The organism is Photobacterium rosenbergii (assembly GCF_033022775.1).
GTDB classification, from domain to species: Bacteria; Pseudomonadota; Gammaproteobacteria; order Enterobacterales; family Vibrionaceae; genus Photobacterium; species Photobacterium rosenbergii_A.
On the sequence record NZ_JAWJZI010000003.1, the window covers coordinates 1 to 115,343 of the forward strand.

Sequence of the window (115,343 nt, forward strand, 5' to 3'; positions counted from 1 at the left end):
CTTAATGTCTGAGGGTATTTTCACTCAACCGTAGGATCATTCAACTGATCAATGGCTTAACTGATCGGTGTTAGCCAGCTGGCGGTTTTTTTAACTATAAGTTAAATACAGCCACCTCTCCTGGCCATCATCATTGCATCAGGGAAATATCACTTAATTTCCGCTATTAAATTAACCGCCAATCAAACTACTCCTTTTTGACTAGGCAAAACACACCTCGAGCATCCCATTGGCTAATAACAGCAGCAACGCACACTTATCTGTTTAAATAATAAACACCCAGAACTCATATAAGCGCCTACAACCAACCAGCATTAACAATAATTAATACATTTTCACTGCTAGACATAAAAACCTATAACTTGATATTTTATCGTTATAAACAAGTGTCTGATTATTGTGCAAACAGACGCCTAAAAGCGAAAAACCATAGTTGTGATACGGATAATCCCCTATACTTGCCGCGTCCTATTTAGGGTTCCAATTGTCATTATTAAAGGTTTTAATTAGTTAGAGATTTAGAGCAGTCATTACCAAGTAGCATTGTGCATGCATGGAATTAGCGCTTTTAGACCCAGGACGTCACTATGATCACTTTCCCGTTTGAAGTGATCCTCTCCCGCAACACGCTTCTTATTTTGTTCATCTGAACTGCAAATAGTTGTTTGCAAAACTGCTCTTACTCCTTTACTGACGTTCCATCAGTAAAGCAGGGAAGATACACAGAAGAGAACCCTTTGAAGGCTATATAAACTATACCTATAAAGGAGATGTCCATAATGGACACTGTGAAAAACAATACCGTTCATTCTCAATCAACCACAAAAGCAAAGCTGGGCTGGAAAAAAGCCGATACCCTTTGGGTACTAGGCCTTTTCGGTACCGCTGTTGGTGCAGGTACACTTTTCCTGCCAATTAACGCCGGTGTAGGCGGCCTAATCCCATTATTGGTAATGACAGTGCTTGCACTGCCAATGACCTACTTTGCACACCGTGGTATGACTCGCTTCGTGCTTTCAAGCTCTAACCCTGGTGCTGATATCACAGAAGTGGTTGAAGAACACTTTGGTGCTGGCATGGGTAAAGTGATCACCCTACTTTACTTCTTTGCTATCTACCCAATTCTACTGGTTTACAGTGTTGCCCTAACTAACACAGTAGAAAGCTTTATGATCAACCAGCTGAGCATCACTCCTCCTGCTCGCTGGATTCTTGCTCTTGCACTGATTATCGGCCTAATGGCAATTGTCCGCCTTGGTGAAGAGCTGATTGTAAAAGCAATGAGTATGCTGGTTTTCCCATTTGTAGCAGTTCTTCTAGCACTTGCGCTATACCTAGTGCCTGAGTGGAACGGCGAGATCTTCAACCATGTTATGCCTGCTGAAGGCGGTATGACATCTGTGTTCATGGCAGTATGGTTGATCCTACCGGTAATGGTATTCTCATTTAACCACTCGCCAGTGATCTCTTCTTTCGCGGTAGCAATGCAGAAAGAACACGGTGACAACGCAGAGCCACAGGCACGCCGTGTACTTCAGCGCGCGCACATCATGATGGTTGTAACCGTTATGTTCTTCGTATTCAGCTGTGTTCTTTCACTTTCTCCTGCCAACCTGGCTGAAGCGAAAGCACAGAACGTGTCTATTCTGACCTACCTGTCTAACCACTTCCAAACGCCAATGATTGCTTACGCTGCGCCTATCGTTGCTATTATCGCAATTACTAAGTCTTTCCTAGGCCACTACCTAGGTGCTAGCGAAGGCTTGAACGGTTTGGTTGTTAAAGTATCTCGCAGCCGTGGTAAAGAGATCGGCCCTAAAGCACTAAACGCATTCACTGCGGGCTTCATGCTTATCACAACTTGGGCCGTAGCCACTATCAACCCAAGTATTCTGGGTATGATTGAAAGCCTAGGTGGCCCAATCATCGCTATGCTGCTATTCATCATGCCGATGTACGCCATCAAGAAAGTACCGGCGATGCGCAAATACTCAGGTGCAATCAGCAACGTATTTATCGTTGTTATCGGCCTGATTTCTATCTCGGCTATCTTCTACTCTCTGGCACAATAAGCCATTAAGTCAAAAACTTCCCAAGGCCATCATTCGATGGCCTTTGTTATTTTATATTCAATTTTTTAAAACATCTTGTTCGTCAGTGCCTACTGTTTGTCACACTAAACTCTGCTTACACTGAAACCATAAACAAATCAGGAGGCAAACATGGCTATTCGACAAATACAGTCCCTTATTTCCGCCCATCCTTCTTCTGATGGTGACGGTGTTCGTATCCAACGCGTACACGGGTTTAACAATACGCAATTTTCGCCTTTTTTGATGATTGATGAATTGAAATCAGAAAGCTCTGCTGACTATGTTGGAGGCTTTCCACCTCATCCCCATCGCGGCATAGAAACCCTGACGTATATGCTCAGTGGCCACTTCCAACATAAAGACCACATGGGCAACGTAGGTGAATTACGAGATGGTGGCGCACAGTGGATGTCCGCTGGCCGCGGAGTGATCCACAGCGAAATGCCAATCATGACCGATGGCGAGCTGCACGGCTTTCAAATTTGGATTAACCTACCGGCAGCAAAGAAAATGCAGCCTGCGGATTACCATGACTTCCAACCGGATGTGATTGCTCAGCACCGGCAAGAAGATGGTAGCCTGGTACGTATTATTGCCGGTGACCTAACCATCAAAGGAACAACACTTGCGGGGCCGCTGCAGCAAACGGGCGTTCCAGTCACCATCGCTGATTGGCAAGCTGATCACGCGGCTAGCCTCAACAGTTGCCTGAATCCTGATTTCCAGGCCATGCTCTATGTGTACAGGGGCGCTATCACTGTTGAAGGTAAAGAAGTCAGTGCAGGAAACCTTGCCATACTCGGTAGTGGGGAAGGTTTGGCCATTTCAACAGATGGACAAGCTGGCGTGCTGCTATTATCTGGACAGCCAATTAACGAACCGGTGGTGCATTACGGCCCGTTTGTGATGAACACCATGGATGAGATAGAACAAGCAATACAAGATTACCAACAAGGTACATTGGTATAAGTTTCAACAAACATGCCGACTTACTGTATGAAAGACAAATAAGTCGGCATGCAGAAATATCTAATCAGGATCTGAGTCCTTCATTTTCTCTTGTGCAAGTAATTCAAAGTATTCTTTGGTCAGTTTGAACACCACTGGGCTTAGCAACACTAGCGCAATCAAATTAGGGATGGCCATCATGGCATTCAATGTATCTGCCAGTAACCAAATAAATTCTAAAGAGCTGGTTGCCCCAATCGGCACGGCAATGATCCAAAGCACTCTGAAAGGAACAATCGCTTTTACACCAAATAAATACTGGATACATTTTTCACTATAAAAGCTCCAGCCCAATATGGTAGTAAAGGCAAAAATAGACAGTGCGATGGCAACTACATAATTACCTATCCCCGGTAGTACAGAAGCAAAGGCAGCTGAAGTCAGTGCTGCCCCTGTTTCACCACTGAGCCAAACACCTGATACAACAATGGCTAAACCAGTGATACTACAAACAACGATGGTATCAATAAAAGTACCCAGCATGGCCACCAGGCCTTGTGCTACAGGGTTTTTCGTTTGCGCGGCAGCATGAGCTATTGGAGCACTACCAAGCCCGGCCTCATTCGAGAAAATACCGCGAGCAACACCAAACCGAATTGCCGCCCATACCGCGGCACCGGCAAAACCGCCTTGCGCAGCTACTGGGGTAAAGGCGCTACTAACAATCAAACTAAAAGCGGCAGGTATTTCTGAAATATTCGTTATCAGAACAATAAGGCCAGAGGCGATATAGAAAGCTGCCATCAAAGGTACTAACTTACCCGCCACATCAGCAATTCGCTTGATCCCACCCATCAGTACCAGCCCGACCAATATCATCATCACCAATCCGGAAATCATTGGTGAAACACCAAAGCTTGATTCGACCGCTGCAGCAACAGAATTTGACTGTACGGTATTACCAATACCAAATCCTGCTAAGCCACCAAAAATAGCAAATGCCGTCCCTAGCCAGGCCCACTTACTGCTCAGGCCATTTTTGATGTAATACATCGGGCCACCAACATGGTTGCCGTTGGCATCCGTCTCACGGTATTTCACGGCACATACCGCTTCGGCAAATTTCGTGGCCATTCCGACCAATGCCGTGCACCACATCCAAAATAATGCGCCGGGGCCGCCTAAAAATATTGCTGTTGCCACCCCTGCGATATTACCGGTACCGATAGTTGCCGAAAGCGAGGTCATCAATGCATTGAACGGGCTTATTTCCCCTTTTACTTCCTCTTCTTTCTCAGGGATCCTGCCCGTCCATAGCAACTTAAAACCGGCTCCAATTTTTGCAATGGGCATTAGCTTTAAGCCAAGAGTAAGGTATATACCCACCCCGAGGATAAGTACCAGCATGGGAACGCCCCACACGAAGCCGTTTATGGCTGAGACAAAATTCGCTATTGAATCCATCCTTATCCTCTCTATTTTTATTTACTTATCCAAAAAACATAGGCGGCCTTGCCTATAACTTCAACATGGATATGAATAATGAGGATAAATACTAAAAGTAATTAAAGGCAGGAAACTATCCTAATTAGGTAAGGTAAGTGCATTATGTTCAGACATAAAAAAAGCTTCCCAAGGAAGCTTTTCTATCAATTCAAGCTGTGCGGTTAATCATACAACGATGATTCACCTTCAGGACGAGTTTTAAAGCGACGGTGCAACCACATATATTGCTCAGGCGCTTCCATAATCGAGCGCTCAACCGCTTTGTTCACATAGGCAGCTGCAGCATCAGGATCATTATGCGGGAACGCATCCAACGGTGGGAAAACTTTCAGTGTGTAGCGGCCGGAATCTGTATTGCGCACCATGGCAAATGGAACGACTGCACAATGTGACGCGTCGACCAACAAACTGGTGCCTGTGGTTGTACATGCCTTCTCGACCGCAAACAAAGGCGCAAACGTCGATCGGCGCTTACCATAGTCATGGTCAGGGGCATACCATACTCTTTCGCCTTTGCGCAAAGCGCGCAGCATGCCTTTTACGTCTTTACGGTCAATCATGTACTTGTTTGAACGGATTCGACCTTTGAATTGGAAAAAGTCAAAACAAGGGTTTTTATTAGGTCTATACACACCCACACCCGGTGTTTTCATGCCAAAAGCTCGTGCACCAAGCTCCAAGTTCAACGAGTGCACGGCCACTAGCAGAACACCTTTACCTTCAGCTTCAAGCTTATGAATGTGCTCCAATCCTTCGTAGGTCACATGGCGTTCAACGCGGATATCAGGCCAGAACCAAGCCATACCGGTTTCAAACATAGCTAAGCCAGTATTATCGATGTTCTTTTTCATCAACACATCGCGCTCTTCTTGCGACATATCAGGAAAACAAAGCTCTAGGTTTCGGGCAATGGTCTTCTTGCGCTTTTTTATAATCCGCATAGCCAAGCGTCCAAGCCCCTGCCCCATTCGAAACTGGATAAAATACGGCAACCAACTGATAAGGTACATCAGGCCAACCATAGTTAAGGTGAGCCAATATCGAGGGTGTAATAGCGACTTGGTAAAGGTTGGCGCTGTAAATTTGCTCATAAGCAATGATATCCCTTTATTATTTTTATTCCGCACTCACATTATGACTCATTAAAGTATGCCTTAGTGGAAGATCTATTTACGGAAGTTATATCGAACACTGCATTCTATTGCGTGGAGATAGGCTATGCAAGTGGCTGAAGTTTTGTACCGTTAATTTTCAGTTTTCATTAAGCCAGTGAGTAGAGATGAGGCGATTATAGTCGCAAAACTAAGCAATCAATGAGCGCTAATGTGTAGATGATTAAAGTATGGATGAAGGAATAAGAAAGATAAAAAGTGGCTTGTTGATTCCAAGCCACTTAGGATGTGCGTCGAACAGATTTGCAGTGCTATTACGACATTATGCCACGCGAGTGTTCAGCTCAGCCCCCACTTTCTGATACAGGGACATTTCACCTTCAGGCCGAGTTTTAAAGCGCCTGTGCAACCACATATACTGACATGGTGCCGCAAGGATTGATCTCTCGACGGCCTTGTTGACAACAATCGCCGCTCGTTCAGGTTCATTGCGAGGAAATGCCTCTTGAAGAGGCTCAATCGTAATCACGTAATCGCCAGAATTTGACTCACGCACCATTCTAAATGTCATCACCTCACAACCACTGTTGTCCACCAGCAAACTCGTTCCTGTGGTTGTACAGGCATGTTCAACCGCAAACAGTGGAGCAAATGTAGAACGCCGGCGGCCATAATCATGATCAGGCGCATACCACACACGCTGCCCTGTACTTAGTGCATTCAACATCCCTTTCACATCTTTTCGATCTATCAACGTACGGTTTGAGCGGGCACGACCTCGATACTGAACAAAATCAAAGCAAGGGTTGTTATTGGGACGATAGATACCCGCCCCGGACTTATGGATACCAAACGCTCGTGCTGCTAACTCCAAATTCAGTGAATGGACAGCAATAAATAGAGCCCCTTTTCCTTCGCGCTCCAATTGCTCTATATACTCCATCCCCTCAATACGCACATGACGCTTCACTCTTGCATCAGACCAAAACCAAGCCATCCCGGTTTCGAATAAGGCAAGGCCCGTATTATCAATATTGGACTTAATGATTTGTTCTCTTTCTTCCGCTGCCATTTCCGGGAAGCAAAGCTCGAGATTTCGTTCAATCGTAAAACGACGCTTCTTCATTAACCCCAAAGCTACCCGGCCCATACCCTGCCCTAATCGGCGCTGTACGACATAAGGCAACCAACTCAATAAATACATTACAAGAATTAAAAGGAGTGTTGGCCAGTAACGTGGCCCCAACAATTTTAGAGAGAAGCGAGGTGCAGCAAATTTGCTCATAAATAGGCATCACAATAAATAGAATATGAAAGATTTACTGAGCGCTATAACCGCAGTAAATCGCTCCGAATTCTACCCTTGATCCCCGCACATTCACAGCTTAATCAAGCCACTTTAAATCATTTATCAGCACACCACTCAAAAAATAAAAACTTCATTATTAAAACACTGAAAATTAACGCATATGCATAGCAGCCAACATAAATAAAAAAACGACTATAATCAACGCAAAACTAAAAATGCGTCAATTACAGCCGTTTTTGGCCAAGATGCCCTCAGCGCTCTATAAAATTGCAAGAAAGATATTAGAACCCCTCAACACCTTTCATGTCTGGTAGACGATGTGCAATACCTTTATGACAGTCAATACAAGTTTTTGAGCCATCTGCTAACGAGCTTGAATGCTGAACAGATGCACGTTGAGACTGCTGCGTGAAGTCCATATAACTGAACTCATGGCAGTTACGGCATTCTAATGAGTCATTTTTCTTCATCCTTGTCCATTCGCGCTCCGCCATATGCAAACGACGGGCCTCGAATTTTTCAGGTGTCGAAATCGCCCCTGTTACCCAAGCCCATACTTCCTTAGAGGCCTGCATCTTACGGGCCATTTTATCCGTCCAGTCATGCGGTACATGACAATCAGAACAAATCGCCCTAACCCCAGTACGGTTGGTAAAATGAATAGTGCCTTGAATTTCCTGATAGACATTATCCTCATGGCAACTAACACAGAATGGCTCTGAGTTAGTAAACTCCATCCCAGTGTTGAACGCCCCCCAAAAAATCACCCCAGCGATGAAGCCACCGAGCGTTAAAAAACCTAGACTAAAATATTTTGCTGGCGAACGGATTAAGGCCCACCATTTTTTCAACCATTGCCACATACGCTTCCTCCCTTACTTCTCTTGATCGAGCAGCGTATCGAGATCGGTAAACGAAGTGCCAACCAATGGTTTAGCATCAGTCTGTACCACATGGCACTGCTCGCAGAAGTATCGCCGTGGTGACAATTCCGCAAGGAAGTTACCGTCTCTATCCATATAGTGAGTGACACTGATCATTCTCGCCTGGGTTTCTTCCACCCGACTCCGTGCATGGCAAGCCATACATTTGTTCGCATTCAAGTCTACTTGGTAATTATCGATCTTATGTGGGATCACCGGCGGCTGCATAGGGTAGTTACGCTTGGGGATCCTATCGTCGTTAATGGTTTTGTTCATCTGAGGAGGTTGAGGCTCACCGTTTAAGGCATATTGACGAGTTGTTGCCAGCTCATCCCCTTTAATCGCCTCTGTCGCCGCGATAACCACGCCGGTGGTAAATGTGAGTAAAAGCACAGCAAGTAATTTATTCATGGCTAAACTCCTATGCCTTTACTACTTTGACAGCACACTTCTTAAAGTCTGTCTGTTTGGATAGAGGATCAGTAGCATCCAGCGTCACCTTGTTGATCAACTGGCTGGAATCAAACCATGGGACATAAACCAAACCTTTAGGTGGTTTGTTCCTACCTCGAGTCTCTACACGTGTAAGTATCTCACCTCGGCGTGAGACGACTTTAACCGCATCCCCGCGGCGCATTCCTCGTTCTTTTGCATCATCCGGATGCATGAACACCTGCGCGTTAGGGTAAGATTTATGCAATTCAGGGACACGACGTGTCATTGAACCTGAATGCCAATGCTCGAGTACCCGTCCGGTAGACAACCACAAATCATATTCTTCATCCGGGCTTTCTGCTGGCGGCTCATATGGCAAAGCAAAAATAACCGCTCGACCATCGGGCTTACCATAAAAATCGAAGCCACTGCCAGGTTTGACATAAGGGTCTGAACCTTCTTTGAACCGCCACAAGGTTTCCTTACCATCTACAACCGGCCACCGTAACCCTCTTACTTCGTGGTAAACTTCAAACGGCGCTAAATCATGGGCATGACCACGGCCAAACTGGGCGTATTCTTCAAATAGCCCTTTTTGCAAGTAATAGCCATACTGTGTTGACTCGTCGTTGCTGTGCCCTTCAGAAATGTCCTCCAGTGGATACTGGTTGACCTGACCGTTGGCAAAAAGCACGTCATACAAGGTCTTGTCTTTGTAGTCTGGGTTAGCATCAAGCAGCTCTTTCGGCCAAACCTCATCGGTTTTAAAGCGTTTAGAAAACTCAACCAATTGCCAAAGATCAGACATCGCCTCTCCCGGCGCATCCACCATCTTGTGCCACAGCTGAGTTCGGCGTTCGGCGTTACCGTATCCCCCTTCTTTTTCTACCCACATTGCTGTTGGTAAGATTAGATCGGCAGCCTGTGCAGTTGCTGTCGGGTAAGCATCGGAAACAACAATGAAATTGTCTGGGTTACGGTAACCTGGCAGGATTTCTTCATTGATATTTGGGCCAGCCTGAAGGTTATTGTTAACCTGGATCCAATACGCATTGATCTTACTGTCTTTCAGCATCCGAGCTTGCAATACCGCATGTGCCCCGACTTTCTCTGGAATCGTGCCATCAGGTAGCTTCCAGATCTTTTCGGCAACTTTTCTGTGCTCAGGGTTGTTCACCACCATATCGGCTGGTAGGCGGTGGGAAAAGGTACCGACTTCACGGGCCGTACCACAAGCAGAAGGTTGGCCAGTCAGTGAGAATGGGCTATTACCCGGGGTGGAAATTTTACCGGTAAGAAGGTGGATGTTGTAGACCAGGTTATTACACCACACCCCTCGGGTGTGCTGGTTAAAGCCCATGGTCCAGAAAGAGGTGACCCTTTTGTCGGGGTCAGCATAGAGCTCTGCAAGTTCGATGAGTCGCTCAGGTTTCACGCCTGACATCTCACTGGCTTTTTCAACCGTGTACTCTGAGACAAACTCTTTGAACTCCTCAAAAGTCATTGGGTCAGAGTCACCACTATCAGGGTTCTTGGCTTGCTGCTGAAGAGGATTCTCAGGGCGCAGCCCATAACCAATATCGGTTGCACCACGGCGGAAGTTAACATGCTTGTCGACAAAGTCCTTATTCACTTTGTCATTGGTAATGATGTAATTGGCGATAAAGTTGAGGATGGCTAAATCGGTTTGCGGCTCAAAAACAATGGGGATGTCGGCCAGTTCAAAACTGCGGTGTTCAAAAGTAGAGAGTACTGACACTTTCACATCAGGGTTAGACAGCCTGCGGTCCGTTACCCTCGTCCAGAGTATCGGGTGCATTTCGGCCATGTTCGAGCCCCAGAGCACGAAGGCATCTGCTGATTCGATATCATCGTAACACCCCATCGGCTCATCGATACCAAAAGTACGCATGAAGCCTACTACAGCCGAAGCCATACAGTGTCGAGCATTCGGGTCAATATTGTTGGAGCGGAAACCAGCTTTCATCAGCTTAGCCGCAGCGTAACCTTCATAGATAGTCCACTGACCGGAACCAAACATACCAATCGCTTCAGGCCCTTTTTCTTTCAGCACCGCCTTCCATTTTTCGGTCATGATGTCGAACGCTTGATCCCAGCTTACCGGGGTAAAGTCCCCTTCTTTATCGTATTTGCCGTCTTTCATTCTCAACAGCGGCTGGGTAAGGCGATCCTCACCGTACATGATCTTTGACAGGAAATAGCCTTTGACACAATTGAGGCCACGGTTAACGGGGGATTTGATATCTCCGTGGGTAGCAACCACCCTGCCATCTTTCACACCCACATTCACCGAACACCCCACCCCACAGAATCGGCAGGGTGCCTTTTCCCAAGTGATCTGGGTTTTCGATGCATCCGTAACAACATTGCTGGCTACAACAGGAATGGATATACCCGCTGCAGCGGCTGCACTGGCCGCGGCCTGTGCTTTGATAAACTTACGCCGGGAACATTTCATTGTTTTCTCACTCAACTATTGCTTCACGGTAAAGACAATCACACAAGCTGTTGATTATTCTTATTTCTAGCCTGTCACTACCTGTAAAAACCAGACAAAAAACCCATAGCCACCAACAACGGCAACAGCAAGAATGGGAAACAGTACAACGGTAATAAACAGAAAAGCCTTTAACTCAGAACGGTGCTGATTAGCATCACTCATTTCAATCTCCAATTTCGTTGGATACTTATAACTCTAGCTAGCTTCCGAGAAATTGATAACTTGATGAGATCAAAAACCTTCATTGAGAATGCGTCGTATTAGTTGACATGGGATAAAATAGTGCAACAGCAGTAAATTTAATGATAGTGTGATAGATAAGAGATTGTTTAAAAAGGAGTCATGGAATGACTATCAGCAAAACCAAGTCCAGCTTCTACCGTCGGCTCTATATCGCCCACCTCATTGACTCGGGTATTGCTACGGTACCAGGTATTTTGGAATATACCGGTATGCCACGAAGAACGGCGCAAGATACCATCAAGAGCCTCGCTGACCTTGATATCGTATGTACCTTCAAACAAGCAAAAGGCGAACGTAATCGCAGTGGTAAATATGAAATAGAAGATTGGGGGGCGATCAACAAAACGTGGATCGCCGATAATATCGCAGAAATTAAACTGATACTTAATTACCCTTAAGCACAGCTAGCCCGTCACAGGCTACTTTTTCTTTTCCATCATTGCTTTGAGATCAGCAAATGGATTGAATGTCGCCGCTTGGTGATCATCTTCTCCGGCTTTTATTACACTGCCCATCTGGTTATCGTGTTCAGTGTACTTCTCGTGCTCATGGTCATGGCAGAACAAACAGAGTAATTCCCAGTTACTGCCATCTTCGGGATTATTGGTATGGTCATGGTCAACGTGGTGTACCGTCAACTCTCTTAGGTTTGAATACACAAACTCACGGGTACAACGACCGCAAACCCAAGGAAATAGTTTCAGCGCTTTCTCTCGGTAGCCTTGCTCTTTGCGAGCATACGCTGCACTGGTTCCATAAAAATCAGAAGACATTCTCTCACCTAAGATTGATAGATTTCGGCGTTAGTCTACCGAAAATTACTTAGAGGCGCTGCAAACAATAGCAAATTCATGAATAGTCTCACTGAATGAAACACTCAGGGGTAACAATGACAGCTATGGTTATGCAAAAAGCACAGCAAAGACAGTGTATCATTTATATACCCAAGTTACCTCAAGGTGCAGGATTCAGAGGGTTGTCAGCGCATTCAATACAAGGCGAAGATTTGCAGAAATGGCATTCCCTTTCAAAAAGCTTCAACGATGGAGTGAATGGGCTGACACCCTCCCGAAGGGCGAGTTTTCTAAGCTTCTATACTGCGTTATGGTTTCTTGATTTAGAGCCACTAGATCTTCAAAACAATGCTTTGTCTATAAGCTTAGAAATTCTCGCTGAACCTGCATATTGAGGTAACTTGGGTATACAATCCCAAATGACAGAGCAATGTAAACCTTATTTGGTGTTAAATTGAGCGACAAGGTAGCTAAATGCTTATCAGAGGGCAAAAAAATACCCCCCTTAGATGTAATGCACCTTGATTATGATAATATTTGCCCTAATTTGTGAATTAAACTCTCACTCTATAGAGAAGACGACATATGGCTTTTGATTTTTCTGAATTAACTGTGGACTTATCGGCAATGCCGACAACGATTGATATGGGACATGCTTGGCTGGGCGGCCTGTTGCTCGTCATGCTGGTACTTTATATCTCTAAAAAAGGTAAACCGGTCGAAGTCGAGAAAGTTGTTGAGAAAGAAGTCGAGAAAATCGTAGAGGTTGAAAAACCTGTCGAGAAAATTGTCGAGGTCGAAAAGGTTGTAGAAGTTGAAAAAGTAGTCGAGAAGATTGTTGAAGTTGAGCCTAAGCTAAAAACGTCAACACCTGATGCGGCACTGCAGCTTCTTTCTCTGCTTCAACAAGAAGCACGTTTCATCGACTTCATGCAAGAAGACCTAAAAGGTTTCAGCGATGCTGAAATCGGTGCTGCTGCCCGCGTTATTCACGAAGGCGGCCAGAAAGTACTATCTGAATACTTCAGCTTTGCCCCTGTACGTGCCGAAGAAGAAGAAACACGTATAACATTACCAAAAGGCTTCAACGCTTCTGAAATACGCCTAACAGGTAACGTGGTTGGCGAAGCGCCATTTACCGGAACCCTAATCCACCGCGGCTGGAAAGTGACTGACATTAAACTGCCTAAGCTGGCAGAAGGTCACGATGCGAAAATTGTTGCCGCCGCTGAGGTAGAACTGTGATGCAAGAAACTCAAGAACACCGTTACAGTGTTGGTATCGACCTTGGTACCACCCACTGCGTATTATCTTATGTAGATTTGCAAGACGAAGACGCCAGCGTCAACGTTATGCCAATTGCCCAACTAACCACACCGGGCAACGTTGAAGAAAAGAGCCAGCTCCCTTCTTTTATGTATCAAGCCCATGAGTCTGAGCTTGCTGAAGGTGACACTGCTCTACCATGGTCTGCCAAGCCAAGCGCGATTGTTGGTGCCATGGCCCGAAACCTAGGTAGCAAAACCCCTATTCGTTTGATTGCGAGCGCAAAAAGCTGGCTATGCCATGGTGGTGTCAACCGCCGTGATGCCTTCCTGCCATTGAACAGCCCTGATGAAGTGACCAAGGCATCGCCAGTTGAGGCGACTCGCCAATACCTTGCGCACCTTGCAGAAGCATGGAACCACCAGCACCCAGAAACACCACTTTTTGATCAGGACGTAACCATTACTGTTCCGGCTTCATTCGACCCTGCTGCACGTGATCTAACAGCAGAAGCGGCACGCGAAGTTGGCTTCAAGCACATGACCCTGCTGGAAGAGCCACAAGCGGCTGTATATAGCTGGCTGAAGAACAACGACGACACATGGCGTGACCTGGTATCTGTTGGTGATGTTATTTTGGTGGTCGATATCGGTGGTGGTACCACCGACCTTTCACTGGTCGCCGTCACCGAAGAAGAAGGCAACCTAACGCTTAACCGTGTCGCTGTAGGTGATCATATCCTGCTTGGCGGCGACAACATGGATCTAGCGTTGGCCTACCGTTTGAAGATGAAACTTGCTCAAGAAGGCAAACAGCTTCAGCCTTGGCAGATCCAAGCCATCACTCACGCTTGTCGTGATGCTAAAGAAGCCCTGCTAAGTGATGCAGAGCTTCAGGCAGTGCCGATTGTTGTTCCAAGTCGTGGCTCTAAGCTGCTGGGTGGCACGTTACAAACTGAGTTGACTCAAGAAGAAGTGCAGCAGACGCTGGTTGAAGGCTTCTTTCCTCGCAACACTATCGAACAGCACCCTGTCGAAATGCAGCGTGGTGCACTGACCCAGATGGGTCTACCATACGCGCAAGATGCAGCGGTATCTCGCCATGTTGCTGGCTTCCTTAGCCGTCAGTCTTCTGCAGTCGATGAGCTATTCGAAAAGTACGACCAGCTTCATGAAGGTTTTATCCGCCCTACCGCTATCCTGTTCAACGGTGGTGTCCTGAAGTCTGATTTGCTGTCTGAGCGTCTGCTTTCAATCATCAACAGCTGGCTGACAACAGCAGGTAGCCCTGAGGCGAAACTACTTGAAGGCCTGGATCTTGATCTTGCCGTTGCCAGCGGCGCATCTTACTACGGCTCTGTCCGTAAAGGTAAAGGCGTTCGTATCCGAGGCGGCATCGCAAGCAGCTACTACGTCGGCATCGAGAGCGCTATGCCAGCCATTCCTGGAATGGAGCCACCGCTGGAAGCACTGTGTGTTGCCCCATTCGGTATGGAAGAAGGTACCCATGCCGATGTACCAAGCCGCGAATTTGGCCTGGTCATTGGTCAGCCGGTTCAGTTTAAGTTCTTCGGCTCGACCGTGCGCCGTGATGACCCAGCCGGTACCCACCTTGACTGGTGGCAGCCGGAAGAGCTGGAAGAGCTGCCAGCTATCCAGGTGACTCTACCAGTTTCTGATGGCCGTACTGCAGGTGAAATCGTTCCTGTTCGTCTAGCATCTCGCGTTACAGAGCTTGGCAGCCTTTGCCTTGAAGCGATTCCGACGGATGGCGGCCAGAAGTGGCAGGTCGAATTCGACGTTCGCGAGAAATAACATTCTGTTATACAAAACGGCGCCTCAGGGCGCCGTTTTTATTTCAGCTATTAGTGAATAATCTTTTTTTGAAATCAAAGATTTGATCAGAAAGATACTACCTACGCTAATGCACTTAATGTCCTTTTGGGATACTATCGAAAACCTTAAAAAGTATTAAAACAACACGTCTGGAGTGATGCATGACTTCTCCTCGCTACCTTGTCGGTATTGATCTTGGCACAACACACACCGTTGTCGCCTATACCCCGATTTCAGATGACTTAGAATCTAGCCCAATCAACATTTTTGAAATCGACCAGCTCATCGCCCCCGGCGAGGTTGCACGTAAGCCACTTCTGCCTTCATTTCGCTATCACCCTGCCGACGGTGAAATCGATCCTGCGCTAATGGTATTGCCATGGGATATCGAACCTGTTGCCGGTGATATTCAGCATGCCATCATCGGTGAACTTGCCAGAGAAATGGGCGCAAAAGTAGAGGGCCGCCAGGTGGTCAGCGCCAAAAGCTGGTTATCGCATACCGGTGTTGACAGAACCGAGGCAATCCTTCCTTGGTCTTCCAATACAAGCGTCCAAAAGGTCTCTCCTGTTATTGCAAGCGCAAGCTATCTGAACCATGTCCGTCAAGCATGGGATTACCATTACCCAGGAGACAAACTCAAAGATCAGGAAGTGGTAATCACCGTACCTGCATCTTTCGATGAAGCTGCACGAGCACTTACACTAGAAGCGGCTAAACTGGCAGGCTTTGGCGATATCTTACTATTGGAAGAACCACAGGCCGTTTGCTATGACTGGTACGCCAAAAACAAAGACGATGCTGAAGAACTACTCAAAGACATTCCACTGCTGATGGTTTGCGATGTGGGCGGAGGCACCACTGACCTTAGCTTGATTAAAGTCGGTACTAAGGATGAAAAGCTCACCCTCGACCGTATTGGCGTTGGAGACCACCTGATGCTTGGTGGTGATAACATTGACCTTGCCCTTGCCCACCTTGCCGAACAGCGCCTCCATGGCGGCAGCAAAAAGTTAAGCGCATCCGGCCTATCCAAACTCATTCAGCAGACACGTAAGGTCAAAGAGCAACTGCTATCGGGTAACGCTCCTGATACCGCCAAGGTCACCATGCTCGGTAGCGGCTCACGCTTGATTGGCGGCGCTAAGAGCATTGATATGACCCGTGATGAAGTCCACCAAATCGCACTTGATGGCTTTTTCCCTCATACAGATTTCAGTGATCAACCAAGCCACCGTCAGGCTGCGGTCATTGAATTCGGTTTGCCATATGCGGCAGATCCGGCCATCAGCAAACACCTGGCCCAGTTCATTGCCCTACATGACTCAGTTTGTCGTGAATCGTTGAAAGACAGTGCGCAGGCACCACAAGCGGACCAACCGGCCATTCCAGTGGCGGTTTTGCTCAACGGTGGCGTATTCAACAGCCCACTTCTATCGAGCCGAGTGCTTGATACCTTCTCGAACTGGAAGGGTGACAGCGTCACTCAGCTTGATAACCCTCACCCTGATTTAGCTGTTGCTTATGGCGCTGTTGCCTATGCCAAAGCCCGCCATGGTGCCCAACTTAAAATTGGCGGTGGCTCAGCCCGCTCATTCTTCTTGGTGCTTGAAAACAAAAAGCGCGAGAAGCAGGGGCTTTGCCTACTGCCAAAGGGCATTGATGAGAGTACTGAAATCCGCTTGAAAGACCGCAAGTTTGCGCTGACACTCGGTGAGCCAGTACGTTTTAACTTAGTCTCATCAACCGATGACAGCCACACCCAAGCAGGCGAAATCTTCACGATTGACGAAGAAAGCTTTGTCTCGCTGCCACCGTTTATAGCGACACTTGATAGTGACCGTGATCGTGCAGAACTCGCAGCCAACCAAAAAGATCGTGAAGAAGTCACTCTCGCCTGCCAACTAACTGAAGTCGGCACTCTTCAGTTGGAGTGTGTCAGTATCCATGATGATAACAAACGATGGAAAGTAGAGTTCGCCATCCGCAAAGATCTGGCAAAACTCCACCGTGATGGTGACGACTCTACCCTTGCGCAATCTGCGCTACCTGCTCGCATGGATGACGCTATTGCATTAGTGAAACAAGCTTACGGCGGCAGTACCAAAAACAATGATCCGAAAACTATCAAAACACTGCGTAGCCAGTTAGAGAAAACCCTCGGCAAACGGGACAACTGGGAAACACCTTGCCTTCGTGAGCTGGCCAATGCGTTGCTTGAGAGCAAGAAAAGGCGCCGCCGCTCTGATCTTCATGAAAGGAACTGGTTGAAACTGACTGGCTTCACCATGCGCCCAGGCTTTGGCTACCCATCGGATGAATGGCGGATAGAGCAAGTCTGGCAGCTTTACCAACATGGTGTCCAATCAAATACCAGTGCGCAAACCTGGAGTGATTGGTGGACATTCTGGCGCCGTATCGCCGGTGGGTTAAGCCAAGAACAACAGCTGGTTATCTATAAGGATATTGCAAAATACATCAACCCAGCCGCTAGCCGCAATAGCAAGCTGGCTAAAGAACTGCAGGAACGAAGCTATGAGGATATGGTTCGCCTGGCGGCAAGCCTTGAGAATATTCCATTTGATAAAAAGCTTCAGCTGATCGAATGGATCTTCGGTCGACTACAAAAGCCGCAATATTCTCAAGCTCACTGGTGGGCAATTGGCCGTATTGCAACCCGCAGTCCATTTTATGGTAGTGCGCATAATTTGCTCACTCCACAGCATGTTGCCTACTGCTTACCGGAGCTTATGGACTTCGACTGGCGCGAGGATCCAAACATCGCTTTCGCGGCAGTAATGATGTGCCGGATGACCGGAGACCGCACTTTGGACATTGACGAAAAGAATCGAAATGACGTAATCATGAAGCTAAAATCGAGCAAAGCGCCAGAAAGTTGGATAGAAATGGTATCAAACGTCAAGGTGTTGACGGAGAGTGAAACTAAGCGCGTATTCGGTGACGCACTACCAACAGGATTACGCTTAATCGATTAAGGTTCTGTTAGGGTTCAGCTGGTAATCTCATCAATCATAAATGAGAACTAACTTTTCTTCCTTAGAGATTTTCTCTGGGAATGTTTTTTGCCTAGCGAGTACACGACACATGAACCGTTCACAATATAAAATTATTGCACAGCGCATCTTCAAGTCTGAGAACCAGCGTATTGCTGTTGAAGCTGTGATTTTCGAAGGCCTATCTAGCTATGAAGCTGAGAAGCGTTTCGATGTGCCTAAAGGTACACTTTCACGTAACGTACGTAAGTACAAGCGTGAAGTAGAATACCTGAACACTGTAGTTGCGGCTTAGTTTTCCCGCTTGAACCTATAAAAAACGGAGAATGGTATCATTCTCCGTTTTTTTATATCAACTACCACCCAAGCTAGAGGCTAGCTAAGCTGTTAAAGACCCTTATGTCATTCGCAGCATATCATCCCGCCCTCTCAACCAGCAGCTCATCAGATACAACCCCAATCCAATACAAAGCATTACCAAATGGGCTAAGACACCGAAATCAGCAAATACAGTCAAGGCAGAAGAACCCGTCAAAATAGAGAACGGCAGACCATACACCTCTGAAAGCACATTACCAGCTTCACTTGAACCGGTTGCTTGGAACATCGCGATTTTAAACAAGATCACAGCCAAGATAGCAGCAAGCAGAGGGTATCTTGTCAGTTGCGACAACGCCATAAGACCTGCCCCAAGAGGAAAAAGTGCAACACTCATCAAGGCCAAACGTCCAAGGAACTCAAACCAATGAAAGGCTAAATTAGCAAAAGAAATCCCCCAGCTCGCCATCATGTCTTGTGGTAACCAAATGGTTGCTAGCAGCCAAACAATAAAATCAGCAGCCAGCATCAAGATAGAAGCAATCAATGGAATAACCACCAAAGCAAACACCAATTTCACCGCTATTGCCTGATAATCCGATACCGGCATGGAGCGCCAAAACAACAGGCTACCCTCTTGCTTCTCTTTGCGTAAAGTTTTAGGCACGTAAATAAAAAACAATACTAGATAGACTATTCCGGCCACAACCTCATTAAGCTTGCCAATTAGACCAGCAAATGTGCCTTGAGCAATCCCCCAGTCAATAATCCCCTGCCCCCTCGATTGAATTGAGAATGAGACGTTATCTCCTTGTATGACAAAGACAAAGTTAATGATGGCAAAAGCCAGTAATAACAGAGGAAGGCGAATCACAATACGGTGCTCAATCAGCTCTTTTTCCAGCAGGGTAATCCAAGCTCTCATGCTTCCTCCTGCTGCAGGGCAATAAACACTTCAGACAAAGAAGGCTCGCTCACCTCACCTAAATTAGATAACTTCTCAGTGTTGCCATTGCTATAAATATACATAGATTCTTTTACACCCTGTTGAATATATAGGGGCCTTGCCGTTTCAGCTTGTCGCTTGCTCTCTTCGCTGACACAAACTTTCTTAAATCGGCCCTTTATCTCATCAACAGCACCTGCCGTTACCGCTTTCCCTTTCTTCAAAATCAACAAGTCTGTAAGCAGATGGGAGACTTCATCGACTTCGTGGCTGGCAATAATCATTGAGCGCTCACCTTGCTTCAACCAATCCATCAACTGGTTATAAAAGCGCTCCCTGAACATTAAATCCAGCCCCAGCGTAGGCTCATCCAAAATCAATAAACGAACATCCGCCGACATAACTAAAGCTAAATGGAGCTGTACTTTCATTCCTTTTGAAAGTCGCCCTATCTTTGTAGATAGTTGAATATCGGTTTGGGATAAATACTTTTTCGCTAGCGCAAGATTGAAATTAGGGTGAATACCTGCACTATATTTCACTATCTGCTTAACTGTCATCCATTCCGGGAGTACAGCAACATCAGAAAGATAAGCCAAGTCGCGGACTATCTTCACCCGCTCTTTTCTTGGCTCCAGCCCAAAGACACTCAATGTTCCATCATAGTCATGAGCACCCAGTAAGCACTTGATTAACGATGATTTACCGGCACCATTGTGTCCAAGGATCCCTAAAACCTGCCCCGGTTGAATGGTAAGATCAATGCCCATCAACGCTCGAAACTTACCGTAGCTTTTGCCAAGCTGTCGCGCTTCTACCAACGTATCCACTATTTAACCTTTTCAGTTAGTGTTATTTATATATACCCAAGCTACTTCAAGATGCAAGTTCAGCGAGAATTTATAAGCTTTTATACAAGGCATTGTTTTGAAGATCTAGTGGCTCTAAATCAAGAAACAATAACGCAATATAAAAGCTTAGAAAACTCGCCCTTCGGGAGGGTGTCAGCGCATTCACTCCTTCGTTGAAGCTTTTTGAAAGGGAATGCCATTCCTGCAAATCTTCGCCTTGTATTGAATGAACTGACAACCCTCTGAATCTGCACCTTGAGGTAACTTGGGTATAAGCATACTATCAGGAACACATTCGCCCTAATACCGTTAATATGGATATGAGTATATGTATTTGGTGACATTACATAGTGCAAAGTAACTACTTGCATATGAAATATAGAAAGGAATGTGCCAATCGTTGGATCGACACATTTAAGAGGTATATAAGGCTTTACTCTAAGTCAAATAGAGTAATAATTCTGAAGCTCAGATATGTTCAGAGAGTCATCAATTAGCTCAACGACACTCTACCGAATGCTGGCTAATATCTACAATTAACAGTTTAATGCGAGATTGTTATTCTTCGACTTTTTCAACCAAGTCTTCTGGTACGACACCATCTTTTTCCATAAGAGCCAAGATTTCCATCATTCTTACCTGACGGGCTTCTTCTTTAAACTCATGAAGAACAGCAATAAGGTTGTTAATTTTGTGTAGTGGCATGCGCTTAATCACAGCCTTTTGGCGACCAGGTACTTCATCAGCAAAATCGATAAGTACTTGACGGTAATCAACACGCTCTTCCTTTACAACACCCGTTTTTGTATCAACTTTAACGGTTTTCGCTTCAACACTATTAAGCATTGCTGATAATGCTTTTTCAGCAGCTGCAAAGTTATCCATCTATATTACCTCTTAAACTGAATACCATGCATTGTGATCACAAGCTTTTATTTGAGCCTTTGAGTGATGTCATGATGATATGCAAATAACATTCTAAATATTTTACCTTGCATCAAGGCAAGAGAATTCTTGTCATATTGAACCACATCCAATGCAGCACAGAAGTTGTTAGAAGCAAAGAGTGGCAATAGTTAAGGAACTACTAAGGGTAGATGCGCTGATAATACCTCTTGTTAGAATCCTTGTGAACATAAATTTAAGGAAATTACCAAATATTCAGCAATCAGAAGGGTTTGATTGCATATTGTCATTGTGGACTAGAGTGAACACTTTAGCAAATGAGTTCCTTAAAACGATTTCATCGCCCTTTTGTGATCTTGTTAGCGTAGATTTATAAGCAAAACCTTTATATAAAGGTGCCGTTTCAGCGAAAATTTATAAGCGCCTTGAACTTGAGGTAACTTGGGCATAGAGTTTCATCTCGGTATGGACTTTGAGCATTACCAGACTCTCGCCAACATGCTGTCATCAGGTCCAACCACAGGTTCATTTTCCGGTTATGCCCATCGAGTACAATCATAGAGAATTGTTTACATTTAAATCAGGTAGATAGATTTATCACGAATAATGAGAGACAGGTATTATTTTAGATTCCCAGCCTATTGCATTCTTTCCTTTGTATTGTAGAATTTAATCGACTCTCAGCTAAAATGATGAATCTAAAGCCTTTTGGCGGACATTAGCGCAGTTTGGTAGCGCACTACTCTGGGGGAGTAGGGGTCGCTGGTTCGAATCCAGTATGTCCGACCAAAAGGTTTTTGTTTTCCTGCCAACAGACCCGCTGCACAATTCTTTGAAGTATCTGATACTGACGCATTCGAATCTGAAGGCGTAATTGACGCTGATTTTACACAACGGCCTCAATCGATTAGGTTAAACTACTGAAACACATCATTGCATTGTACTTTCGCTACAAGCAACATAAGGGAAATAAGAAACACATGTACTTTTTTGTTAGCCGGGGAAGAGCTCTTTCCCTGGTCACATTAGCAGCCAAATCACCAACCGGAACGTTATGAAGATTGTGAATATCATACGTTTAAGTGCAATTGGCTGTATTCTGCTTATCTCTTGCATTCTATTGATCGACAGATGGTTCTCCGATCAAGCCGCTTCACGTATTTTTGATAACACTGAATCGACGCCTGCCCGTTCGGTTGGTTTAGTACTAGGAACCAGCAAGTATATCGCCAAATCACTGAACCCCTATTATCAGTACAGAATGGATGCCGCCCAGCAGCTCTATCAAGAGGGTAAAGTGAATATCTTGCTGCTTAGTGGGGACAATGCCCATCGCTCCTACAATGAACCCTGGACAATGAAGCGGGACTTGCTCAAATCGGGTATACCAGAACAAGATATTGTGTTGGACTATGCGGGCTTTCGAACCCTAGATTCAATTGTTAGGGCTAAGAGTGTGTTCGACGCCAACCACTTTGTCATTATTACCCAACGTTTTCACTGTGAACGTGCGCTTTTCATTGCAGATCGAAATAGAATTGATGCCATTTGTCTTGCCGTCCCAGAACCCATAGGGCTGGCTGGACTAAAGATACGAACCCGAGAGGTACTTGCCAGAATAAAAGCGCTTATAGATGTATACATATTGGATATGAAGCCTAAGTTTGCCGGGCCAAAAGAGCCTATTGAACGAGGACCTATCGAGTTAGAGGGCCCTAACCTTCCCACTTAAGCGTTATTTGACATCTCTATAATTTATACCCAGCGATGCTGGGTATATCTTTCATTGCATGTTTAAAACTATCGCTTAACGGCCGCTATTTATTACCTATTGAGATTGCCTGCTCTCCTTTAGATAAGCTATTAAACGACTTAATAAATTTTGCTCTCACATTACGAACATGCACTTGTGCATCCTGCCGTATCCGCTTCTTCGTCCCTTGCTGTTTCATGCTATCCGCCAACGATTAATCTATCAAACCATATCACACCAATTATGATACCTTTAGCATAAAAGCAAGCAACAGGCATGAACGACAACGCGCAATCTATGAGATCAATATCACAATGTGTCGCATTTATATTTAAGCCGTTAAGCTGAAAGCATTTGTATACCGATTGTTGATTTAGAGCCACTAAATCAACAATCGCAGCTTTGCCAATCACCCACGCAAATGGGTATTTTTCCACACATTCCCACTTTTTAACCTCACACTTCATTCAATCAAACCGTCAAATGACCAACAATTCGCCACACAAGCATTAACAAAACCAAAACAGTTGGTAACATTCATCTCGAGTCACCTTGGTGCAAAAGATTGCATGTAATAACTATAATCAGATGAAAGGAAACAACTATGACAGCCTTGACTATGACACTACGCAAGTGGCTGTTTGACCGGAACAGTATTATTCTGCTGGCAGACATCGCCCTCTTTACCCTACTTTTAAATACATTACCTTTTGAAAAAGAAGTGGTTGTTGGTCTAAGTATTCTTGCTTTCGTTGCAGTACTTTGGTTAACAGAAGCACTGCATGTCAGTATTACTGCGATTTTGGTACCCATCCTTGCCGTCGGCTTCGATATATTCCCTACTCCTGCGGCGCTAAGCAATTTTGCCAACCCTATTATCTTCCTCTTTTTAGGAGGCTTTGCGCTTGCTGCAGCACTGCACAAACAAGAGCTGGATAAAGCAATCGCAGATAAAGTATTGCTTATCGCACAGGGCCGTATGTCGGTTGCGGTGTTCATGCTATTTGGTGTTTCAGCGGCACTCTCAATGTGGATCAGTAATACAGCGACCACAGCAATGATGCTACCGCTTGTGCTTGGTGTTCTAAATAAAGTCAACGCCAAAAGCGAACGCAGTACTTATGTCTTTGTCCTTCTAGGTATTGCATACTGTGCCAGTATTGGTGGTATTGCTACAGTGGTAGGTAGCCCACCTAACGCAATTGCAGCGGCAGAAGTTGGCTTGAGCTTCACTGAATGGATGGCATTTGGTTTACCTGTATCAATTGTATTGCTACCCATTACCGTTGCCCTGCTTTACTTCATGTTAAAGCCAAACCTTAACCATACATTCGAATTAGATCACAAACCGGTAGAATGGAATAACAGCAAGCTAGCTACATTGATCATCTTTGGCATTACAGTATTGCTGTGGATTTTCAGCAAGCCAATCAATGGCATGCTGGGTGGGTTCAAGAGCTTCGATACACTGGTCGCCCTATTGGCAATCGTTATGCTCGGCGCGTCTCGCGTGGTTCACTGGAAAGATATTGAGAAATCCACAGACTGGGGTGTATTACTACTGTTCGGCGGTGGTATCTGCCTGAGTAATGTACTTAAAGCGACAGGTACCAGCGTGTTCCTAGCTCACAGCTTGAGTGGCTTCCTTGAGCAAGCTGGCCTGTTCTTCACTATCTTGGTTATCGCCGGTTTCGTCGTATTCCTGACTGAATTTGCGAGTAATACAGCGAGTGCGGCACTACTCGTCCCTGTATTTGCGACTGTTGCGGAAGCACTTGGTGTATCGCCAGTTATTCTGTCAGCGCTGATTGCCGTTGCTGCTTCTTGTGCATTCATGCTACCTGTTGCGACACCACCGAATGCCATCGTGTTTGGCTCTGGTCACATCAAACAGTCTGACATGATGAAAGTCGGTATTTACTTGAATATCCTTTGTATCGCGGCCCTATCGGCGCTGGCATACCTGTTCTGGTAATAGAAGGCCACTTTAGTAACCAACAAAAAGGGTGGTCATTGACCACCCTTTCTTTGTGAAACTGATTTAGATTTCATCAGCAGGGTAACGAACACCAATAATGCTACGGGCTTGGGTTGTGATAGCACTGACTATCTGAGTTCGAAGCAAGCCTTCATGGTTAACCGCACCAGTATGGTATAAACGGGCAAACTCTTCTGCTTCATAGCGCATCGCGTTCTCATCCTGCTCTACGGTTAATTCCACCACAGGCTCATCCCGACGATATAGCTTCACCCCATGGCATTCTGAAATAAAATCAATAAGGAGGGTCCCATTCTCCCCTTGGATTTCACTCGGAATAACTCCATCACTGACTTTAGAGTGAGCAACAGTAACATCGCAGTCCTGATAATGCAGAACCAGAGTTCCGTGGGCATCAACACCAGAATCAAGCATGGTGCCTTGTGCGGTCATACTGCTTGGCTCACCAAACAGCGCAATGGCACTGCTCAGTGGGTAAACCCCAATATCCATCAGTGAACCATTGGAAAATTCAGGGTTAAACGTATTTGGGTTCTCACCGTTTAAATATTTCTGGTAGCGTGAAGAATACTGGCAATATGAAAAATAGGCTTTGCGGATGCGGCCCAGCTTAGGAAGGGCTTTCTTTATCACCTCAAAATTTGGGACATAGGTTGCTTTCATTGCTTCAAAGAGCAGTACTTGCTTTTCTGCAGCAAGATCAACCAACTCCTGCACTTCGGTAATGTTTGACGCCAAAGGTTTCTCACCAATCACGTGCTTACCCGCATTAATGAACACTTTAGCCTGCGGGGCATGCAATGAATTAGGGCTGGCAATGTATACCACATCAATCACATCACTGTTTGCAAGTTCGTCCAGTGAATCAAAACATTCAACTTTCCCATACTTACTTGCAAACTCGGCTGCTTTTTCCTGTGTTCTGGAATACACCGCCGTTAAATGATACTGGCCTGATGATAGTGCCGCACTGATAAAGCGATCCGTGATCCAGTTTGTCCCGATCACACCCAAACGAATCATTGGTCATTTCCTTGTGGTTATAAGCTACCATCAGTGTAACAAATACTGATATTAGACATAACCACAATATCTGTATGTAAGTTAACTATATACCTTGTGTTAACAGTCGGTTATGGTTATTTTGATTGTGTCGAAACGAACACGAGTGAAGCTATGTATTACGCGGAAATTACCGGCTGGGGCAAATGCCTTCCCCCCACAGAGCTGAGCAATGACGAGCTCAGTCAATTTGTTGATACTTCAGATGAATGGATTCGAACGCGTACCGGGATCGAATCAAGGCGCATTAGCCATGTGAACACCTCTGAACTGGCGCGAGTTGCCGGCGCAAGAGCGCTCGCGGCTGCGGGGGTCGATGCCTCCGAGCTTGACCTTATCATTATCGCTACTTGCTCCCCTGATACCCTAGTTCCAAATATAGCTTCAAAAGTCCAGCTAGATCTCGGCGCAACTAAAGCTGCTGCTTTTGATATGAACGCGGCTTGTACGGGTTTTCTTTATGGCTTGGAAACAGCCACCAAGATGATTCAGGCCGGAAACTACCAACATGTTCTGGTTATTGGTGCCGAGCGCCTTTCATGGTATCTAGACTGGAGCCAGCGCGATACTGCCGTTCTGTTCGGTGATGGTGCTGGAGCTGCTGTGCTAAGCCGTTCTACACAAATGTCGGGGCTGCTAGATGCACAGCTAGGCTGTGATCCTGAAGGCCGTGATGTTCTTGCGATTCCAGAATTTGGCACCGCAATGGATCGTTTCAACCCAGACGCCGGCCATTTTACCTTTAATTTCGTAGGCAGAGAAATCTTCCGCCGTGCCGTTCGAGGAATGGGAACCGCAGCCAATACGGTATTGCAGCGAGCCAATTTAAGCCAAGATGATATCGATGTTGTGATCCCCCACCAGGCAAACCAACGCATCATTGAAGCCTTGTGTGATCATGCAGGTATTCCCCTAGAAAAGGCCTTCATCAATATCCACCAATACGGCAATACCTCTGCGGCTACCGTTCCTATTGCGCTATGTGAAGCGGTTGAACAAGGCCGCGTTAAACCTGGTGATACCATCTTATCAGCAGCCTTTGGCGCAGGGCTGACCTGGGGGGCTTCGGTTATTAAGTGGGGCCAACGTGTCACCCCGGTACACGAAACCGATGTTTCACTACCAGAGTGCCACCAGACAGCGACTGAGCTGCTAGAGAATGCCATTAAGCACTGCACTAAATAGTGTTATACCTAATAAAATACCAGCGACTAATCGCTGGTATTTTTTATACCTTTCTCAACTCTCGATTGAAAAATCACTCAAGGCTGCGCTTCTTCTACACGGTTTCTACCCTGCGATTTCGCCTTATATAAAGCACTGTCAGCCCGTTGAATAAATGACTCGATTTCTTCACCAGATAGATATTCAGCTACGCCAATACTACAGGTAATATGAAGCCCATTGGCCCACTGATAGCTCTCGACAATTTCACGGACCATCTCTGCAAACTCCCTGGCACCACGAAGGTTTGTCGCTGGACAGAAGATAATGAACTCTTCGCCCCCCCATCGAACAACCACATCAGTCTTTCGAGCACGTAAGTTAAGTACTCGGCCAAACTCTTTGAGCACTTCATCACCACCGTGATGGCCCAAGGTGTCATTGATACGCTTGAAAAAATCAATATCGATATACGCCAAAGACAATGCATGACAATTTCGCTGTGAAAAATCAACAATATCTCTTAACCAACGATCCACGGCATGACGGTTTTGAGTCCCCGTGAGATTATCGGTAAATGCCATCTGTTCAAAAGCCAGTGACTGTTGATAGAGCTGCTGGTTAACTTGCTTCAAATAGTCGGCTTTGGCTCCCATCTCGTTGACCTGTTCAGCCAACCGCCGACGCTCGACGACCAGGAAATAAATAGCCGTCATGATCCACAATAAGATATTAATCCGAAGCAGCGCCGACTCAGATAACCAATGACCATAAAATACCAAGCGGTTCAGTTTGAGAGAATAGTGTGCCGGCTTGATATGACTACCGGTCGCAATTTCAATTTGCACGATGTTATCGAATTGAGGGCCAGAATTCTCTATAGGCACTTCATAATCAGCAATCCACCATGACAACACCTGAAATGACTTAAAGGGGATCACTTTAATGCCGTTGCCGATACCTGGCGCATATTCAATAGCATTGAATTTATAAGAGACCGGATCATCTTCGGTTGAATAAGCGGGGTCAAAATTTCGAAGGTATATCCTTAACCTTTCACCACCGATAAGGCTGAAATAGTCGACATCTATGCCTAAAGAATGAAAAGAAGAAAGATCGAGTCCACCAGTGATCTCATTAAGATCAACAGATATCTCGCAAAAAGGCCATCTCCCCTGTTCACCAATATCACAGTTCAGTTCAACCGAATTTCCGTTGAAATCAATGACTGACTGGGTATCTCCCCCCTGGGAACTATCATCGATATTGGAATACGTTGCATTCCTAGCATCAATCTTTAGCTCCTTCTCAAAACCACCCAAGATATGAAACAGCGAAGTTAAAGAAGAGAACGTTAGCAGAAAATAAGCCGCTAGTCGTATACGTCGTCTTAAATTATCCACTGGATACCTATAAAAAAACCAAGAAATGAAACTGAATATTGCGTGTTTTAATTTTAATAACAATAAGATAGTTAAGATTAGCAGATGGCGAACTTATCACCAAGCCCGTAACTTCACGCTACAAAATAAGAATTGGATTTTACATGAACCATCACAAACTTTCGCTACTAAAATCTGTCTTGTCCTTTTATTGACACAATAAAGCACCACTAATAGCGGCGCTTTATTTCAAGTGTAAATTATGCATAACGCAGCGAAAAGACTATTTACGCTGGCGATGGCGACCTCTGTTCTTGTGAATTTGCGATTTCGCCTTAGCACGCCTTTTATCACTTGAGCGCCCACGTCGGCGGTTTTCTGGTGGCTCAATTGTTGGATCCGGTTCATAGCCTTCCAACCATTGCTGTGGTAATCGCGTATCTAACAGTTCCTCAATCGCACGCAACGCCCACTCTTCGTCTAGGCTCATCAATGAAATGGCGTGGCCTGTTTGACCAGCACGGCCAGTTCTACCAATACGGTGAACATAATCTTCAGCCTTGAAAGGCATCTCGTAATTAACGACATATTCCAACTGCTCAATATCTAGGCCACGGGCTGCGACATCGGTGGCAACCAGCACCCTCGCCTTGCCAGACTTAAAATCATCCAGAGCACGCTGACGAGCTCCTTGGCTTTTATCACCATTAATCGATACCGCTTTGATACCATCTTTGCCGAGCTCTTTAGCCAGTTCATCCGATCCCTGCTTGGTTTTGGTAAACACCAGCACTTGCTGCCAATTTCTAGATCCAATCAAGTAGGCCAGCAATTCACTTTTACGGTGTTTATCGACCGGATAAACCATCTGCTCGACGGTAACTGCCGTGCTGTTGCTCGGTGTCACTTCGATAAGCTTGGGATCATCTAGAATATCAAACGCCAGCTTTTTGACCTGTTTGCCAAACGTTGCTGAGAAAAAAGCGGTTTGTCTTTCGGTATGCATTCGCTTAAGAATACGCTTAATATCATCAATAAAACCCATATCCAACATACGATCTGCTTCATCGAGTACCAGATACTTCACCTTACGGAGATCAACGGTACGTACATGGGCATGGTCAAGCAGTCGGCCTGGTGTCGCAACCAGAATATCAACACCAGACTCCAACGCTTTTACTTGTACCTTCATGCTGGTGCCACCATAGGCAACTGCAACTTTCAGCCCAGTCTTTTTGGCGTAAAGGCTCAAGCTATCGAACACTTGCTGGGCAAGCTCTCGGGTTGGGGTCAAGATCAATGCTTTGACCTGCTTGGCCTCAGTGGCATCCGATTGCTCTTCCACAAGACGGTGTAGCAGCGGAAGCCCGAATGCTGCGGTTTTTCCGGTACCGGTTTGGGCACCAGCCAATACATCATGGCCTGCCAATATTTCTGGGATAGCCTGAGACTGCACCGGAGTCGGTACTTCGAAACCGAGTGAAGAGACATTTTCAACGAGTTGGCGATTAAGCCCCAGGGATTGGAAAGACATGCACAATACCGACAATATTCAAAAGAGGCGGGATTTTAGCAAAAAAGCAGGATAAGTGTGAGATAAAAAAGCACCGCATTGCGGTGCTTTTACATTAGCGAATAGTGTTTAGCAGAATAAGAAATTACTTAATATTCAAGAATGCTGCGCCGCGCACACCGCCAGAATCGCCGTGTTTTGCCTTGATGATTTTCGGGCACTTAGCAACAGATAGCAGGTACTTAGGAATACGCTTTGGCATTTCTTCGTAAATCAGATCGAAGTTTGACAGGCCGCCGCCCAGCGCCACAACATGCGGATCGGTTGCTGTGAACAGGTTGGCAAAGCAGATGGCCAGAAGCTCCATAAAACGCTCGACGTGCTCAACAGCCTTCGCCTCACCTTCAGCATGAGCCTTGATGATCTCGATCGCTTTCTTCTCTTCACCGTAGTAGTGAGTGTAAATAAGCTCAAAGCCACGGCCAGACAGGTAGCTATCTAAGCAACCCTTCTTCTCACAGCCACAGCCTAGCAGAGGTGCATTTTCGCCAAGATGGAACCACGCATCGATAGGAAGGCGTGTATGGCCTACTTCACCAGCGACGTGGTTACGGCCAGAGAACACTTTGCCTTCGTAAATGAAACCGCCACCGAAGCCTGTACCCAGGATCAAACCAAGCACTGATGGCTCATCTTGTAGCTCTTCATCCCAAGCTTCAGAAAGTGCAAAACAGTTAGCGTCATTCTCGATCTTTACTGAACGGCCAATCTTGGCTTCAAGATCTTTGCGAAGAGGCTTACCTTTAGCCGCAGGAACGTTTACTGTTAGTACGGTACCGTCATCAGCATCTTCCATACCCGGAAGGCCAAGGCCGATCGTGCCTTCACAACCTAACTCAGCATCGTATTTGCTTACCAAGCCCGCGATAGTTTCAACCAGTAGATCGTAGTTATCGGTTGGCGTCGGTACACGTTCGGTGGCTACGCGCTCAAGTTTCTCGTTAAACGCGCCAAACTCAATTTTGGTTCCACCCACATCAAAGCCGTAGTACATCCTGCACTCCAAAAAATAAGAAAAAAACAAAACTGAAAAAATTATCCACATATCTACACCTACAGACTGTGACGAGGTGCAGATTTAGCGGGGCTGTATGGTGCTATCTATCGCGTTTGCTGAAAGAAACATCAAAATGTTGCATAATTTATCTGCTGCAACAATCACTTGCATCACCCAGCGACTTAAGCGTAGCTGGCCATGTATTCACGTAACTGGATGATTGCATTATCATCTGGCAACACCCGGTTCAACTTGCCAGTCATATAGTTTTCGCGAAAAACATCGAACCATAGATCCAGAACATCGGCATTTTTCTGCTCACCGAACAAGTCAATAATGCGAGCAGCCACCTCAGCGGTCCCTAACTGGTTTTCTTTAGACGCCTCACGTACTTTGTAGCGCGAAGGCTTTTCTGGATTTATAGATAACACAGGAAACTGGTTCAAATAAGGGCTCTTACGGAACATCTTCTTTGCTTCCGCCCAGCTGCCATCAAGCATGATAAAGAGCGGACGCTTGCCTGATTCCATCTCTACTTGCTCTGCAACCCGCTCGGGTGCCGCATACTCTGCAGGGAAAACCACATAAGGCTGCCATTGCGGATCTTCAAGCAACGCCAGCATTTCTGAATTAGGCTCGGTACGTGACCAAATATAGGCGTAGGTATCTTCGAACAAGTCAGCAATTAAACGACCAGTGTTGCTTGGCTTGAGAATTTCGTCATCGTACATCACCAACAGAAAAGCAGCATTAGAGGAAATTTCAGGCTTGTTGGAACAGATACACAAGTGTTTGCGTAACATGCAGAATAAGCAGCGCTCTACTTTACCGCCTCGGGCAAGGAATGGACGAGTAGAACGAGCAAGACGCTCATCATATAACTTATGAACAGCATGGATACGCATAGCAGCTTTACCTAAAAACAAAAAACGCCAGCATTTTACTGGCGTTTGTATTGATTACAATGAATATTCGCTGTTATGAGTGTAATCGATACTTTGACAGCAACTCCTGCTGCTGATGAGCGACATCCGATACCCTGCCAGCTTGCTCCACTAACGTCATGAGCTCTCGACTATTGGTTTGTGCTTTCAGTGAGACTTGCTCAACACTGTGTCCTACCTCAATAGATGCATTTTCCTGCTGCTGCGTAGCTGCCGCAATGGCGATCACCTTATCGTTGATGCTGGCGATCATCGACTTGATCTGATGGATCGATGCTTGTACTTCACTACTCAGATCTATCGAAGAGGTCATCTCTTCCCGGCTAACCACCATAGCTTCGTTCACATCCTGGGCTGCCTGATGGAGCTCTTGGATAGTGTTGCGAATCGATGCTGTCTGCATATTGGTTTCACTGGCCAACTTACGGACTTCATCGGCAACAACCGCAAATCCCCTGCCCTGCTCCCCGGCTCGAGCAGCTTCAATCGCCGCATTCAGTGCCAGCAAATTCGTGTTGTCTGCAATCGCACTGATCAACTCGACCACTGCGGTGATCTTATCAACGTGGTTATCAAGCTCTTTCATACGGGTTTCATTAACCGCAAAGCGCTCATCTAACTGACACAGACGGGATGTGCTCTCGTCAATAATATCTACCCCTTGCTGGGCCATATCATTGGCTTGTTTGGCTTCTTGTTCAGATTCATAGGTGCTAGCAACAATCTCTTTAATTGATACTTCCAGCTGGGTAATCGCTGTTGCAATGGCCGTCAGTTCGTCACTTTGGTCTTTAATGGCAATACGTGATTGGGAGGCCGCTTTCTGGCTGGTTTCTGCTGCCACGCTCAATTGGTGGCTATTGTCGACAAGTTTGCCGAGTATCTGGCTGTTGTTCAGGTTCGATTGATTCAACAAGCCACCCAACACAGCAAACTCTTTTGGCGCATCTTGGGTTGCCTTAACCGTTAAATCACCGTTACTTGTCGCCTTTACGACACGATCAATTTTTTGCAATGACCGCTTTACCGAGTGGCTAATCCAGCTACTGGCGATAATGGCAACCACCAGACCAGCAATACTAAAGGTAAGAAACAAAGCCATGGCATTTTCACTTGCTTCCATTACACCAGCTTCACCTTGCTCCACCAACCGATTGGCTCCTTCAGTGAGCGTGTTAATTTGTGAGGCCATAGAGGCAATTTGCTGTTGTGCATCATGTACTTTACCAGCTTGTTGCTCCTGCAACGCAAGTGTTTGTAATTGCAAATCAACAATACCCTTTTCGTCGTATAGCTCCTTCACCATAGTAAAAGGAACGACGACACTGGTGTAATCAGCAATACTTGGCTCAAGACGATTCATTTCTCGCCAGGCGTAATTCATTCCCGATAAATTTGTACTTTGCAAACTACGAACAAATCCTTCGGCTTTCGCTAAGTCACGCTCGAGCATCAAGGCCATCAGGTGGCTTGCCATTTCCAGAGAGTGATTCACGAAGTTAGTCACATGGTTGATACCTTCCAAATCATTGGCAAAGACATCTGTACCCACCCGACTCATTTCCGCACGTACAGACGAGACCGCATAGTTCATCATTGCTTTATCAGATTCAATCTTATTTCGATTGACCAGAATATCTTGTTGCGATTGATATAACGTTGCCGCAGTCGTTGCAACCTGATCAGCCTGCGCGCGCAATATTTTTATATTGTTCATCAACCAGCCTAGTTGATTCTGTTCTGCTAGCCGCTGCATCTCATTAAGCGCTGCAACCATAGTTTTCTGCTCATTATCAAAAGCCTGGTGTGCAATATCCAGCTCTTCAATCGATGAACTGTTGATCATTTCACTGAGATTCTGTGCGGATTGTAATGATGCCCGAACAATGACGCTTGAGTTCATCGTCACAGGCAGCGCCTGATGGCTCAGTACTTCAAATTCCTTCGCAACACTTTTTAAGCCATTATTACCAAAGAAGGACAGTAAGCCACCGGTCGCGACCAGTAACACAAAGACGATTTGGATTGAGGCAACAATAGAGAGACGTATTTTGCCCCGCTGCTGATTTTTCATGCTGATCATATCCCTGATTAAGTTCAGCCAGTATCTTGGAGTTATATGTCAGCCATAAAACAGAAACGTATTATTTTCATGTCGCTAGATTAAAGCGTTATGGGCTGGACACCTTGATGGCAAACTTACTCAATAAATATGACAATTAGATTTCAATCATTAATTTCATCAATAATATCAATAAGAACAGCTCAATCTATTGCAAAACAGATTAAATGATACCCAGGCGGGATAGTAATTAGGGGCTATAAAAGGAAAAAAGCAGCACTAAGCTGCTTTTCATTTATCTTGCGTTTTGGCTTATGGCGCTATCAAACAGGTTTTTAACCAAGCCGACGTAATCCTCGAGGAAACGCACTTGTTCATTGGTCGGGCAGCGATTCCACGCGCCAGCCAATACTTCGTTCAAATCTTCCATAACCGCATCGGCTTCCTGCATTAACTTGAAACGGAAATCAGCTTCGAGGTCTGGGTTTTGCGAAAATACAGTCATCAAATTGGTCGCAATCATATCTGTCACCACGTCTTCAACGGTCTCGCTACAGCCTTCTGTTTCTGCATTTTCAAACAGAGAAAGATGCTCAGTAAAGTACTCTATGAGCGCATGATAACCTTCAGATTCAACAACCATAATCTAATCTACTCTTCCAATGAACCTAACTCATGCTAAACCAATGAACTTTACAATCAACTAGTTAGCCTAAGCATAATAGGGAGACATTTTATGACAAATCAGACCAATAAAATAGGCAAAATTAATATTTTCGGCTCAGCGCCTTATGAGGCATCATGCATAGCAGCAGATTGTTCCGGGGTAGCTTGATATACCGTACACTGATTACGGCCACGCCTTTTTGAGTCGTATAACGCGCTGTCTGCACACTCCAGCCACTGCTCATAAGACTTCATCCAAGGAGCCCACTCACAAACACCTAAGCTAATCGTTACATGGATATTGCGAATATCCATTTTCACTTGTGACTCTTCAACCCGCTTGCGTAATCTCTCGGTAAAATACTGTGCTAACTCAGAGCTGGTACCTGGCAGAATTACACCAAACTCCTCCCCGCCATATCTTCCTGCGAGATCGGACTGGCGCTTTGCTTTCTTCAACAGGCTGGAAATGGATTTAATTACCGCATCACCCGCAATATGGCCGAAGGTATCATTAACCTGCTTGAAATGGTCAATATCAAACATGACCAGACTTGAAGCGGTTTGAAAGTGGCGACACTGGTCAAACTCCGCCGATAAGCAAGATTCCCAATGGCCACGATTATAAAGTTGGGTCAGTTTATCGGTAATGCTCAAATGGGTAAGCTGAGCATTACTCTCCCGCAAATGAGTTTTGCTCTTTGCGATATCCGAGACATCCGTCACCGTCAAACAGATATGGCGATATTCCCCGTCCAGTGCCTTGAGCGGAGTTAACGTCATATTTTGAAACATAATCGCCAAGCCCCCCGTCACTGGGCTGAAATTAGTAAAGTTAAAAATAAAAGGCCTGTCTTCCCAGCAACTGAATGAACGGGTGCCCAACTTAAATGCCGATTTAATTTTACTTTTCAGCCAAGCTTCAGGTAAATCAGGAACTGCCGTAAACAGGTTTTGCCCCATAATTTGATCAGCACTTATACCGCTGTATGCTTGCATGAAGGTATTCCAGGTCATTACCCTGTACTCCCTGTCAAGCATCACGACACCGGCATCTATATTATCGATAACCTGCGCTGTGAGGTGAAAATCAGATAAGCTTTCTGGGTAATTCACTGCAATGTCTCCATAAATCGTCTAATTACTTGCGTAGAGTTATGATCCATCATCAGTAAAACATCACAGGCCATATCCATTTTTTCAGACTGGTAACTGTACTCGATGGTAAAAAGCTCACCATTGGCAATCTCTGTTATCCCCCTTACCATGTACTCTTCCAAGCAAATAGGCTGTCGTATAGAGAAAGGGATGTTCATCTGTTCTGTAAGAGATACCAAAAACGATGAGACCATTAGATTGGCGATATCGATAATGACTTCGCTCTGCTTATCATCAAAGGTGCTGAATCCCAAGCGCTTACCAAATGTACTGATATCTTGACCGTATAGGCAAACAAGGGCTTCACCGTGGATCCCCCCACCAACAAATCGCTGTGCAATAGCGGTAGAGTCCGCACGTTGGATCTGATTACTGATCATCATTTCAAGTTCACCACAGCCCAGCATGGCAACATTCGGCAGTGGCATGGTAATAAACTCACCAGAATGATCAGATATAATTGCTGCCCCTCTTCCTAAAGCAATATTGGCCACTTCTTTAAATTGATATAAATAATCATTCTCTCGTGCAAAAACTTTCCTTTTCGGCTTAATTCCTTCTATTGGTGTATTGTTTTTGGGGATTAAAGATATGCCCATTTTTATCAGCGTGGCCTCTATTTGCGGCCGGGAAAAAGGTTTAGCCAAAAAATAATTTGCACCGGCATCAACACAGCGCTCAATAGCCTGCTGCTGCACGTCTGCTGACAGTACAATGATCTTGGTTGGGTGATGATTGACAGGCAATCGTTGTAACACGCCAAATCCATCTAGTACTGGCATGGTCAAATCAAGAAACATTACATCAATATTATTCTGCGCAAGGACATCTAAAGCCTGCTGCCCATTTTCGGCGAAGAATAGCGTTACGCCTTCATAATCGCCAAAAAACTTTTGCATAGCCCTATGCACTAGCCGTGAGTCATCACAAATTAAAACTGTTTTGTTATATGACACCAAGATATGACCTAGATTGCTTACCAACTATGATTATGATAACGGCTTTATTCGAATTTTATATTTTTAGCTGTATTAAATTATCGACACAGTGACATGGATCGCCTTTTGAGTTCGTCTTTAAGCCGTTATTTCACAGACAATTAAATCAGATACTTAGAGTTTCAACATACTTTACTTATTAGCCTTATTATCAACATGGTTTTTTGACATTTGATAAACAGGTATGATGAAAAAACTATAAATCTAAAGGACTTTATTACAATGAAAGTTATTCGCCTTATCCTTGGCAAGCTCATTTTATTGCTCAATGCCGTTTTTTCTCCCAAGCCTCAACAGCGCAGTGATGATGAGCAGCAACGTATCAACAAAGAGCTTGAATCATTGTCGCTATACCAATTTGAATCCTGCCCTTTCTGTGTAAAGGTCCGCCGGGCAGCAAAAAAGATGAATCTACCGCTGGAAACTGTCGATGCCAAACAGCCTGATCATGAACAAGCACTCATCAGTGGTGGCGGTAAGCGCAAGGTTCCTTGCCTGCGTGTCGAAAATGAAGCTGGCGATGTGACATGGATGTATGAATCCAACGATATCATCCAATACCTCGAGCAACGTTTTGCCTAAGCAATTAAAGCCCCCCTAAAAAGTTACACTAGAGGTATAACACCATGGCTTACGGGTTGAAAAGAGTGAACCAGCTCAAGCCCCTAAGCCATAGGCAGTGCATTTCAACGCTATTAATGTCACACTTTCTTCCTTCACTCAGCAGCACTCAAACCTAATGAAAAAAACCAAAGTCATCACTACTGACGATATCTTGCTCAAGCTTTGCCAATCTTTTTCGAGCGTACTTTCAGCGGCGACTGATAGCCCTGTCAGTTACTCTGCAATGGTGCAAAAAATAAACAAAACCAGCCTAAAACCCGATATCGGATGTTTTGTTCTGTTTGATGGTGGCTTTACCGGATTGGTCGTGACCAACTTTTCTCACCAAGCGGCGCTAGAGCTCTACCAGGAATACATGCTCAAAATGGGCATGTCCGCCGATGAACTGGCTATCCACCATTCATCAGACGAAGTCGCCGATGTCCTTGGTGAACTGATGAATCAAGTAGTGGGTGATTTCACCAGTAAAATTCGCCGTGAGTTACATGTTTCGATTACTCAGAACCAACCGAAGATGCTTGCGCTGAACAAACAGGTATTACTCTCAGTCGATACCAACCTTGACCGACCACAGGCGCGTCGTGTCAGTTTCACAACCGAAAAAAACAATATCTTCTATCTCGAACTGGCTATGGACAAAACGGAGTTCATCCAGCTGGAAGAGTTTGACCAAACTGAAGATTGCGATCCCGACAGCATTATCGAGGCTGCCCAAAACCGTACTAGGTCCGAACAAAAATCGGCCACGACTGCAGAAGTAGACCTAGATCTTCTCGACGAGCTCGGTATCTAACTCCCCCCCGTTCAGTTTTAGTTTCTTTGCTCCGATAGGCTACTTCGCCTTTTGGGGCAACGCCACTCAGTGTTGAAACATATGCTTCCTCTCAGCTTTGCTAGACTGTGTTAAAAAATGGTTTGAGGCTGTGTTTATGGATCGTCAGCGTTGGTGCTCTCTTATTCTTGGTGCAACCCTTTGCGCCCCTGTTCTCACTTACGCAGAGAAGATCAACTATAGCGAGCTGGAAAACGGTGATACGATTACCATCCCCTTGGATCAGCTCTTGCCAACCCAGGCTGTTCTCGATTACGACCAAATCTTTGCCAATCTCCAGCGCTATAAAGCCGATCTAAAAAATATGTATAACGATCTGTGCCGTTTTAACGGTGCCAAAGGCGTAAAAAAATGGGATGAGAATTCAATACCGACCGATCCTGAAACCTACCAATGCACTGGTAAAGTTGGCCAAGATACAGATGTGCTTAGCACCGTTGTAATCGGCCCAGAAGAGGGTGTTCTATACCTAACTGAAGGTCTGACTCTACTATCTACATTCTGGGATATGCCCAACGGTGGAACCAGCGTCCCTATTACCGTCAAGGTCAACCACAATCTATTGGGATCCGGTGATGATTTCTGGGCCGAAATGAACAATGATAACGAGGTTTGGTTAGTCAACGAGAAAGGGAAGAAGATAAAGCCCGATGACCTGCCCGAATACATAGGTATGAAGCAGCTCAAGCATGACAAATATCTCTCTCTGGTGAATTTCCTTAACGGCATCAGTTATACCCCCCCAAAACCAGATGGCAAAGACAACAAAACAGCCTCTATCCCTTTCCTTGCTCTGAATTGGGCTATCGAGCTTCGTCAGCATATGAAGATTTCCGATTACGATCTTAACGATCCGGAAGAGTATGCGACCGCACTAACTGAAGCAGCCACCATTATGGTTGATCTTCCCGATGATGAAGTTATCGGAAAATCCAAACGCACAGCCAGTGAAATGGGCCAGTTCGATCAGGTCGACAGCAAAGCGTTAGAAGAGCTGGTTACTAGCGCGGACACGTCCTTCGGGTTAGCCCTTGCCTACCGCGTGGCAAAGAAAGAGAAATCGACACCTAAAGCCGTGCTCGAAGAACAAGAAGCCCAGAAAGAGAAGGAAGAGCAAGAAAAACAAGAGCAGGAGAAAAAAGCTAACGGAGAAAAGGCTGATGGCGATACAGAAGCTGAAGATAAACAAGCCGAAGAAAAACCAGCCGAGAGCGACAAAGAAAAATCAGACAAGGACGGTGAAGCTAGCGAGTAACCACGCCGCCCAATCATACCTCACTCTTAAGTAATCCGTTACTTACGGTGATTCTTCGCCAAAAAAGCATCAAGCTTGTTGGCGAAATTCTGCCTGTCAGCCTGGCTTAATGGCGCAGGGCCACCAGTTTGAACACCAGAGCTGCGCATCGTTTCCATAAAGTCGCGCATTTGTAGTCGCTGCTTGATGGTATCTTTGGTGTACATTTCACCGCGCGGGTTCAGTGCATGGGCACCTTTGGTGATCACTTCATCAGCCAACGGAATATCGGCTGTGATGATCAGATCGCCCGGCTCAGCTTGCTGAACAATATAATTATCAGCCACATCAAACCCGGACTCCACCTGGATAGACTTAATATGCGGTGATGGTGGCACACGAATAAACTGGTTAGCAACCAAGGTTACAGCAACCCCTACCCGATTCGCTGCGCGGAATAAAATCTCCTTCACGACATTCGGACAAGCATCTGCATCAACCCAAATCTTCATTCTTTTTCCTTATGTATTTGAAGCGCCGCTTGCGCATCATCACAATATAACAAAAAGCCGCCTTTATTCGGCGGCTTTTATACACAATAGGTAACCTTAACTAGTTTTAGCCGTTTAGGCCTTTCTTCGCCAAGTACTCATCGTAAGTACCGTGGAAGTCTTCAACACCGTCTTTGGTAATTTCAAGGATACGCGTTGCAATAGACGATACGAATTGGCGATCGTGGGATACGAACATCAAGGTGCCCTTGAAGTTTTCAAGTGCCAAGTTCAATGACTCGATCGATTCCATATCCATGTGGTTGGTCGGCTCATCCATCAATAGGATGTTTGGCTTTTGCATAATCAGCTTGCCAAACAGCATACGGCCTTGCTCACCACCAGAGATGACTTTCACAGACTTCTTGATGTCATTTTGTGAGAACAGCATACGGCCAAGAATACCACGAACAGTTTGCTCGTCGTCGCCTTCTTTCTTCCACTGGCCCATCCACTCAAGTAGAGTCATATCTTCTTCGAAGTCGGCACTGTGATCCTGGGCATAAAAACCAATATTGTTGTTTTCTGACCACTTGATCATGCCATCCATCGGCTCCATCGCACCAGCAAGAGTATTTAGCAATGTCGATTTACCGATACCGTTCTCACCGATAATAGCGATACGCTCACCAACCTCAACAAGCATCTTCACCCCGTTGATAAGGATGTTATCGCCGTAGCCCTGCTTCAGACCTTCAACTTCCAACGCATTACGGAACAGCTCTTTTTCCTGATCAAAGCGAATAAACGGAGACTGACGGCTCGACGCTTTCACTTCATCTAGCTGAATTTTATCAAGCTGCTTTTGACGTGACGTTGCTTGCTTCGCTTTAGATGCGTTAGCAGAGAAACGGCTCACGAACGTTTGTAGTTCGGCGATCTGTGCTTTTTTCTTTGCATTATCAGCATGTAGACGCTCACGCGCTTGTTCAGCAGCGATCATGTACTCATCGTAGTTACCCGCAAACAAGCGAAGCTCACCGTAATCCAGGTCAGCCATGTGGGTACAAACACTGTTTAGGAAGTGACGGTCGTGCGAGATGATGATCATGGTGCAGTTACGCGCCAAAAGAACTTCTTCCAACCAGCTAATTGTATGGATGTCCAAGTTGTTCGTTGGCTCATCAAGTAGCATGATATCTGGATCAGCAAACAGTACCTGGGCCAGTAGAACTCGAACTTTAAGACCAGGGGCAACGGCGCTCATCAAACCAAAGTGCTGCTCTTCTGGAATACCAAGGCCTAGTAGCAGCTCACCAGCACGTGCTTCAGCAGAGTAACCATCCATTTCAGCGAACTCAGTCTCAAGATCACCAACACGCATACCGTCTTCGTCAGACATTTCTGGTAGTGCATAAATGCGGTCACGCTCTTCTTTGACTTTCCAAAGCTCTTTGTGACCCATAATAACGGTATCAACAACGGAGTATTCTTCGTAAGCGAACTGATCCTGACCCAATTTAGCCATACGTTCGTTAGGATCGAGTGAAACAGTACCGCCTGACTGCTCTAGTTCGCCGCCAAGGATTTTCATGAAGGTAGACTTACCACAGCCGTTCGCTCCGATTAGGCCATAGCGGTTACCACCACCAAATTTAACTGAGATATTCTCAAACAGTGGCTTGTCGCCGAACTGCATTGTGATATTAGCTGTTGAAATCAATGTACTGTTCCAATAATGATGTCTATCAAGCAATAAAAAAGCCGCCATTAAAGACGACTTCCTCACCATGTACGCGGAGTATAACAGCTTTTGTGAACTTCATCACGGGTTGATTTACTGGCTAGAAAAATAGCTAGTTACCCCGTCACTTCAAAATCAAAGGCATACTTCACAAAGTCACCAGCGCATAGAAATTAATTGAATATTCTAAATCCTACTTTGGGTTATAATTGGCACAACTTAAATTGTGATTAAGTCGTATATATTCTAAACACAAATAACAATTTAAAAACAAAATACATTAAAAGCTCATTAATGGTTATTTTTTTGTTTTTATACTATTTAAATTCAATCAAATTCATTTACTGATATTTCTTAATTAATTTAACGACATATTTTGTTACAGTCATCAATATGACCCAGGTCGCAACAAACATGAGCTATTCATTCTTTCAATACCCCTTTTCAGTAAGATTATGTCAGGCATTCGTTAAATCGATTTCGAATTTTTGAACTTCTGAAGTTTTGATGCTTTGAAATCAGTTTGCTTATTTCCACTACGTTAGCGTCAATCGCATCGTCTTTTTTGCAGTTAAGCCAGATGTCAGATGCCGTAAGGAAATCATGGATCTATACGTTGCAGGAGCAACACTTGATACAGGGATGTTAAATAGATTCAAGGTTGTTGGTGATTTTTATTTAATAACGCTCATATACATATTTTTGATTATCAACCATCAACATTCTGTACCTATTATTTTTTGCGAGAATAAACATGATCATCCCATTGCTATCGCTACCCATCATATTTGGTGCGGGTTATCTGATTGTTAAGAAATACAACACACAAGCCGCGCTATTTGCTGCCGGTCTTTTAATGATCCTTATTGGCGTTGCTTCCGGTAATACCGACTTCCTGCCTTCTGGTACTAATTCATCCGGTGCCATTGTTTTTGACTTTTTCCTTGTTATTAAAGCACTTTCTTCATCCACGGTAGCCAACCTTGGTTTGATTATCATGAGTGTAGCGGGCTTCTCAAGCTACATGAACCACATTGGTGCTGCCAATGCTATGGTACAGGTTTCGACTAAGCCTCTTTCGCTGATCAAGAGCCCATATGTCGTTCTTGCTCTTACTTATGTACTTGGCCAGATCATCAACATCTTTATCCCATCTGCTGTTGGTCTAGCAATGCTTCTACTTGTTGCTATGTACCCTGTACTGGTCCGCATCGGCTGTACGCCAGCCTCTACAGCGGCAGTATTGGCGACAACTGCTTGTTTGGATCTTGGCCCAGCCTCTGGTAACTCGCTAAAAGCAGCGGAAGTAATCGGTATCGATGCCGCTACTTACTTTGTTAATCATCAGATCGTTGTAGCCCCTGTTATCATGGCTGTGATTGCTGTGCTTCACTTCTTCTGCCAACGTTGGTTCGATAAGAAAGACGCTGAAAACGGCGTGACCTATGAGCTGAAAGAAGTTGAGCAAGATACTGTTGAAGCACCAAAGTGGTTCGCGATTCTTCCTATCCTACCGCTACTGATGCTACTGACATTTAGTAACTTTGCGATTTCTTGGATCAAAGTTGATGTAGTTACTGCGATGTTCACCAGCTTGTTCATTGCCATGGTGTGTGATTTCATCGTTAACCGTGACGGCAAGAAAGTTGCTGCTTCACTGAAGATCTTCCTAGATGGCATGGGTAAGGCGTTTGCCAGCGTGGTATCACTTATCATCGCTGCACAAACTTTCGTAGTAGGTTTAAGCACAATTGGTTTCATCGGTATGTTGCTGGGCGCAACTTCAACTGCAGGCCTAGGCTATCTACCGATGATTATCGTGATGGTGACTATTATCGGTGCCACTGCCCTACTGTCAGGTTCTGGTAACGCGCCATTCTTCAGCTTCTCTGACCTAGCACCGCAAATTGCATCGACACTGGGTGTGTCAACTGCAGCCTTTGCACTTCCTATGCAGCTGTCTTCGGGTATTTTCCGCTCATTCTCACCTGTTGCCGGTGTTGTTATCGCCTGTGCTGGCGTTGCAGGTATCTCGCCTATTGAGCTGGTGAAGCGTACTGCTATTCCAATGATGGGTGGCTTGGTCACCCTGGTTGCCATGAGTGCAATGATTGGCTAAAACAGCCTAAATCACCTTTACTAACGAATAAAGCGGGCTTTTTAGCCCGTTTTAATTTGCTGCTAGTTACCAGCCAATTTACTTTGTATTGCCCTTCCTACGAAACCGCCTAAATGTAATTGCATTACTACCATAGCGATGGGAAGAGCAATTGTGGTGAAAGCCATATCTACTCAAATCATTACCCCACCGATCAGCCAGGGTCTGTTAATGTACTAATGGTTTTAGATAAAGATAAAAAAACGGGCTCGAAAGCCCGTTTTTCTTTATCTGGTAAGGGTTATTCCCAATCCAAGATAACCTTGCCTGACATACCAGAACGCATGATGTCGAAGCCTTCCTGGAAATCATCAATCTTGTAGTGGTGAGTGATAATTGGCGTTAGATCTAGACCAGACTGGATCAAGCTCGCCATCTTGTACCAAGTTTCGAACATTTCGCGACCGTAGATACCCTTGATGATCAAGCCTTTGAAGATCACCTGGTTCCAGTCGATACCCATGTCTGATGGTGGAATACCTAGCAGGGCAATCTTACCGCCGTGGTTCATGCTGGTAAGCATGCTGTTGAACGCTGATGGTACACCTGACATCTCTAGGCCAACATCGAAGCCTTCAGTCATGCCTAGCTCGGCCATGACATCTTCCAGCTTCTCTTCAGCAACGTTCACCGCACGGGTCACACCCATCTTACGCGCAAGATCCAAACGGTATTCGTTAACATCAGTGATCACAACGTGGCGTGCACCAACATGCTTAGCAACCGCTGCCGCCATGATGCCGATTGGGCCAGCACCAGTGATCAGTACATCTTCACCCACAAGATCGAAAGATAGCGCAGTGTGAACAGCGTTACCGAACGGGTCAAAGATAGACGCTAGGTCATCAGAGATACCTTCTGGGATCTTGAATGCATTGAATGCAGGGATCACTAGGTATTCTGCGAATGCACCTTCACGGTTTACACCAACACCTGTAGTGTTTCGGCAAAGGTGGGTACGGCCACCGCGGCAGTTACGGCAGTGACCACATGTGATGTGACCTTCGCCCGATACACGGTCGCCAATTTCAAAGCCACGGACTTCCTGGCCGATACCAACAACTTCACCCACATACTCGTGGCCTACAACCATAGGAACAGGAATCGTCTTTTGTGACCACTCATCCCAGTTGTAGATGTGTACGTCTGTACCACAGATAGCCGTTTTCTTGATGCGGATAAGAAGATCGTTATGGCCAAGCTCAGGCTTGTCCACTTCGGTCATCCAAATACCTTGTTCAGGCTTTAGTTTCGAAAGTGCTTTGATTTTCATTATTTGTTCCTACTGCAGGGTAGAATTCTAAGGGCTGATACATTGCCAGCCCTTAGCCCTTGAACTTCTGGAATATGGGCTTAGATAATGCCCATGTCCTTGCCCACTTCAATGAAGGCATCGATAGCTTTGTCTAGCTGCTCTGGAGAGTGAGCAGCAGACATTTGAGTACGGATACGTGCTTGGCCTTTTGGCACTACTGGGAAAGAGAAACCAATCACGTAGATACCTTTCGCTAGTGCACGCTCAGCAAACTCAGCTGCCACTTTTGCATCACCCAGCATGATTGGGATGATAGCGTGGTCAGCACCGCCCATAGTGAAGCCAGCGGCTTCCATGCGCGTACGGAAATGCTCTGAGTTTGACCATAGACGATCACGTAGGTCACCGCTTTCTTTCAGCAGGTCGATTACGCGGATAGAAGCGTTAACGATAGCTGGAGCAACAGAGTTAGAGAACAGGTATGGACGAGAACGCTGACGTAGCCAGTCGATCACTTCTTTCTTACCAGACGTGTAACCGCCTGATGCACCACCCATTGCTTTACCTAGGGTACCTGTGATGATGTCGATACGGTCAACCACATTGTGGAACTCGTGTGTACCGGCACCGGTTTTACCCATAAAGCCAACAGCGTGAGAGTCATCAACCATTACAAGTGCACCGTACTTGTCAGCAAGGTCACAGATAGCAGGTAGGTTGGCAACAACACCGTCCATTGAGAACACGCCGTCAGTAACGATAAGCGTGTTGCGAGCGCCCGCTTCTTTAGCCGCAATCAGTTGCTGCTCAAGCTCTTCCATGTTGTTGTTCGCGTAACGGAAGCGCATTGCCTTACATAGGCGAACACCATCGATGATAGAAGCATGGTTCAATGCATCAGAAATGATTGCATCTTCTTTGCCAAGAATCGTCTCAAATAGGCCAGCGTTGGCATCGAAACAAGAAGTGTAAAGAATAGTGTCTTCTTTACCCAGGAATTCAGATAGTTTCTGCTCTAGCTCTTTGTGGATGTCTTGCGTACCACAAATAAAACGAACAGATGCCATACCAAAGCCATGCTTATCCATACCTTCCTGGGCAGCTTTAATTAGCTCAGGGTGGTTGGCAAGGCCAAGGTAGTTGTTGGCACAGAAGTTAAGCACTTCTTCACCCGTGCTGATTTCAACAGCAGCTTTTTGCTGAGATGTGATTACACGCTCAGATTTGTACAGACCTTCAGCTTTTACTTCTTCTATTTGCTGTTTAATTTGATCATAGAATGCGGCAGACATGATGTTCCTCACAATAATATCGTTTGCCAGTCACCACCGATTGACAACTGGCACAAATACGCGTTCAAAACGCCTATTTGAGCAATATTTCCATTTATAGATTAGGTGATTTACCTGCAATTAATGCAATTTCACAGGATCTTTGAACTTTAGCCATTCTAATCAAAGAGCAATCAGACTATTATCCCCTCTCGTGGAAAAGGTCTCGTGAATTATGGACACAAATAAACTAATCGCCTTAATGCCTGAACTGGCAGTGTTTAAAATTGTGGTTGATGAAGGTAGTTTTACAGCCGCAGCCAGAAAGCTCGGCGTTACCCCTTCAGCCCTAAGCAAGCAGCTTTCCCGGTTGGAGCAAACCCTCTCAACCAAGCTGCTTGAACGTACTACCCGAAAACTGGTCATTACCCAGTCGGGCAAAGGCATCTACGATCAATGTTGCGCACTATTAGAAGCCACCAAGCAAGTGGTTGAATTTACCAGTTCTGAACACGAGACCCCTTCTGGTTCGGTAACTGTTGCAGCGCCGAAAGCATTCCTGAGCATCGTGTTACAGCCCATGGTCTTGCCTTTCTTGACCCAGTATCCTGATATTGAGCTAAAGCTTAAAGCGCGTGATGGTGATATTGATTTGATATCAGAAGGTATTGATGTGGTTTTCCGATTAACGGAAAAACCCACGGAAGGCTTGGTATTAAAACAGCTCGGCAAAGTCAGCTTGAGCCTATGTGCCAGCCCTGACTACCTTGAGCAACGCGGTACACCCATTCATCCTACCGAGCTATTGAACCACGACTGCCTCTACTTGGGTGAAACCACCACAGACCATATTTGGGATTTCGTCAAAGATAGCGAAACGCATACTATTCCTGTCAAAGGGCGTTATGCCGTGAACCATTCGCAAATGCGCCTGCGTGGTGTTATTGATGGCTTGGGGATTGGTATTTTCCCAGACTTTGTTATCAAGCAGGCAATTGCTGAAGGTGAAGTCAAACCGGTATTGGAAGATTGGACAATCAAAGGCAATTACCAAGGGGATATTGCCCTTCAGTTTGCCCAAACTAAGTTCATGCCGGCTCGCCTGCGCGTATTTATCGATTACGTTGCTGAACACGTGGCGAAATACACCGTTTCCTGAAGCAGCCCTTTCTAACTTTACGGATCACGCTCCCAAACTTCTTGTTATGGTGGGAGCATCTACCGAGCTCTCCCTAATTACCTAGCGCTTCCACCTGCCCTCCACCACTGGTATATACTAAAAGGCACAACAATGAGACAAGATTTGCACCTTTGATCCAATCCGACATGTATGTCGTTAGTTATTGGCAACAGCGTTGATTGTTACCCAGCGCCATCACCGGCTTTCCACCGTACCATTAGGAAGGAAGACGACAATGAGTAAGCTGTTAAAGAGCCTGTTAGCGATAATTGTATTGGTATTCAGTATAAACGCACTCAGTTACCCTATGGGATCCATGCATTGGAACCACCGTAGCATTCTCTACTTTGCCCCTGAAAAAGATCAACATGTGAACGCCTTCATCAAAGAATCCTTAATGCATGACTGTATGTTGCAAGAGCGGGACATCGTGGTGGTCGTCATGACCAAAGATGGCTTCAACAAACCCTCTGACGTGTTCAGCCCAGATGAAATCGTCAGGCTGGAAAAGCTTTATAAAGTCTCCAGAAACAAACACACTGCTATCTTAATTGGTAAAGACGGTTTGGAGAAATACCGTTGGAACGAGCAAACCAATTGGCAGCACATTACCCAGCTGGTTGATAACATGCCAATGCGCAAAAAAGAAATTGCTTACTCGCCAAGCAGTCGCTGCTCTATCTAGCAGCGGCCTATCTATAAAATGCATAAAGCTGCATAAACACGAATCACTCGCAATTTTATCTACGCCCCCCGCTACGCCTGAAAATTTTGAATCGGGAGGATTCATTTTTTAAATAAAAGCAGTAAGGTAGTGGGAACATCGACTTCTGAGGGCGGAATAACAATGATGACTAAGCCTTTTTTTTACCACGGACAGGACAAACAATGGGTAAACGCGTCAGATAGCACCCTAACCCTGACGCTTGTTAGCGAAGCTGACACCCTTATTTCCACTATCTTCATTCGCTGCGAGCCAGACAATGAAGAGATGCTCATTGATATGGAAAAAGGGAAAACCGATGGCAGGCTCCAATACTGGCACGGACAAATCCCACTCAATCAAGACAAAGCTTTAACCCATTACTGTTTCAAAGTGATGCAGAACAGCCGCCAGTGGTGGTTGGACAGTAAAGGGATCAGCCCCCGCATGCCGGGCCGAGAGTCCCACTTCAAGTTCAATTCTCAACATCAGCCGCCTCAATGGGTGAAAAATCAGGTGTTTTACCAGATTTTCCCCGACCGCTTTAACAACGGCAATCCATCGATAAGTGTTAAAGACAACGAGTATTTCCTGAAAGGCGATGAGCGACCGACCATCGCCAAAGAGTGGGGGGCGCCGGTCTCAGATTCCCATGACAACAATGGCCCGAACGAGTTTTACGGTGGCGATCTGAAAGGCATCGAAGATAAGCTGGACTACCTACAAGCGCTAGGGGTCACGGCGCTGTATCTCAACCCTATCTTCCAGGCTCCTAGTAACCACAAGTACGATACCACTGACTACACCCGTATCGATCCGCATCTGGGTACAAACGAACAGTTTGGCCATATGGTTGAAAACCTGCACCAACGCGATATGAAAATTGTGCTTGATGCCGTGTATAACCACACTTCGGTCAACCACCCTTGGTTTAACCGCTACCAACAACAGCAAGAAACATCTGGGGCATTTGGTCACCCAGACTCTCCTTTCCGCGACTATTACCAGTTCGATGGCGATAGTGACAACTACATTGGTTGGAAAGGCATTGATAGCTTGCCAAAACTCAACTTCTCTAACCCAGAAGTACAAGATTACATCTATGCAGGTGATGATGCCGTCATCAAGCAGTGGCTACGCCCACCCTACAACATTGACGGCTGGCGCTTTGATGTCATCCATATGCTTGGTGAAGGTGTCGGGGCGGCGAACAATGCCCATTACGTCAAAGCATTCCGTGACGCGGCGAAGTCAGTGAATCCTGAATGTTATGTTTTGGGTGAGCACTTTTTCGAAGCCACCAGCTGGCTGGAAGGCGATCAAGAAGATGGTGCCATGAACTACTATGGCTTTGCCCACCCGGTACGTGCCTTCTTTGCCAATAAAGATATTGCCTATCACAACTGTAAAATAGACGCGGCCGAGTTCGCCGACTGGTTGGAAGAAGTGCGTGGCAAAGTGCCATGGCTTAACCAGCTAGCCCAGCTCAACCAATTGGACAGCCATGATACCATGCGTTTTTTGACCACCCTAGACGGTGATCAAGACACCATGAGATTGGCCCTGTTGATGCTGTTTACCTATGTGGGCACACCATGTATTTACTACGGCACCGAGGTTGCACTTGAAGGCGGACATGATCCTGATAACCGGCGTTGCTTCCCGTGGGAGCGAACAGAAACGCCTAACGCCACCTTTGATTTCGTCAGCAAGCTTATCGAGACGCGCAAGTCCCAGTTGGCGCTACAGGAAGGTAGCATTCAATGGCTGCATGCAGAGCAACAACAACTTGCCTATGCACGTAAGCTTGAAGGGGAGCATTTAATCACTCTGATTAACAATAGTGACTCTTCTAAAGCGCTATCTCTACCGATTTGGCAGCTAGGCTTGCCGGAAGATACGGTGTTAACCGATCTGTTAACTGGCGACGAGTGGGAGTGCAAAGACGGTGTATTGAATATCACCTTAGCCGGCAAAGAAGGCCTATTACTTAGCGCGTAACAATATTTCCCTCTGAACATTATCCTGTGATAGCTCAAGCCCTTACTATTCATTAGGAAAGTAAGGGCTTTAACTTACCGCATCCGCACTCAACACACTGAGCAATGTGCTGAACAAGTTAATCTTGATAATGGGCTTTGCCAAATACGCATCCATTCCTGCATCAAAGCATTGTTGCTTTTCACTTTCCAATACATTGGCTGTTAGCGCTATGATGGGGATCTGCTCGCAGTTTTGCTTTTCACGGATTCTTCTTGTTGCTTCCAATCCCCCCATAATAGGCATTTGGCAGTCCATCAAGATGAGATCTGGCAGGGTTTGATCAAGATAGTTAACTGCCTCCTCACCATTGTCGACCACATCTATATTGCACAGCCCCATGGATTTAAGAAAAGCTAAGACAAGTTGCTGATTCACAAACTGATCTTCGGCAACTAATATCCGACAGCTAGAAAACCTTGATAAATCGCATACCACATCATCACCAGGGGCATAAGACTGGCTCGAAGTGGTACTCTCCGCCTTTCTCAACTTCAGCCGGAAAGAAAACTCACTCCCTACCCCTTCCATACTATTTACCCGCAATTTAGTCCCGAGTAATTCACATAGTCTACTAGACACTGCTAGTCCTAATCCCGTACCACCATACTTGCGAGAAATAGTCCCATCAATTTGTTTGTATGAATCAAAAACATCTTCACATTTTCGTTCAGGTATACCAATACCGCTGTCGATCACCCGAATACATAACTCGACCTCACCATTTAGTTCTCTCAACCAATCTACATTGACCTTAACAAACCCATGCTCAGTAAACTTCACTGCGTTGCTCAATAAGTTTGTCATTATTTGGCGTAAATGCTGTTCATCAGCATGAAAATCACAATCCTCATCACTAGGTGTAACTACCTCAATGTTTAGTCCTTTTTCACTAGCGTCTTGTTCTACTGAAGTGACACAAGATTGAACCAACCGACATAGATTAAAATCATTTTCACAAAGCTCGACTCGGTTGCTTTCTAATCGGGAGAAGTTAAGTACTTCATTAATCAGAGTTAGCAATGAAAAGGCGGATTCCTTGATGTACTCAACCTGCTGATTCGATTCACGGCCCAAATTCTTTTGTTGCAAGCATTGAATGAAACCCAGAATTCCATTCATAGGAGTCCGTAATTCATGGCCCATGTTAGCCATAAATTCAGACTTTACCTTGTGAGCTTTATTCAGTTGCAATGACTGGAGTTCCAACGCTTCATTAAGCTGTAATAGCTTGTTATTCCTATAGAATAACTTAGAGTCTATCGATTGGATTTGACGTGCAAGATGGCCGATTTCTGAATCTTTGTCGGTCAACTCTTGCAGATCCACCTTCCCCTTTCCAACGAGTGCAAGTTGCTTTGTCATTAAAGCAATGGGACGAGTCACCTGGGTGTGAAAAACATAAATCGCAACAGCGGCCACTAGAATGAGCGGAAGCAATAGCTTAAACGAAAAAAGAATTGATGATAAAGGGTTATCCCCACCATTAAATAGCATTAGCACAGAAGTCATCAAGAATACACTCAAAGATACTGCGCCCAATATGACTATACATTTGCGGGTTAAGAGTTGCTGATATAGTCTTTGTATTGCAGAGGATAATAACGAAGCACTTCTCTCAGATGCTGTTACTGCACGTTTATCCACTATATTACTCCTGTAAAATCGTGAAGACTCATAGCCTGACAGATCCAATCAAGCAAAATACACGCCAACAAGACAAAAAATTAACCGATTGTTATTTAATAGAAAAATAACAAGAGACTCCCTCTTAAAAAATCATCACCAAATTGAGAGTCAAATTGCTAACACGATTTGTTATCGCTCAAAAATAAGTCTGAGCATTTTTTACGGGCCACAAGATAACAGCAACTAAAAGCTTGCGTTACATCACTGTTTCAACTTGCTCAAGATCACATTTCTAAGCCGTTAATTTTACTAGGATAAAAACCGCGCAAACGTTACACTCTCCGCCATAAAATCTATAACAAAAACATTACAAACCGCTTGGCGGTCTCTTCCCTAACGTGAAAGGTCCTAACTAACGATGAGTCCAGAAAAATACCTTCTAGACTGGCAAACCAGCCAAACCAATGCTGAATCTATTTCCCCATTATTGGGTCAGCTGTACCGACAGAAAGGCGTAGAAGTCCTGATGTTCGGCAAGCAAATCGTAAATACCTCAGTTATCGATATCGTTAAATCCCACCGTCTTTCCCGCCGCTACACCGGCTCTGAATTATCACCAGCCCAAACGCTGCCTTTGATCCAAACATTGGCAACACTTGATCTCTCACCTTGCCGTGTCGATGTTGGCCAGCTTGCGCATAGCTACTGGTCTACCAATGACGATGAGAGCAACATCAGTGACTTCCTACAGACCGCTTTGCTGGAATCGCTTAACAGCACCCAGTCGGTAGAAACCCGCGATGTGGTGCTATACGGCTTCGGCCGTATCGGTCGCCTGCTAGCCCGCCTGCTGGTAGAGAAGAGTGGCCAAGGCTACCCGCTTCGCCTAAAAGCCATTGTTGTGCGTGGCGGCAAAGATGGCGATTTGGAAAAACGCGCCAGCCTGCTGCGTCGTGACTCTGTGCACGGCCCATTCAACGGCAGTATTACTGTCGATGAAAACCGCAAGGCGATAATCGTCAACGGTAACTACATCCAGGTTATTTACGCCAACAGCCCAGCGGAAGTCGATTACACCGCGTACGGTATGCATAACGCGCTAGTCGTTGATAACACCGGTATGTGGCGTGATCGAGAAGGACTGAGCCAGCATCTAGGTTGTAACGGCGCGGAAAAAGTCCTGCTGACCGCACCGGGTAAAGGCGACCTGAAAAATGTGGTATTCGGGGTCAACGAAACAGTCATTCAAGAGGATGACACCATTGTTTCAGCAGCAAGCTGTACCACTAATGCCATTACGCCAATTCTTAAAGCGATTAATGACAAATACGGCATTGATTCCGGTCACATCGAAACCGTGCACTCGTTCACCAATGATCAGAACCTGATTGATAACTTCCATAAAGGCGAACGCCGCGGTCGTTCCGCTTCGCTGAATATGGTTTTGACGTCTACCGGTGCTGCAAAAGCGGTTGCTAAAGCACTGCCTGAGTTGGCAGGTAAGCTAACCGGCAATGCGATCCGTGTTCCTACCCCAAATGTCTCTATGGCTGTTGCGAACCTGAACCTAAACAACGTAGCAGAAAAAGACGAGCTGAATGCCTACCTGCGTGATATGGCACTGAACTCGCCGCTGTCAGGGCAAATTGATTACACCGAATCGACCGAAATAGTGTCTTGCGATATCGTTGGCTCCCGTCATGCAGGTGTGGTCGACGGTGCCGCTACCATCGCCCAGGACAAACGCTGTGTACTTTATATTTGGTATGACAACGAGTTTGGCTACAGCTGTCAGGTTGTTCACTGCATGGAACAAATGATGGGTGTACGCTACAAGACTTACCCTGAAGTGAAATAGCGCGTGCTAATCCCCTCCAGCTACTGACGTGAACTAGTAGCTGGAGACTATTTCCCTTCCACCACTACAACAATAATATTCCTAGCACTTTTGCCGCCTGTTTCCTGGCGGCTTTCTTTCTTATCAGACAAACTTACCAGCGCGGCATTAATGGTTATGTTGTGAAAGATACTGGCTATGTCCACTGTAATAAAAATAATGCTATGGAGGTTGATTTAGTCACTTTTAGGTAAGGCTTTGAATTGAATCTGGATCAGGTTAAGTACAAAGGGCCCAGGTTGTTTATCTGCAATCAATAACCCCACTTGTTTGATATCACGAGCGGCAAGTAAAGGTGCATCATAGATCAGCCGTCCTCTAAACACCGCTTGGAAGTTGTTCAGGTAAAATACCTTCTTTTGCTGTTGCCCCTTAACGGTCGAAAACTCGTGCTTGTAGGTAATTCGACTACCATTTCTCCATGTCGCGAGCCTAATTTGGTAGAGGCGGCCATCACCGATAAGTGTTAGTTCGACTCGATCCACCTCAGCAGGCAATGACTCTATTGGTCGGTTAATGGAACTAAAACTGCCGTTGTTGGCTAGTGATAACTCCCCCGAAAATCGACTCGACTGACCATCAAAAGTCATGTGTCCTTGTGAAATGCCCCCCATCACGTTGTCATTGGTTGCTTGCCAGTTCTGATATTCGCTAGGCTGTGTTAAATCAATCATAGTCGTCCCTGATGCAGATACTGTAATTGTGAAGATGAAGGAAGCAACAAGCAAAAATCGTCTACCCATGAGCCACTCCTGCTGCTGATTCGAAGCGAGCAATGCTCGTATTATCTTGTTTTTATTAGCTAGTTACGATTATTACCCTCTCTTAGATCATCTTAAACGACCATAGAGCTCAATGAACACAACTAGCTATTCACAACTAATGTCCGTTGACTAAGTTCATGATCCTTTTCGATCTCCCTTGCGTTAAAGGTAGACCTAATACTAAGAGAATCGACCATGAACCATAACGCGATTATTAAGATTACGAATCTCAGACTAAGAACGTATATCGGGTTTAATGATGAAGAAAAACAGAAACAGCAAGACATCATCATCAATGCTGAAATCCATTATCCCGCAAATAACTTGTGCCTGAGCGATAATGTTGAAAACGCCTTAAATTACAAAACCATCTGCAAAAACATTATCCATCACGTCGAGAACGGTAAGTTCTTATTGCTGGAAAAGCTTACCAGTGACGTACTTGGTCTGTGTATTGACCACCCTTGGGTGAGTTACGCCCAAGTGACCATTGATAAACCCCACGCATTGCGATTTGCAGATTCAGTCTCCCTAACATTGAATTATTCCACTGATGAAGGTGTAAGCGAGTAGCATGATGAATATCGAAGCTAAACTGGTTAAGCAGGCATTAATCCAGCAAGGTCTGGAAACACCCATGCTACCCAAGGAAATGAACCCTGAACAAAAATACGAACGCATCAAAGGGCTACTTACGGAAGTGATTGGGGTGCTCGGGCTTGATCTCAGGGACGATAGCCTTGCGCGAACGCCCCACCGAATCGCGAAGATGTACGTAAATGAAGTTTTCTCTGGTCTCGACTACGACAACTTTCCCAACATATGCGTTATCGAGAACAAAATGCGTGTCGATGAGATGGTCAAAGTATCCGACATCAGTCTCACTTCCACCTGTGAGCACCACTTTGTCACCATCGACGGTGTTGCTAAGGTCGCCTATTTACCAGAATCCAAAGTCATTGGCTTATCCAAAATAAACCGGATTGTACGCTTCTTTGCCCAGCGTCCCCAAGTACAAGAGCGTTTGACTCAGCAGATTTTGGTCGCCATTCAAACCTTAACTGAAACAGAAAATGTCGCTGTGACCATAGAAGCCACTCACTACTGTGTGAAATCGAGAGGTGTAATGGATGTTAACTCAAGTACGACCACTACAGCACTAGGCGGACAGTTCAAAACCAACCCCCAGACTCGTGCGGAGTTCTTACAATGAGCCAAATTGTCATCATCACCGGGGTAGGAAAACGCCTGGGTTTTAAGTTGGCCCAAACACTTCTCCAGCAAGGGTATGATGTTGTAGGCACTTACCGCACGGAATATACAAAACTAGCTGAACTCAGAGAGCTTGGTGCTCAATTACACCAAGTAGACTTTTATCAGCAAGAGCAGGTTGATAATTTTATCGCCCTGCTGTCACAGCGCTACCCGACTATCAGGGCCATTATTCACAATGCCTCAGATTGGATGCAGGACCCAGTATGTAAGGACGATGCGCAGGCAAGTGCCGCTGAGGTAATGCAAAAAATGATGGCGATTCACGTTGCTGTACCCTATCAAATCAACTTAGCCTCACAGGACCAACTCAGGAAGAATGGTCATGCTGATATCATCCATATTGGAGACTACGTGGCAGAGAAAGGCAGCAAAAAACATATCGCCTATGCCGCGAGTAAAGCGGCAATGAACAACCTCACGCTCTCCTTTGCTTCACTGCTCGCCCCCGAAGTCAAAGTAAATTCAATATCACCTGCCTTGCTAAAATTTAACCCCGACGATGGTGATGCTTACAAAGAAAAAGCGCTCGCAAAAGCATTACTGCCAAGAGAAGCTGGATTCGACGAAATCATAGACGGCGTTCAGTTGCTGCTTAATAGCCGATTCATGACAGGCAGGAATTTACAATTTGATGGTGGGCGCCATCTGAAATAATTCCTACGCGATTTGGTAAAAAAAAGCTCGCCTTGTCAGCGAGCTTTTCCTTTATTTTTAAGCAGTAAGTTATGACTGCTCACCCAAGTGCAGCCAGGTCTCAACCACGGTATCAGGGTTCAAGGAAACCGAATCGATTCCCTGCTCCATCAACCACTGGGCTAAGTCATCGTGATCCGATGGCCCCTGGCCACAGATCCCAACGTATTTACCCGCTTTGTTAGCCGCTGTTATTGCCATTGCCAACATTGCTTTGACGGCTTCGTTTCGCTCATCGAACATGTGGGCTATCTCACCAGAGTCCCGGTCAAGGCCCAATGTCAGCTGGGTCATGTCGTTTGAGCCGATAGAGAATCCATCAAAATACTTGAGGAAGTCATCCGCTAAAATGGCATTCGATGGCAGTTCGCACATCATGATAACCTTAAGGCCATTCTCTCCACGGCGAAGATCGAACTTCGCCAACAGATCAATGACTGAGGCTGCTTCACTGACGGTACGGACAAACGGGATCATGATTTCAACGTTTTTCAATCCCATGGTTTCACGAACACGCTTTATAGCTTCACATTCAAGGGCAAAACAATCTTGGAACTGCTCTGAAATATAGCGCGACGCACCACGGAAACCAATCATTGGGTTTTCTTCCGTTGGCTCGAAGTTCACGCCACCCACTAAGTTACGGTACTCATTTGACTTGAAGTCAGACATACGCACGATGACGCGTTTTGGCCAGAAAGCCGCAGCCAGTGTTGAGATCCCCTCTGTCAGCTTCTGGATGTAGAACTCAACCGGATCAGGGTAGCCGATGATGCGCTGGTCGATTTCTGCTTTCAGCTCGTCAGATTGCTGGTCGTAATTCAGTAAGGCTTTCGGGTGGATACCGATCATCTTATTGATGATAAACTCCAACCTTGCCAAGCCTACCCCTTCGTTAGGAATACAAGCAAAATCGAATGCCCTGTCCGGGTTACCGACATTCATCATCACTTTGAGCGGTAGGTCTGGCAGATCATCCACCTCTGAGCGGCGAATTTCAAAGTCCAGCTCACCTTCGTAAATGTAACCCGTTTCACCTTGCGCACAAGAAACCGTGACTTTCTGACCGGTTTGCAATAAATCAGTCGCGTTACCACAACCAACAACCGCAGGGATCCCCAGCTCACGGGCAATGATTGCCGCATGGCAAGTACGGCCACCACGATTGGTCACAATTGCCGCCGCTTTTTTCATTACCGGTTCCCAATCAGGGTCAGTCATGTCAGCCACCAGCACATCGCCAGTTTGTACCTGATCCATCTGGGACAGATCGGACACCACGCGAACCTCACCACTACCGATACGCTGACCGATTGCACGACCTTCAATCAGGGCATGGCCTGTACCATTGAGGTGGAAGCGCTCCATCACATTGGCATCATCGCGTGAACGTACAGTTTCTGGACGAGCCTGAACAATCAGTAGCTCACCGGTGATACCGTCTTTGGCCCACTCAATGTCCATTGGTCGGCCATAGTGCTTCTCAATGATCATCGCTTGCTTAGCGAGGGATTCGATTTCTTGGTCTGTTAGAGAGAATTGCGATTGCTCTTCCTTGCTGGTATCAAGAATTTCAACCTGCTTACCCAGCGAAGTGTCTTCGGTGTAAACCATCTTCAATAGTTTAGAGCCAATGGTACGGCGCACTACAGCAGGGTTACCCGCCTGAAGCGTTGGCTTGTGTACATAGAACTCATCAGGGTTTACCGCACCCTGAACAACCATCTCACCAAGCCCCCAAGATGATGTGATGAATACCACTTGGTCAAAGCCAGATTCTGTATCTAGGGTAAACATAACACCTGAAGAGGCTTTATCGGATCGGACCATACGCTGGATACCAGCCGATAGCGCGACACCCTTATGGTCAAAGCCCTGGTGGACGCGGTACGAAATTGCACGGTCATTAAATAGCGAAGCAAAAACGTGTTTAACCGCTTCGATCACTGCTTCAATACCACGTACATTAAGGAAAGTTTCTTGCTGGCCTGCAAATGAGGCATCAGGTAGGTCTTCTGCTGTTGCCGATGAGCGAACAGCCACAGACAGCATCTCATCACCTTGGGCTAACTCAAGGTAACACTCGCGAATATCCTGTTCCAGATCCTGTGGAAGCGGCGCTTCTAGAACCCAATTACGGATAGTCTCGCCAGCTTGCTGCAAGGCATTTACATCTTCAACATCAAGTTCATCCAGAAGCTTATAGATACGCTCGTTAAGCGAATTGGCTTCCAAGAACTGATTAAAGGCATGGGAGGTTGTCGCATAGCCGTTAGGGACTTTTACACCCGCATTAGCCAAGTTCGCCACCATCTCGCCTAGAGATGCATTCTTACCACCAACTTTATCAACATCGTTCATTGACAAAGCATCGTACCAAACAACATTCTGTTGCACGGCAATTCTCCTTATTGGATTCAACAGTTTAAAGCAGGTAACCCATTAGTAAACGATTGCTTTTTGCCACAAAAAAAAGCGAAAAATGTCCATTTTCAGAGCAAAACGCTAATCATCCTCCGTTACCCTGTAGGTTATTGTTATAAAATTAGATGCTAAAATTCTGTCAAATCTTTTTCATTTTCAATTACTTGAAAACGTATATCTATATGCGATACAGCTGGATATACACACATACATAGACATTTTCTTATTCGAAGAACAGATACACAACACTCAAGTCATACCCTGTAGCACCGAATTGCTATATTCAGTTTTCCACCTCTCATATAAATTATCTAGCAAGTTATCAAAAAAATTTGAAGCGCATCAGGTTTTTGATCTAGCTCAACATTGGTAGGTCATCTGAACCAGCTGAGAAAACCGTAGATATATTACTTTAATATCAATAATTTAATCACGAAACTATAGGCTTTGAGGCTATTTAATCATCTCTGATGGATTTATCGACATTTTTAATTTCCCTACAAGTATCTTTGAAGAAATCACCTCCAAATCCGTCTTTGTAAAAAACTCTAAAACAGGATGAGATCAAGACAAAAACAAGATTACAGCAAAGTGTGACATTGAATCTGGAAACTTGTTTATCAGATGATTATATTTACTGGGCTTATGCCTTTGGCTAAAAATACTTTCAAGGATTAAATTTTTCATGCAATCCAAGTCCAATTTTCGTGACGTGTTCTTTGTGTCTGACGGGACAGCTATCACCTCTGAAACCCTTGGCCACGCAGTCCTTGGCCAGTTTGATATCACAACACGTCAAACCACACTGCCCTTTGTTGAAAGCATTGAACGTGCTAATAGCGTTAAACAGCAAATCGATAGAGCCTTTGAGGAAACAGGGGCTGAGCCTCTAGTGTTTTACTCCATAGTACTGCCAGAAGTAAAAGCGATCATCGAACAAAGTAAGGCCCACTTTTACGATGTGCTTAATGCGCTTGTCGCCCCATTGAGTGAAGATTTACAAATGGCGCCGCAACCGCAACTGCAGCGCTCACACAGCATCGCCAAAGATGCCGATAGCTATCAAGACCGCATTGCTGCAATAGAATATACCCTTGCCCATGATGACGGCGTTTCTCTCAACAACCTCGACCAAGCCGATATCATCCTTCTGGGTGTCTCTCGTTGTGGGAAAACGCCAACGAGTCTCTATCTTGCAATGCAATTTGGCATTAGAGCGGTTAACTACCCGTTCATCGCAGAGGATATGAGTAAGCTACGTTTACCAAAAGCAATCGAACCCTACCGATACAAAACCTATGGCCTGACAATAGATACCGAGCGATTGGTTGAAATTCGCCACGAGCGTTACGCCAATAGTCACTATGCCAGCATGGAACAATGCGAGAGTGAGTTAAGCAAAGTAGAGTCAATGTTCCGCCGTGAGGCAATTCCCTATCTCAATACCAGCCGCCTGTCAGTCGAAGAAATTGCCACTCGCCTACTCGATATCAGCGGTCTAAAACGTAAGATGTGCTAACACTTTTGAGCTAGTTGTAAGCTAACCGCCCCAGTGGTCTTTTATCGGCGAGTATTCTGTTTTTTGCTACTCGCCAACCTTTTCAACATGGTTTATCACTATCTCACCGCAAATTCTCAATGATGAGAGCTAAAAAAATACAACTATTCAATCACTTATTAATTTCTTATTTTTATCCCTGTTATTCATCAAAAAATTATCAATTATTGAATATGCTTAATTTGAGCTTCAGAAATATAATAACGAGGTTCCAACAATGATTAGGGTTGCGCTTACAGCATTATCAACAGTTTTTTTAATTGCCTGCGGTGGGGGATCATCAAGTGATTCATCAGATCCCACCGGAGTGACAATGGACGAAATCAGTGTAAGAACATTAGGAATAGATCTTGTTAATTTATCGGGCGTTACCGCTGACTTTTTTATTAAAGAGTCTGGTGGCAATAGTGTGCTATTTGATGAGAACAATAAAGTTTATACCGTCAATCATGTTGACTCTTATTACCATTCAATTAGTTGGACAACAGCCTCTCCGATGTCGCTCGATATTGGTGCGCAAGATACTAACAGCCAGACAGTGCAATCAGTATCTGAAGGTAATATTCTGAATAACGGTGAAAAATTATGGGCTATCGCTTGGAATGACGAAGGAGAAATGACCCTCACCAGCGGAGTTCAAGACCCAGCCCCCATTGAGGACAAATATCGATTAAGACTATTTGCCATTGAAGATGTCGTTGTCACGGTAAACTCTTCAGCCTTCTCTGTAATCAACTTAAGCAAAGGTAGCTTTTCAAATCAAATCATTCTAGACAACTGTGACAATGAATTGATACTAGGAGCTAATCAGAGAAACATTTGTGATTTAGATATAGGGAAATCTTATCTGTTAATTGTAGATGGGGGAAATTGGCTGCTAGCAGCAGAGGAAGATACAACAATAAATTAAAATAACTAAAATATAATTTAGGGTAAATAAAAAATTATAATATTGCGCTTTGTATTATACGCAGGGAATGCCTACATAATATACGTCTGTCTTAACAGAGATACTAAAAAAATCTTATTTCATGGAAAGATAACTCTGTTAACCTTTTAATGGTTTTGGGGCAAACGCAAAGAATACCGTAGGCAGCGGTGGCATCGGCCCCGGCATTTATGCCGGGGCCTTCTTTATCTAGTGAATCACAAATTAACGCTTATTTTGCTTCCGCAACCGCCATTTGCTCTTCGTCAGATTTCTTCAAGAATGCATAGGTCACGCCGGTTACTACCGTACCTGCAGCAATGGCAACTAAGTACATCAACACTGGTGTAATCGCATTCGGGATGAACAGCACAAACAGACCACCATGCGGAGCCATCAACTTAGCACCGAACAGCATTGATAGCGCGCCAGTTAATGCACCACCCGCCATACAGCTTGGGATAACACGCATTGGATCGCGGGCTGCAAATGGAATCGCACCTTCAGAAATAAAGCATAGACCCAGTACAAAAGATGCCTTACCTGCCTCTGCTTCACTGGCGTTAAACTTACGTTTCGCCAAGAAAGTCGCCAAACCCATACCGAGAGCGGGAACCATGCCCGCAGCCATCACAGCGGCCATTGGCGCATAAGTCTGAGAGGCCAACAAACCAACACCAAAAGTATATGCTGCTTTGTTTACCGGACCGCCCAAGTCAAAGCACATCATACAGCCAAGGATAATACCCAGTAGTACTGCGTTCGCTGAACCCATGTTATTCAAGAAATCAGTCAGGCTAGTCATCGCTGTTGATACCGGGCCACCCACGACGTAAATCATGATAAGGCCAGTCACCAAGCTTGATAGCAAAGGAATGATCAAGATTGGTTTCAGCGCTTCCATCGATTGCGGCAACTTAACGTGGTCTGCCACAAACTTGGCACTGTAACCGGCAAGGAAACCGGCAACGATACCGCCAAGGAAACCTGCGCCAGTCGAACTTGCTAGCATACCGCCAATCAAACCCGGAGCCAGACCCGGACGGTCAGCAATCGAGAAGGCAATGAAACCGGCAAGCACAGGAACCATCAAGGCAAACGCTGAACCACCACCGATGGTCATCAGTGCAGCAGCCAGTGTCCCTTCTTGTTCGAATGCGGTGATACCAAAGACAAATGAAAGTGCAATGGACAGACCACCAGCAACCACTAGCGGCAGCATGTGCGATACGCCTGTCATCAAGTGCTTATAGGCACCCGTTTTCTCTTGCTTAGCATCACCTTCAGACGAAGAGCCCGCTTGGTGCTGATACGGTGTTGCTGTCGCAAACGCTTTTTCAAACTCTTCGGTAGTTTTCTTTAGCGCTGCGCCCGTGCTGGTTTTATACAACTTCTTGCCAGCAAATCGCGAAAGATCCACCTCGATGTCAGCGGCAATGATCACCAAATCAGCAGCGGCAATTTCTTCAGCCGTCAGTTGGTTCTTTGCCCCTACAGAGCCGCGGGTTTCAACCTTGATTTGATGGCCCTGACGCTTACCCTCTTCTTCCAGTGCTTCTGCAGCCATAAAGGTATGTGCCACACCAGTTGGGCAAGCCGTGATTGCAACAATTTTCTTCGCCGCAGAATCACTGCTATCTACAGTGGCAGCATCTGCAGCGCTTACAGTCGCCACTTCGGTTAGTACAGTCGCTTGGCTAACTGCCTGTGAAAGAGCGGCTTTCGGATCAGCCAATACGTTTTCGATCGCAATCTGAGATAGCTTTTTACCTTTGAAACGTGTTGTATCTACCGCGGTATTTGCGGCGACAACAATACAATCAGCTTCGTCAATCACGGTTTGACTAAGCGCCTTCACCGGCACAACTGAAGATTGGCACTCTACTGCTGCTGTCCACTTAAGTTCTGCTGCTGCCTTTTCAATCAAGCCAGCGGCTATGATGCTATTTGCAATACCACTTGGGCACGCTGTTATTACTGCAATTTTCATTTCAATACCCTCTGATCCGAATCAGCTCTTCACGTTATTTACTTGGACATTTTCTTTTACTTTCAGCACTTGGTTGATATCTTCAACCCCGACGCCGACCTGACTGACCGCCAGTGCCGACAGTGCTGTGGCAAAGCCCAATGTCTCTTCTTTGTTCCACTGGTTAAGCTGTCCCCAACACAAACCAGCAACTAATGTATCCCCTGCACCGACTGTGCTAACGACATCCATTTTTGGCGGCTGGGAGCGAAGCCAACCTTCACCGTTTAGCCACATCACCCCATCAGCACCGAGAGATACCACCACATTGGCAATCCCTTTCGCTGAAAGTTGCTCTGCTGTGACCAGCAAGTCCTGCTCTGAATTCAGCTCGCGACCCGCCCAGTCAGCAAGCTCTTCGTCATTAGGTTTCACCAACCAAGGCGAGGCATCCAACCCCGCAGCCAATGCCGCTTTGCTGCTATCGAAGAAAACTTGCTTGCCGTTGTCGTGCAGCCATTGGATCCAAGCCGCACATTGCTTAGGAGTAATACCGCGAGGTAGGCTACCGGCAATCACAAATACGTCATGGCTTTCGGCCAGGCTTTTCAGTGTGGTTTCAAACGCCGCTAAATCTTGCTCCCCCACTTCCACGCCCGGGAAGTTGATATCACTGACTCGGCCATCTTGCTCTACCAATTTCACGTTAATTCTGCTGGCGCCTTTCACACGCACGAAGGCATCTTTGGCGCCCAGCTCATCAAAGAGCTGGCAAAATGGTTCTTGGTTATCCGCCCCAAGCAAGCCTGTTACGGTCACATCTGCGCCCAACTCTGCCAGCACTTTGGCGACGTTGACGCCTTTACCTGCTGGATGCAGCGTTCCAGTATTGACCAGATTAACTGTGCCCGGGTTGAGTGACCCCAGGCTACCAGTGAGATCCAAGGCCGGATTGAGTGTCACCGTGACAACTTTCAGCGGTGAATGGCTTGTCTGACTCATAACTATTTACCCTCGCCAAGACCGTCAGCAATAGCCAGGCCAATTGCCGCCAAAGCTTCATCTGCGTCATCGCCCTGAGCTGTGAACTGTAATTCGTGACCTTGCTTAACGCCCAAAGCAATCACTTTCATCAAGCTCTTGGCATTGACCGCTTTGCCTTCGCCATTAAGGTTGGCAACCAGGATGTTACTGTTGAATTTCTTGGCAACACTGACCAACATCGCACCTGGGCGGGCATGCAAACCATGGGGGTTGCGGATCTTAAAGACTTCAGTATTACCTTCAAGCGCTTCTTCAGTCAGGAGCGTCACAACCTGATCGGCCGCCGCATTGAACAACTTACTTGCTTGGTTCTTGAATAGCAGCTGTGCCAAATAATTCATGTTATTGACGTGGGCACCATTACACGCTGCCACGAACAAAAGGCCTTTTACTGGAGAGCCTGCTTCTTCAAAAGATTCCGCTGGGGTAACAAATGACAAAGCAGTACGGCTTACACCTTTGTGGCTTTTTGCAACCCACAAGCCTTGGCCTAGGTGCGTCGCCCCAGCAGCAATCGCATCAGCAACGGTTTCGTTACTTGCTGATTGGTGGTTTTTCACCAATCCAGCAGCTACCGCGGTCAACTGGACAAGGTCTGTCGCAGGGAAAGCGAGCTGGACATAGCTTTCATCAAAATCCGCTTCTAGTTGCGCTTCGCCATTGAGGATCGCAATAAGGCCTTCAGCGCTATCACTCGTCTTTAGCTTGTCCTCGACGCCATCCGCAGAAAGCACCTTAGTCAATTGCTTGAGAATGCCTAGGTGCTCATCAGATTTAGCTGCAATACCAATTGCAAGATAAACCGTTTTGCCATCTCCCCAGTTAACGCCTTGCGGAAAATGATGAACCCTTACACCTGTCTCTTTCACCAAACCACGGGTATCAGTTGTCCCGTGCGGAATTGCGATGCCGTTGCCAAGGAATGTTGAGTTCTGCGCTTCACGATCCAGCATGCCGTTGACATAGCCGGTTTCGACCAAGCCTTGTTGCTCAAGGCCCGCAGCAATCGCCTTGATGGCTTCCTGCTTATCCTCTGCTGATTGTTTAAGCTGAATATCTTTTGTTGAGAGTGACAGCATGTGTTTACTCCAGTTTCGTTAAACCTGGTGAAGACCGATGGTCTTCTCTCCGTCTAGCATATACACAAATATAAACCTAAATGACCAACTTGATACCTTCTCGACTGAATCGATTCAGCTATTGGTCAAAATAAAATTTCAGCACAATCTAGTTCAAAATGATATTACTGCTGAAACCATTCAGCTGACATGCTGAATGGTTTCAGCTAATATTGCAAATGTGATCTCAAGATCATGAATGATTTTATGATCCGCCGCACAAAACAACACTGGTGTACCCAAACTATTTGGGTACACCGATTTAGTATTCAGCGTATCAGCCTCTTTCTGTTCCGAATGTGAAGCAGTAGAATGGAAGGTGCCTGCCAACTGTAAGTACAAGAATCAGAATGAAGCTAGATGAAATAGCAAAACTTGCCGGTGTATCCCGAACGACTGCCAGTTACGTGATCAACGGCAAAGCGCAGAAATACCGGATCAGCGAAAAGACCCAGCAAAAAGTCATGGCAGTGGTGAATGAGCACAACTACCGGCCCGACCACGCTGCAACCTCCTTGCGCGCAGGAAGCAGCCGCTCATTTGGCTTGATCATTCCCGATCTTGAAAACAGCAGTTATGCCAAGCTAGCAAAACTGCTAGAGAGCAATGTGCGAAAAGCAGGTTACCAGCTGATCATATCCTGCTCTGATGATGATGCTGAGACTGAAATGAAGGTGGCTGAAACCCTACTCAGCCGACGCATTGATGCCTTGATTGTGGCCAGTAGCCTACCGACAGATAGCGGCTTCTATCAACGGATTCAAAATGGTGGCGTGCCTGTTATTGCTATTGACCGGGCAATGAATGATGAAATGTTTGCCAGTGTGATCAGCGAAGATCTGGATGGTGCCTTTGATCTTACCCTGAGCCTGTTGGACAAAGGCGTCGAGAGTATTGGACTGGTTGGTGCGGTCCCTGATCTGGGGGTATCCAAAGAGCGTGAGCAAGGCTTTCTGTCTGCTATCCGCTCTTACAGCAGTCAAAAGCAAATAGCGGAAGCCAATATCTTGATTGCCAATGGCGATCACTTCAGCCAACAACAAGGCCAGCAACAAGTCCAACGCTGGATTGACAGCGGATGTATGCCTGACGCCATTCTAGCCACCTCTTATACTCTGTTTGAGGGCGTGCTCGATTGCCTGCTTGCCAACCCTGAGCTGATGCAAAAGACTCACCTAGCCACCTTTGGTGATAACCGCTTGCTGGATTTCTTACCGATAAAAATCCAATCACTCCCGCAGCAGTTCGAACTGATTGCCGATAACGCACTGGAACTGGCCCTGAACGCCATTGCTGGCCGTTACCGTACCGGTGTGGAAGTGATCCCTCGAAAAATTAAACGTCGCTAGCCCTGTTTCATCAAACCGTTACATAAGAAAAATCCCAAGCAGTAGAGCTTGGGCTTTCTGTCTTGAGTCTAGTAAATACTGGCATCAAACCATATAGCGCTTAACCGCAACCTTGCCTAATCGATACAAGCGCTTTGCCTGTTGGCTTAATGCTTCACTTTTGTGATCTAACCTTCGGCGATTAAGCTGGGTATTCACCCCTTCTTGAAAGGCCGCCAATAGCGCTTCAGCCAAACTGTCCATATTATAAGGTTGCTCACCCGGCGGCATAGCAACCACCACAGCATCATCCGGCTTTAGCTGCTCACTGTTATAATCCAAGGCCGCTTTAATGGTTTTACCCTTGGTTGATTGAGTGGTGGCTAGCTCATAGGGAGGCTGCCACTCCGTGACTGGCGATAAGCGATCCACCTGATTGAGTACCATAATGATCTTCGGCTTCTTTCTGCTACGGTTAGCTTCCTGCTGATAATATTCTTCGAATTGTTGACGCAACACCGCATCAATTTTTCTGGCTGGCTGGTTGGCCTTAAGCACCCACAGCACAATATCACTCTGCGCCATCTGTTTGACTAACAGCTTATTGGTCGAATCCGTCCCATCGATACCCGGCAAATCCACCAGGTGAATAATATCAATTCCATCAACATAGCAACGGTGAAGTATAATGCTTTCCGTTGAGGGGATAGCACTGACCTCTGCAACCATATTGCCGACAAAGGTATTTACCAACGAGGATTTACCCGCACTGACCTGACCGACAATCGCCACTCGAAGCGGTTCAAGCTCCTCGGCCAAAAGACCATCATCTGATTCATTGCTCTTCAACTCACCTTCAGCCGCTTTATACCGGCCACTGTACAAATCGATAGCTACAGACAAGACCTCCTGAAGCAGTACTTTTTTTAACGTAAACTGTACTTCCTCGTTCACCTCATCAAATAAGCGCCCGAGTAGTTGCCCCCTCGCCTCAGCAATCAAACCTGCAGGTGTCATCGCCCGTAAAACCCGGTAAACATCATAAACCTTTTTCGCTGTCCCTAATTTATCTTTGTGCTGATAGCCTTGCTGGAAGTGCGAAAGTTTCAAGGTCTCAGCAAATGGCACATGGTTAAGTAGAAAATGACGGTATCGGTGGCTCACTTTTTCCAGCATTAAAAGAAATTCTGGTGCGGTAAATGATAGGGCTTGCGTATCACGATCTGGATAATACTGGCTGGCGACCTCCATAGACAACGCTAAGGCATGCTCCCTTAATACAGTCCAACTATCATCTTTAGCGAGGTAACCTCCTATCTCGGGGTTCAGGGTATCCCAGACTTTGCGGTCAAACTCCCCCCATTCGCCAGATGGTGCGACATCATAGTCCCCTTCAAGTTGCCCAGCTTCACCAGAAGCACTTCGCCGTATATGCCGCGGCCAAATAGCGCCAGCAATCACCATAAATGACGACAGCGCTATCAGAGCTGATAAGAACAGCCAATGGTCACCGTCAATGATTTTAAATAGTCCCCAGCCCGCCAAAACCAGCACAGGAATGATCATCGAAGCAAAGAATAAAGGTAGAAAACCAGCCGAAAAACGGCTCATCAGACTGACACTATTGATTGTCTTTTTCATGGCTTTCCTTGGCCTGCTTTAACGCTTGCTCGAAGATAAAACGAATATCAGTCTCGTCAACTGACTCCCCACGGCTGATGTGATAGAGATACTTGCAGCCCGCTCTACCAATGGCGTAGGTCATGCCGAAACTGATAGCAACAGCAACTGCACTTCCGACAGTTTGTCCATAAACAGGAATAAACTTCGCTAATTGGCGAACGCCGAGTTTAGTGGCATATTTCAACGCAAAGCTACTACCCAACAAACCGGCAAACTCGGTAAAGCGCTTACGGTTCCACTCCACCCCATATTGTCGGGCCAAACTGTGTAGCATCTTGCCCTGAATAGCAGGAACAGACACCAACCCTACCCCCGGCAAGGCATCTGAGGCCGCAGCACTGCCTGCATACCACATCACTTCTTGTTGTAGCCTTTGAAAGTTACTGTGTTCGGCATCACCATGCTGTTTTGCCTGCTGCATTAACTGGATGATTGGCAGCAGCTCTGCCAACTGTGTGTTCAGTGCTGATAAGCCAAATAGCTCATCACTGTATGCCGCAGCGCTATCTGTCGGTTCCTCATGGAAATCTACATTAACCGACATCAATGTGGTTCCCCAGACCTTTTCCACTTGATCTTGGTTGTAGCGAATCGCTTGAAGACGCTGATCTGGGTCGGTAATGGATAAACAAGCCGTATGTACCAACAGCACGTTATCTATCCGGCCATCTTTGCGGATCTTCTTGAGTGCAGACAATACATCGCTTTGCTCTGGCTCTTCGGCTTTCATCACAATAACCAAAGCATGACTTTGAGCCTGGCAAGCTTCGATGTCATCAGAAGGATCATAATCGGCTTCAGATAATCCACGGGTATCGAGAAAGCGCAGCACAGGGTTGTCTGTCGGAAACACATATTCAACAGCAGTCTGGGTACAGGGTTGAAAGCCATTGCCCACCTCAACCAGCTCGTTGCCAGTGACAGCTGCAACCAGGGTAGACTTACCAGCACCGGTTTTCCCCAACAGCCACAATGTAGGTAGTGATGACTCCCATTCCTGGTTAGCAGCTTGTAGAGCGGGATCCTTATCTGGGTTGATATACTGGTATATATTTCTGAAAAACTGCTGCATCAAGACCTCTAACCCCACTAAGTACCAACGATAATACATGGCGGGTATTTCAGTGGCAAAACCTAGTGCATAGCGCTGCACATAATCTAAGCAAATACTCGTATCAATAATGAGAATTTATCAGTGTTTTTTTGTTTTTTTATAACTATTTTGCCATTGTCAAAAAAATGACTAATTTTTTATTAGTCTTTTCATAAGTTTATCAGTTTAAGGTATATATAAATTTTTTGTCCTCTTGATGTTTGTTTTTGTTGTTCTAAATTTAAGAATGAAAGCGCAAATTGACATGCTAAGTAAAAGGAAAAGACGATGTCCAGCAGTCATTTTAAGCATATTTTCTTTATATGTGATTCGAGTCTTCAATCATGCTTGTTTAAGGATTTTCTGGAAAAGTCACTTAATAAAAGCATTGATATAATGACATTTGACAAATTCGTTTCTGGATCCTATGTAAGGCCAGACGAATCACTTGTGATTATTGACTTTACCTATATAAATGATGAGAAGCATCAATCATACTACAGTTACATCACCCAAAATGAGTTAGAAACCAAAGAGGTTTTGATAAACACCCCTCAAGAAACAGATTACAAAATATTATTAGGCTGGCCTAACATTACTGGGGTTTTTTACTCAAATAACAGCTTAGAAATAGTTGAAAAAGGGATGAAATGTATACTCGATGGCGAAATGTGGCTAAGCAGGAGCTTAAGCCAGAAAATTATCCTGTCATATCGTCAGCGCTCGCAATTAAAATTCAACATCAAACCTCATACCAATCTGACGACAAGAGAAAAAGAAATCTTAGATTTGCTGATACTTGGTGAATCCAATGAGCAAATTGCCGCCAGCCTGTTTGTCAGTGAAAATACTGTAAAATCTCACCTGCATAATGTCTTCAAAAAGATTAATGCTAAGAACAGGGTCCAGGCATTTATGTGGGCAAAGAACAATTACTACAATGACATGCCGATATGAATAAGTCTTTTCTAATTGTAGTTTTAGCAGCATTACTCTTTGCTAGTATCAGTTTAGCTAATGACAGTAAACCATTAGAAAACGGTCCACCGTTAGAGAGTAGAGATGGCTTGGAGTCACTCGATAGCCTAACTGAAATAGACGGCATAATAATAGATAGAACGCTAACCCATCTGGGTGAACAATTTTATTCTCTATTCTCTCAAAAAATGAGTGATAAATTTGAGAATTTAGCAGAAAACCTAACTGTAAAAGAAAGGCCAACGGCACTGAGCGGCAGTATCATAAGCGTATATCATCGCCAGAATTTGATATACCGAACAGCCATCTCACCAGGTCGTTCGCAAATAGAGCAAAAAGTAGATGACGCAATCAGCGCCATCAGTACTTATGTTGTTCGCTGGAAAATTGAACGTTACCTGAAAGATACATTTGATGTTGATCATGATGAGATTTAAGGGACCAATCATGAAAAGAAAAATTATCTGTACTCTGGGTATTGCCTGTTTCAGTATTAGTGCGATAGCAACTGAACTGACATACCGCCCCATAAACCCTAGCTTTGGGGGTAATCCTCTTAATAGTAGCCACCTGCTAGGTATCGCTAATGCAATTAACGACCATAAAAACCCCGATGCGAGCAGCATTCTTGATGAACAGTCGGATTTAGATAGGCTCGCGGCTAGTCTGGAATCTCGATTAATCAGTCAGTTGTTGTCAGATGTCGGTAACGGCAATACAGGCCAACTGTCAACGGATGACTTCTTGCTGAACATCGTTGATAACAATGGTGAGTTAACCATCCAAATTACCGATAAAGAAACCGGTGAATCTTCAACTATCCAAGTTAGTGGCTTAGTGCCGGATTTATAAAGGAGTACAGTAATGAAAATTACATTCGCAGTTCTGTTCTCATTTATATTAACTGGCTGTTCACTTTCCATGGACATACCAGATATAGATGAAAAGCCAAATTTAATGTCTCGTGGCGCAACTTATAATGATTTAGTCAGCCTGCCTTTGCCTCGCGGTAAGGTTTACGTCTCCGTCTATGACTTCAGGGACCAAAGCGGCCAGTACAAACCGCAACCTAACAGTAACTTTTCAACCGCCGTTCCACAGGGTGCCGCAGCGTTACTGATGACATCGCTTTTAGACTCTAAATGGTTTATTCCCCTTGAGCGTGAAGGGTTACAAAACCTACTGACAGAGCGGAAGATTATTCGGGCAGCGCAAAAGAAAGATGAAATCGTCGCCAATCATGGTAATGATCTACCCTCTCTTGAGTCAGCTAACATCATGTTTGAAGGGGGCATTGTAGCCTACGATACCAATATCAAAACAGGCGGTGTCGGTGCGCGTTATCTTGGAATCGGCGCATCTGGTCAATTCAGAGCCGACCAGGTCACCGTCAATGTTCGTGCTGTCGATGTTAGAAGCGGGCGGATACTACTCAGTGTCACCACCAGTAAAACCATCTATTCGCAAGAAGTGCAAACCGGGGTGTTCAAGTTTATCGACTATAAAGATTTGCTCGAAGCCGAACTGGGGTACACCACCAACGAGCCGGTCAATGTTGCGGTAATGTCGGCCATAGACGCTGCAGTTGTACATGTTATCGTTGACGGGATCAAAAACGGCCTTTGGACAACCTTGAGAGAAGAAGATCTCAAACACCCAATCATCCAGCAGTACATGGAAACGAGCCAACCTATCATCTAACTCTGAAAAGTTAAGGTCCCACCTTTTGCCCTCTTAGGAGGGCCTTTTCATCTTTAAGTCCCTCCCCCAGCCTTAATCTCTGTTAACACTTCTACAATCATGGCTCAAGCTCAAACTCAAACTCAAACTCAAGAACAAACACATGAGTTCAAAAAATGATTCCACAAGCTAAAAAAAATAAATTTCGCTACTGGTTGTTCATCGGTGGTCAATAATATCCCCCAAGCAATATCCATCTGCTTGCAAGCAATTGATTGCACACAATCTAACTAAACTTAAGTTTAGCTATTTGTACTTCTATCATTATTTAGAATGAGTTCTCAACAATAATAATTAATTCAACACTATTAACCCGTCGCATAAAAATTCAACTGATCGTTTAGTGAGAATCCTTTGTCAAAAGCGATAATTAAATTACAAAATGAAACAACAAAGACGGATGTGGTGATGAGACAGTTTAACAAGGCAGTAGTCATATACATTGGTCTATTGGGTTTTCATAGCCAAGTAAATTCAAGTGACCTTGCGCTAAACGAATTGGGTCATATTAATGAAATAAGCTACGGATTCGATAATTACGCCTACATCAAAGTCAACAACGGTAATAATGGGCTGGCCACAATTATCCAGAAAAGCTTTGGCAATGGTGGAAACAACAAGGCAGCGATTTCTCAATCGGGGAATGGAAACAAAGCAATTATTGAACAGCAAGGTGCATTAAACAAAGCTTCAATCCAACAAGATGGTAACTACAACCTTGCGTATATTTCTGAGACAGGTGTTGATAACACCGGGCTCATTTTACAAGTCGGCAATAACAATAAAGCCGCTTTGGTCCAAAAAGGTAAGGGTAATAAGGGAGAAATAAGTCAATATGGAAATGACAATACCGCGTTAATTGTACAAAAAAGTAATGTTAAAAGTTATTACTCTGAAATAACCCAAACGGGTAACAATCAAACTCATGTAATCATAAACGGTATGAATCGCAATATCGTTATTGAATAAGCACAATTAAGGATAATATCATGAAAAAGTTAGCAATGATTATCGCAGCAACTATGGTTTCAGGTTCAGCATTAGCTAATGGTTATTCACCATACTATGACTCATACAATTACTCTGACAACCGCTCTTTCATTTACGTAACTGATGATAGTGATGATAACACAGTTTACGTAAAGCAGGTGTCTTACTCAACAACAGCTAAAAACAAATCAAAAGTAAAAATCGATGATGATTCAAATGGTAACGATGTAACTGTTTTCCAATTTGGTAGTAAAAATGATTCTGAAGTTGACATCGATAATGAGTCTGATTGGAACAATGTTACAGTCAAACAATTTGGCTACGATAACAAATCATACATTGAAGCAGATCACAGTTCAGACGGAAACCATGTATATGCTGAACAAAAAGGTAACTACAACGATATTGACATTGAGATCGAACCATATGCTGATGATAACTATGTAACAGTCAAGCAAGATGGTAATCACAACAAAGCTGAAGTTGATATTGATGCTGGTGATTACAACCATGTGTACTCTAATACTGAAGGCAACAACAACGAAGTAGATGTGGATATTTTAGGTGGCTATGCGGATGGTAACTATGTAACCATTTCTCAAACTGGCGACGATGCCAAAGCAGTTGCCCTAATTGATGCTGAAGGTGATTATACTACTGGAAACCATCTAACATTCACTCAGACTGGCAATGATTACTCATATATGGAAGTAACCAATGGGTCAAGCAATAACTACTTGACTAATATACAACTATAACATTACTTGCAATACTACCTTTAGCAAGCGGCATCAGCCGCTTGCTTTTTTTATATTCCTCTTAAAGAACGCTCCTTAACTCAAAAACAAATCTCGCTGTAAAGAGGCCCCCGGCTTACAGGCATAATCTGAAAAATCAGTCATACCTTGATGCTGCAACACCTCTTCATCAATGAAGAACCGACCAGTACATTCTTTGGAATCCCGAGTGATAATTTCATAACATGCATCAGCCATAATGGTCGGATGACGGGAATGCTCCATGATTGTCTTGCCGTTCTTCATGTGGGATATCGCGGACGTGGCAATCGTGGTTTTCGGCCATAAGGAGTTGGCTGCAATACCGTACTCTTTGAGTTCATTGGCGAACGTCATGGTCATCATCGACATGGCGTATTTCGAACTGGTATAGGCACCGTAATTCTTGAACCACTGCGGGCTCAAATCTATCGGAGGAGAAAGGGTTACTATATGCGGGTTTGAGGATGTGCGTAAATACGGCAGGCAAGCCTGGGTTAGCAGGTACGTGCCTCGAACATTGATCGAAAACATCAAGTCAAACCGCTTGCTCGGTGTATTTTCCATGTTCTGCAAGTGAATACTGCTGGCGTTGTTGATGACGATGTCGATACCACCCGTTTGCTCGACAGCCTGCTCTACGGCGCTGACAATGGCAGCCTCATCGCGGATGTCCAATACAACAGGGATCGCCTTTCCCTTCCCTGCCTGATTGATCTCTTCTGCTGCGGTATAGATGGTTCCGGGGAGTGTGGGGTGAGGTTCGGTGGTTTTCGCAGCGATAATCACCGTTGCCCCTTCTTGTGCACAGCGCTTGGCTATAGCAAAGCCTATCCCTCTTGAGCCGCCGCTGATAAATACCGTTTTGCCTGTTAAGGAGCTCGACTGTTCTGTGAGTGGTTCACTGTTATTCTCTTCACCCGCTTTTACCTTGGGCATTGAGATAGTATTCACCATCACTTCCAGTTGGTTTATTGCGCGCCTTGCTTTGTCAAAAAAATTACCCATTACCTTCAATCCTTTAGGCTTATGTTCAACCAAGTATATACCCAAGCTACTTCAAGGTTAGGGGAATTATTCAACTTGCAAGCAAAGAAAAGCTGGAACATGGACGCCCTGCAACATCCATCATTCCAGCTCTTATATCTGCTCTAGCGGCTATTTAGAATCAGGCTGGACGGTTGAGCCTGAATCTGATTGATCCGGTTCCACACTCTCAACTTCCGTATCTCCTACTCCCTCCTGGGGCATCTTCATCCAAGTGGTAAACAACTCATACCAAATCGCGAGGATAACAGCGCCCAGGAACAGCCCGATAATACCGGCTGAGATCATACCGCCAATAGCACCAATCAAAATAACCGGCATGGGGATTTCGACACCCCGCCCCATCAACATAGGCTTCAAAATGTTGTCCGAAAGCCCTGCTAACAGCACCCAAATAGTGAATATCGTCGCGGGGGTTGTATCCATATACGAGAACACATAGATGATAACAGGCAACACAATGAGCAAGGCTGGTAACTGGGCAATGGCAAGAATAAAGACGACAAAGGTGATAAGCCCAGCAGCTGGGATCTTAAATACAAACATGGCTGCACCAATCAAAATTGACTGGATAAAGGCAACGCCAACCACGCCGAGCAGCACACTACGGATAGTGGCGGCGATCAAACCAGCCCACTCCTCCCCGTGTTTACCCACCACCCGGACAGAGACCTGTTTCACAGCGGTTGCCATTGATTCAGAATGTGCCATGAAGCCAGCAGCAATAAGCAAAGAGATGATAAACATAACCACGGTTGCCAAGCCACTTCCCAACACACCGGCAAATGCACTCACTGCCGCTTTTATCTCCGCGGAGTATTTCATCAAGGCCTGCTCCATGTTGGTGGCGAACAAGGCCCAGGTGCTGTATACCTTCTCGCCCACCATAGGGATCTCAGCCACTTTCGCCGGAGGTCCCGGTAGCTTCACGGTTTCGCTTTGCAGGAAATTGGTTAGGGCAACCACACCATCAAAAACAGATCCCATCACGATCACCAAAGGAACCACCAGTATAGCTATGCCAATCAATGCCAACACAGTGGCTGACAACCCTCGCCGCCCTTTCATCACCCCTTCTAGCTTTAATGTTAGTGGCATCAAGGCTACCGCAATAATGGCACCCCACAGCACCGGGATAACAAATGGTTTGATAATGTCGTATGTCCATAACAGCAGTATGACTAGCAAGCCAATGCGTATGAAAGACTCCAACATATTATTGATAAATATCTTGCTCTTGTACTTTTCAAGTTGTTTATCCATCGTTGTTTTCCTGACTGTTTTGGCTGGCGCCGACCAGGCTGGCTACAACAATTGCCATATAGAACACACCAGCAATCGCTTCCAAATACACAATGACCTGAGCAACGGGTGAAGTTGGGCTTATATCGCCGTAGCCCAATGTAGTTAAGGTGACAAAACTGAAATAAGCGGCACTGGAAAAGTTATCTCCCCAGTCTTTGGCCTCCAAACCGGTGAAGGACTCAGGGGAGAATTCCAATATCAGCAGATAAGCGATGGCCCACATCAAACCGAGCAATAAAAACAGCGCCAATGAGCCAACGACTTTGTTGTTATCTATTGTCCCGGTGAACAAGATTTGCCGCATGATCGATTTGAACGTGCCGAAAAAGAAGGTCAGCATCAATACCAGCATAGCGACATCGACTTGCTTGAGCTCAAAGATCTCTTTGATCGCCGCCAGCCCTATCCACGCGATGATGAGACTCAACAGAAACCGGTACCACCCCGAATCAAACCGTAAACTCACCAGGCAGACGACAAACGTCAGCAAGGTGATCCCCTGCACGATCTTGTCCAGCCAAGTGACATTCAGCACTTGATCCAATGACGAACTCACCAGCAAAATAATCAGTGCGATGGTGAGGTAGTAAAAGTTATTTTTTTCGGTGATTTTATTCCCCATTTCCCCATCCCGCCACGTAATGAAATGTTAAATTATTGAGTTTGTTCTGATTCTGAGCTTTTCTGCTCTTCCATCACCATAATCGACGCCGTCATGCCAAAGCGTAAGCTCACGCCATCAGGCAAAGAAGCCAGGGTGATTTTCACTGGAATACGCTGGGCGAGCCGGATCCACTGAAAAACCGGATTAACACTCGGTAATAAGTTATAGCCCACCGCACCATTTTGCGGGGCGATACCCCATCCGACTGAATCAACCACCGCTTCGATGGGTTGCTCTGGATAGGCCATCAAGGTCACTTTGGCTTCATCACCGATCTTGATATTGGCAAGTTGGTTCTCCCTGAAGTAGCCGAATACCCAGAAGCTGTTAACATCAACCAGCGCCAGCAAGGGTTGGTTGGCTACCGCTTGGGTACCTTCACGAATATCCAGATTGGAAACATAGCCATCTACCGAGGCAAACACCTGGGTAAATTCCATATTCAATTTAGCCGCTTCTAACTTTTGCTCTGCGACCTTTATCTGGATCAACGACTCCTCATAGGAAATCTGGCGCCGGGTAATGTCCTTGAGTGATACCGCCCCTCGGTCTTTACGTTGAATATCTAGCAGCCTATCCAGTTCAATTTTCTTGCCTTTAGAGCTTATTTTGGCGCGCTCTAGAGATGATTCAGCTTGTGATAGCGTATTTTCGTAAGTCGTTGAATCAATCTGAAATAGCAACTCACCTTTGCGGACAAACTGGTTATCAACCACCGCCACATACACCACCGGTCCAGAAACACGCGGTGCGACTTTAATAATGTTCGCCCTTACCTGGCCATTGCGGGTCCAAGGGTTGTCAAAATACTCTTGGTATTTCTGGTAACCAAAATAAATGGCTCCACCAATGATGATGAGGTTAAGCGCAATCACGAATAGCTTTTTTATACTCTTCATTGGCACACCTAAAACTGAATAAAGTATGCATCTATCGCCACGGTGTAGAGCACCGTAATAGCGATAAATGTCATCGATGGATAAGCAATCAAGCGTGATAAGCGGGTCTTATTCAAAATCACCACGGTTATCCAGGTCGCGATCACAGACAAGATGATGACGAGCAAAAAGGGTGAGTAATACACGTCCCCCCAGGACAGTTCATGTGGTACTTCCATTTAAGGCCCTCCCGGGTAGCTCTGTTTGGCCGGGTCGATAGGCTCGCCAAACGGCGATTTCGCCTTGGGCACCTCGCTCGGCGCTAAAACCGGCAACTGTGTTTCATCGAGCATTTCCCCCCAATCAGTCCGACTCTCCATCTGCGAGCGAGTGGCATCGTTAAGATAAGAACGCCCTGTTTCGGCCTCCCAGCCCCCGCCCAATGATTTGTAAAGCGCCACAACCTGATTGGCGACATTCCCTTTCACTATCGCATAGGCATCCTCACTGCGGGTCATCTTCTCTAGCGAGTTAAGTAAGCGCTCGAAACTAATTTGGCCATTTTCATATTGGGTCAAAGAGATGTTGTAGGCCCGCACGGAGGCATCTACCGATCGAAAGGCCAGCTTCTTCTGGACTTGGTTGAGCTGGTATGACTCCAAGGCGTTAGTGACTTCCTGTACGGCCAACAACACTTGTTTGTTGTAATTAGTTAATGTTTCCTGGAAGCGCGCATCTTGGGTACGGATAGTGCTTTCTACCCGGCCATATTGGAAAATGTTCCAGGAAAATGACGGCCCCAGAGTGAGGTTTAGCGAGTCACTGAAACTGAAATCATTACCTGCCGGTACGGTGCTGTTAAGGCCAATAACCCCAAACAAGGAAAACTGCGGATAAAGATCTGCTTCTGCTATCCCAATTTGACTACTCTGGGCATGAGCCTGAAGCTCTGCTAGCTGTAAGTCTGGGCGACGCAGTACCAAGCCTGCTTCAATCTGGGTACTGATGGGAACTGTTGCCGGGATCAACGAATACTGATCGTAATCACTCGTCAGCCTGCTACTGCGAGTGCCCTTATACTTGTTATCAAAGGCTTTTACCTTGGCATTGACCCACGGGCTGTCTAACAGCACCATGGCCTGCTCGGGCAAAATCCCAAGTAACACAGCGATAGCGTTGCGCGATTGCATCATGCCGATTTTCAAACTCGGCAGCGCTGATTCAGTGTTGTAGAGCTGGGTTCTCGCCTGCTGCACATCGAGCTCGGTTACATCCCCGGATTCATACTGGATCTCAGTGATACGTTCTACGCGGCGCTGGATCTCAATATTGCGCTCAGATAACAGCACCCTCTCCTGGAATGTCCGGTAATTAATATAGTTGCGGGCGACTTCCGAGGTGATGGTGACCAGAATATCGTGATAGGACGCAATAGAGGCATACAAGGTCGCTTCAGCTGATTCGACACCTAGCGCATAGCGTCCCCAAACATCCAGCTCCCAAGCGGCATCAAAACTCAATGAGGCATTGTCGAAGGTATTTTCATTTTGATAGATCTTCGCCACACTGCCCGAGACATTTTGCCGTTGCGGATATTGGAACGACTCGGCTACACCAACTGCCGCACGCGCCTGAAGAATACGCAAACCAGCCGCTTCCAAATCCAGGTTCTGCTGGCTGGCTTTTTCCACCAACTCATTGAGCACCGGATCGTTGAACTGCAGCCACCAGCGTGCCGTTTTGGTTTTGCTTTGCTCGAGGTCCCATGTTGTCCACGACGTTGGCAGGGTTGCCGGTGCCACCCCTTCAAACTTGGGACCCAGCACCGTGCAGCCTGACATGACAAGCAAAGACATCACAGTGACACATACCCTGATCTTACCTACCACGCATCGCCCCCTAAAACCGCTTCATCTGCAGTTCACCCCAAGCAACCTCATCACTCACCTGCTTGCACTGGAGCAATGATTCAAAAATATTTTTCTTCAAGTTTAGAAAGATATAGAAACCTGCAATGTCTGAATTCGAATACTTCTCTAACTCGAGATGAGAAAAATATTGATCCAACTTCGCTTCCAACGCTTGATAGTCTTGTTTCAAATGCTCGCTGTTTAGCGCTTCAACACCAGAAGAATCTAGCTGCCACAATGCCTGCGACAATGCTGGGACCACCGTATCCCGGTTACCTTGTTTGGCCTCAACAAGGAGCGGATTATCATCCAACTTCTTGCGAGCCTTAATGAACGTCATTAAGTGATGGTGAAACAAGTCGCACTGTTCGATATAACTGCCAAGCTGTTCGCCGGTCACTGACGGGTATGGGTCTGTTTTGAACTTGGATCCCCACACCTGCATTTTTTTTAGTGCAACAACCATGGTGGTGATCCGCCAGACCAGCTGTAACTTTTGCCACAGCGATAATTTGTCAGCTTGCAGCAACCGGATCACCCCTGTCGCATGGCGGAAAAAACGCTCTCGAAACACCAATAGCAGATGTTCTGGACGGCTGGAAAATGGCAGGTAATACGAAATCACCACAGACAAAACGGTCATATAGAACAAGGTGACAATCGTCAGGGTGATACCGAAGTGGTAAACCATGTTGTTGTCTATACCGAGGGTAAACATGCCTAATAAAAAGAAGATAGTTACTGGGCCTTTGAGCACATAGAACCCAACAAAGGTATAGGTGAAAATGAATACCGCCAGCTCTGCTCCCAGCGTCAATTGCGGCAACAGAAATACATAGGCAGGAACAGAGAAGACAAACCCCAACGTAAACAGAATGAAAAGCATGACTGGGTGGAAAGGCAGGAAAGAGAGGATTGAGACAAACAAGGTACTGAAGATAACGAAGTTATAGCCGCCGGGCGGATTAAACTGAATCCAAAACGTACCCGCAACCCAATATGTTATGAACACTTTTACAGCCGATTTAGCATTTTCGGCATCCCACCAGTTAAAATTTGGCTTACCTTTTAATGGCGGTAAATCAAAACCGACATTGCCGGTTAGTGAATCAATACTGCTGATACAGCTTTCAAGCTTGGTCAATCGCTCCCTGAGTTGGTTAAAGAGATAACCCGATGATAATGCTTCCCCACGATATAAATGCCCTTCCCGTTTCAGTTTCTCACCATCATATTCGACATCCCCCAGAGGTTGAGGAGCATGGGCATCTTGCTTTTCCCAAGCATCAGGCAACCTGTCAAATAGCTGGATCACTTCTGATCGAAGCTCATCAAAGTTACGCAGGTAATCGACCGGGTGCCCCCCGGATCGTGAATGATCTTTCGCCGCGAACAGAAGTATTTCCGTGATCTGGCTAAATAAAGCGACTGTACCATCCCACTCTTTTTTATAAGCCGAGATCTCACTGCATTCGCTGTTGAGGGTCTGGTACCTAGTTTCAAATGCCTGCTGGGCAGCAAACAATGCCTTGCTGAGTTCAGCTAAAGTCGGAGGGACTTCTTCTTCTACCTCACTGTCTCGCTCTTGATCAGAAGCATCATCAATCTGCGCTGTCTCTTCTAGATTGTCTGCATCCAGCTCCTGTTGCGGCTCCTGAGGCTCCTGAGGCTCCTTAGGTTGCTGGGTTTGCTGGAGCGGTAAGCTCATCGCTTCAAATAGCGCCTTTTGTGCTGAAGCTAAATTATCGCCAAGTTGCCGCAGGTTCTGCTCAACCTTTGGCGGGAATAAAAACACGCCAACGAGGGTATACACAACAACACCAAATACCGTCATAAAGGTACGATCTAAACCATAGAGAAACGCCCCTTCGGGATCACCACCGTTGTACATCATGAGGATCATGACGCCGGTCAGCATAAATAGAGTTGGATCGTTAAGGTAGGCAGAACGGATATAGAAAACAACCACAATCACCAAGGAGACCGCCAACATATACAGCAATCGGTCTTGGGCAAAAAAGCCAACTAATATCAGTCCGATAATGCCACCAGCGATGGTACCCAACACTCTTAGCGTGCCTTTTGCCAGTGATTCTCGGCGGCTGCCAGTAGAGGCAATAAGCATGACTGTTGTTGCTGCCGTTGAGGGTTGCGTCCATCCCAACGCCATGGGAATCATATACGCGAGGGTCAGGCTGACGGCAACCCTAAAGGCAAATTTGAACTTGTCATTGAGGCAAAAGGGAACCAGCCAGTTTCTCAATTGGAAAACCGACAACCTATCTCTGATGCGAAGTATTTGAGTATTGGTAGTGCTCAAGCTGCGCCCCTAGAATGCGCCCTGTAAGGACGGTTATGCCCCTATTGGCATAATTAATAATCCTAGGAGGTTTTTGATAAAGCGCAGCAAATTTTTGTCTTATCTATCGAACTGTTAGCCCTCTAAAACAGTTCGTGCAGCATTGAGACTCCACTCATAACTGAGTCAACTCATTGGGTTCGGCAAATAAGAAACGCGGTGAGTGCTGTTCAAGCTCAGCTTTTGAGCCATAGCCCCACAAGACGCCTGCAGACTGTAAGCCATTGCGGTGGGCAGCGGTCAGGTCTACATAGCGATCACCTATCATCAATGACTTATCTGAGATCACTCCGTTCTGTTTTAACGCCTGAAGCTGTTGCCACTTTTCGATCCCGACATCACCACCATCAACAAATTCAAAATGATCATGCAAATCAAACAACGCAAGGATCTGACTGGCAAAATCGGCTCGCTTGGAGGTACACACACCCAGTCGGTATTTACCCTGTTGTTTCAACTTATCGAGAGATTCCCTAATCCCTGCATACAAGTGATTCTCCGCATAACCGATTTCTGAATATCGCTGACGGTAGGTATCCACTAGGTCAAGGATCAATGAAGATTGGCGGGATTCAACAAGCTCCATAAAGGTTTGGTCAAGAGGCGGCCCTATGTATCGGGCGATTTCCTCTTCACTACGAGTGTTATAACCATGCGCAGCTAAAGCGTGGTTCATTGAGCGTACTATCCCGAGCTTGGGATCGCTGATAGTACCGTCCAAGTCAAATATGAGTGTCTCGTATTTCATTCTCTCTTCCCTGTGTTATGCCCTGATACAAAAAGCCCCAGTGAAAGACTGGGGCTCAAATTTAACTACTTGTTATCGACGACTCATCTATTGGCTCTTCCACCAGTGGCGGTTGCTGCAGTGCGTTCACCGCATTAAGCAACAATTTTACTGCAGGAAGCATACGGCTCTCGTCTATATCAAAGTCACCGTTATGGTGCCCTGCAGTTAGGTCAGAGCCGACAAGACAGTAAATTGCCTTACCACCGCGGGATTGAACTCGGTCAACCAAATAGCCGGCATCTTCACTGGCACCGAAATCTTTCTCTCGAACCACTTCACTAAAGCCACTTTCCAGGCCAATACACTCAAGCAGTTCGACAAGTTCAGCGTCGTTTTCCAGCCCGATAGCCTCCCCCTGAGCACACAGTTTTACTTTCACCCCGTGCATCATGGCTGCCGCCTCGGCAATATTCTCGACCTGCTGGAACATATATGAGTTCAAAGCACGGTTCTCACCGCGAGTTTCTCCCAGTAGGACTGCACTGGCCGGGATCACATTCCGCCCGTCCCCTGCATGCATCTGCCCGACGTTAATACGGGTCATACCGTCACGGTGACGCGGGATCGCCAACATTTGACTGACTGCGGTACAGGCCGCTGCCAAAGCATTTTGGCCCGCATTAGGCTCAATACCGGCGTGTGCTGGTTTCCCCGTAAAATGAAGATCAAACTTAGAACTGCATAAAAAGTGTTGGGGATCGCAAACCAAAGTACCACTTGGCACATTCATACCGATGTGTGCGGCAAAGAAGTAATCAACATCATCCAGCCAGCCACTCTCGGCAATCGCCTTACCGGCACGACAGCCTTCTTCGGCAGGTTGGAACAGAAGCTTAATTTTACCTTTCAGTTGATGCTTGTTTTCAGCCAATACCTCTGCAATGCCCAAACCAATCGAAGCGTGGGCATCATGACCACAGGCGTGAGCAACACCAGGGGCTAGCGAAGCAAAGCCAAGGAAACGTGGTCGGTGTGCATCCTCTTCACTTTCCATCACTTCCACGGCATCAATATCAAAGCGCAGTGCAATGACTGGACCTGGCTTACCGGTATCCAATACAGCGCCAACTCCAGTGATCCCATCCATGTGGGCCAAATAGGTAATATCTGCGCCCCAGCTGATTGCTCGCTCCTGTGCTTCAGCAACCAACACTTCATCACGTCCCATGATCGAGGAGCGAAGAATGATCTCATCACTGAAGTGCAGCGAATAGCCTAAGTTTTCGAGGTGACTAGCGATTCGGCTAGTCGTGAAGAATTCCCGCCATGCGGCTTCCGGGTAGCGATGGAATTCCCGGCGATGATTCATCAAACGCTGTGACAGCGTCTGTTCATCGAATTGCAAGTTACTTGACACTAATTTGTTCCTACTATTTTTTACAAAGCCTTGGCTTTAGTAGCCAGTCAGCTCCATAAATCCTTGTCCAGTGTGACTCCCTGAAACCGTTATCGGCCCTTCCCAATAAGAGAAGATAAACGGTAGCCATTGCTCCTTTCGGACCACATCCACTTTAAGCTCAATATCTTTAGATGGCACTTTTACCTGCCACACAATCGGATACGTTTTTCCACCATAGGTCGAGAACGTTATTGGTGACAACTGAAAATCATCCGCTGATAATACTTCTGTTGTACCATCTGGCCAGCTTAGCGAGCCAAAATAATACGGTCGCACATCTTTTTCCCTGATCTGGTACAGCATTAATGCACTTCCATCATCAAGGTGGATAGAAAACCAATCCCACCCCAGCTGGGTTTCGGCAAGTCCACGGCTACTCCACTCGCGGTCATACCATGCATCACCACTCACCGTATATTGTTTACCGTCGAGTTCTAGACGCCCTTCAATATTCAAAAAAGGCGCACTGAAGTAGTAAGAGGCAATATCTTCCGTTGCATGCTTTTTACTATAGCCCTGCTCCCCCTGGAGCACGATAGCACCGGTTTGCTGGATAGCTAACTTTCCTTCCATGCCACTGGCATCTTCAAATGACAACACACCAGGAAATGGCGAATCAGAATAGGATCGCCACTCCCAGTTATCTAGCCAAGCACGATACGGGTGGCCTAATACCCCTGCTTGGCCTATGCCTCCACGAGCAAAACGCTCAGCAGACCACACTTTATCTTTACCGGTTACAACTAAGTGTGCCATGTAACGCTGTGGGCTCTCCCAACCCCGTCCTTCTTCAGTCGTCGAACGGAATCGAAACAAAGTCCACTGCAAGCCAAAATGCTCACCATCTTCAGCTTGCAAGTTTGCCGTCAGATACCACCACTCGGCACGGAAGTCCGGATGCGGTAGATGATCTCGGGGAAAATGAAACTGATAGCCCGGCTCGACAGGGGCGAATTGTGCATTATCAGGGTCCGCCATCATGGAAACAGATGGGCTATCGCTGATTTCTTCTTGATCGTAACTCAGCAGAGCCAACACTGTAGCAACAGCAATGACCGAAATAATCAAATACCAACGAGGAAAGCTCGCTCCCTTCATCAGAACGACTCCCTAAGTGACATAATTGCCGACTGTTTTACCAAGCGCCAAACAGGCCATGCACCTGCTAGCAACAACACAATTAAAGCGGACCCCAACGAGAACAGATAGTTAGTCGGGAAGTATTCTATTGGCATAGTCCAGCCAAATGAGTACTTCAAGACAACATCAATCAACAGCTGAGCCAACACCAACCCCAACGGCAAGGCAATCAAAGCTGTCAGAAGGCCAATCATGAGTAATTGGCCACCGCCCAGCAAAGCGAGCTCTCGCCCGGTCATTCCCATACACCGCAGCAGCGCAAATTGCCTCAAGCGCGATGTCTCACCAGCTACGGTAGCAAAGAATAAACCACACACCGCCACAAACAATGTCAGCTTGCCAAGTGTTGCCGTGACAATGAAGGTGCGGTCAAACACGTTCATTGCCTGCAGCATCAGCTCATTGTTATTCCTGATCCTCTCCGGTGGTAAGCGGAAGGTTTCACCAAGGGATCGGATCATCTGTGTAGACTGCGAATGGTCATTGAGGTGAATGGCTAAGCTGACTTGCCCTTTATGGGGCCAGACGGCTTTCCAACGTTTCTGCGACAAAATGATCTGACTATATGGATTGCCATAGTCATAGAATACCCCTGCCACCAGCCATTGCTTATTCAGTGGAGGTGGTAGGTCGATAATCTGCCCGGGCTTGATGTTTTGCTTCAACGCCATGGATTCGCTGACCAGAATAGCTCTATCGTGATGAAGCTTCTGCCAATATTCAGGAATCGCAACTTTTACAGCAAGCGCTTGTTTCTCATCGGCGGTACCGCCAATGCTCACTACCTGCAGGGTACCTGCTTCAGTTGGCAGCATTTTACGCCATTGCCACCATACCTGTTTCACTTCGTCTTGGTTTTCCAGCCATTGGGTCATTCTCGGAGCCATATTGACCGCTGGACGAATGTAGATATCGGCAGCCAAGCGTTGTTCTAGCCAAGTCTGGGTGGTATTCCTGAAGCTGCCGACCATGGTTTCCATACCTATGTTTGATGCCAGTGCCAGCATGAAGGCCATTGAAGCCACACCACGATAACTCAAGCTTGCTGCTGCATCAGAGAAGAACCAACGCAGACGTGCTGATCGTACAACCACACCCAGCAGTCGGAAAAGCTGCCACAGCAAAAATGGCATCGCCAATGCTGACGCAATCAAAATACAGGCGATAAGAACAAAGCCTGCTTTTTGCCCATGCGGCAGTTGATAAACGGCAATCGCAGCACCAATGAACATACATGAGAAAATCGCTTGCAAAGCAAACTCACGGCCACTGAAGCGCACTATGGACATTCGGCTTGATAGTCGGGCTGGCTGGGTGCGGATAAGCCTCACCAAAGGCCAGCCACAGGCAAGCAGGCAGCCACCGACAGCAATCAGCACTGAAGCAAGACCCCACTCCCACTGCCAACGGACAATCAGGCTGACATTGGCTCCATAGAGGTCATTGAGCGTCTCTGCGACCGATGGCAACAGCTTTTCAGCCAGTAATAAACCAAATAAGTTACCACCAACAAGGCCGACGACAATCCAAACAATGAGTTCCAGGCTCAGGGCTCGAACCAATTGACCAGAAGATACCCCGGCCTGGCGCATTAATCCGACTAAAGGCTGACGCTGTGAGAACGACAAAGACATCGCCTGATAGAAAATAAACAGGCCAACGACGAACGCCAACATTCCCATCGCAAACAGGTTCAGGTGGAAAGCATCTGTCAGTGGCTCAAGCCCTGCGGTTTCTTGCTTTTCAAGCTTGAGCGCAACGGGCAATTTATCTTCAAGCCGCTTGAGCGACTTAGGATCTAGGTCACCACACAAGATGGCGGTTAGCCCCGAGCCAGGTTGAAGCTGCCTTACCAAGGACATATCGGCAATTAACCTCGGCCCTTTTATCCGCTCTTCATTGACGACATGCAGAGGGCCAAGGGTTCGGCCTGAATCCAGTTTCAACATCTGGCCGTCTTTAAACCCCATATAGTTGGCGAGCTGATCACCCACTAGCACAGGATATGGCGACTCCATCAAAGACAGCATCTGCTGCTGATCGTCATTGCCCGACATGGTGTTACGGCGGAAGCTGGAAAACAATGCAACAGGATCGACACCGACAATTTCGATGCTGCGGCCGTTTTCGAGCAGAAGTCGCTGCTCTTCCAACGGAACACACTGGCTGAAACCATCTCGGCGGAGCTGGACATAAAAGCCCTGCGGTACTTTCAATGCAGGTTGACTGTGACGAATGCGATAAGGAAATGGATTAGAAAACAGGAGCTCGCCGTCACGGTAGCTTTCACGGGCTTGTTGGTTGACCCCCATTACCCCGACCAGCAAGGCAATGCCTAAGGTTAACCCCAGCCATACAAGAACAATTTGAAGAGGGTGACGCTTGTAATGTCCCCAGAGCGCTTTAGCTACGGGGCTTGACATGCAAGTGCCCTCCCTGCAGGCGAATGCAGCCATTCATATGGGCAGCAACCTGTTTACTGTGCGTCACTAATAGCAAAGTACAATCCAGTTGTTTCGTTAGGTTAGTTAACAAGTTAATCACGGCAGCTGCATTTCGCTCATCCAAACTGCCGGTTGGCTCATCAGCCAAGAGAATTTGCGGCTCCATATACAAAGCACGGGCTATTGCAGCACGTTGCTGCTGACCACCCGACATCTCTTCAGGGTAACGGCCTAACAGTGGCATCAAGTCGAGAGCGGCAATGATCTGTCGCCAAAGTGCAGGCTTTTCAGGTAACCCTTTAAGCTGGCGACAAAATCGAATGTTGTCTGCCGTTGTCAATGTCGGCAGTAGATTGAACTGTTGGAAAACCAAACCAATGTTGTTACGACGAAAAGCAGTGCGCTCACGCTCTGAAATCGTATGTATGGGCTTATCACCCAACCATACTTCACCTGAATCGACGGTATCCAACCCTGCGATCAAGTTCAGCAAAGTACTCTTGCCAGAGCCACTTTCTCCCATTAGCGCCAGTTGTTCACCTTGCTTTAAATTCAGTTCTGCACCCTGCAACACTGAATGGTATTCATCGCCATCCATATAGCCTTTGCAAAGGTCAACCAGTCGTAACATTATTATCCCCAGAGATAGGAAGTCTTTGAACTGAAATTTACAGTAAACCAATTGTTCTATAAAGCCCTTTACGGAACATCGATATAAAATACACCTAATGCGTTACAATCGATCTACATTTCCGTCAAAGCCCGAACATGCCCCTCACAAATTCGCTCAACACAACCCCGTTTGCTGTTGTATATTTTTATTGTATACCTTTGTTTGGAAACCAGTCTTTGTTTCCAGCATTTTAACCCGCTACATGGAGCAGTAGTTTATGGAAAAAACAATTTTAGTCGTCGGCGCGTCCGGTTACATCGGTAGCCATCTTGTGCCCGAATTGGCCAGCGCGGGCTATACAGTCAGAGCGACAGGTCGAAACCTAAAATTGTTAGAAAAACGAGGTTGGCAAGACATAGAAAACGTCAGCGTTCACTATTTGGATCTCAACGAAGCTGATAATCTTCCTGAGCTTCTCGAAGATGTAGACAGTGTCTTTTTCCTCGTTCACGGTATGAACCATGGGCATGATTTCATTGATATTGAATTAGAAGCGGCACACAACTTCAGTGATGCCCTTAAAGAGTCTGCCGTTGAACGTGTCATTTACCTCGGCGCCCTACAGCCTACTGACGGCAAGCCTTCTGAACACCTTCAGGCCCGTAAAGCAACCGGTGATATTCTCAGGGAAAGCGGAAAACCCATCACCGAATTAAGAGCAGGTATTATCGTTGGTCCCGGCTCTGCAGCCTTTGAGGTAATGCGAGACTTTGTTTTCCATTTCCCGCTACTCATTACACCGAAATGGGTGTATTCAAAAAGCTCCCCCATTGCACTTCGTAACCTGCTGTATTATTTGCTGCAGCTGCTTAATTTCAAACCGACCAAACATCAGATCATGGATGTTGCTGGGCCTGAAAACATTACTTACGCCCAGCAACTAAGAACTATCGGCGAACATATCGGTAAAAAAGCGCGGATCTTAGCGGTTCCTTTCCTGACACCAAAGTTCGCTGCAAGGTGGCTACACCTTGTTACATCCGTGCCGACTAATATTGCTAAGGCGCTCATCGGGGGCCTAGGTCATGACTTACAAGCCAATGGCAATGCTCTGCAGTCTCTTATCCCCCAACGGCTTCTTAGCTATGACGAAGCAGTAGAAGAAAGCCTTGGACACGAAAATGAAGTCGTCAGGAGTGATATTTGGGGGTTTGACCCTGATGCGCTTGCCCGCTGGCAGCCTGGCTTCGGTTATTACCCCAAGCAAGCGGGATATCGACTTAAAACCGATGCCACTGCCGAGCAACTTTGGCGGCAGGTGCAACTCGTCGGAGGCAAAGAGGGCTATTTTTACGCCAATTATCTATGGCGGATCCGTGAGTGGATGGACTTTGCCATCGGTGGTGATGCACTCAGACGCTATCGCCGAGATCCTGAACAGCTTGAACTGGGTGATAAAATTGATTCCTGGAAGGTCATCAACATCGTCCCTAACCAATTTTTATCCCTGCTGTTTGGCATGAAAGCGCCGGGGCTTGGCCGTTTGGAGTTTACTATCGAAGACAAAGGTGACCACCGTGAAATAGACATCCGTGCATGGTGGCACCCGGCAGGGTTTTCTGGTTTGCTTTACTGGTTTGCCATGATGCCAGCCCATCTGTTTATATTCAGAGGAATGACCCATGCACTGGTTGAACGTTGCCAGGCAAAAGCACAGGAAGGAAAAACCGAGACTGTTTAACCGCTACGCCTTTCACTAAGTTGATACAAAAACGGGAACCGACAGGTTCCCGTTTCGCAATTCATACCGTGAATTACGGCTTGGTTGGCAGCTCAGGCAGATGTGTTCCCGCATTTTTCGGGAAAAGCTTGTACTCGCCGTGGTATTTCACAATCGACTTGTAGTCGGTCACTTTGTACAGCAACATACCCTGTTCATAAGCAAGATCAACCAGCGCACGTGCATCGCCACGAACAAACAAAGATAGCGGCTTGACCAGCTCCCCTGCTTCATCGAAAGCCGCTGCATACTGAGTAGAGCACACAACTAGAGACGCCTGCCCATCGGTATGGTGGGTCACTTTGCGGTTCACTTCATACTCAGTAGTTACAAGCCAATCTTGGTCTTCCAATCGATCGTAAAGCGCTTTTAGTTGAACGTCATTCAAGATCTTGGCATTTAACGTATCCGTTAAGTCACCATCACGAGGAATGCCCTCATAGCAAGACTTGATCTGCTCAAACTGGTTCTTCAGCTGGGCATTTTTACCCATGCTGCGCGCCTGCTTCTGCCAGTCAACCAAGGTTTTGCCGACCACATGATCATAACGCTGCTGCTTAATAACCTTGGTCACCCAAGCATTGAGGTACAGAGTCTCACTCACGGGATTCTTCGGTGTTTTGCCTGCCTGCTGAGAGTCCGTTAGCTCTTGCAATCCCTGTGATACAACTTTATAGATTTCTTGATAAAACTTAGCCATTGATAACCTTTATGCTTCTTTTGAAAGGAACCAATAAAACAAAGCTGAAAGCACTGCACAGCCAGCCATTGTCAGCGCCATCGGCCACGGCGTGTTATTGTGCATCAAAGCCACCAGCCCGCCGACAACGGTACCGGTACCAAAACGCAAGGTGCCCGCCAAAGATGATGCCGTACCCGCCATATGAGGATAGCGCGCAAGCAAACATGCCATGGTATTACTGCCGATAATTGAGATGGTTCCGACAAATAGCATGACAGGGATCACTACCCCCCACAAGCCCAAGCCAAGCAGCTGTCCACAAACCAAGCCAATACCGGCGATTAACTGTACAGTCAGACCAAAACGTAACATCCAGTGTGAGCCAACCTTTTTCACCATGCGGCCATTGATACTGGTCATCATAATCAAGCACACTACGTTAAGGCCAAACAACAGACCAAAGTGTTGTGTGCTGACATGGTAGATATCAATGTAGACAAACGAGCCCACGGTCAAGAAAGTAAACATGCCGGCGAAAGAGAAACCGCTACTGAACACCAAACCCACCGCCACCGGCGTAGTCAGCATCTTGGCATAGTTGCGTAACGTCGAGCCAAGATGAAACGGCAAGCGTTTTTCCTTTGGCAGGGTTTCCGGGATCCTGGTAACGACAGCGAGACCAATCACAACAGCGAAAAATGCCAATACCCAGAAAATCGAACGCCAGCCAAACCAGACCGCCAGAAAACCACCCAACATAGGCGCAACCAGAGGCGCGACTGTCATTACCAAGGTAATAAAAGACATCATTCGGGCAAAGTCTTCCCGTTCGAACATATCACGCACCAAGGCCTGAATAATCACCGCCGCTGCCGCGCCAGCAAAGCCCTGAGCGGCACGGATCCATGTCAGTTCGATAATGTCACCGGAGACAGCACAGAAAACAGCAGCAATGGCGAAGAGAATAATGCCGACAATCAAAACAGGTTTTCGGCCATAGCTATCAGCAAGTGGGCCGTGTATCAGCTGACCAACAGCAAAACCTGCGGTATAGGCCGTCAACGTTGCCTGTACCAAACCCGGATTGACCATCAAATCTTTCGCGATGGTCGGCATCGCCGGAAGATACATATCAATGGCCAAAGGTGTTAGCGCACCAATTGCCCCCAATATAATAATGAGTTGAATACTAAGTTTCTGGCTGTCTGTCGCAGTCATGTGTTCTCTGTTGTGCTGGAAAAAGTCAAAGACTTATATTGTACGACGAATTAACTGAATACACTCTTTCCCTCTAGGAATTAGTGCGTTTCTGTCATGTCATATTAGTAAGGCGTAAATAAAAGGAGGAATGTATAGAATGAAGAGGGATCATCAGCATAATCCCTCTAAGTATGAATCAACTAATTTACCGTCATATGGCAACTAACTACTTAGTAAATGATGCCACTTCTTCTGCGGTCAGAGCACGGTATTCTCCCGGCTCAAGCTCTTCATCCAATTCAACACTGCCGATTTGTTCACGATGCAGGGCTTCCACCTTGTTACCCACTGCAGCAAACATACGTTTTACCTGATGATACTTGCCTTCAGAAATGGTGATCAGCGCAGCCTTCTCGTCAAGGATCTCCAACTTAGCCGGACGAGTGAGATCTTTTTCGCCGCGCAACTGCACACCTTCAGCAAACTGCTCAACGGTTTCAGGCGCTATAGGATCAGCGGTTTCAACATAGTAAACCTTTTCGCAAACATGACGTGGCGAAGTAATACGGTGTGACCACTGGCCATCATCTGTTAGCAGCACCAAACCCGTGGTATCGCCATCAAGACGACCTGCAACATGTAGTTTTTCCGGGCTGACCACATCCAACAGGATGAATACTGTTGGATTAAAATCATCAACATGCGAACACACAAAACCTGATGGCTTGTTCAGCATGAAGTATCGCGGACCATCAAAACGTAACGTACGGCCATTGAATTCAACGTCACAGTCATCGGTCACTTTCTGGGAACCGTTCTTAACAATCTCACCGTTAACTTCAATTTGTTTGTTTTTTAATAGTTTACCGGCTTCTTTACGGGTAATTCCAAGTGTTGTGCTAAGAAACTTATCAAGCCTCATGGTTGGCTCCAGATGGTACAAAAACGCGTATCATACCAAGTCTAGCGTTCTTGGGCATTATCCATTTCTCGTAATGGGCTAAAATAGAAGCATCTGAACAACGAACGCACGAAGCGACTCTTCGTGAAACAATTTTATCCCAAAAGTTCAGTGCAAAATCTCAGAACGTAACTAACCTCAAAGTCTCGAACATTTTTCGATGTATCTTTAAAATTCAATAGACGTATTCAGGCAATAGTTACGTATAACAAGTATTATCTACGCATTGGTTATACCGACTAACTGTGAAGGTTACGATATGAACATCTCACTTGTTGCGCCAAGTATTTCATCCATGGACATGCTACTCAAACTGGTTGAGGAGCTTTTTGACTATGAAGTACTGCCTAAAAAGAAAGAACAAACTCAGCAGGCTATCCAGCACTTACTTACCAACCCTGAGCTAGGCCAGGCTTGGTTTATCGAAGTCGATAACGATGGTGAAAAGCTTATCGCGGGACACATTATCATAAGTTATAGCTTTAGCTTGGAGCACGGAGGACGCGTCGGGCTCATCGACCAATTCTATCTCAAGCCAGAATGGCGACAGCAAGGGATCGGCACCGCACTTATCCCACAAATCGAAGCGCATGCGGCCTCTGCCGGCGTTCACGCCCTATCGCTCGAAGTGAATATCGGCAACAAGGGGGCACGTAAGTTCTACGAAAAACATGATTTCGTGCCGCGCCGCCAGTTCTGTATGATGACCAAAGTCATCAAACCCGAAGAAGTACCATTAAACATCGCTTCCTGACAAATCTTCTCTTTACAGACACCCACTGACATACAGATGCCAGTGGGTGTTTTCATTTAACAGCCCTATCTGTACACTTACACAGTATTTTTTAGCTCTGGCCATTACACCCTTATGTATACGCTCCGCCCATACCAACAAGACAGTGTCAACGCGACCATCCATTACTTCAGAAAGAACGCCACGCCTGCCGTGCTTGCCCTGCCTACCGGGGCAGGCAAAAGCTTGGTGGTTGCAGAGCTTGCCCGCATTGCCCGCGGCCGCGTACTGGTGCTAACCCATGTCAAAGAGCTGGTCGAGCAAAACCACAGTAAATACGAGAGCTATGGCCTCAAAGCCTCTATCTTTTCTGCAGGCCTTGGACGAAAAGAAACGGATAAACAGGTCGTCTTTGCCTCGGTGCAATCTATGGTGAACAGCCTTGACCAGTTTGCCAATGAATTTTCTCTCTTGGTTATCGATGAATGCCACCGCGTTCCCGATGATGAAAACAGTGCATACCGCCGGGTGATCTCCCACGTACAGAAAATCAATCCCGGCATTAAGATCCTTGGCCTGACCGCAACGCCTTATCGTTTGGGAATGGGCTGGATTTACAAATACCACACCCGTGGACAAGTCCGTACAGAGCAAGATCGCTTCTTCAGGGACTGTATTTTTGAGCTCCCAATCCGCTACTTGCTCGATGAAGGTTTTTTGACCGAGCCTAAGATGATGGATATGGCAGTCATGGGCTACGACTTTTCGCAGCTGAAACCGGGTAATAACGGCCGTTACAAAGAAGCAGATCTCGACAGCGTGATTGAACAATCAGGCCGGGCCACCCCGATGATCATCGATCAGGTTGTTGACTATGCTAAAGATCGCCGCGGGGTCATGATCTTTGCCTCCACCGTCAACCATGCCAAGGAGATCATGGGCTATCTTGAAGGTGAAAACGCCGCGTTAGTTATCGGCGATACCCCGCTGGACGAGCGCGACCGCATCATCGATCAGTTCAAGAAACAGGAAATCAAGTATCTGGTTAATGTGTCAGTGTTAACCACCGGTTTTGATGCCCCGCATGTCGACTTGATTGCCATTTTACGCCCGACAGAATCGATCAGTCTTTACCAACAAATTGTTGGCCGTGGGTTACGCTTGTTCGAAGGCAAGAGTGACTGCTTAGTACTTGAGTACGCTGGCAATTGTTATGACCTGTACCAACCGGAAGTTGGCGATCCTAAACCCAATAGCGACAGCGAAGTGATTATGGTGCCCTGCCCTGCATGCGGCTTCAAAAATAGCTTCTGGGGAAAACTCGATCCTGCCGGATTCCTGATTGAACACTACGGTCGCCGCTGCCAAGGTTACTTCGAAGACGATGATACCGGCGAGCGTGAAGAGTGTGGCTACCGATTTAGGGCCAAGTACTGCGAAGAATGCGGCGCAGATAACGATATTGCGGCAAGACGCTGTAATGTGTGTGATGCGGTGATGGTTGACCCTGACAAGAAGCTGCGCGATGCCCTCAAGCTCAAAGATGCCATGATCATGAACTGCCACGACCTGCGCCTTGAACCGGGCAAAAACAAGTTTGGCAAGCCTCAGCTCAAAGTGATTTATATCAGTGATGAAGGTGCCGAAATCAGCGAAGTATGGCCGCTATCGACCAAGGGCCAGAAAGATAACTTCATGAAGAAATTCGTCAATCCGCATCTGGCTGATCGCCACCGCCCTTTCACTGATACTGCGCCGACCAAAGTGGCCAACAATGAACATCGTTTCCGACCACCAGAGATCGTGATCGCTCGCAAGAGCGGACGCTTTTGGGCTATTCGCGATAAGCTGTTCGATTTGGATCAATACCAAAAAGGCTAACCCGCTATATTCATTCCCAATAAAAAGGCCGCACCTCAACAAATTGAGTGCGGCTTTGTTTTATCTAATGGATATGATTAGAAAGCGTAATCTAGGTTGATACCCCAGTTACGGCCTGGTTGAGTGCGACGGTCAACACCTTCTGTCGATGCTGATGTACCTTCAAGATCTTGGTACTGCCAGTACTTCTCATCAAAGGCATTGAATAATCCAGCACGCAGGGTTAGATCTTGAGTTGGACGGTAGTAACCGGTCAAGTCAACAACCGTATAGCTTGGCGCTTCAAGGTTATCGCTATCTTCCCACTTATCTTTTGCTGCAACAGCAGTGACGGTCAAAGCTGTACCCCAGCTTTCTGAAGGGGCATCGTAACCAACACCGGCAACAGTTGTGAACGGTGCGAGAGTATCAAGTGTGTCCCCCGTTTCTTTATCTTCACCATCCAAGTAAGCCATCGACAGGCGAGCGTATGTCCCCATTGGTGCGCCAAAGGCTTCATCTAGCCATAGGCTACCTTTGAACTCTGCACCAAAGATACGCGCTTTATCGATATTCTCATTGGTTGTTACATCGATACCGTTAACTTCCTCAGTCTTTGACTTAATAAAGTTATCGTAGTCATTGTAGAATGCGGCTAGCTCAAGTGCACCTAGGCGATTGTTTGCACGCAGGCCAATTTCATATGACTGACTTTCTTCCGGTTTCAGGTTTGGATTAGAGACAATCTTGTAACCATGGGCAGCATTGTCTTTGTCGTAGTAAAGCTCATAAATTGTTGGAGAGCGGAAGCCTTCACTGTACTGAGCGTACGTGCTGAAATTGTTATTCCAGTGGTAAACAGCACCTAATCGTGTTGTTAGAGCGTCGCTGCTGTGCTCTTCTAGACCAGAAGAAGAATCTGGTTTCGCCTTGTAATCGTCATAACGAAGACCTGCAGTTACCACCAGCTTCTCATCCATTAGGAACATCTGATCTTGTACGAATACTGCCCATTTCTCCTCGTCAGATTTTGGAACCTCTGTTGAACCTGGCTTACTGGTACCTGAATCCAAAAAGTAATCGGTGTAATCCAACTCAAACGATGCGTCTGATGCAGCAAGACCGTAAGTCAGTTCATGGCGACTCGTTGCCAATTGCAGCTCTTTTTGCATTTGCAAATCAAGCTGTAAGCTTTCATCAGTACCAGATCGGGAACGGTTACGGTTTCCGTAAGTATCCGTATGGTCAAAGTTATTATGTTCTGTTTCACTCTTAGACCAGTTAAGCTTCCACTCCAACGAGTCAAATGCGACGTTTCCAGCCAGCCACTCATGCTCGAAACCAAGACGTAAGCGATCATCCTTATCGTCACCTTTAACATTGGTGTAGACAAAGCCCGGCATAAAGCCACCACCACCGTCATAGCCTTCACGGCTCAAGGTGGTTACTTTCTGATCGCGTGTGTAAAACTCACCAGTTAAACCAACACGGTGATCTTCATTGATTTGATAAAAAGCCTTACCCAGTACATTATGAGACTCATAGTTCAATGGGTCTGCAGCACCACGTTCAGGCCCATTGATGTTTGCCCCATCACCATGGGTTTCCGTTTCATTACCGTCGCGATAGGTGTAAATCACCATGGTTTCAAGATCACCGGTGCGGTTTGCAACTTCTACTGTTGCTTTATATTCATCGCTAGCACTGGCGTAACCCGTTTTTAAACCAACATGGGTATCATCGCCAGCACCTAATAAATCTTCAGGGTTCTTGGTGCGCATCAACACAGTGCCGCCAAGGGCATCACTTCCATAAAGTGTTGATGTCGGACCCTTATTCACTTCAATCGCTGTCAGCGTATCCACTTCAAACGTATTGGCGTTTTTACGCATCACATCAGCACCAGGGTTGTAAGATGCAGGCTGTTCAACGCCATCCACAAGCACCTTAACTCGGCTACCACTCATGCCTCGAACGGTGAAATCTTGCATACCAAATCGGCCTTGGCCATTTACCTGTACGCCCGGCTCGTATTTAAGTGCTTGCTTAACATCCGTTGCTAAGTTTTGTTCGATATCTTCTGACGAAACTTTAGACACTGATGACGGAATGTTTTTGATGCTTTGTTCAGAACGCGTACCTGAAACAACCACTTCGTCAAATACTGAATACTCTTCTTGTGCATGTAGAGCTGGTGAAAGCGCAAGAACCACTGAACTTGCCAATATAGAAAGCTTGTAACTCATATTCCCTGCTTATTGATATTTTAGTTGGTAATGAAACTGGCAGAGATTATTACAAATACAAACGAGAATTACTATCATTATCATGCGTATTTTTTATTTCACGGTGCATTTGCACGAATTTCACTCAATCATAAACACGCCATTCTTGCTTTTGTTGTTCTGATTCTCTTTGGATAAAGACCGCTGGGCTTTATATACTGGGCAATGCCTTTTCGTGCCAATCGCTTAATTTTTAAGTCATTGAATAAAAGGTGTGATTTTTTCACTTGCCGCACAATGGGATCGCTGCTAATATTCGCGCTCGTTTTTACGACATTGAGTAAGGTCGCATTACTCAGTGAATTTAATTGAAAGAGTATTTAACATGAAATTTGAAGCAGTAGTACGTACTGACCTAGGTAAAGGTGCGAGCCGCCGCCTACGTCACGCAGGTAAATTCCCAGCAATCGTTTACGGTGGTGAAGCAGCTCCAGTATCTATCGAGCTAAACCACGACGAAGTGATCAACCAGATGGACAAGCCTGAGTTCTACGAAGGTATCGTTCTAGTGATCGACGGTCAAGAAGTTGCTGTTAAGCCACAAGACATCCAGCGTCACGCGTACAAGCCAAAAGTTGAGCACATGGACTTCAAACGCGCTTAATAGCCGTTGATTCATACTCAATAATAAAAAGCGCCTATATGGCGCTTTTTTTATGTCTGCTGAACCCGTTTATTCATGCCTCAAAGCTTCAATCGGATCAAGCTGTGATGCTTTGTAAGCAGGATAAAACCCAAACCCTACCCCAATCATGGCGGTTGCCGTAATGCTCACCACAATAATCAAGGGCGAAACCACCATCTGCCAGCCTAAGCCATGCTGAAGTACAACAACAGCCAATAAAGACAAAGCGATACCGATAAAAGCCCCCAGCAAACACAGCACCACACTCTCTATCAAAAACTGGGTCAGAATATGCTTAGGCTTTGCCCCTACCGCCATACGCAACCCAATCTCTCGAGTTCGCTCAGTAACACTTACCAGCATGATGTTCATCACCCCTATGCCACCGACCAGCAAGGAAACAGCAGCAACACCAGAAAGCAGTAACGAAAACACCTTGTTAGCTTCCGCGCGGGTTTGCAGCATCGCGGTCAGATTCATAATGGTAAACGGGCTTGGTAGGTGCGAGGCAACACGGTGTTTTTGCAATAGCAGGCGCTCGACCTCTTCCGCCACCATATCCATGTCTTTTTCGTCCTCGACCGACAATGTGATTCGGCTAACCCGGTTGGCATTATTATCATTTCGGCCAATTACCCGGCGGTTGGCCGTCGTCAGCGGCAAGATAATCAAATCATCTTGGTCCTGACCCCGAATGTCCTGCCCTTTTTCATCTAAAAGGCCTATGATCCTCAAAGGCACCTTGTTGATACGTATCACTTCATCCATTGCGTAATCGGGATGGTCGAACAACTCTTTGGCAACCGTCTGGCCAATTAGAGCAACTTTGGCGTTGCGACGAAGATCCTCATCGGTAAAGGCTCGCCCCTGCGACACTTCCCAGTTACTGGCCGTCAAGTAATCAGCATTGGTACCTTGAATGGAGGTATTCCAGTTTTGGTTACCAAACACCACCTGTGCCTGGCCATGAACGTTAGCGCCTGCAGCAATAATTTCAGGTATTTCTGCCTTGATTTGCGTAACATCAGACATCGATAGCCTGTTAGTTGCACCAGCGGCAGACGACGCGCCACCGCTGCGGATAGCACCGGCTCGAACCATCAACAAGTTGGTACCATGACTTTCAATCTGCTTTTCAACCTCTCGCTGGGCACCCTCGCCGAGAGCAAACATAATCACAACGGCACTGATACCGATGATGATACCCAGCGTGGTTAAAATAGAGCGCAGCAAATGTGTTCTCAGCGACGTAAGCGCAGTGATCAAAGTCGTCATGCTATCGCCTCCAAGTGGTTCTGCTGATCCAAAACCAGCTTGCCGTCCTTGATATGCAATATGCGATTGGCTTGGGCTGCGACCTCATTATCGTGGGTGATAATCACAATCGTCTGTCCCTGGCTGTTAAGCTCCTTGAATAACCCGACAATATCTTCACTGGTTTTACTGTCCAGTGCCCCTGTCGGCTCATCGGCAAGCAAGATATCCGGCTGGTTGATCATCGCCCTAGCTATCGCAACCCGCTGCTGCTGACCGCCTGAAAGCTGGTTTGGGTGTGAATCCAGCTTATCCCCCAGCCCAACGAGCTCAAGGCAGTGTTTTGCCCTCTCATTAGCATCAACTACCTTTTGCTCCCGATACATCAGTGGCATTTTGACATTGTCCAACGCACTGGTCCGAGACAACAAGTTAAACTGCTGGAACACAAATCCGATATGACTTTGCCTGATTTCTGCCAACTGATCTTTGGACATTGAAGGCGTCGGCTTGCCGAGAATTTCAATATCACCCTGCTCAGGGGTCATCAAGCAGCCAATCACGTTCATCAAGGTAGATTTACCAGACCCTGATGGCCCGATAATCGCAACCATCTCGCCTTTATTGATCTGAAACGTAATGTCATCCAGCACCTGAAAGCGCTCTTCCCCAACAGGAAAACTGTGGCTCAGTGCCCGACATGCAATAGCGGCATCCATTAGCGGTTATCCCTCACCTGAGTGATGATCTGCATTCCAGAAATATCCGGACTCAACACCGATGAATAGCTATCGTCACTGACACCGAATTCGGCGTGAATAACTTCCAGATCACCGTTATTGAGTACTAGTAGCGGACCAACCTTAACTTCGCCATTGCGGATCCTTCGTTGCAATTCACGTTGCTCTTTGGTCAGTATTGAAGACAAGACTTTTTGCATCTGCTGACGCTGCTGCCTCATCGCAGTATTTGACTGCCCGCCTTGTGCAGCAGGCGAAGATGGCAACGCCTGTTTCAAGGCCAGCTTCTGATCATCAGTCAAGTTGAGGTGCGCAAAGCGAGAAATAATATCGCCTCGGCCGCCTTGTTGCTGACTGCTCGGTGCATATCGGCTTGCCGCACGAACAGCCGCATTACTGACCCTTTGAGCATCACGAATACTGTCGATGGAAATATCCAGGTTGGCGGTCATCCCCGGCAACAAGCTATTGTTCGGGTTACGGGCTGAGACAATGACGATATAGCTGATCACACCGCTATTATCTTGTGGCGCTTTGCGGATTTGGCTCACTTTGCCATTGAACTGGCGCTCCGGATAGGCATCGACAGAAAACTGAACGCTTTGATCCAGCTTCACTAAGCCAATGTCGGATTCATCAATAAAGGCTTCGATCTCCATTTCCGACAGATCTTTTGCCAAGGTAAAAAGTTCCGGCGTGTTGTAACTTGAAGCGACGGTCTGTCCGGCCTCAACCGTTCTATTAATCACAAAGCCAGAGATTGGGGCAACAATTCTAGTCCGGTCCAAATCTATCTGAGCCTGCTTTAGGCTTGCTTCATTGGCTGCATGGGTTGCCCGCAGAATAGATAGCTGAGAAATACTTTGTTCCCAGTCCAGTTTGCTCATTTGGGAGTTGGTTTCAATCACATCAAGCGCATCTTCAGAGATACTCTTGTTCTTATACAGAGTGCGAGACCGAGCCAGCTCTCTCACCGAACGCTGATAATTCAACTTGGCGCGCTCAATCATCAGCTTCTGCGCCTCAATATCAGCCGCGCTTTTATCCCTGAGCGCCTGTGTCTGAGCAACCTTCGCGGCAAAATATTCTGGATCAATTTCAGCCAGTAACTGGCCTTCTTCAACCGGATCGTTGAAATCTGCGTGGATCTTTATGATCTGGCCGGAAAGCTGTGCACCGACCACAACATCATTAACCGCCGTTAACGAACCCGTGGCACTGACGCGGTTGCTCACATTGCCGATAGTCACTTGTTCGGTGCGAAAAGTTTGGGCAGAAGTCTTATTCGAACTGAAACTATCTGGTGTGAGTGTATAGAAAGAGATCGCACCAACAGTGGCCAATGCGACAATAGATAAGGCAATTTTGGATCGCTTGGTTTTCATCAAGAAAGGTCCCAATATTTATTATTCTATTGAAAACCTTAACAACTGTAAGTGCATAGGAGAACGGGATTTACAGTGTTTTACTCACCAATCAAAAACAGAAACATTTTTCAGGAATAAATAAACTGCAAGGAATAAACAGTAGGAATAATAAAACAATAAATATCAGAACAGTTCCTGTTGCGGAGAGGCATCATTTCCTGAGTCATCTTGCCGATTTTGCTGCGCTTTGGCTCGCATCACTCTTTGGTATCGCTGTTTACAAAGCCTGATAACATTGCGCTTCTGCTCATTAGTGAGTTGCTGCCAATAAAAACGCTCGTCACGACTACGAAAACAACCTTTGCAATAACCACGGTTATTTGCTTGGCAAACCCCAACACAAGGGCTAGGAATCGTAAAAAAATCGAGTTGTTCCATTCCCCTTCCCACTGCGTGTAAATGATTATCTATTAATGATAATAACCCCTAATATCCAAATGCCCTACCCGAAATTAGAAAAGAAGAATTTTCTCACTCAGAATGAATGCCCATTCACAGCCTTGTACTTTTGCTGATAATTTTGCTAGTCTTTTGTGGTTATCAGGATAGATAGCGTTATCTACTATGCAGTCAAATCGTCTTTCCAGCGACTGCTGTTCAACCAGGAGGGAACCATGGATTTCTTTGTACCATCGGCAACTAGCCCGCAACAAGCAGAAGCGGTATTTAACTCAATTGCCAACCACGTTTCTGCACCAGAGCAAAACCAACGCATTTACAAACTTGTTTGGCAACATGAAGGTGCCGAGTGTTCTTGTGAGATTGGCAAGCCGCTTCCTGAGATTTTCAGAACCGACGAAACAGTGTTAGCAATTTTCGAGTGTGATGAAGTTTACAAAATCTGTACACCTAATCGTGGCGCGATCAAGTTTGATCCTATACACGCGATGAAGAATTCCGTATCAAGCGTTGAATACTTCGGCTAATCCTGCCAAACATCCGATACAAAAAAACCGCATTCACATGCGGTTTTTTTAAAACAATCCTAACTGCGGCGCAGTAATATCATCAAAGTGCTTTCCGATGAAAGGCAATATCCCATCGGCGACCGGCCTCAGTTGCTTGTCGATATAGTGCTCGTAATCTATTGGACTTTGTTGCGCTTCAACAGGTTCAGGGCCATTGATGGTAATCACATACTCAATCCAGCCACCATTCTGATATTGCAGTGGACGCCCCTTACGCTGATTCATCTCATCAGCCATTCGCGCCGCTCTGACATGAGGAGGCACATTTTTCTGATATTCCGATAGGTTACGGCGTAACCGCTTGCGATACACCAGCACATCATCGAATTTACCGGCTCGTGTCTCTTCTACATACAGCCTGACGTATTCTTCGACTTCCTGATCATGAAAGACGCGATAATAGAGCGTCTGCTGGAAGGTCTGCGCCAACCGGGTCCAGTCAGTCCTTACCGTTTCCAGCCCCTTGTAGACCATTTCCTCTTCGCCATTATTAATCACCAAACCGGCATAGCGTTTTTTACTGCCCGTCTCCTGACCACGGATCGTCGGCATCAGGAACTTGTGATAATGGGTTTCGTACTCCAGTTCCAGCGCCGAGGATACGCTGTACTCATCACGCAAATGCTCGGTCCACCACTGGTTGATATAAGCCACTAGCTCATTGCCAATCTCATCGGCTTTTTCTGCTGTGTGTGCATGCTTCAGGGAAACAAAGGTCGAGTCGGTATCACCGTAAATCACCTCGTAGCCTTGTGCTTCAATCAATTCACGGGTGGTTTTCATGATCTCGTGACCACGCATAGTGATCGACGAGGCCAAGCGATGATCAAAGAACCGGCAGCCAGATGATCCCAACACACCGTAAAACGAGTTCATGATAATTTTGATCGCCTGTGAAAACGCTTTTTCACCGTCTCGCTTGGCTTGATCCCTCGCCGCCCATAAAGACTCGATCATTTTCGGGAGGAAGTGTTTTGACCTGTGGAAACGCCCGCCCCTGAACCCGGCAATAGCTTGATCATCGTCTTTACCTTCTTCAAGCAATAAGCCTTCGACTAAACCGAGTGGGTCTATACGAAAGGTGCGAATAATTGAAGGGTAAAGTGACTTGAAATCCAGTACCAATACCGATTCGTATAAACCAGGCTTGGAGTCCATCACATAGCCACCGGGGCTGGCAATCCAACTTTCACTATCCAGGCTTGGTGCTACATAACCAGCCCGATGAAGTTGTGGGAGGTACAGGTTAGTAAAAGCGGCTACCGAGCCGCCTACCCTATCAAGCTCTACACCTGTCAGGCAGCTTCTCTCGATAGCAAAATCGAGCAGATGGGTATGGTCAAATATCCGCGACACCAATTTGCAGTCTTGTAGGTTGTACTTGGCGAGTGAAACTTTGTCTTCACGGAACATCTGGTTGATTTCAGCCATTCGGTCGTGAACATTGTTGATTTCTTTCCCTTCACCGAGTAATTCGCGTGAAACTGACTCTAATGACCAGGAGCGGAAATTGTAAGTGGCGGTTTTCAGGGTATCAATACCATCCAGCACTACCCGGCCAGGAATAGAGATAAACCCTTGGTTCGGGTTCTGGCTAGACTGGCGCCAATGTGGCGGCTGTTTGCCTCTTCCGATCCGCAGTGTGATCGCATTCCATTCCGCACGCTTGAGCAGCAGGCGGAAGTCGAAATCTATGACATTCCAACCAATAACAATATCGGGATCGAACTGGAGGAACCAGGCTTCAAGGGCGAGCAATAAGTCCTTCTCGGAGTCCACCCATTGGATCCAGTCATGCTGCACTTCATCGCAGGACTTGTCACCGACCATAATCACCCGGCTATCTTTGTCGCTATGCAGCCCAACCGAATAGAGCACTCCTTTCTCGGAACACTCTATGTCCAGTGAAACAACAGACAGATCAGGTTTATATTCCGCCGCTTTGGCTTTGACCTGATGATACTCATCAAACCCCATCTTAGTGTTTCGCTCTCCAGCAAAAGCGATACCACCACATATAAAGCGTTCCATCAGAAATCGATCGGCTAAGCGGATATCAGATTCAAACGCTTCAACACCAACAGCAGCCAGAACCTTCGGAAGCTGAAGACTGTCTTTTATCGAATGGCAATAACAAGCGGTCATCTCGTCATGCTGGAAATTCTTCAGTGCAAGTGGCTTCCAATCAGCACGAATACCCGCTTTGTGGAGTTCTTCTTGAGCTATTGCCTGATCCTGTTTGCGAATAAAGCATACCGGCTTATCGTTACTCACCACCAGCCTTGCCGGACCATTCTCGGTGCTCACCCAAAGCACAATCTCTGTTTGGCCGCGAACATCACGGCTTTGCCTTGTTAATACAAAGCCTTTTGACTGAGTTTGCAAAAACACCTCATTTACTTGTTGGTAAGCACTTAACCAATTTTACGGTCTATCTTATCAAATTCAGACACAATCCACTGGCCAAAGTCGTTGATCATAAACAGCACGGCCTTTTTAGGAACTTGCTGCCCTGAAGCAAGGATAAACAAACGCTCAATCGCCACTTCATGCTGCGGGTAATACTTGAGAAACTGCTGAGCGGCTTGCTCAATAGACAATACAAGCCGACCTGAGCGGTGAAAGACTAAAGAATAACAAGACCAAATCATTTTATTAGCGACCTCCCGGCAAAAGCCCAAGTAACGGGAGACATTTCGGGTGGCCATAATTTTCTGGCGAGAATCCTTGAGCTTCTCAACCAAGTCTTCATTCATCGCCTTGCCAATATCCCAACAAGGTTCGAAGCAACCGAAACGGCTGGAAAGATCGTCACCATAAACACACATGCAGCAATGCTTTAGCCAGAATCCCCACTTGAATATCGTTGCGATATCAAGCGCCTCACTTTTTTCCAATGTAGTCACTTTTACTGCCGTTACTTGGGGACTTTGTTGTTCTATTCGGCCAATGATGCTATTCAGTACGGCTTGCTCTGATACAGTTAGCGGTTGTGATACCACCATGGTGACATTCAGATCCGACTTTCCCGGCACAGCCTGAAGCCTTGCAACGCTCCCGGCAATATACAGACTGTGTAGTCCTGAAAAGCAATGCTTGAGCTGATGAACGACATCATCTACCACAGCACCAAATACTGGTTGAAACGATGATGGACAAGCAAATGCAGGTAAAGCACGTGTCACTGATTTTCCTCTTAATGTACTGATGCAGTAGCCTCAAATAAACTGCAAATCACTTGTTGTAAGTGTATCAAATCATGCCTTCCTAATACCTATTCCCCACGTTTAAACGAACAATAATCATACAAGCCGTGACATATAATTGTCAGTCATATAAATAAAACCGACAATATAATGACCAGACTACAAAATATTCATAAATCTACACATTTCCATGTAATTACACATGAAACTATTATAGTATTCGCGTACTTTTTCGCTTCCACTCAATATAATGAATATAAAGAATCAGTTTTTTATTTTTATTTGTATGTTATTCATAGGCTTAGTGACATTCTTTGCCTACATTAATGCCTACGCGACAGAAAAGTCACAAGATACTGCAAAAGTGTTAATGTCATCAATAGATACTGAAATCACTACAATCGAAAAACAATTAACAACGATAACCCACTTATATCCAGACTGCAGTGAACAAAGCCGTCAAGCTCTTGAAAATATTACACTAAACAATAGTGTGCTTAATGAAGTTATCTTCATTCGAAGCGACTCAATGATTTGTAGCGATCGCAGCACAACGCTGACGAAGGAAGAAATTGCCGACCTGGAAATAGAAAAGCTAAAGGCCGGCGAGCATTATGCTACATATCAAATGCATGATATTAAATCTGGCAAAACTGCTATTTTCTTTATGATGTATATCGACTCTGGCTGGTATCAGATCCGATTTGAAAAAAATTATTTAGAGCTGTGGTTAAAAGAAATATCCAGTCATCATGAAGTATATTCATACATCTACGATAAGCATCGTGAATTTTTTTCAAATATTGATGACATTAATTCACGGGAATCCATATTTTATAAAACCATGATATCGTCTTCACGCTATCCGGTCGGAATTTCTGTCGGCTATACCAAAGAGCTGTTGTTAGATCTTATTTGGTCATATTTGCCTACAGGTATCCTGTTGATAGTGGCTAATGCGTTCGGTATTTCCCTACTCGTCCATTGCTTCTTTTTCAAACGTGTCCCTTTGTACACGGAAATCCAAAAAGGTATCTATAACAGAGAGTTCTATGCAGAATATCAACCGATAGTCTCGGCTCAGACAGGTCAGTGGATCGGCGCAGAGCTACTTGTGAGATGGCTTCACCCGAAGAAAAAGAGAGTCATGCCTGATGAATTTATTCCGGCGGCTGAAAAGTCAGGGCAAATCAACGAAATCACCTTACAACTGATAGAGCAAGCCGCGCAGGACAAAGCCAGAGCGGTATTGATTGATAACCCCTTTTATCTATCGATCAATGTGACGGCATCTATGATTGCCTCCCCTTTATTTGTTGGCTCTGTCATTGAACTACTCAAACGCTACCCGCTTATGCAGAGCGGTGTGGTCATGGAATTCTCCGAGCGAGAGAACTTTTCGAACACTGATGTATCCTTGCTACAAAACGGTATGCAAGCATTGCGCGACCATGGGATCAAATGGGCGCTCGATGATTTTGGCACTGGCTATGCGGGGCTTTCGACCCTACAAGCACTGAGCTTTGAGATTATCAAGATTGACCGCGCATTTGTTGCCGCCTCAGTGACGGATTCAGTAACGCACTCGATTCTCGGCAATATTGCCCAAATTGGCCATACACTGAATTGTCAGCTAATTGCAGAGGGGGTCGAAACCCAAGAGCAAGCCCAGCATGTACAGTCACTGAACATTCAAAACTGCCAAGGTTTTTTCTATGCGAGGCCTATGCCATTTGAACGTTTTTTAGCTAAATTCAAAATACATTCAACACCTGCCTCAGAAGTCAGCCATTCTGTGCAGGAAATTGTTGGTGTTTAGCGATAACCGTGATAATTTTCGATTTTTACCAACAGAAAGATATAGCCCATGCCAAGAGCTAGTGAAATTAAGAAAGGTTTTGTCATTGTTACCGGCGGTAAAACGTTGTTAGTCAAAGATATTGAAGTTACAACACCTGGCGGCCGTGGTGGTACAAAAATCTACAAAATGCGTTGTACCGATCTAACAACAGGTCACCGTGTTGACGAACGTCTTAAAGCTGACGATGTGGTAGATACTGTTGAGATGACAAAGCACCCTGTTGCTTACTCATACGCTGAAGGCGAAAACATCATCTTCATGGATACAGAAAACTTCGATCAGTACACCTTCAACGCCGAAGAAATTGCTGATGAAATGCTGTTCATCACTGAAGATACACAAGGCCTACATGTCATTCTTGTTAATGACAAAGCTGCTGGCCTAGAGCTACCTTCTGCGGTTGAGCTTGTGATTGAAGAAACTGACCCTTCTATCAAAGGTGCTTCAGCGTCCGCTCGTACCAAGCCTGCACGTTTCGCAACGGGTCTAACAGTACAAGTACCTGAATACATCTCTACCGGAGAGAAAGTAAAGGTCAACGTTCAGGAACGTAAGTTCATGAGCCGTGCTGATTAATTTATCTGCATAAAACTAATTTATGAGGGAAGCTTGAGCTTCCCTTTTTTATTGTGCTTATTTCTCAAAATAGCTGAAACTTGCACCTTCATATCGCTTGGGTATACTTCAGTTTCAATTTACAAATGACAGATAAAGTTCATGGACACACCAAACCTAATTTCTTATGACGATGTTATCGATGCCGCCTACGATATCTTCCTAGAGATGGCAGCTGATAACCTAGAGCCTGCCGACGTATTGCTTTTCACCATGCAATTCGACGAGCGCGGTGCTGCAGAGCTGGTCGAAACTAAAGATGACTGGGCTGAGCACGTAGGCTTTGACGTTGACAAAGAAGTGTATGCTGAAGTGCGTGTTGGTCTGGTCAATGAAGAAAATGACGAGCTGGACGATGTCTTTGCCCGTCTTCTTGTGAGCCGTGATCCTGACAACAAGTTCTGCCACATCTTGTGGAAGCGTGACTAAGTCAGAAGCAAATTTGCAGTACAAAAAAGGCGGAACCCACTAATGGGCTCCGCCTTTTTCTATAATGTCAGCTTACACCAGAACCGGAGTATCATGACGGTTACTGTGGCGAACCCACAGTAGGCTAAGAACAACCAAAATTGCCATCACGGTCATTACCGCACCGAGACTGTACTGATCTTCTGATCGCATCATCGATGCAGCCAATGTCGCCAATCCTGCGCCAAGGTTCTGTAGCCCCCCCAAGACGGCTCCGGCAGTTCCTGCATGATGTGGAAATGGCTGGATAGCTGCCGTTGTTGCGGCAGGAAACAGTACACCGGCACCAATGAAATAGACAAACGCCCCACCAATCAGAGAGCTAACTGTTACCAAACCTGCCATGCCCGGAATAAAGATAGCCAGAGCACCTGCAATGATTGCCAGCATACCCAAATACATTACACGGGTGTTGCCAATCTGTTTGGCCAGTACCGAAGACAACCAAGAACCTGCCAGATAACCAGGTAAAGGCAGGATAAACAATAAGCTTACCGTCTTCGGATCGAGCTTAAGCACACTGCCCAGCAATACGCCTGCCGCGGCTTCAAATACCGCAATACCTGCGAACGTTGCAATCAGACATAGCACGTAACCCTGAAAGCGACGGTTGCCAAGTACATAACGGTAGCTCACCCAGACGCGCTCGTGACGGCGGTTTTCTTTCGGTAGTGTCTCGGTGAACTTAAGCATCATTGCAATCGTTACTAGCGTACCGAAAATCAATAAGAACCAGTAACTTGCCTGCCATTCGAATGCTGACGATAGGTAGCCACCCAGTACCGGAGCGATCAATGGTGAAAAAATCACGCCCATACTTACCAAACTGTTTGCGCGGTGAAGCTGGTCACCATCAAAACAGTCTCGGGTGACAGTACGGCACATAGCACCGCTACAGCCAGTTCCCATCCCCTGCACGAAGGTTGCCACAAGGAACCACTCAAAGCTTGGTGAGAACAATGCTGCAATCGAACCTACAAGGAAAATCACCATCCCCGCAATAATCACTGGTCGACGGCCAACTCTGTCGGACAAAGGACCATAAATAAACTGCGACAAACCATAAGGGATCAGATACGCCGCCATCACTGCTTGTAAATATGCCGACTTAACTGAGAAAAAATCCGCCATCGCTGGAATAGAAGGCACATACATTGTTTGGGTCATTTGACCCACAGCCGCAAGAATGATTATTAGAAATAACAACCTTGTCATGCTTGAAGAAGTTGATTGCTGTTCCACAGCCAATATCCTCATTACAGAATAATATTTTAGGAAACTGCGCCATCTTTGATGAATTTTATTAACAAATAAAATTTAATGCTATTTTTTTGAGATAGCGCGGGATATACACTCGAGGAGTTAAGGATGATTAGATTCAACCCCTGGTTTGATGAGCGGAATATTATAGCTGAACACTAATCATGGCAAGCAGTTAGCACTAGGTGTAGCACGATTGTTTATTATCAATTGCATTAGAAAATATAATGCGAAATTGAGCAGTTACGCTAACCTAAATCCTCTCAAATTTTCTATGCCAGAGAACCGCCAATGTCATGCGTGCATAATTTGTCAAATTTCAAGCAAAAAAAACCCTGCAAAAGCAGGGTTTAGAAGTCGTTGATTCTATGATTAATCAAAGTGGAAACGGTGCTTACCGTGGGCCGCTTTGGTTTTTAGATAATTTTCATTACCGTCTTTAAGGTGTGCTTTGGTACCCACCACCTCAGAGATCACAATACCCAGTGCTTCAAGCTCACGAATCTTTTTCGGATTATTGGTGATCAAGCGAATTTCTTTCAAGCCTAACGCCGCTAGCATGTGAGCCGCTTCAGAGAAATCACGAAGATCATCACCAAAACCTAGGTGGTTATTCGCTTCATAGGTATTCATGCCTTGGCTTTGCAGCTCATAAGCATCAATCTTGTTATAAAGGCCAATTCCACGGCCTTCTTGACGCAGATACAGTAGTACACCGCCCTGTTCGCCCATCTTTTCGATGGTTTCATCCAGCTGTTCGCCACAATCGCAACGTGAAGAATGGAAAACATCACCCGTTAGGCATTCGGAATGCATACGCACGAGTGGCGGCACAGAGCGCTGATCGGCATTTTGGAAAATCACAGCGACATGTTCTTTGCCTGACTCTAACCCGTTAAATGAAAGCAGTTCAGCAGGAATATCACTTCTTTGACCGACTTTAAAAGGCACACGGGCCCTTACTTTAACCATGTTGTTCCTAAGTACTTCTACAGTCAAACCAGTAGCAGCAATCAACTCGACACAAGCCTAACGGTTAAGGCTACAGGCTTACTGTTTGACTGACTATTCTTTACACAACACCCAGCGGTGGAATACTCGATAGTAAAGCTATCGCTAAGGCATTACTCTTTGACTCGGGTTGATAGCCTACAATGATATCTAAAATTATCGCACTAAAACAGCGTAAAGGCACAGGTTGCTGGTTATCAGAGCAATATAGCTCTTACCCGACAAGCTATGTTATAACATAACAATATCAAGGGTAAAACCATAAAATGATTAAGGATTAGATAAAGAAAGGCCGTAGAATGCTTTTAGTTTCCGGCTCTGGAAAAGACTAATCGACATTAAGGTAAAGCACACTACCCCAGCCATAATCATAGTCATCCGCACCCAGTCATCGCCCATCATCAGTCGCACGGTAATCATCTCGTATGTCACCATCAGCCACTTAAGCGCGACAAAGCCCAGGCTCAGCGACATAAAATAAGGAATCCAACGATGGCGAATAAGCAGCAATAAAGGATAAGCGAGTAAAATCAAACAAGGCAGCATAGCACCAAAGCGCAAGAAATGTGCTGCAAGCAACCAGAAACTCACAACAATAGGGACAAATCGAAAGAACATAATACACCCCCCCAATAAGAGGTATTATATATACACCTTAAGTTGCCATTTATAAAGTTATATCTTCTTATCAAACAGTTGACGATTGCCTGCAATACGGGTTAATACCTAAGTGCAACTTTTTTCACTAAGCCAATACATTCCCCCTGTAATATCTAATTGAGTTATGTTTCAATAGCGGCCTTTTTGACCAACTCATTACTGATTAGATGGACACGACTCTTTGGCTGCGCTGGCGATCCCCTATCCTAGTTTTCGTACTGGGAGCATTAGCTATTATGAGTTCATCACAAGCGATTAGCCATTTCTTGTTCAAGAATGAAGTCGAGAAGCGACTTGAAAACATCCATACCTTCTACCAAGAAAGATATCTCAATCTTGGTCTCGAGTTAAATGAGTTGATTCAAGGACTACAATTCACCTGTTCGCAGCAAGATATTGCCTTGCTACGCGATACTATCGAGCAATCAACCGGTATCCAGCTACTTGAGCTGCAAACATCAAAAACAGACTGCTCAGTTTACGGTAAGAATGTTCCGTTAATTAAAGACTTCGATAAAGTTGATACCACCATCGATCACGATACTGATGACTTTAGCTATAACGTCACTCCTTACCACAACCATCGACTAAAGGTTCATTATCGCCTGCACGATGCGAGTTTAATTCTGATCACCGAGCCTGTTCAGAATGTCTTTACCCAAAGTGAGGTTTGCTTACATTGTACTGCTATGACCTTGAGCCGTGGTGGAAAAGAAATCCAAGTCTACCCTAAGCACCAGGGCAAGCAGTACATTCATATTGCGACCAAAGGGTTTGGCCCTAACTATGCCTTCAATGTCTATGCCACTGAAAAGGGTATAGCCTATGTGACTGAAAATGATCTTTTCATCACCCAGCTTTTACTTTTCTTTATGCTGCTCTCGGTATGCTTAGCGATCGGCCTGTATCGCACTCCGGAGCGTACGTTGAAAGAGATGATCACGTATGGGCTGATTAAGAAAGAGTTTATCCCCTACTACCAGCCTATTATCAATAGTCAAACAGGTACCATAACCTGTTGTGAAGTGCTGATCCGCTGGCAACGTTCTGATGGTGAGCTAATTTCACCGAATCAGTTTATCCCGATTGCTGAGCACAACGGTCAAATAATACTACTTACCAACTATTTGATTGAGCAGGTCATCGACCAGTTCAAGGACGAACTGATTGCGGACAGTGATTTCTATGTCAGCATTAATGTCACACCTCAACAATTGGAAGACGATGAGTTTCTCAGCACAACCATCAATTTGCTCAAACAAAGGAATGTTCCCGCTCACAGGCTAGCGTTCGAAGTAACAGAGCGGATCCCATTTAGTGATCTCACCAAAGCCAGACGCATTATCCAGCACCTGACAGACTTCGGTATCTCGATAAAGCTAGATGATGCCGGTACGGGCTACGGTGGCTTTAGTTACCTGCAGAACCTGCCGATTGATACGCTAAAGATCGATAAAATGTTTGTCGATACAATCGGCACCAATGACCTGAAATCCAATATTCTTGATTCCATTATCCTGTTTGCCAAGCACGCAGGCTTAAAGGTGATTGCAGAGGGAGTGGAAACTCAAGCGCAGGTGGACTACTTGCATCAAAGAGAGATCTACTTAATGCAAGGTTATCATTTTGCCAAACCGATGCCATTCGATGAATTTCGCCGGTATTTACAACAAGATATGGCGATATCGGACGGTTAATATAGCTGCGATATTAATCAACCAAATATTTTTTGCGCAACTTCAATTGTTATTTTTGACAGAAACTCTAAAATTGCGCGGTTACATTCCTAAAACACCTGTCACATAACAGGCTCAGGATACATTAATTAGTCTTGCTGCTTAGAAGCAGTGATTGACGTAGTAAAGGAAATGACATGATTCAAGTAGTTGGTCACAAAAACCCTGATAGCGATAGCATCTGTTCAGCACTTGTTGGTGCGGCTCTTCTGAAAGCTCGTGGCGTTGAAGCTAAGGCTGTTCGTCAAGGTGAAATTAACCGCGAAACTCAGCACATCCTAGAAACAGCAGGCGTAGATCAACCTGAAATGTGCACTGGCGTTGCTGGTGAGAAAGTTTGGTTGGTTGACTACACTGACTTGGCACAAGCACCAGACGACATAGCAGAAGCTGAAATCGTAGGTATTGTTGACCACCACCGCCTAGGTGATGTGATGACAGTTAACCCACTTGAAGCATGGATCTGGCCTGTTGGTTGTACTTGTACCATCATGTTCAACCTATTCAAGATGGAAAACACTGAGATCACTCGTGAGCTAGCGACGCTTATGATGTCTGCAATCCTGAGCGACACCGTTGGCTTTGCTTCTCCAACTTGTACTCAAAAAGACAAAGATGCAGTTGCTGAGCTAGCACCGCTTGCTGGCGTTGAAGATCTAGACCAATTCATTAAAGATCTACTGATCGCTAAAACTGACATCAAAGGCCTATCTGCAGCTGAGCTAGTAGAGAAAGACCTAAAAGCTTACCCGTTCAAAGAGCGCAACGTTGTTGTTGGCCAGATCGAACTTGCTACGCTTGAGCAAGTTGAAGACATGATTGCTGATCTTGAAGCTGACCTTCAGCGTCGTTGTGACGAAGAAGGCCTAGCAATGGCTGCACTAATGCTGACAGACATCACTACCAGCACAACTCGCCTACTTTACAAAGGTGAGTGGAACAAAGTGCTAGATGCCCACGCTAAAGATGGCATGCTAATGATGGAAAACACGCTGAGCCGTAAGAAACAAGGCTGGCCGTGGCTTCAGACTGTACTGGCTTAATTGCCCGTTTGTCATAAAAAAAGGAACGCAACCGCGTTCCTTTTTTATTACCTGCAACCAGCAGGGATACCCCAACTATCGATGCTTCACCGTTGAAGTCTCATTGAGTATTTCAGCAAAATGAGAAACAAACTCCCGCCCTATCAACTTACCTTCACGGTAGTCTATTTCCAAATCATCCTTACTGCTCAGTAATGCACGGCTCCTCAAGCTTTTCTCCGG

At 45.9% G+C, this 115,343-nt stretch carries 100 protein-coding genes and 1 tRNA gene (1 of these 101 running past the window's edge); 42 read left to right on the plus strand and 59 right to left on the minus strand.

Features of this window, described 5'->3' with window-relative positions:
- Positions 1-779: 779 nt before the first annotated feature.
- On the plus strand, positions 780-2,072 hold the full coding sequence (locus tag R2X38_RS07970) for a serine/threonine transporter (RefSeq protein ID WP_317521705.1): 1,293 nt from the start codon (positions 780-782) through the stop codon (positions 2,070-2,072).
- Positions 2,073-2,222: 150 nt separating this feature from the next.
- Complete coding sequence (locus R2X38_RS07975) at positions 2,223-3,062, plus strand: pirin family protein (protein ID WP_317521706.1); 840 nt, start codon at positions 2,223-2,225, stop codon at positions 3,060-3,062.
- A 60-nt stretch (positions 3,063-3,122) separates the two neighbouring features.
- On the opposite strand, the gene R2X38_RS07980 is transcribed toward R2X38_RS07975, so the two are convergent.
- The 7 genes from R2X38_RS07980 to R2X38_RS08010 all read right to left on the minus strand — a co-directional run bounded on the left by R2X38_RS07980 (position 3,123) and on the right by R2X38_RS08010 (position 11,009).
- Positions 3,123-4,505: a sodium:alanine symporter family protein gene (locus tag R2X38_RS07980; RefSeq protein WP_317521707.1), complete on the minus strand. Its 1,383-nt coding sequence runs from the start codon at positions 4,503-4,505 to the stop codon at positions 3,123-3,125.
- A 203-nt stretch (positions 4,506-4,708) separates the two neighbouring features.
- Positions 4,709-5,638 carry an LpxL/LpxP family Kdo(2)-lipid IV(A) lauroyl/palmitoleoyl acyltransferase gene (lpxL, locus tag R2X38_RS07985; protein WP_317521708.1) on the minus strand — a complete coding sequence of 310 codons (930 nt, stop codon included), beginning with the start codon at positions 5,636-5,638 and terminating at the stop codon, positions 4,709-4,711.
- 343 nt (positions 5,639-5,981) lie between these two features.
- Positions 5,982-6,944: an LpxL/LpxP family Kdo(2)-lipid IV(A) lauroyl/palmitoleoyl acyltransferase gene (gene lpxL / locus R2X38_RS07990; RefSeq protein WP_317521709.1), complete on the minus strand. Its 963-nt coding sequence runs from the start codon at positions 6,942-6,944 to the stop codon at positions 5,982-5,984.
- Between the two features lie 305 nt (positions 6,945-7,249).
- Positions 7,250-7,831, minus strand: coding sequence for a NapC/NirT family cytochrome c (locus tag R2X38_RS07995; protein WP_317521710.1), 582 nt, complete (start codon positions 7,829-7,831; stop codon positions 7,250-7,252).
- Between the two features lie 12 nt (positions 7,832-7,843).
- Positions 7,844-8,302 carry a nitrate reductase cytochrome c-type subunit gene (locus R2X38_RS08000; protein ID WP_317521711.1) on the minus strand — a complete coding sequence of 153 codons (459 nt, stop codon included), beginning with the start codon at positions 8,300-8,302 and terminating at the stop codon, positions 7,844-7,846.
- Between the two features lie 10 nt (positions 8,303-8,312).
- A complete protein-coding gene (gene napA, locus R2X38_RS08005) occupies positions 8,313-10,805 on the minus strand; it encodes a nitrate reductase catalytic subunit NapA (RefSeq protein WP_317521712.1) in 2,493 nt (830 codons plus the stop codon).
- Between the two features lie 66 nt (positions 10,806-10,871).
- The gene (locus R2X38_RS08010) at positions 10,872-11,009 is read right to left on the minus strand and encodes a periplasmic nitrate reductase, NapE protein (protein ID WP_107298293.1); all 138 of its coding nucleotides are present in this window, start codon (positions 11,007-11,009) and stop codon (positions 10,872-10,874) included.
- A 185-nt stretch (positions 11,010-11,194) separates the two neighbouring features.
- Between R2X38_RS08010 and R2X38_RS08015 the strand changes: the two genes are divergently transcribed.
- Positions 11,195-11,488 (plus strand): winged helix-turn-helix domain-containing protein, encoded by a 294-nt coding sequence (locus R2X38_RS08015; RefSeq protein ID WP_317521713.1) that lies wholly within the window; start codon positions 11,195-11,197, stop codon positions 11,486-11,488.
- Positions 11,489-11,509: 21 nt separating this feature from the next.
- Here the strand turns inward: R2X38_RS08015 and R2X38_RS08020 are convergent, their stop codons facing one another.
- Positions 11,510-11,863 carry a YajD family HNH nuclease gene (locus R2X38_RS08020; RefSeq protein ID WP_317521714.1) on the minus strand — a complete coding sequence of 118 codons (354 nt, stop codon included), beginning with the start codon at positions 11,861-11,863 and terminating at the stop codon, positions 11,510-11,512.
- A 116-nt stretch (positions 11,864-11,979) separates the two neighbouring features.
- On the opposite strand from R2X38_RS08020, the gene R2X38_RS08025 reads away from it, so the two are divergent.
- The 5 genes from R2X38_RS08025 (at position 11,980) to R2X38_RS08045 (ending at position 18,294) form a co-directional block, all read left to right on the plus strand.
- On the plus strand, positions 11,980-12,279 hold the full coding sequence (locus R2X38_RS08025) for a hypothetical protein (protein WP_317521715.1): 300 nt from the start codon (positions 11,980-11,982) through the stop codon (positions 12,277-12,279).
- 190 nt (positions 12,280-12,469) lie between these two features.
- On the plus strand, positions 12,470-13,129 hold the full coding sequence (locus R2X38_RS08030) for a DUF2760 domain-containing protein (protein WP_317521716.1): 660 nt from the start codon (positions 12,470-12,472) through the stop codon (positions 13,127-13,129).
- A complete protein-coding gene (locus tag R2X38_RS08035) occupies positions 13,129-14,964 on the plus strand; it encodes an Hsp70 family protein (protein ID WP_317521718.1) in 1,836 nt (611 codons plus the stop codon). Before R2X38_RS08030 ends, R2X38_RS08035 begins: the two co-directional genes overlap by 1 nt.
- A 182-nt stretch (positions 14,965-15,146) precedes the next feature.
- On the plus strand, positions 15,147-17,981 hold the full coding sequence (locus tag R2X38_RS08040) for an Hsp70 family protein (RefSeq protein WP_317521719.1): 2,835 nt from the start codon (positions 15,147-15,149) through the stop codon (positions 17,979-17,981).
- A 109-nt stretch (positions 17,982-18,090) separates the two neighbouring features.
- Positions 18,091-18,294, plus strand: coding sequence for a helix-turn-helix domain-containing protein (locus tag R2X38_RS08045; protein ID WP_107298297.1), 204 nt, complete (start codon positions 18,091-18,093; stop codon positions 18,292-18,294).
- Positions 18,295-18,396: 102 nt separating this feature from the next.
- On the opposite strand, the gene R2X38_RS08050 is transcribed toward R2X38_RS08045, so the two are convergent.
- The 3 genes from R2X38_RS08050 to R2X38_RS08060 form a co-directional block, all read right to left on the minus strand.
- Entirely contained in the window at positions 18,397-19,242 is an 846-nt protein-coding gene (locus R2X38_RS08050; RefSeq protein ID WP_317521720.1) for an ABC transporter, read from the minus strand.
- Positions 19,239-20,093, minus strand: coding sequence for an ABC transporter ATP-binding protein (locus R2X38_RS08055; RefSeq protein WP_317521721.1), 855 nt, complete (start codon positions 20,091-20,093; stop codon positions 19,239-19,241). Before R2X38_RS08055 ends, R2X38_RS08050 begins: the two co-directional genes overlap by 4 nt.
- Before the next feature lie 579 nt (positions 20,094-20,672).
- On the minus strand, positions 20,673-20,999 hold the full coding sequence (locus R2X38_RS08060) for a hypothetical protein (RefSeq protein ID WP_317521722.1): 327 nt from the start codon (positions 20,997-20,999) through the stop codon (positions 20,673-20,675).
- Between the two features lie 733 nt (positions 21,000-21,732).
- On the opposite strand from R2X38_RS08060, the gene R2X38_RS08065 reads away from it, so the two are divergent.
- A tRNA-Pro gene (locus R2X38_RS08065) sits at positions 21,733-21,809 on the plus strand.
- Between the two features lie 265 nt (positions 21,810-22,074).
- Complete coding sequence (locus R2X38_RS08070; RefSeq protein ID WP_317521723.1) at positions 22,075-22,752, plus strand: vancomycin high temperature exclusion protein; 678 nt, start codon at positions 22,075-22,077, stop codon at positions 22,750-22,752.
- Positions 22,753-22,973: 221 nt separating this feature from the next.
- Here R2X38_RS08070 and R2X38_RS08075 read toward each other — a convergent pair whose 3' ends face one another.
- Positions 22,974-23,210: a hypothetical protein gene (locus R2X38_RS08075; RefSeq protein ID WP_317521724.1), complete on the minus strand. Its 237-nt coding sequence runs from the start codon at positions 23,208-23,210 to the stop codon at positions 22,974-22,976.
- A gap of 167 nt (positions 23,211-23,377) precedes the next feature.
- Here R2X38_RS08075 and R2X38_RS08080 point away from each other — a divergent pair, with 167 nt between their 5' ends.
- Positions 23,378-24,748, plus strand: coding sequence for a DASS family sodium-coupled anion symporter (locus R2X38_RS08080; RefSeq protein ID WP_317521726.1), 1,371 nt, complete (start codon positions 23,378-23,380; stop codon positions 24,746-24,748).
- A 66-nt stretch (positions 24,749-24,814) separates the two neighbouring features.
- Here the strand turns inward: R2X38_RS08080 and R2X38_RS08085 are convergent, their stop codons facing one another.
- Entirely contained in the window at positions 24,815-25,795 is a 981-nt protein-coding gene (locus R2X38_RS08085) for a Gfo/Idh/MocA family oxidoreductase (RefSeq protein ID WP_317521727.1), read from the minus strand.
- A 153-nt stretch (positions 25,796-25,948) separates the two neighbouring features.
- Between R2X38_RS08085 and R2X38_RS08090 the strand changes: the two genes are divergently transcribed.
- Entirely contained in the window at positions 25,949-27,019 is a 1,071-nt protein-coding gene (locus tag R2X38_RS08090) for a ketoacyl-ACP synthase III (protein WP_317521728.1), read from the plus strand.
- A gap of 77 nt (positions 27,020-27,096) precedes the next feature.
- Here the strand turns inward: R2X38_RS08090 and R2X38_RS08095 are convergent, their stop codons facing one another.
- The 8 genes from R2X38_RS08095 to R2X38_RS08130 form a co-directional block, all read right to left on the minus strand.
- The gene (locus R2X38_RS08095; protein ID WP_317521729.1) at positions 27,097-28,401 is read right to left on the minus strand and encodes a GGDEF domain-containing protein; all 1,305 of its coding nucleotides are present in this window, start codon (positions 28,399-28,401) and stop codon (positions 27,097-27,099) included.
- A 262-nt stretch (positions 28,402-28,663) separates the two neighbouring features.
- Positions 28,664-29,914 carry a DEAD/DEAH box helicase gene (locus tag R2X38_RS08100; protein ID WP_317521730.1) on the minus strand — a complete coding sequence of 417 codons (1,251 nt, stop codon included), beginning with the start codon at positions 29,912-29,914 and terminating at the stop codon, positions 28,664-28,666.
- 124 nt (positions 29,915-30,038) lie between these two features.
- Complete coding sequence (gene nagK / locus R2X38_RS08105) at positions 30,039-30,947, minus strand: N-acetylglucosamine kinase (protein ID WP_317521731.1); 909 nt, start codon at positions 30,945-30,947, stop codon at positions 30,039-30,041.
- Positions 30,948-31,132: 185 nt separating this feature from the next.
- The gene (locus R2X38_RS08110) at positions 31,133-31,855 is read right to left on the minus strand and encodes a tRNA-uridine aminocarboxypropyltransferase (protein WP_317521732.1); all 723 of its coding nucleotides are present in this window, start codon (positions 31,853-31,855) and stop codon (positions 31,133-31,135) included.
- 73 nt (positions 31,856-31,928) lie between these two features.
- On the minus strand, positions 31,929-33,968 hold the full coding sequence (locus tag R2X38_RS08115; protein WP_317521733.1) for a methyl-accepting chemotaxis protein: 2,040 nt from the start codon (positions 33,966-33,968) through the stop codon (positions 31,929-31,931).
- A gap of 283 nt (positions 33,969-34,251) precedes the next feature.
- A complete protein-coding gene (locus tag R2X38_RS08120; RefSeq protein WP_317521735.1) occupies positions 34,252-34,599 on the minus strand; it encodes a DUF3802 family protein in 348 nt (115 codons plus the stop codon).
- Between the two features lie 146 nt (positions 34,600-34,745).
- A complete protein-coding gene (locus R2X38_RS08125; RefSeq protein ID WP_317521736.1) occupies positions 34,746-35,738 on the minus strand; it encodes a diguanylate cyclase in 993 nt (330 codons plus the stop codon).
- Complete coding sequence (locus R2X38_RS08130) at positions 35,735-36,736, minus strand: response regulator (protein WP_317521738.1); 1,002 nt, start codon at positions 36,734-36,736, stop codon at positions 35,735-35,737. The genes R2X38_RS08125 and R2X38_RS08130 overlap by 4 nt, the downstream gene beginning before the upstream one ends.
- A gap of 264 nt (positions 36,737-37,000) precedes the next feature.
- Here R2X38_RS08130 and R2X38_RS08135 point away from each other — a divergent pair, with 264 nt between their 5' ends.
- The 3 genes from R2X38_RS08135 (at position 37,001) to R2X38_RS08145 (ending at position 39,489) form a co-directional block, all read left to right on the plus strand.
- Positions 37,001-37,360 carry a glutathione S-transferase N-terminal domain-containing protein gene (locus R2X38_RS08135; protein WP_317521739.1) on the plus strand — a complete coding sequence of 120 codons (360 nt, stop codon included), beginning with the start codon at positions 37,001-37,003 and terminating at the stop codon, positions 37,358-37,360.
- A gap of 157 nt (positions 37,361-37,517) precedes the next feature.
- A complete protein-coding gene (locus R2X38_RS08140; protein WP_317521740.1) occupies positions 37,518-38,195 on the plus strand; it encodes a DUF3334 family protein in 678 nt (225 codons plus the stop codon).
- A gap of 136 nt (positions 38,196-38,331) precedes the next feature.
- Positions 38,332-39,489 carry a ParB/Srx family N-terminal domain-containing protein gene (locus R2X38_RS08145; protein WP_317521741.1) on the plus strand — a complete coding sequence of 386 codons (1,158 nt, stop codon included), beginning with the start codon at positions 38,332-38,334 and terminating at the stop codon, positions 39,487-39,489.
- Positions 39,490-39,527: 38 nt separating this feature from the next.
- Here R2X38_RS08145 and R2X38_RS08150 read toward each other — a convergent pair whose 3' ends face one another.
- Both R2X38_RS08150 and R2X38_RS08155 read right to left on the minus strand, forming a co-directional pair.
- On the minus strand, positions 39,528-39,980 hold the full coding sequence (locus R2X38_RS08150; RefSeq protein WP_107298316.1) for a YaiI/YqxD family protein: 453 nt from the start codon (positions 39,978-39,980) through the stop codon (positions 39,528-39,530).
- A gap of 106 nt (positions 39,981-40,086) precedes the next feature.
- Positions 40,087-41,682, minus strand: a complete 1,596-nt coding sequence (locus R2X38_RS08155) for an ABC-F family ATPase (RefSeq protein WP_317522245.1) — start codon at positions 41,680-41,682, stop codon at positions 40,087-40,089.
- 778 nt (positions 41,683-42,460) lie between these two features.
- Between R2X38_RS08155 and dcuC the strand changes: the two genes are divergently transcribed.
- Positions 42,461-43,822, plus strand: coding sequence for a C4-dicarboxylate transporter DcuC (gene dcuC / locus R2X38_RS08160; RefSeq protein ID WP_317522246.1), 1,362 nt, complete (start codon positions 42,461-42,463; stop codon positions 43,820-43,822).
- Between the two features lie 280 nt (positions 43,823-44,102).
- Here dcuC and tdh read toward each other — a convergent pair whose 3' ends face one another.
- Both tdh and R2X38_RS08170 read right to left on the minus strand, forming a co-directional pair.
- Entirely contained in the window at positions 44,103-45,134 is a 1,032-nt protein-coding gene (gene tdh / locus R2X38_RS08165) for an L-threonine 3-dehydrogenase (RefSeq protein WP_317521742.1), read from the minus strand.
- An 80-nt stretch (positions 45,135-45,214) separates the two neighbouring features.
- Positions 45,215-46,408, minus strand: coding sequence for a glycine C-acetyltransferase (locus tag R2X38_RS08170; protein WP_317521743.1), 1,194 nt, complete (start codon positions 46,406-46,408; stop codon positions 45,215-45,217).
- 214 nt (positions 46,409-46,622) lie between these two features.
- Between R2X38_RS08170 and R2X38_RS08175 the strand changes: the two genes are divergently transcribed.
- The 3 genes from R2X38_RS08175 to malZ all read left to right on the plus strand — a co-directional run bounded on the left by R2X38_RS08175 (position 46,623) and on the right by malZ (position 50,271).
- Positions 46,623-47,546 carry a LysR family transcriptional regulator gene (locus tag R2X38_RS08175; RefSeq protein WP_317521745.1) on the plus strand — a complete coding sequence of 308 codons (924 nt, stop codon included), beginning with the start codon at positions 46,623-46,625 and terminating at the stop codon, positions 47,544-47,546.
- Positions 47,547-47,802: 256 nt separating this feature from the next.
- A complete protein-coding gene (locus R2X38_RS08180; protein ID WP_317521747.1) occupies positions 47,803-48,252 on the plus strand; it encodes a DUF4174 domain-containing protein in 450 nt (149 codons plus the stop codon).
- Between the two features lie 165 nt (positions 48,253-48,417).
- Positions 48,418-50,271, plus strand: coding sequence for a maltodextrin glucosidase (gene malZ / locus R2X38_RS08185; protein WP_317521748.1), 1,854 nt, complete (start codon positions 48,418-48,420; stop codon positions 50,269-50,271).
- A 69-nt stretch (positions 50,272-50,340) separates the two neighbouring features.
- Here malZ and R2X38_RS08190 read toward each other — a convergent pair whose 3' ends face one another.
- Positions 50,341-51,957, minus strand: a complete 1,617-nt coding sequence (locus R2X38_RS08190; RefSeq protein WP_317521749.1) for an ATP-binding protein — start codon at positions 51,955-51,957, stop codon at positions 50,341-50,343.
- A 400-nt stretch (positions 51,958-52,357) separates the two neighbouring features.
- On the opposite strand from R2X38_RS08190, the gene R2X38_RS08195 reads away from it, so the two are divergent.
- On the plus strand, positions 52,358-53,797 hold the full coding sequence (locus R2X38_RS08195) for a glyceraldehyde-3-phosphate dehydrogenase (protein ID WP_317521750.1): 1,440 nt from the start codon (positions 52,358-52,360) through the stop codon (positions 53,795-53,797).
- 215 nt (positions 53,798-54,012) lie between these two features.
- Here the strand turns inward: R2X38_RS08195 and R2X38_RS08200 are convergent, their stop codons facing one another.
- A complete protein-coding gene (locus R2X38_RS08200) occupies positions 54,013-54,510 on the minus strand; it encodes a CIA30 family protein (RefSeq protein ID WP_411185011.1) in 498 nt (165 codons plus the stop codon).
- 285 nt (positions 54,511-54,795) lie between these two features.
- On the opposite strand from R2X38_RS08200, the gene folX reads away from it, so the two are divergent.
- Genes folX through folM form a run of 3 tightly spaced genes read left to right on the plus strand, consistent with a single transcriptional unit; the run spans position 54,796 to position 56,529 of the window.
- Positions 54,796-55,173 carry a dihydroneopterin triphosphate 2'-epimerase gene (folX, locus tag R2X38_RS08205; RefSeq protein WP_317521753.1) on the plus strand — a complete coding sequence of 126 codons (378 nt, stop codon included), beginning with the start codon at positions 54,796-54,798 and terminating at the stop codon, positions 55,171-55,173.
- Between the two features lies 1 nt (position 55,174).
- Positions 55,175-55,813, plus strand: a complete 639-nt coding sequence (folE, locus tag R2X38_RS08210) for a GTP cyclohydrolase I FolE (protein WP_317521754.1) — start codon at positions 55,175-55,177, stop codon at positions 55,811-55,813.
- Positions 55,810-56,529, plus strand: coding sequence for a dihydromonapterin reductase (gene folM, locus R2X38_RS08215; RefSeq protein WP_317521755.1), 720 nt, complete (start codon positions 55,810-55,812; stop codon positions 56,527-56,529). The genes folE and folM overlap by 4 nt, the downstream gene beginning before the upstream one ends.
- 69 nt (positions 56,530-56,598) lie before the next feature.
- Here folM and ppsA read toward each other — a convergent pair whose 3' ends face one another.
- Complete coding sequence (ppsA, locus tag R2X38_RS08220) at positions 56,599-58,965, minus strand: phosphoenolpyruvate synthase (RefSeq protein ID WP_317521756.1); 2,367 nt, start codon at positions 58,963-58,965, stop codon at positions 56,599-56,601.
- 712 nt (positions 58,966-59,677) lie between these two features.
- Between ppsA and R2X38_RS08225 the strand changes: the two genes are divergently transcribed.
- Entirely contained in the window at positions 59,678-60,511 is an 834-nt protein-coding gene (locus R2X38_RS08225) for a pyruvate, water dikinase regulatory protein (protein WP_317521758.1), read from the plus strand.
- A gap of 256 nt (positions 60,512-60,767) precedes the next feature.
- On the plus strand, positions 60,768-61,460 hold the full coding sequence (locus tag R2X38_RS08230) for a hypothetical protein (protein WP_317521760.1): 693 nt from the start codon (positions 60,768-60,770) through the stop codon (positions 61,458-61,460).
- Between the two features lie 250 nt (positions 61,461-61,710).
- On the opposite strand, the gene fruA is transcribed toward R2X38_RS08230, so the two are convergent.
- The 3 genes from fruA to fruB are packed head-to-tail and all read right to left on the minus strand — an operon-like array spanning position 61,711 to position 65,570.
- A complete protein-coding gene (gene fruA / locus R2X38_RS08235) occupies positions 61,711-63,468 on the minus strand; it encodes a PTS fructose transporter subunit IIBC (protein WP_317521761.1) in 1,758 nt (585 codons plus the stop codon).
- A gap of 21 nt (positions 63,469-63,489) precedes the next feature.
- On the minus strand, positions 63,490-64,449 hold the full coding sequence (gene pfkB / locus R2X38_RS08240; protein WP_317521762.1) for a 1-phosphofructokinase: 960 nt from the start codon (positions 64,447-64,449) through the stop codon (positions 63,490-63,492).
- A 2-nt stretch (positions 64,450-64,451) separates the two neighbouring features.
- Positions 64,452-65,570 (minus strand): fused PTS fructose transporter subunit IIA/HPr protein, encoded by a 1,119-nt coding sequence (fruB, locus tag R2X38_RS08245; protein ID WP_317521763.1) that lies wholly within the window; start codon positions 65,568-65,570, stop codon positions 64,452-64,454.
- A 389-nt stretch (positions 65,571-65,959) separates the two neighbouring features.
- On the opposite strand from fruB, the gene cra reads away from it, so the two are divergent.
- The gene (gene cra / locus R2X38_RS08250) at positions 65,960-66,958 is read left to right on the plus strand and encodes a catabolite repressor/activator (RefSeq protein ID WP_317521764.1); all 999 of its coding nucleotides are present in this window, start codon (positions 65,960-65,962) and stop codon (positions 66,956-66,958) included.
- 84 nt (positions 66,959-67,042) lie between these two features.
- On the opposite strand, the gene R2X38_RS08255 is transcribed toward cra, so the two are convergent.
- A complete protein-coding gene (locus R2X38_RS08255) occupies positions 67,043-68,578 on the minus strand; it encodes a GTPase domain-containing protein (RefSeq protein ID WP_317521765.1) in 1,536 nt (511 codons plus the stop codon).
- The gene (locus R2X38_RS08260) at positions 68,559-69,692 is read right to left on the minus strand and encodes a YcjF family protein (protein ID WP_317521766.1); all 1,134 of its coding nucleotides are present in this window, start codon (positions 69,690-69,692) and stop codon (positions 68,559-68,561) included. Before R2X38_RS08260 ends, R2X38_RS08255 begins: the two co-directional genes overlap by 20 nt.
- Before the next feature lie 309 nt (positions 69,693-70,001).
- Between R2X38_RS08260 and R2X38_RS08265 the strand changes: the two genes are divergently transcribed.
- The 6 genes from R2X38_RS08265 to R2X38_RS08290 all read left to right on the plus strand — a co-directional run bounded on the left by R2X38_RS08265 (position 70,002) and on the right by R2X38_RS08290 (position 74,179).
- Positions 70,002-70,670: a LuxR C-terminal-related transcriptional regulator gene (locus R2X38_RS08265; RefSeq protein WP_317521767.1), complete on the plus strand. Its 669-nt coding sequence runs from the start codon at positions 70,002-70,004 to the stop codon at positions 70,668-70,670.
- On the plus strand, positions 70,667-71,128 hold the full coding sequence (locus tag R2X38_RS08270; RefSeq protein ID WP_317521768.1) for a CsgE family curli-type amyloid fiber assembly protein: 462 nt from the start codon (positions 70,667-70,669) through the stop codon (positions 71,126-71,128). The genes R2X38_RS08265 and R2X38_RS08270 overlap by 4 nt, the downstream gene beginning before the upstream one ends.
- 10 nt (positions 71,129-71,138) lie before the next feature.
- Positions 71,139-71,543, plus strand: a complete 405-nt coding sequence (locus R2X38_RS08275) for a curli assembly protein CsgF (protein WP_317521769.1) — start codon at positions 71,139-71,141, stop codon at positions 71,541-71,543.
- A gap of 12 nt (positions 71,544-71,555) precedes the next feature.
- Entirely contained in the window at positions 71,556-72,392 is an 837-nt protein-coding gene (locus R2X38_RS08280) for a CsgG/HfaB family protein (RefSeq protein ID WP_317521770.1), read from the plus strand.
- A gap of 393 nt (positions 72,393-72,785) precedes the next feature.
- Entirely contained in the window at positions 72,786-73,400 is a 615-nt protein-coding gene (locus tag R2X38_RS08285; protein ID WP_317521771.1) for a hypothetical protein, read from the plus strand.
- A gap of 20 nt (positions 73,401-73,420) precedes the next feature.
- Complete coding sequence (locus R2X38_RS08290; RefSeq protein ID WP_317521772.1) at positions 73,421-74,179, plus strand: hypothetical protein; 759 nt, start codon at positions 73,421-73,423, stop codon at positions 74,177-74,179.
- A 75-nt stretch (positions 74,180-74,254) separates the two neighbouring features.
- Here the strand turns inward: R2X38_RS08290 and R2X38_RS08295 are convergent, their stop codons facing one another.
- From R2X38_RS08295 to R2X38_RS08350, 12 genes are all read right to left on the minus strand, one after another.
- The gene (locus R2X38_RS08295; protein ID WP_317521773.1) at positions 74,255-75,205 is read right to left on the minus strand and encodes an NAD(P)-dependent oxidoreductase; all 951 of its coding nucleotides are present in this window, start codon (positions 75,203-75,205) and stop codon (positions 74,255-74,257) included.
- A gap of 150 nt (positions 75,206-75,355) precedes the next feature.
- Complete coding sequence (locus tag R2X38_RS08300) at positions 75,356-76,507, minus strand: AI-2E family transporter (protein WP_317521774.1); 1,152 nt, start codon at positions 76,505-76,507, stop codon at positions 75,356-75,358.
- On the minus strand, positions 76,500-77,171 hold the full coding sequence (locus tag R2X38_RS08305) for a potassium channel family protein (RefSeq protein WP_317521775.1): 672 nt from the start codon (positions 77,169-77,171) through the stop codon (positions 76,500-76,502). The genes R2X38_RS08300 and R2X38_RS08305 overlap by 8 nt, the downstream gene beginning before the upstream one ends.
- Positions 77,172-77,203: 32 nt before the next feature.
- Positions 77,204-78,103, minus strand: a complete 900-nt coding sequence (locus tag R2X38_RS08310) for an HlyD family secretion protein (RefSeq protein ID WP_317522247.1) — start codon at positions 78,101-78,103, stop codon at positions 77,204-77,206.
- Positions 78,104-78,120: 17 nt separating this feature from the next.
- Positions 78,121-78,330, minus strand: a complete 210-nt coding sequence (locus tag R2X38_RS08315) for a DUF1656 domain-containing protein (protein ID WP_222550521.1) — start codon at positions 78,328-78,330, stop codon at positions 78,121-78,123.
- Positions 78,331-79,932: a TolC family protein gene (locus R2X38_RS08320; protein WP_317522248.1), complete on the minus strand. Its 1,602-nt coding sequence runs from the start codon at positions 79,930-79,932 to the stop codon at positions 78,331-78,333. It abuts the gene before it with no gap.
- A gap of 58 nt (positions 79,933-79,990) precedes the next feature.
- A complete protein-coding gene (locus tag R2X38_RS08325) occupies positions 79,991-82,180 on the minus strand; it encodes an FUSC family protein (protein WP_411185014.1) in 2,190 nt (729 codons plus the stop codon).
- A gap of 295 nt (positions 82,181-82,475) precedes the next feature.
- A complete protein-coding gene (locus tag R2X38_RS08330; RefSeq protein WP_317521776.1) occupies positions 82,476-83,108 on the minus strand; it encodes an HAD family hydrolase in 633 nt (210 codons plus the stop codon).
- A gap of 61 nt (positions 83,109-83,169) precedes the next feature.
- Complete coding sequence (locus R2X38_RS08335) at positions 83,170-84,507, minus strand: amidohydrolase (RefSeq protein WP_317521777.1); 1,338 nt, start codon at positions 84,505-84,507, stop codon at positions 83,170-83,172.
- A gap of 36 nt (positions 84,508-84,543) precedes the next feature.
- On the minus strand, positions 84,544-85,647 hold the full coding sequence (locus R2X38_RS08340) for a lipocalin-like domain-containing protein (protein ID WP_317521778.1): 1,104 nt from the start codon (positions 85,645-85,647) through the stop codon (positions 84,544-84,546).
- A complete protein-coding gene (locus tag R2X38_RS08345) occupies positions 85,647-88,112 on the minus strand; it encodes an ABC transporter permease (RefSeq protein WP_317521779.1) in 2,466 nt (821 codons plus the stop codon). Before R2X38_RS08345 ends, R2X38_RS08340 begins: the two co-directional genes overlap by 1 nt.
- Positions 88,093-88,764, minus strand: coding sequence for an ABC transporter ATP-binding protein (locus tag R2X38_RS08350; RefSeq protein WP_107298360.1), 672 nt, complete (start codon positions 88,762-88,764; stop codon positions 88,093-88,095). Before R2X38_RS08350 ends, R2X38_RS08345 begins: the two co-directional genes overlap by 20 nt.
- A gap of 259 nt (positions 88,765-89,023) precedes the next feature.
- Between R2X38_RS08350 and R2X38_RS08355 the strand changes: the two genes are divergently transcribed.
- A complete protein-coding gene (locus R2X38_RS08355; protein WP_317521780.1) occupies positions 89,024-90,487 on the plus strand; it encodes a DUF2867 domain-containing protein in 1,464 nt (487 codons plus the stop codon).
- Positions 90,488-90,560: 73 nt separating this feature from the next.
- Here R2X38_RS08355 and R2X38_RS08360 read toward each other — a convergent pair whose 3' ends face one another.
- The 3 genes from R2X38_RS08360 to rsuA all read right to left on the minus strand — a co-directional run bounded on the left by R2X38_RS08360 (position 90,561) and on the right by rsuA (position 93,330).
- Positions 90,561-91,226: a DUF2913 family protein gene (locus tag R2X38_RS08360; protein ID WP_317521781.1), complete on the minus strand. Its 666-nt coding sequence runs from the start codon at positions 91,224-91,226 to the stop codon at positions 90,561-90,563.
- A gap of 9 nt (positions 91,227-91,235) precedes the next feature.
- Entirely contained in the window at positions 91,236-92,426 is a 1,191-nt protein-coding gene (locus tag R2X38_RS08365; protein WP_317521782.1) for a Bcr/CflA family multidrug efflux MFS transporter, read from the minus strand.
- A gap of 208 nt (positions 92,427-92,634) precedes the next feature.
- The gene (rsuA, locus tag R2X38_RS08370; RefSeq protein ID WP_317521783.1) at positions 92,635-93,330 is read right to left on the minus strand and encodes a 16S rRNA pseudouridine(516) synthase RsuA; all 696 of its coding nucleotides are present in this window, start codon (positions 93,328-93,330) and stop codon (positions 92,635-92,637) included.
- A gap of 298 nt (positions 93,331-93,628) precedes the next feature.
- On the opposite strand from rsuA, the gene R2X38_RS08375 reads away from it, so the two are divergent.
- Positions 93,629-94,123, plus strand: coding sequence for a GNAT family N-acetyltransferase (locus R2X38_RS08375; RefSeq protein ID WP_317521784.1), 495 nt, complete (start codon positions 93,629-93,631; stop codon positions 94,121-94,123).
- Positions 94,124-94,237: 114 nt separating this feature from the next.
- Complete coding sequence (locus tag R2X38_RS08380) at positions 94,238-95,983, plus strand: DEAD/DEAH box helicase (protein WP_317521785.1); 1,746 nt, start codon at positions 94,238-94,240, stop codon at positions 95,981-95,983.
- A gap of 77 nt (positions 95,984-96,060) precedes the next feature.
- Here the strand turns inward: R2X38_RS08380 and R2X38_RS08385 are convergent, their stop codons facing one another.
- Positions 96,061-98,208: a TonB-dependent hemoglobin/transferrin/lactoferrin family receptor gene (locus tag R2X38_RS08385; protein WP_317521786.1), complete on the minus strand. Its 2,148-nt coding sequence runs from the start codon at positions 98,206-98,208 to the stop codon at positions 96,061-96,063.
- 364 nt (positions 98,209-98,572) lie between these two features.
- On the opposite strand from R2X38_RS08385, the gene rplY reads away from it, so the two are divergent.
- Positions 98,573-98,851, plus strand: a complete 279-nt coding sequence (rplY, locus tag R2X38_RS08390; protein ID WP_107298375.1) for a 50S ribosomal protein L25 — start codon at positions 98,573-98,575, stop codon at positions 98,849-98,851.
- Between the two features lie 69 nt (positions 98,852-98,920).
- On the opposite strand, the gene R2X38_RS08395 is transcribed toward rplY, so the two are convergent.
- From R2X38_RS08395 to R2X38_RS08410, 4 genes are all read right to left on the minus strand, one after another.
- Complete coding sequence (locus tag R2X38_RS08395) at positions 98,921-100,147, minus strand: ABC transporter permease (RefSeq protein ID WP_317521787.1); 1,227 nt, start codon at positions 100,145-100,147, stop codon at positions 98,921-98,923.
- Positions 100,144-100,845, minus strand: a complete 702-nt coding sequence (locus R2X38_RS08400; RefSeq protein ID WP_317521788.1) for an ABC transporter ATP-binding protein — start codon at positions 100,843-100,845, stop codon at positions 100,144-100,146. The genes R2X38_RS08395 and R2X38_RS08400 overlap by 4 nt, the downstream gene beginning before the upstream one ends.
- Positions 100,845-102,251 (minus strand): efflux RND transporter periplasmic adaptor subunit, encoded by a 1,407-nt coding sequence (locus R2X38_RS08405; protein WP_317521789.1) that lies wholly within the window; start codon positions 102,249-102,251, stop codon positions 100,845-100,847. Before R2X38_RS08405 ends, R2X38_RS08400 begins: the two co-directional genes overlap by 1 nt.
- Before the next feature lie 165 nt (positions 102,252-102,416).
- Positions 102,417-102,671 (minus strand): DUF1289 domain-containing protein, encoded by a 255-nt coding sequence (locus tag R2X38_RS08410; protein WP_222550506.1) that lies wholly within the window; start codon positions 102,669-102,671, stop codon positions 102,417-102,419.
- Between the two features lie 236 nt (positions 102,672-102,907).
- On the opposite strand from R2X38_RS08410, the gene R2X38_RS08415 reads away from it, so the two are divergent.
- Positions 102,908-103,219, plus strand: coding sequence for a hypothetical protein (locus R2X38_RS08415; RefSeq protein WP_317521790.1), 312 nt, complete (start codon positions 102,908-102,910; stop codon positions 103,217-103,219).
- A gap of 48 nt (positions 103,220-103,267) precedes the next feature.
- Here the strand turns inward: R2X38_RS08415 and R2X38_RS08420 are convergent, their stop codons facing one another.
- On the minus strand, positions 103,268-105,652 hold the full coding sequence (locus R2X38_RS08420; protein WP_411184862.1) for a DNA polymerase II: 2,385 nt from the start codon (positions 105,650-105,652) through the stop codon (positions 103,268-103,270).
- 23 nt (positions 105,653-105,675) lie between these two features.
- The gene (locus tag R2X38_RS08425; protein ID WP_317521793.1) at positions 105,676-106,446 is read right to left on the minus strand and encodes a nucleotidyltransferase domain-containing protein; all 771 of its coding nucleotides are present in this window, start codon (positions 106,444-106,446) and stop codon (positions 105,676-105,678) included.
- Positions 106,447-106,771: 325 nt separating this feature from the next.
- On the opposite strand from R2X38_RS08425, the gene R2X38_RS08430 reads away from it, so the two are divergent.
- From R2X38_RS08430 to R2X38_RS08440, 3 genes are all read left to right on the plus strand, one after another.
- The gene (locus R2X38_RS08430; RefSeq protein WP_317521794.1) at positions 106,772-108,286 is read left to right on the plus strand and encodes an EAL domain-containing protein; all 1,515 of its coding nucleotides are present in this window, start codon (positions 106,772-106,774) and stop codon (positions 108,284-108,286) included.
- Positions 108,287-108,334: 48 nt separating this feature from the next.
- On the plus strand, positions 108,335-108,904 hold the full coding sequence (gene yeiP / locus R2X38_RS08435; protein ID WP_317521795.1) for an elongation factor P-like protein YeiP: 570 nt from the start codon (positions 108,335-108,337) through the stop codon (positions 108,902-108,904).
- Positions 108,905-109,045: 141 nt separating this feature from the next.
- On the plus strand, positions 109,046-109,372 hold the full coding sequence (locus R2X38_RS08440; protein ID WP_107298386.1) for an HI1450 family dsDNA-mimic protein: 327 nt from the start codon (positions 109,046-109,048) through the stop codon (positions 109,370-109,372).
- A gap of 72 nt (positions 109,373-109,444) precedes the next feature.
- Here R2X38_RS08440 and emrD read toward each other — a convergent pair whose 3' ends face one another.
- From emrD to R2X38_RS08455, 3 genes are all read right to left on the minus strand, one after another.
- Complete coding sequence (emrD, locus tag R2X38_RS08445) at positions 109,445-110,626, minus strand: multidrug efflux MFS transporter EmrD (protein ID WP_317522250.1); 1,182 nt, start codon at positions 110,624-110,626, stop codon at positions 109,445-109,447.
- Between the two features lie 417 nt (positions 110,627-111,043).
- Entirely contained in the window at positions 111,044-111,643 is a 600-nt protein-coding gene (locus tag R2X38_RS08450; RefSeq protein WP_317521797.1) for a GTP cyclohydrolase II, read from the minus strand.
- A gap of 309 nt (positions 111,644-111,952) precedes the next feature.
- Positions 111,953-112,300, minus strand: a complete 348-nt coding sequence (locus R2X38_RS08455) for a hypothetical protein (RefSeq protein WP_317521798.1) — start codon at positions 112,298-112,300, stop codon at positions 111,953-111,955.
- Between the two features lie 278 nt (positions 112,301-112,578).
- Between R2X38_RS08455 and R2X38_RS08460 the strand changes: the two genes are divergently transcribed.
- Positions 112,579-114,039 carry an EAL domain-containing protein gene (locus R2X38_RS08460; RefSeq protein WP_317521799.1) on the plus strand — a complete coding sequence of 487 codons (1,461 nt, stop codon included), beginning with the start codon at positions 112,579-112,581 and terminating at the stop codon, positions 114,037-114,039.
- Positions 114,040-114,215: 176 nt separating this feature from the next.
- Positions 114,216-115,121 (plus strand): manganese-dependent inorganic pyrophosphatase, encoded by a 906-nt coding sequence (locus R2X38_RS08465; protein ID WP_317521800.1) that lies wholly within the window; start codon positions 114,216-114,218, stop codon positions 115,119-115,121.
- 75 nt (positions 115,122-115,196) lie between these two features.
- Here the strand turns inward: R2X38_RS08465 and R2X38_RS08470 are convergent, their stop codons facing one another.
- On the minus strand, positions 115,197-115,343 hold the 3' portion of the coding sequence (locus R2X38_RS08470) for a patatin family protein (protein ID WP_317521801.1). The gene runs 1,065 nt beyond the window's last position; the window shows 147 of its 1,212 coding nt (coding positions 1,066-1,212); its start codon lies off the right edge, out of view; its stop codon occupies positions 115,197-115,199.

Coding starts and splice junctions, on each gene's coding strand:
- R2X38_RS07970 (WP_317521705.1), top strand. CDS start 780: ATGGACACTGTGAAAAACAATACCGTTCATTCTCAATCAACCACAAAA.
- R2X38_RS07975 (WP_317521706.1), top strand. CDS start 2,223: ATGGCTATTCGACAAATACAGTCCCTTATTTCCGCCCATCCTTCTTCT.
- R2X38_RS07980 (WP_317521707.1), bottom strand. CDS start 4,505: ATGGATTCAATAGCGAATTTTGTCTCAGCCATAAACGGCTTCGTGTGG.
- lpxL (WP_317521708.1), bottom strand. CDS start 5,638: ATGAGCAAATTTACAGCGCCAACCTTTACCAAGTCGCTATTACACCCT.
- lpxL (WP_317521709.1), bottom strand. CDS start 6,944: ATGAGCAAATTTGCTGCACCTCGCTTCTCTCTAAAATTGTTGGGGCCA.
- R2X38_RS07995 (WP_317521710.1), bottom strand. CDS start 7,831: ATGTGGCAATGGTTGAAAAAATGGTGGGCCTTAATCCGTTCGCCAGCA.
- R2X38_RS08000 (WP_317521711.1), bottom strand. CDS start 8,302: ATGAATAAATTACTTGCTGTGCTTTTACTCACATTTACCACCGGCGTG.
- napA (WP_317521712.1), bottom strand. CDS start 10,805: ATGAAATGTTCCCGGCGTAAGTTTATCAAAGCACAGGCCGCGGCCAGT.
- R2X38_RS08010 (WP_107298293.1), bottom strand. CDS start 11,009: ATGAGTGATGCTAATCAGCACCGTTCTGAGTTAAAGGCTTTTCTGTTT.
- R2X38_RS08015 (WP_317521713.1), top strand. CDS start 11,195: ATGACTATCAGCAAAACCAAGTCCAGCTTCTACCGTCGGCTCTATATC.
- R2X38_RS08020 (WP_317521714.1), bottom strand. CDS start 11,863: ATGTCTTCTGATTTTTATGGAACCAGTGCAGCGTATGCTCGCAAAGAG.
- R2X38_RS08025 (WP_317521715.1), top strand. CDS start 11,980: ATGACAGCTATGGTTATGCAAAAAGCACAGCAAAGACAGTGTATCATT.
- R2X38_RS08030 (WP_317521716.1), top strand. CDS start 12,470: ATGGCTTTTGATTTTTCTGAATTAACTGTGGACTTATCGGCAATGCCG.
- R2X38_RS08035 (WP_317521718.1), top strand. CDS start 13,129: ATGCAAGAAACTCAAGAACACCGTTACAGTGTTGGTATCGACCTTGGT.
- R2X38_RS08040 (WP_317521719.1), top strand. CDS start 15,147: ATGACTTCTCCTCGCTACCTTGTCGGTATTGATCTTGGCACAACACAC.
- R2X38_RS08045 (WP_107298297.1), top strand. CDS start 18,091: ATGAACCGTTCACAATATAAAATTATTGCACAGCGCATCTTCAAGTCT.
- R2X38_RS08050 (WP_317521720.1), bottom strand. CDS start 19,242: ATGAGAGCTTGGATTACCCTGCTGGAAAAAGAGCTGATTGAGCACCGT.
- R2X38_RS08060 (WP_317521722.1), bottom strand. CDS start 20,999: ATGGATAACTTTGCAGCTGCTGAAAAAGCATTATCAGCAATGCTTAAT.
- R2X38_RS08070 (WP_317521723.1), top strand. CDS start 22,075: ATGAAGATTGTGAATATCATACGTTTAAGTGCAATTGGCTGTATTCTG.
- R2X38_RS08080 (WP_317521726.1), top strand. CDS start 23,378: ATGACAGCCTTGACTATGACACTACGCAAGTGGCTGTTTGACCGGAAC.
- R2X38_RS08085 (WP_317521727.1), bottom strand. CDS start 25,795: ATGATTCGTTTGGGTGTGATCGGGACAAACTGGATCACGGATCGCTTT.
- R2X38_RS08090 (WP_317521728.1), top strand. CDS start 25,949: ATGTATTACGCGGAAATTACCGGCTGGGGCAAATGCCTTCCCCCCACA.
- R2X38_RS08100 (WP_317521730.1), bottom strand. CDS start 29,914: ATGTCTTTCCAATCCCTGGGGCTTAATCGCCAACTCGTTGAAAATGTC.
- nagK (WP_317521731.1), bottom strand. CDS start 30,947: ATGTACTACGGCTTTGATGTGGGTGGAACCAAAATTGAGTTTGGCGCG.
- R2X38_RS08110 (WP_317521732.1), bottom strand. CDS start 31,855: ATGCGTATCCATGCTGTTCATAAGTTATATGATGAGCGTCTTGCTCGT.
- R2X38_RS08115 (WP_317521733.1), bottom strand. CDS start 33,968: ATGAAAAATCAGCAGCGGGGCAAAATACGTCTCTCTATTGTTGCCTCA.
- R2X38_RS08120 (WP_317521735.1), bottom strand. CDS start 34,599: ATGGTTGTTGAATCTGAAGGTTATCATGCGCTCATAGAGTACTTTACT.
- R2X38_RS08135 (WP_317521739.1), top strand. CDS start 37,001: ATGAAAGTTATTCGCCTTATCCTTGGCAAGCTCATTTTATTGCTCAAT.
- R2X38_RS08140 (WP_317521740.1), top strand. CDS start 37,518: ATGAAAAAAACCAAAGTCATCACTACTGACGATATCTTGCTCAAGCTT.
- R2X38_RS08145 (WP_317521741.1), top strand. CDS start 38,332: ATGGATCGTCAGCGTTGGTGCTCTCTTATTCTTGGTGCAACCCTTTGC.
- R2X38_RS08150 (WP_107298316.1), bottom strand. CDS start 39,980: ATGAAGATTTGGGTTGATGCAGATGCTTGTCCGAATGTCGTGAAGGAG.
- tdh (WP_317521742.1), bottom strand. CDS start 45,134: ATGAAAATCAAAGCACTTTCGAAACTAAAGCCTGAACAAGGTATTTGG.
- R2X38_RS08170 (WP_317521743.1), bottom strand. CDS start 46,408: ATGTCTGCCGCATTCTATGATCAAATTAAACAGCAAATAGAAGAAGTA.
- R2X38_RS08175 (WP_317521745.1), top strand. CDS start 46,623: ATGGACACAAATAAACTAATCGCCTTAATGCCTGAACTGGCAGTGTTT.
- R2X38_RS08180 (WP_317521747.1), top strand. CDS start 47,803: ATGAGTAAGCTGTTAAAGAGCCTGTTAGCGATAATTGTATTGGTATTC.
- malZ (WP_317521748.1), top strand. CDS start 48,418: ATGACTAAGCCTTTTTTTTACCACGGACAGGACAAACAATGGGTAAAC.
- R2X38_RS08195 (WP_317521750.1), top strand. CDS start 52,358: ATGAGTCCAGAAAAATACCTTCTAGACTGGCAAACCAGCCAAACCAAT.
- R2X38_RS08200 (WP_411185011.1), bottom strand. CDS start 54,510: ATGATTGATTTAACACAGCCTAGCGAATATCAGAACTGGCAAGCAACC.
- folX (WP_317521753.1), top strand. CDS start 54,796: ATGAACCATAACGCGATTATTAAGATTACGAATCTCAGACTAAGAACG.
- folE (WP_317521754.1), top strand. CDS start 55,175: ATGATGAATATCGAAGCTAAACTGGTTAAGCAGGCATTAATCCAGCAA.
- folM (WP_317521755.1), top strand. CDS start 55,810: ATGAGCCAAATTGTCATCATCACCGGGGTAGGAAAACGCCTGGGTTTT.
- R2X38_RS08225 (WP_317521758.1), top strand. CDS start 59,678: ATGCAATCCAAGTCCAATTTTCGTGACGTGTTCTTTGTGTCTGACGGG.
- R2X38_RS08230 (WP_317521760.1), top strand. CDS start 60,768: ATGATTAGGGTTGCGCTTACAGCATTATCAACAGTTTTTTTAATTGCC.
- fruA (WP_317521761.1), bottom strand. CDS start 63,468: ATGAAAATTGCAGTAATAACAGCGTGCCCAAGTGGTATTGCAAATAGC.
- pfkB (WP_317521762.1), bottom strand. CDS start 64,449: ATGAGTCAGACAAGCCATTCACCGCTGAAAGTTGTCACGGTGACACTC.
- fruB (WP_317521763.1), bottom strand. CDS start 65,570: ATGCTGTCACTCTCAACAAAAGATATTCAGCTTAAACAATCAGCAGAG.
- cra (WP_317521764.1), top strand. CDS start 65,960: ATGAAGCTAGATGAAATAGCAAAACTTGCCGGTGTATCCCGAACGACT.
- R2X38_RS08255 (WP_317521765.1), bottom strand. CDS start 68,578: ATGAAAAAGACAATCAATAGTGTCAGTCTGATGAGCCGTTTTTCGGCT.
- R2X38_RS08260 (WP_317521766.1), bottom strand. CDS start 69,692: ATGCAGCAGTTTTTCAGAAATATATACCAGTATATCAACCCAGATAAG.
- R2X38_RS08265 (WP_317521767.1), top strand. CDS start 70,002: ATGTCCAGCAGTCATTTTAAGCATATTTTCTTTATATGTGATTCGAGT.
- R2X38_RS08270 (WP_317521768.1), top strand. CDS start 70,667: ATGAATAAGTCTTTTCTAATTGTAGTTTTAGCAGCATTACTCTTTGCT.
- R2X38_RS08275 (WP_317521769.1), top strand. CDS start 71,139: ATGAAAAGAAAAATTATCTGTACTCTGGGTATTGCCTGTTTCAGTATT.
- R2X38_RS08280 (WP_317521770.1), top strand. CDS start 71,556: ATGAAAATTACATTCGCAGTTCTGTTCTCATTTATATTAACTGGCTGT.
- R2X38_RS08290 (WP_317521772.1), top strand. CDS start 73,421: ATGAAAAAGTTAGCAATGATTATCGCAGCAACTATGGTTTCAGGTTCA.
- R2X38_RS08295 (WP_317521773.1), bottom strand. CDS start 75,205: ATGGGTAATTTTTTTGACAAAGCAAGGCGCGCAATAAACCAACTGGAA.
- R2X38_RS08300 (WP_317521774.1), bottom strand. CDS start 76,507: ATGGATAAACAACTTGAAAAGTACAAGAGCAAGATATTTATCAATAAT.
- R2X38_RS08305 (WP_317521775.1), bottom strand. CDS start 77,171: ATGGGGAATAAAATCACCGAAAAAAATAACTTTTACTACCTCACCATC.
- R2X38_RS08315 (WP_222550521.1), bottom strand. CDS start 78,330: ATGGAAGTACCACATGAACTGTCCTGGGGGGACGTGTATTACTCACCC.
- R2X38_RS08320 (WP_317522248.1), bottom strand. CDS start 79,932: ATGTCAGGCTGCACGGTGCTGGGTCCCAAGTTTGAAGGGGTGGCACCG.
- R2X38_RS08325 (WP_411185014.1), bottom strand. CDS start 82,180: ATGATTCCCATGGCGTTGGGATGGACGCAACCCTCAACGGCAGCAACA.
- R2X38_RS08330 (WP_317521776.1), bottom strand. CDS start 83,108: ATGAAATACGAGACACTCATATTTGACTTGGACGGTACTATCAGCGAT.
- R2X38_RS08340 (WP_317521778.1), bottom strand. CDS start 85,647: ATGAAGGGAGCGAGCTTTCCTCGTTGGTATTTGATTATTTCGGTCATT.
- R2X38_RS08345 (WP_317521779.1), bottom strand. CDS start 88,112: ATGTCAAGCCCCGTAGCTAAAGCGCTCTGGGGACATTACAAGCGTCAC.
- R2X38_RS08350 (WP_107298360.1), bottom strand. CDS start 88,764: ATGTTACGACTGGTTGACCTTTGCAAAGGCTATATGGATGGCGATGAA.
- R2X38_RS08355 (WP_317521780.1), top strand. CDS start 89,024: ATGGAAAAAACAATTTTAGTCGTCGGCGCGTCCGGTTACATCGGTAGC.
- R2X38_RS08360 (WP_317521781.1), bottom strand. CDS start 91,226: ATGGCTAAGTTTTATCAAGAAATCTATAAAGTTGTATCACAGGGATTG.
- R2X38_RS08365 (WP_317521782.1), bottom strand. CDS start 92,426: ATGACTGCGACAGACAGCCAGAAACTTAGTATTCAACTCATTATTATA.
- rsuA (WP_317521783.1), bottom strand. CDS start 93,330: ATGAGGCTTGATAAGTTTCTTAGCACAACACTTGGAATTACCCGTAAA.
- R2X38_RS08375 (WP_317521784.1), top strand. CDS start 93,629: ATGAACATCTCACTTGTTGCGCCAAGTATTTCATCCATGGACATGCTA.
- R2X38_RS08380 (WP_317521785.1), top strand. CDS start 94,238: ATGTATACGCTCCGCCCATACCAACAAGACAGTGTCAACGCGACCATC.
- R2X38_RS08385 (WP_317521786.1), bottom strand. CDS start 98,208: ATGAGTTACAAGCTTTCTATATTGGCAAGTTCAGTGGTTCTTGCGCTT.
- rplY (WP_107298375.1), top strand. CDS start 98,573: ATGAAATTTGAAGCAGTAGTACGTACTGACCTAGGTAAAGGTGCGAGC.
- R2X38_RS08395 (WP_317521787.1), bottom strand. CDS start 100,147: ATGACGACTTTGATCACTGCGCTTACGTCGCTGAGAACACATTTGCTG.
- R2X38_RS08400 (WP_317521788.1), bottom strand. CDS start 100,845: ATGGATGCCGCTATTGCATGTCGGGCACTGAGCCACAGTTTTCCTGTT.
- R2X38_RS08405 (WP_317521789.1), bottom strand. CDS start 102,251: ATGAAAACCAAGCGATCCAAAATTGCCTTATCTATTGTCGCATTGGCC.
- R2X38_RS08410 (WP_222550506.1), bottom strand. CDS start 102,671: ATGGAACAACTCGATTTTTTTACGATTCCTAGCCCTTGTGTTGGGGTT.
- R2X38_RS08415 (WP_317521790.1), top strand. CDS start 102,908: ATGGATTTCTTTGTACCATCGGCAACTAGCCCGCAACAAGCAGAAGCG.
- yeiP (WP_317521795.1), top strand. CDS start 108,335: ATGCCAAGAGCTAGTGAAATTAAGAAAGGTTTTGTCATTGTTACCGGC.
- R2X38_RS08440 (WP_107298386.1), top strand. CDS start 109,046: ATGGACACACCAAACCTAATTTCTTATGACGATGTTATCGATGCCGCC.
- emrD (WP_317522250.1), bottom strand. CDS start 110,626: ATGACAAGGTTGTTATTTCTAATAATCATTCTTGCGGCTGTGGGTCAA.
- R2X38_RS08450 (WP_317521797.1), bottom strand. CDS start 111,643: ATGGTTAAAGTAAGGGCCCGTGTGCCTTTTAAAGTCGGTCAAAGAAGT.
- R2X38_RS08455 (WP_317521798.1), bottom strand. CDS start 112,300: ATGTTCTTTCGATTTGTCCCTATTGTTGTGAGTTTCTGGTTGCTTGCA.
- R2X38_RS08460 (WP_317521799.1), top strand. CDS start 112,579: ATGAGTTCATCACAAGCGATTAGCCATTTCTTGTTCAAGAATGAAGTC.
- R2X38_RS08465 (WP_317521800.1), top strand. CDS start 114,216: ATGATTCAAGTAGTTGGTCACAAAAACCCTGATAGCGATAGCATCTGT.